101 protein-coding genes, 1 tRNA gene and 2 pseudogenes (2 of these 104 only partly in view) are annotated in these 114132 nt (G+C 66.9%); 48 read left to right on the top strand and 56 right to left on the bottom strand.

Going from position 1 to position 114132, the window contains the following annotated elements:
• On the bottom strand, window positions 1-526 hold the beginning of the coding sequence (locus tag HTZ84_RS11225) for a glycosyltransferase family 2 protein (protein ID WP_174680761.1). It extends 530 nt beyond the left edge of the window; the window shows 526 of its 1056 coding nt (coding positions 1-526); it begins with the start codon at window positions 524-526; the stop codon falls past the left edge of the window.
• 323 nt (window positions 527-849) lie between these two features.
• Between HTZ84_RS11225 and HTZ84_RS11220 the strand changes: the two genes are divergently transcribed.
• From HTZ84_RS11220 to HTZ84_RS11210, 3 genes are all read left to right on the top strand, one after another.
• Entirely contained in the window at window positions 850-1848 is a 999-nt protein-coding gene (locus HTZ84_RS11220) for a glycosyltransferase family 2 protein (RefSeq protein ID WP_174680760.1), read from the top strand.
• 137 nt (window positions 1849-1985) lie between these two features.
• The gene (locus HTZ84_RS11215; protein WP_174680759.1) at window positions 1986-3146 is read left to right on the top strand and encodes a sugar-transfer associated ATP-grasp domain-containing protein; all 1161 of its coding nucleotides are present in this window, start codon (window positions 1986-1988) and stop codon (window positions 3144-3146) included.
• A gap of 151 nt (window positions 3147-3297) precedes the next feature.
• Window positions 3298-4611 (top strand): PKD domain-containing protein, encoded by a 1314-nt coding sequence (locus tag HTZ84_RS11210; protein WP_174680758.1) that lies wholly within the window; start codon window positions 3298-3300, stop codon window positions 4609-4611.
• Window positions 4612-4710: 99 nt separating this feature from the next.
• Here HTZ84_RS11210 and HTZ84_RS11205 read toward each other — a convergent pair whose 3' ends face one another.
• The gene (locus HTZ84_RS11205; RefSeq protein WP_174680757.1) at window positions 4711-6045 is read right to left on the bottom strand and encodes a polysaccharide deacetylase family protein; all 1335 of its coding nucleotides are present in this window, start codon (window positions 6043-6045) and stop codon (window positions 4711-4713) included.
• Window positions 6046-6293: 248 nt separating this feature from the next.
• Between HTZ84_RS11205 and HTZ84_RS11200 the strand changes: the two genes are divergently transcribed.
• Window positions 6294-7985, top strand: coding sequence for an asparagine synthetase B family protein (locus tag HTZ84_RS11200; protein WP_174680756.1), 1692 nt, complete (start codon window positions 6294-6296; stop codon window positions 7983-7985).
• Window positions 7986-8126: 141 nt separating this feature from the next.
• Complete coding sequence (locus HTZ84_RS11195; protein WP_174680755.1) at window positions 8127-8630, top strand: hypothetical protein; 504 nt, start codon at window positions 8127-8129, stop codon at window positions 8628-8630.
• 47 nt (window positions 8631-8677) lie between these two features.
• On the opposite strand, the gene HTZ84_RS11190 is transcribed toward HTZ84_RS11195, so the two are convergent.
• Window positions 8678-9280: a DUF7344 domain-containing protein gene (locus HTZ84_RS11190; protein WP_174680754.1), complete on the bottom strand. Its 603-nt coding sequence runs from the start codon at window positions 9278-9280 to the stop codon at window positions 8678-8680.
• Window positions 9281-9670: 390 nt separating this feature from the next.
• Between HTZ84_RS11190 and HTZ84_RS11185 the strand changes: the two genes are divergently transcribed.
• Both HTZ84_RS11185 and HTZ84_RS11180 read left to right on the top strand, forming a co-directional pair.
• On the top strand, window positions 9671-10663 hold the full coding sequence (locus tag HTZ84_RS11185; protein ID WP_174680753.1) for a DUF1616 domain-containing protein: 993 nt from the start codon (window positions 9671-9673) through the stop codon (window positions 10661-10663).
• Window positions 10664-10964: 301 nt separating this feature from the next.
• Window positions 10965-11117, top strand: a complete 153-nt coding sequence (locus HTZ84_RS11180; RefSeq protein WP_174680752.1) for a hypothetical protein — start codon at window positions 10965-10967, stop codon at window positions 11115-11117.
• 536 nt (window positions 11118-11653) lie between these two features.
• Here HTZ84_RS11180 and HTZ84_RS11175 read toward each other — a convergent pair.
• The 4 genes from HTZ84_RS11175 to HTZ84_RS11160 are packed head-to-tail and all read right to left on the bottom strand — an operon-like array spanning window position 11654 to window position 17097.
• The gene (locus tag HTZ84_RS11175; RefSeq protein ID WP_174680751.1) at window positions 11654-13651 is read right to left on the bottom strand and encodes a glycosyltransferase family 39 protein; all 1998 of its coding nucleotides are present in this window, start codon (window positions 13649-13651) and stop codon (window positions 11654-11656) included.
• The gene (locus HTZ84_RS11170; protein WP_174680750.1) at window positions 13641-14600 is read right to left on the bottom strand and encodes a glycosyltransferase family 4 protein; all 960 of its coding nucleotides are present in this window, start codon (window positions 14598-14600) and stop codon (window positions 13641-13643) included. Before HTZ84_RS11170 ends, HTZ84_RS11175 begins: the two co-directional genes overlap by 11 nt.
• Entirely contained in the window at window positions 14597-15706 is a 1110-nt protein-coding gene (locus tag HTZ84_RS11165; RefSeq protein WP_174680749.1) for a DUF354 domain-containing protein, read from the bottom strand. The genes HTZ84_RS11170 and HTZ84_RS11165 overlap by 4 nt, the downstream gene beginning before the upstream one ends.
• Window positions 15703-17097 carry a nucleotide sugar dehydrogenase gene (locus HTZ84_RS11160; protein WP_174680748.1) on the bottom strand — a complete coding sequence of 465 codons (1395 nt, stop codon included), beginning with the start codon at window positions 17095-17097 and terminating at the stop codon, window positions 15703-15705. Before HTZ84_RS11160 ends, HTZ84_RS11165 begins: the two co-directional genes overlap by 4 nt.
• Window positions 17098-17253: 156 nt before the next feature.
• Between HTZ84_RS11160 and HTZ84_RS11155 the strand changes: the two genes are divergently transcribed.
• Window positions 17254-18099: a helix-turn-helix transcriptional regulator gene (locus HTZ84_RS11155; RefSeq protein WP_254611739.1), complete on the top strand. Its 846-nt coding sequence runs from the start codon at window positions 17254-17256 to the stop codon at window positions 18097-18099.
• A gap of 595 nt (window positions 18100-18694) precedes the next feature.
• Window positions 18695-20503: a glutamine--fructose-6-phosphate transaminase (isomerizing) gene (gene glmS / locus HTZ84_RS11150; protein ID WP_174680747.1), complete on the top strand. Its 1809-nt coding sequence runs from the start codon at window positions 18695-18697 to the stop codon at window positions 20501-20503.
• A 121-nt stretch (window positions 20504-20624) separates the two neighbouring features.
• On the opposite strand, the gene HTZ84_RS11145 is transcribed toward glmS, so the two are convergent.
• The 5 genes from HTZ84_RS11145 to HTZ84_RS11125 form a co-directional block, all read right to left on the bottom strand.
• Window positions 20625-21797, bottom strand: a complete 1173-nt coding sequence (locus HTZ84_RS11145; protein ID WP_174680746.1) for an outer membrane protein assembly factor BamB family protein — start codon at window positions 21795-21797, stop codon at window positions 20625-20627.
• Complete coding sequence (locus HTZ84_RS11140; protein ID WP_174680745.1) at window positions 21794-22495, bottom strand: hypothetical protein; 702 nt, start codon at window positions 22493-22495, stop codon at window positions 21794-21796. Before HTZ84_RS11140 ends, HTZ84_RS11145 begins: the two co-directional genes overlap by 4 nt.
• Window positions 22496-22517: 22 nt before the next feature.
• The gene (locus HTZ84_RS11135; RefSeq protein ID WP_309138783.1) at window positions 22518-22985 is read right to left on the bottom strand and encodes a hypothetical protein; all 468 of its coding nucleotides are present in this window, start codon (window positions 22983-22985) and stop codon (window positions 22518-22520) included.
• Between the two features lie 285 nt (window positions 22986-23270).
• Window positions 23271-24308: a carboxypeptidase regulatory-like domain-containing protein gene (locus HTZ84_RS11130; protein WP_174680744.1), complete on the bottom strand. Its 1038-nt coding sequence runs from the start codon at window positions 24306-24308 to the stop codon at window positions 23271-23273.
• A 668-nt stretch (window positions 24309-24976) separates the two neighbouring features.
• Window positions 24977-25783, bottom strand: a complete 807-nt coding sequence (locus HTZ84_RS11125; RefSeq protein ID WP_008896415.1) for an RIO1 family regulatory kinase/ATPase domain-containing protein — start codon at window positions 25781-25783, stop codon at window positions 24977-24979.
• A 175-nt stretch (window positions 25784-25958) separates the two neighbouring features.
• Here HTZ84_RS11125 and HTZ84_RS11120 point away from each other — a divergent pair, with 175 nt between their 5' ends.
• Together HTZ84_RS11120 and HTZ84_RS11115 are read left to right on the top strand one after the other, a co-directional pair.
• On the top strand, window positions 25959-27317 hold the full coding sequence (locus HTZ84_RS11120) for a DUF7544 domain-containing protein (RefSeq protein WP_174680743.1): 1359 nt from the start codon (window positions 25959-25961) through the stop codon (window positions 27315-27317).
• A 134-nt stretch (window positions 27318-27451) separates the two neighbouring features.
• Entirely contained in the window at window positions 27452-28645 is a 1194-nt protein-coding gene (locus HTZ84_RS11115; protein WP_174680742.1) for an acyl-CoA dehydrogenase family protein, read from the top strand.
• A gap of 54 nt (window positions 28646-28699) precedes the next feature.
• Here HTZ84_RS11115 and HTZ84_RS11110 read toward each other — a convergent pair whose 3' ends face one another.
• From HTZ84_RS11110 to HTZ84_RS11095, 4 genes are all read right to left on the bottom strand, one after another.
• Window positions 28700-29488, bottom strand: a complete 789-nt coding sequence (locus HTZ84_RS11110; RefSeq protein WP_174680741.1) for a DUF6517 family protein — start codon at window positions 29486-29488, stop codon at window positions 28700-28702.
• Window positions 29489-29597: 109 nt separating this feature from the next.
• On the bottom strand, window positions 29598-30095 hold the full coding sequence (locus HTZ84_RS11105) for a DUF2062 domain-containing protein (protein WP_174680740.1): 498 nt from the start codon (window positions 30093-30095) through the stop codon (window positions 29598-29600).
• Window positions 30096-30185: 90 nt separating this feature from the next.
• Window positions 30186-31442, bottom strand: coding sequence for a Glu/Leu/Phe/Val family dehydrogenase (locus tag HTZ84_RS11100; RefSeq protein WP_174680739.1), 1257 nt, complete (start codon window positions 31440-31442; stop codon window positions 30186-30188).
• A gap of 108 nt (window positions 31443-31550) precedes the next feature.
• Window positions 31551-32417, bottom strand: a complete 867-nt coding sequence (locus HTZ84_RS11095) for an HpcH/HpaI aldolase/citrate lyase family protein (protein WP_174680738.1) — start codon at window positions 32415-32417, stop codon at window positions 31551-31553.
• A 976-nt stretch (window positions 32418-33393) separates the two neighbouring features.
• Between HTZ84_RS11095 and HTZ84_RS11090 the strand changes: the two genes are divergently transcribed.
• Window positions 33394-34677 (top strand): Cdc6/Cdc18 family protein, encoded by a 1284-nt coding sequence (locus HTZ84_RS11090; protein WP_008896422.1) that lies wholly within the window; start codon window positions 33394-33396, stop codon window positions 34675-34677.
• Between the two features lie 209 nt (window positions 34678-34886).
• On the opposite strand, the gene HTZ84_RS11085 is transcribed toward HTZ84_RS11090, so the two are convergent.
• The 3 genes from HTZ84_RS11085 to gdhB all read right to left on the bottom strand — a co-directional run bounded on the left by HTZ84_RS11085 (window position 34887) and on the right by gdhB (window position 37941).
• Complete coding sequence (locus tag HTZ84_RS11085; RefSeq protein WP_174680737.1) at window positions 34887-35615, bottom strand: cytochrome C biogenesis protein; 729 nt, start codon at window positions 35613-35615, stop codon at window positions 34887-34889.
• A gap of 138 nt (window positions 35616-35753) precedes the next feature.
• Window positions 35754-36485 carry a TlpA family protein disulfide reductase gene (locus HTZ84_RS11080; protein WP_174680736.1) on the bottom strand — a complete coding sequence of 244 codons (732 nt, stop codon included), beginning with the start codon at window positions 36483-36485 and terminating at the stop codon, window positions 35754-35756.
• Between the two features lie 181 nt (window positions 36486-36666).
• Complete coding sequence (gene gdhB / locus HTZ84_RS11075; RefSeq protein WP_174680735.1) at window positions 36667-37941, bottom strand: glutamate dehydrogenase GdhB; 1275 nt, start codon at window positions 37939-37941, stop codon at window positions 36667-36669.
• Between the two features lie 227 nt (window positions 37942-38168).
• Between gdhB and HTZ84_RS11070 the strand changes: the two genes are divergently transcribed.
• A complete protein-coding gene (locus HTZ84_RS11070) occupies window positions 38169-39569 on the top strand; it encodes an NAD-dependent succinate-semialdehyde dehydrogenase (RefSeq protein ID WP_174680734.1) in 1401 nt (466 codons plus the stop codon).
• A 2-nt stretch (window positions 39570-39571) separates the two neighbouring features.
• Here HTZ84_RS11070 and HTZ84_RS11065 read toward each other — a convergent pair whose 3' ends face one another.
• From HTZ84_RS11065 to HTZ84_RS11055, 3 genes are all read right to left on the bottom strand, one after another.
• Window positions 39572-39769 carry a hypothetical protein gene (locus HTZ84_RS11065; protein WP_254611738.1) on the bottom strand — a complete coding sequence of 66 codons (198 nt, stop codon included), beginning with the start codon at window positions 39767-39769 and terminating at the stop codon, window positions 39572-39574.
• A gap of 328 nt (window positions 39770-40097) precedes the next feature.
• Entirely contained in the window at window positions 40098-42797 is a 2700-nt protein-coding gene (locus HTZ84_RS11060; RefSeq protein WP_174680732.1) for a PAS domain-containing sensor histidine kinase, read from the bottom strand.
• Between the two features lie 204 nt (window positions 42798-43001).
• Complete coding sequence (locus HTZ84_RS11055; protein WP_174680731.1) at window positions 43002-43352, bottom strand: DUF5658 family protein; 351 nt, start codon at window positions 43350-43352, stop codon at window positions 43002-43004.
• Window positions 43353-44345: 993 nt separating this feature from the next.
• Here HTZ84_RS11055 and HTZ84_RS11050 point away from each other — a divergent pair.
• Together HTZ84_RS11050 and HTZ84_RS11045 are read left to right on the top strand one after the other, a co-directional pair.
• On the top strand, window positions 44346-45449 hold the full coding sequence (locus tag HTZ84_RS11050) for a hypothetical protein (RefSeq protein WP_174680730.1): 1104 nt from the start codon (window positions 44346-44348) through the stop codon (window positions 45447-45449).
• Window positions 45450-45524: 75 nt separating this feature from the next.
• On the top strand, window positions 45525-45764 hold the full coding sequence (locus HTZ84_RS11045) for a hypothetical protein (RefSeq protein WP_174680729.1): 240 nt from the start codon (window positions 45525-45527) through the stop codon (window positions 45762-45764).
• A 107-nt stretch (window positions 45765-45871) separates the two neighbouring features.
• Here the strand turns inward: HTZ84_RS11045 and HTZ84_RS11040 are convergent, their stop codons facing one another.
• From HTZ84_RS11040 to HTZ84_RS11025, 4 genes are all read right to left on the bottom strand, one after another.
• A complete protein-coding gene (locus tag HTZ84_RS11040) occupies window positions 45872-46741 on the bottom strand; it encodes a class 1 fructose-bisphosphatase (RefSeq protein WP_174680728.1) in 870 nt (289 codons plus the stop codon).
• Between the two features lies 1 nt (window position 46742).
• Complete coding sequence (locus HTZ84_RS11035) at window positions 46743-47537, bottom strand: class I fructose-bisphosphate aldolase (RefSeq protein WP_174680727.1); 795 nt, start codon at window positions 47535-47537, stop codon at window positions 46743-46745.
• A 116-nt stretch (window positions 47538-47653) separates the two neighbouring features.
• The gene (locus HTZ84_RS11030; RefSeq protein ID WP_174680726.1) at window positions 47654-48442 is read right to left on the bottom strand and encodes a hypothetical protein; all 789 of its coding nucleotides are present in this window, start codon (window positions 48440-48442) and stop codon (window positions 47654-47656) included.
• 109 nt (window positions 48443-48551) lie between these two features.
• Complete coding sequence (locus HTZ84_RS11025) at window positions 48552-49580, bottom strand: SGNH/GDSL hydrolase family protein (RefSeq protein ID WP_174680725.1); 1029 nt, start codon at window positions 49578-49580, stop codon at window positions 48552-48554.
• A gap of 80 nt (window positions 49581-49660) precedes the next feature.
• On the opposite strand from HTZ84_RS11025, the gene HTZ84_RS11020 reads away from it, so the two are divergent.
• Together HTZ84_RS11020 and HTZ84_RS11015 are read left to right on the top strand one after the other, a co-directional pair.
• Window positions 49661-50515 (top strand): 3-hydroxyacyl-CoA dehydrogenase family protein, encoded by an 855-nt coding sequence (locus HTZ84_RS11020; RefSeq protein WP_174680724.1) that lies wholly within the window; start codon window positions 49661-49663, stop codon window positions 50513-50515.
• Window positions 50516-50667: 152 nt separating this feature from the next.
• Window positions 50668-51906 carry a pyridoxal phosphate-dependent aminotransferase gene (locus HTZ84_RS11015; RefSeq protein WP_174680723.1) on the top strand — a complete coding sequence of 413 codons (1239 nt, stop codon included), beginning with the start codon at window positions 50668-50670 and terminating at the stop codon, window positions 51904-51906.
• Window positions 51907-51954: 48 nt separating this feature from the next.
• Here HTZ84_RS11015 and HTZ84_RS11010 read toward each other — a convergent pair whose 3' ends face one another.
• Entirely contained in the window at window positions 51955-52161 is a 207-nt protein-coding gene (locus HTZ84_RS11010; RefSeq protein WP_174680722.1) for a hypothetical protein, read from the bottom strand.
• A 62-nt stretch (window positions 52162-52223) separates the two neighbouring features.
• Between HTZ84_RS11010 and HTZ84_RS11005 the strand changes: the two genes are divergently transcribed.
• Both HTZ84_RS11005 and HTZ84_RS11000 read left to right on the top strand, forming a co-directional pair.
• Window positions 52224-53510, top strand: a complete 1287-nt coding sequence (locus HTZ84_RS11005) for a hypothetical protein (RefSeq protein WP_174680721.1) — start codon at window positions 52224-52226, stop codon at window positions 53508-53510.
• A 124-nt stretch (window positions 53511-53634) separates the two neighbouring features.
• Window positions 53635-53892: a DUF5789 family protein gene (locus tag HTZ84_RS11000; RefSeq protein WP_174680720.1), complete on the top strand. Its 258-nt coding sequence runs from the start codon at window positions 53635-53637 to the stop codon at window positions 53890-53892.
• Between the two features lie 142 nt (window positions 53893-54034).
• Here the strand turns inward: HTZ84_RS11000 and HTZ84_RS10995 are convergent, their stop codons facing one another.
• The gene (locus HTZ84_RS10995; RefSeq protein WP_174680719.1) at window positions 54035-55081 is read right to left on the bottom strand and encodes a phytoene/squalene synthase family protein; all 1047 of its coding nucleotides are present in this window, start codon (window positions 55079-55081) and stop codon (window positions 54035-54037) included.
• A 177-nt stretch (window positions 55082-55258) separates the two neighbouring features.
• Between HTZ84_RS10995 and HTZ84_RS10990 the strand changes: the two genes are divergently transcribed.
• Window positions 55259-55900, top strand: coding sequence for an SDR family oxidoreductase (locus HTZ84_RS10990; protein ID WP_174680718.1), 642 nt, complete (start codon window positions 55259-55261; stop codon window positions 55898-55900).
• A 64-nt stretch (window positions 55901-55964) separates the two neighbouring features.
• On the opposite strand, the gene HTZ84_RS10985 is transcribed toward HTZ84_RS10990, so the two are convergent.
• Window positions 55965-56615: a helix-turn-helix domain-containing protein gene (locus tag HTZ84_RS10985; protein WP_174680717.1), complete on the bottom strand. Its 651-nt coding sequence runs from the start codon at window positions 56613-56615 to the stop codon at window positions 55965-55967.
• Window positions 56616-56700: 85 nt separating this feature from the next.
• Here HTZ84_RS10985 and HTZ84_RS10980 point away from each other — a divergent pair, with 85 nt between their 5' ends.
• A complete protein-coding gene (locus tag HTZ84_RS10980; protein ID WP_174680716.1) occupies window positions 56701-57759 on the top strand; it encodes a complex I subunit 1/NuoH family protein in 1059 nt (352 codons plus the stop codon).
• 224 nt (window positions 57760-57983) lie between these two features.
• Window positions 57984-59129, top strand: a complete 1146-nt coding sequence (locus tag HTZ84_RS10975) for an acyl-CoA dehydrogenase (protein WP_174680715.1) — start codon at window positions 57984-57986, stop codon at window positions 59127-59129.
• Between the two features lie 61 nt (window positions 59130-59190).
• Here HTZ84_RS10975 and HTZ84_RS10970 read toward each other — a convergent pair whose 3' ends face one another.
• The 3 genes from HTZ84_RS10970 to HTZ84_RS10960 form a co-directional block, all read right to left on the bottom strand.
• Complete coding sequence (locus HTZ84_RS10970) at window positions 59191-59835, bottom strand: DUF7344 domain-containing protein (RefSeq protein ID WP_174680714.1); 645 nt, start codon at window positions 59833-59835, stop codon at window positions 59191-59193.
• A 521-nt stretch (window positions 59836-60356) separates the two neighbouring features.
• Window positions 60357-60656 carry a PadR family transcriptional regulator gene (locus tag HTZ84_RS10965; RefSeq protein WP_174680713.1) on the bottom strand — a complete coding sequence of 100 codons (300 nt, stop codon included), beginning with the start codon at window positions 60654-60656 and terminating at the stop codon, window positions 60357-60359.
• A 52-nt stretch (window positions 60657-60708) separates the two neighbouring features.
• Entirely contained in the window at window positions 60709-61632 is a 924-nt protein-coding gene (locus tag HTZ84_RS10960) for a DUF3267 domain-containing protein (protein WP_174680712.1), read from the bottom strand.
• Window positions 61633-61762: 130 nt separating this feature from the next.
• Between HTZ84_RS10960 and HTZ84_RS10955 the strand changes: the two genes are divergently transcribed.
• Window positions 61763-62074, top strand: a complete 312-nt coding sequence (locus tag HTZ84_RS10955) for a DUF7111 family protein (RefSeq protein WP_174680711.1) — start codon at window positions 61763-61765, stop codon at window positions 62072-62074.
• A 76-nt stretch (window positions 62075-62150) separates the two neighbouring features.
• Here HTZ84_RS10955 and HTZ84_RS10950 read toward each other — a convergent pair whose 3' ends face one another.
• Window positions 62151-62465, bottom strand: a complete 315-nt coding sequence (locus HTZ84_RS10950; RefSeq protein WP_174680710.1) for a DUF7410 domain-containing protein — start codon at window positions 62463-62465, stop codon at window positions 62151-62153.
• Between the two features lie 162 nt (window positions 62466-62627).
• On the opposite strand from HTZ84_RS10950, the gene HTZ84_RS10945 reads away from it, so the two are divergent.
• The gene (locus HTZ84_RS10945) at window positions 62628-64076 is read left to right on the top strand and encodes a heme o synthase (RefSeq protein ID WP_174680709.1); all 1449 of its coding nucleotides are present in this window, start codon (window positions 62628-62630) and stop codon (window positions 64074-64076) included.
• A 106-nt stretch (window positions 64077-64182) separates the two neighbouring features.
• Here HTZ84_RS10945 and HTZ84_RS10940 read toward each other — a convergent pair whose 3' ends face one another.
• The gene (locus HTZ84_RS10940) at window positions 64183-65811 is read right to left on the bottom strand and encodes a potassium channel family protein (RefSeq protein WP_174680708.1); all 1629 of its coding nucleotides are present in this window, start codon (window positions 65809-65811) and stop codon (window positions 64183-64185) included.
• A gap of 130 nt (window positions 65812-65941) precedes the next feature.
• Here HTZ84_RS10940 and HTZ84_RS10935 point away from each other — a divergent pair, with 130 nt between their 5' ends.
• On the top strand, window positions 65942-66325 hold the full coding sequence (locus HTZ84_RS10935) for a hypothetical protein (RefSeq protein WP_174680707.1): 384 nt from the start codon (window positions 65942-65944) through the stop codon (window positions 66323-66325).
• 12 nt (window positions 66326-66337) lie between these two features.
• Here the strand turns inward: HTZ84_RS10935 and HTZ84_RS10930 are convergent, their stop codons facing one another.
• From HTZ84_RS10930 to HTZ84_RS10920, 3 genes are all read right to left on the bottom strand, one after another.
• Complete coding sequence (locus tag HTZ84_RS10930; protein WP_174680706.1) at window positions 66338-67342, bottom strand: aldo/keto reductase; 1005 nt, start codon at window positions 67340-67342, stop codon at window positions 66338-66340.
• An 83-nt stretch (window positions 67343-67425) separates the two neighbouring features.
• Window positions 67426-68415, bottom strand: a complete 990-nt coding sequence (locus HTZ84_RS10925) for an aldo/keto reductase (RefSeq protein ID WP_174680705.1) — start codon at window positions 68413-68415, stop codon at window positions 67426-67428.
• Between the two features lie 112 nt (window positions 68416-68527).
• Window positions 68528-69196: a helix-turn-helix domain-containing protein gene (locus HTZ84_RS10920; RefSeq protein WP_174680704.1), complete on the bottom strand. Its 669-nt coding sequence runs from the start codon at window positions 69194-69196 to the stop codon at window positions 68528-68530.
• A 169-nt stretch (window positions 69197-69365) separates the two neighbouring features.
• On the opposite strand from HTZ84_RS10920, the gene HTZ84_RS10915 reads away from it, so the two are divergent.
• Both HTZ84_RS10915 and HTZ84_RS10910 read left to right on the top strand, forming a co-directional pair.
• On the top strand, window positions 69366-70508 hold the full coding sequence (locus tag HTZ84_RS10915) for an NADH dehydrogenase subunit (RefSeq protein ID WP_174680703.1): 1143 nt from the start codon (window positions 69366-69368) through the stop codon (window positions 70506-70508).
• A gap of 231 nt (window positions 70509-70739) precedes the next feature.
• A complete protein-coding gene (locus tag HTZ84_RS10910; RefSeq protein WP_174680702.1) occupies window positions 70740-72365 on the top strand; it encodes a potassium channel family protein in 1626 nt (541 codons plus the stop codon).
• A 191-nt stretch (window positions 72366-72556) separates the two neighbouring features.
• Here HTZ84_RS10910 and HTZ84_RS10905 read toward each other — a convergent pair.
• The 3 genes and pseudogenes from HTZ84_RS10905 to HTZ84_RS10895 form a co-directional block, all read right to left on the bottom strand.
• Window positions 72557-72979, bottom strand: a pseudogene (locus HTZ84_RS10905) (GrpB family protein); the annotation flags it as partial.
• Between the two features lie 90 nt (window positions 72980-73069).
• Window positions 73070-74026 carry a TIGR03557 family F420-dependent LLM class oxidoreductase gene (locus HTZ84_RS10900; RefSeq protein WP_174680701.1) on the bottom strand — a complete coding sequence of 319 codons (957 nt, stop codon included), beginning with the start codon at window positions 74024-74026 and terminating at the stop codon, window positions 73070-73072.
• Window positions 74027-74131: 105 nt separating this feature from the next.
• Window positions 74132-75226 (bottom strand): GNAT family N-acetyltransferase, encoded by a 1095-nt coding sequence (locus HTZ84_RS10895; RefSeq protein ID WP_174680700.1) that lies wholly within the window; start codon window positions 75224-75226, stop codon window positions 74132-74134.
• 203 nt (window positions 75227-75429) lie between these two features.
• Between HTZ84_RS10895 and HTZ84_RS10890 the strand changes: the two genes are divergently transcribed.
• From HTZ84_RS10890 to HTZ84_RS10880, 3 genes are all read left to right on the top strand, one after another.
• Window positions 75430-76809: a metallophosphoesterase gene (locus tag HTZ84_RS10890; protein ID WP_174680699.1), complete on the top strand. Its 1380-nt coding sequence runs from the start codon at window positions 75430-75432 to the stop codon at window positions 76807-76809.
• Between the two features lie 68 nt (window positions 76810-76877).
• Window positions 76878-77879, top strand: coding sequence for an ABC transporter ATP-binding protein (locus HTZ84_RS10885; protein ID WP_174680698.1), 1002 nt, complete (start codon window positions 76878-76880; stop codon window positions 77877-77879).
• A complete protein-coding gene (locus tag HTZ84_RS10880; protein WP_174680697.1) occupies window positions 77876-78649 on the top strand; it encodes an ABC transporter permease in 774 nt (257 codons plus the stop codon). Before HTZ84_RS10885 ends, HTZ84_RS10880 begins: the two co-directional genes overlap by 4 nt.
• Before the next feature lie 30 nt (window positions 78650-78679).
• Here the strand turns inward: HTZ84_RS10880 and HTZ84_RS10875 are convergent, their stop codons facing one another.
• Window positions 78680-79978, bottom strand: a complete 1299-nt coding sequence (locus tag HTZ84_RS10875; protein ID WP_174680696.1) for an MFS transporter — start codon at window positions 79976-79978, stop codon at window positions 78680-78682.
• Window positions 79979-80041: 63 nt separating this feature from the next.
• On the opposite strand from HTZ84_RS10875, the gene HTZ84_RS10870 reads away from it, so the two are divergent.
• Window positions 80042-81508, top strand: a complete 1467-nt coding sequence (locus HTZ84_RS10870) for a short-chain fatty acid transporter (RefSeq protein WP_174680695.1) — start codon at window positions 80042-80044, stop codon at window positions 81506-81508.
• Between the two features lie 27 nt (window positions 81509-81535).
• Here the strand turns inward: HTZ84_RS10870 and HTZ84_RS10865 are convergent, their stop codons facing one another.
• The 5 genes from HTZ84_RS10865 to HTZ84_RS10845 all read right to left on the bottom strand — a co-directional run bounded on the left by HTZ84_RS10865 (window position 81536) and on the right by HTZ84_RS10845 (window position 86925).
• A complete protein-coding gene (locus HTZ84_RS10865) occupies window positions 81536-82039 on the bottom strand; it encodes a pyridoxamine 5'-phosphate oxidase family protein (RefSeq protein WP_174680694.1) in 504 nt (167 codons plus the stop codon).
• Between the two features lie 62 nt (window positions 82040-82101).
• A complete protein-coding gene (locus HTZ84_RS10860; RefSeq protein WP_174680693.1) occupies window positions 82102-82704 on the bottom strand; it encodes a DUF420 domain-containing protein in 603 nt (200 codons plus the stop codon).
• 81 nt (window positions 82705-82785) lie between these two features.
• Complete coding sequence (locus HTZ84_RS10855) at window positions 82786-83541, bottom strand: J domain-containing protein (protein ID WP_174680692.1); 756 nt, start codon at window positions 83539-83541, stop codon at window positions 82786-82788.
• An 88-nt stretch (window positions 83542-83629) separates the two neighbouring features.
• On the bottom strand, window positions 83630-83926 hold the full coding sequence (locus HTZ84_RS10850) for a HalOD1 output domain-containing protein (RefSeq protein WP_174680691.1): 297 nt from the start codon (window positions 83924-83926) through the stop codon (window positions 83630-83632).
• 191 nt (window positions 83927-84117) lie between these two features.
• On the bottom strand, window positions 84118-86925 hold the full coding sequence (locus HTZ84_RS10845) for a leucine--tRNA ligase (RefSeq protein WP_174680690.1): 2808 nt from the start codon (window positions 86923-86925) through the stop codon (window positions 84118-84120).
• 176 nt (window positions 86926-87101) lie between these two features.
• Between HTZ84_RS10845 and HTZ84_RS10840 the strand changes: the two genes are divergently transcribed.
• From HTZ84_RS10840 to HTZ84_RS10805, 8 genes are all read left to right on the top strand, one after another.
• Entirely contained in the window at window positions 87102-87761 is a 660-nt protein-coding gene (locus tag HTZ84_RS10840) for a hypothetical protein (protein ID WP_174680689.1), read from the top strand.
• Between the two features lie 125 nt (window positions 87762-87886).
• Window positions 87887-88414, top strand: coding sequence for a hypothetical protein (locus HTZ84_RS10835; RefSeq protein ID WP_174680688.1), 528 nt, complete (start codon window positions 87887-87889; stop codon window positions 88412-88414).
• A gap of 116 nt (window positions 88415-88530) precedes the next feature.
• Window positions 88531-90069, top strand: coding sequence for an aldehyde dehydrogenase family protein (locus tag HTZ84_RS10830; RefSeq protein ID WP_174680687.1), 1539 nt, complete (start codon window positions 88531-88533; stop codon window positions 90067-90069).
• Between the two features lie 60 nt (window positions 90070-90129).
• Window positions 90130-90360: a hypothetical protein gene (locus tag HTZ84_RS10825; RefSeq protein ID WP_174680686.1), complete on the top strand. Its 231-nt coding sequence runs from the start codon at window positions 90130-90132 to the stop codon at window positions 90358-90360.
• Between the two features lie 93 nt (window positions 90361-90453).
• The gene (glmU, locus tag HTZ84_RS10820) at window positions 90454-91635 is read left to right on the top strand and encodes a bifunctional sugar-1-phosphate nucleotidylyltransferase/acetyltransferase (RefSeq protein ID WP_174680685.1); all 1182 of its coding nucleotides are present in this window, start codon (window positions 90454-90456) and stop codon (window positions 91633-91635) included.
• Between the two features lie 153 nt (window positions 91636-91788).
• Window positions 91789-92052, top strand: a complete 264-nt coding sequence (locus HTZ84_RS10815) for a hypothetical protein (protein ID WP_174682571.1) — start codon at window positions 91789-91791, stop codon at window positions 92050-92052.
• A 67-nt stretch (window positions 92053-92119) separates the two neighbouring features.
• Window positions 92120-93244, top strand: a complete 1125-nt coding sequence (locus HTZ84_RS10810; protein ID WP_174680684.1) for a DUF4350 domain-containing protein — start codon at window positions 92120-92122, stop codon at window positions 93242-93244.
• On the top strand, window positions 93241-94272 hold the full coding sequence (locus HTZ84_RS10805) for an AAA family ATPase (RefSeq protein ID WP_174680683.1): 1032 nt from the start codon (window positions 93241-93243) through the stop codon (window positions 94270-94272). The genes HTZ84_RS10810 and HTZ84_RS10805 overlap by 4 nt, the downstream gene beginning before the upstream one ends.
• Window positions 94273-94381: 109 nt before the next feature.
• Here the strand turns inward: HTZ84_RS10805 and HTZ84_RS10800 are convergent, their stop codons facing one another.
• The 4 genes from HTZ84_RS10800 to HTZ84_RS10785 all read right to left on the bottom strand — a co-directional run bounded on the left by HTZ84_RS10800 (window position 94382) and on the right by HTZ84_RS10785 (window position 99020).
• Window positions 94382-95878 (bottom strand): sodium:solute symporter family protein, encoded by a 1497-nt coding sequence (locus tag HTZ84_RS10800; protein ID WP_174680682.1) that lies wholly within the window; start codon window positions 95876-95878, stop codon window positions 94382-94384.
• 154 nt (window positions 95879-96032) lie between these two features.
• Window positions 96033-97025: a hypothetical protein gene (locus HTZ84_RS10795; protein WP_174680681.1), complete on the bottom strand. Its 993-nt coding sequence runs from the start codon at window positions 97023-97025 to the stop codon at window positions 96033-96035.
• On the bottom strand, window positions 97015-97551 hold the full coding sequence (locus HTZ84_RS10790) for a hypothetical protein (protein WP_174680680.1): 537 nt from the start codon (window positions 97549-97551) through the stop codon (window positions 97015-97017). The genes HTZ84_RS10795 and HTZ84_RS10790 overlap by 11 nt, the downstream gene beginning before the upstream one ends.
• Window positions 97548-99020 (bottom strand): DUF58 domain-containing protein, encoded by a 1473-nt coding sequence (locus HTZ84_RS10785; RefSeq protein ID WP_174680679.1) that lies wholly within the window; start codon window positions 99018-99020, stop codon window positions 97548-97550. Before HTZ84_RS10785 ends, HTZ84_RS10790 begins: the two co-directional genes overlap by 4 nt.
• A 160-nt stretch (window positions 99021-99180) precedes the next feature.
• Between HTZ84_RS10785 and HTZ84_RS10780 the strand changes: the two genes are divergently transcribed.
• From HTZ84_RS10780 to HTZ84_RS10765, 4 genes are all read left to right on the top strand, one after another.
• Window positions 99181-101274 (top strand): hypothetical protein, encoded by a 2094-nt coding sequence (locus HTZ84_RS10780; protein ID WP_174680678.1) that lies wholly within the window; start codon window positions 99181-99183, stop codon window positions 101272-101274.
• Window positions 101275-101397: 123 nt separating this feature from the next.
• The gene (locus tag HTZ84_RS10775; protein WP_217468214.1) at window positions 101398-102564 is read left to right on the top strand and encodes a winged helix-turn-helix transcriptional regulator; all 1167 of its coding nucleotides are present in this window, start codon (window positions 101398-101400) and stop codon (window positions 102562-102564) included.
• 329 nt (window positions 102565-102893) lie between these two features.
• Entirely contained in the window at window positions 102894-103973 is a 1080-nt protein-coding gene (locus HTZ84_RS10770) for a DUF1616 domain-containing protein (RefSeq protein WP_174680677.1), read from the top strand.
• Between the two features lie 430 nt (window positions 103974-104403).
• Window positions 104404-105603, top strand: coding sequence for a hypothetical protein (locus tag HTZ84_RS10765; protein WP_174680676.1), 1200 nt, complete (start codon window positions 104404-104406; stop codon window positions 105601-105603).
• Window positions 105604-105696: 93 nt separating this feature from the next.
• Here the strand turns inward: HTZ84_RS10765 and HTZ84_RS10760 are convergent, their stop codons facing one another.
• The 4 genes from HTZ84_RS10760 to HTZ84_RS10745 all read right to left on the bottom strand — a co-directional run bounded on the left by HTZ84_RS10760 (window position 105697) and on the right by HTZ84_RS10745 (window position 110337).
• Complete coding sequence (locus tag HTZ84_RS10760) at window positions 105697-106932, bottom strand: ABC transporter permease (RefSeq protein WP_174680675.1); 1236 nt, start codon at window positions 106930-106932, stop codon at window positions 105697-105699.
• 2 nt (window positions 106933-106934) lie between these two features.
• The gene (locus HTZ84_RS10755) at window positions 106935-108206 is read right to left on the bottom strand and encodes an ABC transporter permease (RefSeq protein ID WP_174680674.1); all 1272 of its coding nucleotides are present in this window, start codon (window positions 108204-108206) and stop codon (window positions 106935-106937) included.
• A complete protein-coding gene (locus HTZ84_RS10750) occupies window positions 108196-108945 on the bottom strand; it encodes an ABC transporter ATP-binding protein (RefSeq protein WP_174680673.1) in 750 nt (249 codons plus the stop codon). The genes HTZ84_RS10755 and HTZ84_RS10750 overlap by 11 nt, the downstream gene beginning before the upstream one ends.
• A gap of 597 nt (window positions 108946-109542) precedes the next feature.
• Window positions 109543-110337 (bottom strand): hypothetical protein, encoded by a 795-nt coding sequence (locus HTZ84_RS10745; RefSeq protein ID WP_174680672.1) that lies wholly within the window; start codon window positions 110335-110337, stop codon window positions 109543-109545.
• 83 nt (window positions 110338-110420) lie between these two features.
• On the opposite strand from HTZ84_RS10745, the pseudogene HTZ84_RS10740 reads away from it, so the two are divergent.
• The 5 genes and pseudogenes from HTZ84_RS10740 to HTZ84_RS10720 all read left to right on the top strand — a co-directional run.
• Window positions 110421-110552: pseudogene (locus HTZ84_RS10740) on the top strand (thiolase family protein); the annotation flags it as partial.
• A 373-nt stretch (window positions 110553-110925) separates the two neighbouring features.
• Window positions 110926-111666: a WbqC family protein gene (locus HTZ84_RS10735; protein ID WP_174680671.1), complete on the top strand. Its 741-nt coding sequence runs from the start codon at window positions 110926-110928 to the stop codon at window positions 111664-111666.
• Between the two features lie 190 nt (window positions 111667-111856).
• Entirely contained in the window at window positions 111857-112489 is a 633-nt protein-coding gene (locus HTZ84_RS10730) for a polysaccharide deacetylase family protein (RefSeq protein WP_254611736.1), read from the top strand.
• A 609-nt stretch (window positions 112490-113098) separates the two neighbouring features.
• A complete protein-coding gene (locus HTZ84_RS10725; protein ID WP_174680669.1) occupies window positions 113099-113332 on the top strand; it encodes a hypothetical protein in 234 nt (77 codons plus the stop codon).
• A gap of 88 nt (window positions 113333-113420) precedes the next feature.
• Window positions 113421-113568 (top strand) — tRNA-OTHER (locus tag HTZ84_RS10720).
• A 46-nt stretch (window positions 113569-113614) separates the two neighbouring features.
• Here the strand turns inward: HTZ84_RS10720 and HTZ84_RS10715 are convergent.
• Window positions 113615-113800: a hypothetical protein gene (locus HTZ84_RS10715; protein ID WP_174680668.1), complete on the bottom strand. Its 186-nt coding sequence runs from the start codon at window positions 113798-113800 to the stop codon at window positions 113615-113617.
• Between the two features lie 165 nt (window positions 113801-113965).
• Window positions 113966-114132: the 3' end of an NAD-dependent epimerase/dehydratase family protein gene (locus HTZ84_RS10710; RefSeq protein WP_174680667.1), read on the bottom strand. It continues 754 nt past the right edge of the window; only the last 167 of its 921 coding nucleotides appear in the window; its start codon lies off the right edge, out of view; the stop codon is at window positions 113966-113968.

The following is a 114132-nucleotide window of genomic DNA, read 5'->3' as shown; positions in this document are numbered from 1 at the left end:
TCGCGTTCCCGACGAACCGAAACCGCGGCATCGCCGCGCGGTACTCTCGCGAGAGGAGACGGTTCCCCTTCGCGTAGTCGGCCTCGTTCTCGACGAGCGGATCGAGCAGTCGCGGCATCTGCGAGAGGTCCATCTGTCCGTCGGCGTCGACCGTCACGGTCGCGTCCACGCCGTCGGCGCGCGCGGCGAGATAGCCGGTTTTGATCGCTCCGCCGGCGCCGCGGTTCTCGCGGTGGCGGATCGGGACGACCCGTCCGATCGCGTCCTGAACCGACGCCCGTTCGGTCAGCACGGACGCGCCGCCGTCGGTCACGAGCGCCGCGTCGTCGGCCGCGTCGCGTCCCGCGTTCGCGTCGGCGTCGTCGCGGGCCGCCTCGAGGATCTCGTTCCAGGTCCCGTCGGTCGAGCGGTCGTCGATGGCGTAGATCCGATCGACGTAGTCGGGCATTTCGCGGATCACGTCGCCGACGAACCCCTCCTCGTCGTACGCCGGCATCACGACGCCGACCGTGGCTCCGCGGTACATCAGCGGCCCTCCGGCGGGGCGGTCAGGGCGGCGTCCCGCGCCGTCTCCGTGCGATCGTCGGCGAATCTGTTCGCCCTCACAGTGCCACCAGGTGGCACGAGCGGTCGTCTGTTCCGGTGGGTCATTGACCGGGTCGACGAACCTGTCGGCCTTTCTTATACAGCTGTTAGGCGGCGAGCCGCCCCGGTTCGGGTCGCGACGGGCCTCGATTCGCGCGTCCCGAGTCCGGCGCGATCGACTCGAGTCGAGTCGTCCGGTGTCGCCGCCGTCCCCGGCGTTTAGCGACGCGATAATAATGACTCGACCGTCCGGAGGTGGGAGAAATGCCACGAGTCAGCGTCGTGATCCCGACTTACGACAGAGCCGAGACGCTTCCGCGCGCGATCGACAGCGCGCTCGCGCAGACGATCGACGACCTCGAGGTCGTCGTCGTCGACGACGGTTCGACCGACGAGACGCCGTCCGTGCTCGCCGACTACGACGATCCCCGGGTTCGGCCCGTCGTCCACGCGACCAACCAGGGGGCCAACGTGGCCCGGAACACCGGAATCGAGCACGCCCGCGGCGAGTACGTGGCCTTCCTCGACTCCGACGACGAGTGGCGCCCCGAGAAACTCGAGGCGCAACTCGCCGCCCTCGAGGGGCGATCCGAGGAGTGGGTCGGCGTCTACTGCGACTCGACCTACGAACTGTCGGGGGCGAACGACCGCCTCCGCGGGGTCGCCGCGTCCGCGCTCGCGCGATCGGACGACGAACCCGTCCGAGAGGGCGGCGAGGAGCTGATCGGGCCGATCCTGGCCGACGAGGTGCAGCCGGGCGCCGGCTCGACCCTGCTCGTCCGGACCGACGTCGCCCGCGAGATCGGCGGTTTCGACGAGGAACTCGACCGGTTCCAGGATCCCGAATTCTGCCTGCGAGTGCTCAAGGCGGGCAAGCTCGCGTACGTCGACGAACCGCTGGTCGTCCGCGAGGAGACGGGCCAGCCGCCGGCGGCCGTCATCCGAGCGGCCAGCGAGCAGTACCTTTCGATCTACGAGGACGAGGTCGAACGGTTCGAAGCCGAGGGGTACGAGATCCGCGCCGCCCACCGGCTCGTCGTCGCGAAGGCCTACCTCTCCGAGGGGCGTCTCCTCCGCGGGCTGTGGTACCTGCGCGGCGCCGCCGCGTCCGCGCGGCAGTATCCCGGCCTCTGCTGGGCCGCCGGAAGCGGCGTCCGACGGCGCCCGCTCCCGATCGTCGCAACGATCGCGCTCGTCCTCGGCGTCCTCGCCGTGACGGCAGTCGAGCGGACCGCGATCGTCCGTCGCGTACTGACCGAGTAGCCGCACCGCCCTATCTCCGCTTCTCGAGCGGGGAGCCCGCCGATCTGCACGATTTCTGTTGGTCACATCGTCCGCGCTCTGACTGCAACTGTCTTGGTAGTTCGATAACTAACAGGAACCGCGTTGCGGGCTCATCCGTGAACGTCAGAACGCTCTACCACACGGCCAGGGCGGTGCAGGGACTCGTCGGGACCGAGTACGAGTCGGACGTCTCGCGACCGCTTCGCCGACGCCTCTGGCTCTGGCGGCGCGGCTTCCTGAGCAGATCCGACGCGGTCTACGACCTCGACTCGGAGAACTACCGCGACTACGTGAGCGACTACGAGCGGTTCGTGCGCACGAAACGCATCAACGGGACGTGGTCGGTGGCCCTCTCGAACAAGCTCCTCTTTCACCGGCTCATGCAGCCGTTCGACGCCGAGCGGATGACCGTCTACGGACTGCTCCGCGACGGGACCTACCATCCCGTCGACGGCCGACGCGGCCGCGAGATAGCTGACGGGGGGCCGACGGTCCCGGAGCCGATCGGCGTCGGCGAACCGGCGTCCGAGCCGGCCCGGCCGTCACCGCGGACGGAGACGAGAAACGCCGCCCAGCGAGTCGTCGACCGACTCGAGGTCGAGGGGCGGCTGGTCCTCAAGTGGGTCCACGGCGGCGGCGGAAACAACGTCATGCTGTGTTCGCGCGTCGACGACGGCTACCGGGTCGACGGCGACCGCTACGCCGAGGCGGAGTTCCGATCGCTGGTCGCCGATCTCGAGGACTACCTCGTCTGCGAGTTCGTCGACCAGGGAACGTTCCCGGCCGCGCTGTACCCGGCGACGCCGAACACGATCCGGCTGATCACGATGTACGACGACGTCCTCGACGAACCGTTCATCGCCGCGGCGATCCAGCGGATCGGCACGACGGACTCCGCGCCGCTGGACAATTTCACGCAGGGCGGCCTCTCCGCGTCGATCGACCGCAGGACGGGCGAGCTCGGCCCGGGCGCGCAACCCCCCGACGGTGATGGCGACGGCGTCGAGTGGCACTCGGAGCACCCGGACACCGGGATGGCGATCGAAGGGAAACAGATCCCCGGCTGGCAGCGGATTCGATCGCGGATCCTCGAGATGGCCGACGCTTGCTCGTACCTTCCGTACGTCGGCTGGGACGTTATCGTAACCGACGACGACGGCGGCTTCACCGTCATCGAAGCAAACAGCTACCCCGGCCTCAAATCCATTCAGGTCCACGGACCCTTGCTGACCGACGACCGCGTCCGGCGGTTCTACGAGCAACACGGCGTTCGGTAACGGCTTCGAACGGGCCGCCAACTACCTCGAGTCTCCCGAACTGATTCGCTCTTTACAACCGTTTCACGACGGTTTCGAAAGAAGAAAAAGAATATCTGCTGACGTTATTCTCGCGATAGTAAACACGTCCTATTCCGAATCGGGCGGTGGAATGCAGCGGAATGCGCTTTCACGACGATCGGTACTGTCGTTCGCGGGCGCCTGCGCAATCGCTGGCGCCGGCGCGACGGCAGTCGATGGGGCACAGGCGGACGGAACATCACGGGAGTCCTTCACGATTCGCGAGGGAACGGCCGAGGAGACGACGGTCTACGTCACGAGCGCGGACGTCGACGGCCCGACGGTCGTCGTCATCGGCGGCGTCCACGGTAACGAGGTCGCGGGCTATACGGCGACGGGTGCGATCGCCGACTGGGAGATCGGCGCCGGAACTCTCGTCACCATCCCCAAAGCGAACGCGGCCGCGGTCGAGAACGGGACGCGGACCGCCGACGACGGCGTCGACCTCAATCGACAATTCCTGGAGGGGCGCGAGCCGGGGACCGACCTCGCCAGAGCGCTCTGGAGCGTCGTCGTCGAGTACGATCCGGACGTTGTGATCGACCTCCACGAGTCGACGGGCATCTACGCGAACGATCCCGTTGACGGCGTCGGGCAGGCGATCTTCCACTCCGACGGCGAAGCCGCCGCGGCCGCGGCCGATGCGGCCGAGTACGTCACCCGGAACTACGTCGACGACCAGGCGCTCGCGTTTCAGACCGGGCCGTTCTCCAGTCCCGACAACGACCCGAGGGGACTGCTCGTCCACAAGGCCGCTCGCGACCTCGGTGCCGACGCGTTCCTCGCGGAGACGCTCTCGACCGGCGTCCCCCTCGAGACCCGCGTGCAGTGGCACTCGGCGATCGTCGAGCGGCTGCTGACGGACGATCTCCGACTCGAGGCGGCCGACGGGAACTCCGGTTCCGAGGAGAACGAGACGGACGACGGTTCCGAGGAGAACGAGTCGGATGACGGCGCTGACGAGAACGAGTCGGATGACGGCGCTGACGAGAACGAGTCGGACGACGGTGCCGACGAGAACGAGACGGACGACGGCGAGGCCGGGGAAGACGAGACGAACGAGGAGGACGCGACTGACGAAGCGGAGGCCGACGAGAACGAGTCCGCCGAAGACGAGACGGCGGCGGAAGCGCCCGTCGCGTCCATTACCGCCTGTCCCCGGAACTTCGTCGGGTCGGCGCTCGAGTCCGGGCAGACGGTCCAACTCGACGCGTCGGGATCGAAGGCGCGCGGCGGCGAGATCGTCCGTTACGAGTGGGACGTCGGCCAGACGGCGCAGTTCGACAAGACCGGTGAGACGATCACGGTGACGGTCGGTACGAACGTCCGCGACACGATCGTGTTGCGCGTGACTACCGCTGACGGTGCGACCGACACCGACTCGATCACGCTCTCGACGAACTGATCGGTCCGGAACTCGCGCTACTGCGGGCTTCCTCTCCGGACGAGGGCTGGGATAGAACCGTTCGTTACCGCAAGAATGGAATCAACAAACGACGCGGGCTCAGTAGAACTGTTCGGTCCGGTGCTTCCAGAGATCGTCGAACGTGATAACCTCGACGTTAGCGTTGTCTATGTGCTCGAGCAGTTCCGCGTAGTTGGTTTCGGACATCGTGTTCTGTTCGGAGAACGCGTGGAAGTTCAGAATCGTACACTGGCGGTGCTTGGCGGCGCGATTGACGCACCGTTTCGCGATGTCCAGGTCGTGGCCGATCGTCCGCGGTAGCGCCAGCGGGTCGAAGCCGTAGACGCTGGTCGTGTTGATATTACCGGACTGGTTGAAGCCGCCGCAGTAGTGGTAGTCGGACGCGATCTCGAGGCTCGTCTTATCGTAACTGTTGTGCGGGTAGACGATGTAGTCTGCGCCCTCGAACCCCTTGTTGATGTACCACTGCTTGTCGTGCTTGAAGCGGTTCCGGATCCGCTCTTCGTCGTCGAGTTCGTGGATCGGGCTGTGGGTCCCGTGGACGACGATCTGGTCGCCAGCGTCCTGACGTTCCTGAAGCTCCGCAACCGTTACGCTGTCACCGTCGTTTCGTTCGACCCAGCGCGGTACGGGGGCCTGAACGGCCGGGAACCCGTACTCGTCGTGCATCGGCGCGGCCGTCTCGTAATAGTCGCGGGTGCCGTCGTCCCAGGTCAGCATGACGTACCCCTGTTCGGGCTTGTCGTGGGTCCGCAGGTCGTCGATCCAGACCTCGGCCTGGTCCATGGTGTGCAAAACCTGAATCTCGAGGCGATCCAGGGCGTCGAGCGAGGGCTCGTAGTCGCTCTGTGAGAAGACGCCCGGACTCGAGCGGAACCAGGCGACGTCCGGGCTCCGGCAGGTGATCTCCCGCAGCGAGTACGCTTTCCAGCCGCCGAACTGGTCGACCAGCCGCAGGTTGATCGTGATGCTTTGTGGAGTCGTCGTCCGGATCGCAAACGAGAAGTCCGTATCGGTGAAGTCCTTGTCCGACACGTCCAGTTGGGCGACGATGTTTTCCTCGCCGTTCGACTCCAGTTTGAGGCTCTGGTCGCCGTTGAAGACGATTTCCTGGTCGGCGCTTCCCGACCCCTGGGTGACCTCCCACTCGGAGAGGTCGCTGAAGTCGTCGAACGACTCGCCGGGCTGGCTGTACTGCTCGCGGCTGTTGTACTCCGTCTCGAGCGACGGAACGCCGTCGGCCAGCGCCGCCGCCTGTCCGGACGACTCGTCGTCCGTCTCTTCCTCCTCCGAATCGTCGTCCGATCCGCCGAGGACCGAACTGAGTTGATCGGTACATCCCGCGAGGCCGGCGGCCGCGGCTGCGCTCGAGAGTGCGAGAACTCGTCGGCGGGTTGGTCGCTGCTGTGACATTGTCGACCCGAAGTTACCGACAGTCAGCCCATTATTATGGATCCGATAGGCCGAAATCTCCGGTTGCCTAGATCGCCGCTATACGGGCGTTTTAGCCCTTAACAATGGCATAGTAATTGTCGTCTCGGTGGAAGAGAGGAGAGCCGCGTGCGCGGTCGAGGCGACGTGGACGAGCGAACCGCCGGTCGACCGTCGTTGGTCGACTCGGCGTCCGTCCTCTCGATCGCGCGTCGCGACGGTGGTCTTCGATGAACAGGGAACTCTTCGGCGTATTCGGCGACAGAGAGACGTTCGAGCGACACAGAGCGAGCGACGAATTCGATCGGGTACTGACGGGACCGTCCGTCACCGTCGGCATCAGAGACGACGCGCTCGGCGCGCCCGGTTGGACCGCCAGCTACGCGGACGGCGACGAACGGTGTGTCGTCTGGGGCGAAGCGTACGTCCCGGGCGACGAGTCAAACGCCGCGCGCTGGCTGCTCGAGCGCTACAAGAACGTGGGCCGCGATGCCTTGGACTTGCTCAACGGGTCGTATCTGGCCCTCGTCGACGCCGACAGGGGCGACGCGTTCGTCGCGACGGATCCCGTCCGGTCTCGCGAGTGCTTTTACACCGACGCGCCGGGAACTCGCGTCTTCGGAACCGACGCCGCCGAAGTCGGGCGCACGGTCCCCGAGCCGACGGTTAATCGAGACGGCGTTCTCGAATTCCTCCACCTCGGCGTGGCCCTCGGTGAGAAGACCGCCGTCTCGGAACTGCGTCGACTGCCCATCGACAGCGCGCTCGAGGCCGACTCGATCGAACCCCTCAAGCGGTTCGTCTACCGTTCGGAGTCGTTCGATTACGTCGGCGAGCTCGCCGAGCGCCTCGAGCGGGCGTTTCGGCGGCGTTCGATGCTACCCGGAACCAAAGGTCTCCTCCTGTCTGCGGGCTACGACTCGCGGGTCCTTCTCACGGGGATTCCCGAGATCGAGCGGAGTTTCACCGTTGGCGCGCCGGACGCTCGGGAAGTCGAGGTCGCGGGTCAGCTCGCCGACCAGTACGGGGCGGCTCACACGGCGTTTCCGCCGGACGAACGGTATCTCCGCCCCGACGAATCGAAGGTCCGCTACTCGCAGGGAATCAAGGAATCACTGCACATCCACCACGCCGGCTACGCCGACGAGATGGCCGTCGACACGATGTATCACGGACTGCTCTGTGATACGTTCCTTCGCGGCCACTTCACCGCCGAGAAGACCGTCGACGTCCTCGACAAGCGCATTCCGACCGGTCGACTCGAACCCGATCCCGATCCGGTCGAGGAACTGCTCGATACCTTCGGCTACAGCCGAGACGCCAGTCGCGACCTCGCCGAACGAACGTCGTTCGGCGTCGATCCGGAGACGTTCGTCAGGGACGCGATCGCCGACGAACTCGACGCGCAGGACGCCCGCGCGGACTCCGTCCAGAACGCGCTGACCTGCGTCGGGATTTCGAACCAGCCCTCGATGCCGTTTCACACGCACTTGGCCGACCAGTTCGTGGCGTCGTTTCCCGCCATCGACCGCGAACTACTCGACTGGCACCTTCGAGCGCCGCCGGAACACCGCACGACGGAGACGTTCCTCGAGGCCTGTACGCGGGTCGACGACGACATCCTGCGACACAGACCGCCGGACCGGCCACACGACGAAACGATTCTCAACGAGGTCGAACGCTTCGTCCGTCGGAAGACGCCGCTTCTCGAGTCGTTCCAGCCGCCGTGGCCCGATCGCCGGACGCTGTTCGACCGCTACGAGTTCGACCAGCGGTACCTGGACGACCTCGAGCACGTCCACGACCTGCCGGTCAGACACAAGCTGCGGCTCGTCGATCTCCGAACGTGGCTCGAGTGCTGGACCGCGCCGTCCGAGGCGTCGCTTCCGTGGCTCGCCCCGCCGGAATTCGCGACTGTTTGACTGTTGGCACAGATTTCGGCCGCTGGTATCCTCACTTTTAACGACTCGAACAGTCGTTTCCACTCATTTAGGCCTACGACAAATCGTTTGCCCAGCTCAACCGTAACAATACTTATATACCACGCAAGACTACCGCGGAATATGCGTCTGACGCCGTCTTGGTTGTGCGCGACACCGTCGGAGCCGTCCGAAGACGGGCCCGGCGACGCCGAAGCCGAGACGGTTTCGGGTGTCACCATCTACCGGGACCCATCGACCGACCTCTCGAACGCCGACTCCGCGACCGAGTTCGTCCCGGACTCCAATACCGAGTTGTTGTCCGTTCTGGACGGGATGGAGACGCCTGTCACCGTCGACGAAGTCGCCGACGAACTGATCCACCCGGCTCGACCCTCAGTGGAAACGTGGGCGGCCGTGCACGAGCAACTCCACCAGTATCGCCTTCCGGAACTCGACGCGACGGGCCACGTCGAGTTTGACGCGGAACAGGGGCTCGTCGACCGCCGAACGGTCCGATCGGACGCCGCCAACAGGAACGGCTCGAGCGGGCTGGGACTCCGGAGACTCGTTCGACTCGCGGGACTCACAGCACTGGTTACGTCGGGGCTGGCGGTCGCGCTCCTCGCGGTCGTACTGCTCGTCTGAGTCGGCTCGAGAAACACGCCGTACGTAGTAGGGGGCGATTCCAGATATCACTCGAGGAGTCGTTTGATCGTCGATACCGTAAACAGCAGCAGGATACAGGCGCTCAGCGCGATTCCCGAGAGGAACGTCGTGAACGGTAGTTCGAGCACCGCGCCGAGCAGCAGCGCGAAGCCGAGGACCGTCGAGCCGACGTAGTAATCGTCCAGCCCCGCGTTGGACTCGTCCCCGTCGTTCGAGTCCGTCTCGGGGGCGTCCTGCAGGTACTGATCAACCATATCCGCGCGCGGTTGCCGTTCGACGATGCCGCGGTTCTTCTGGTAGTCGATGAGTCCCGCTTCGTCGAGCTTCGAGAGGTGAGACTGGTAGAGCGGAATGTAGACGCGCTGGCGTTGTTTCGACGTGAGTTCCTCGACGGTCGTATCGTGTTCCCACGCCGCGACCTGCTCGGCGATATCCCGCATACGCACGGGCTCGGTAGTGTCGCGAAGGTACCTGAGAACCAGACGACGGCGTTCGTTTTGCAGGAGGTGGAAGATCTCGTCCTTAGAGAGTTCCTCCTCGTCAGCGGGCCGCTCATCAGCGGACCGCTCGTCCGCGTCGGCCGTCTCCTCCTCAGTATCTCCTTCGGAGCTGATATGTGCTGCGTTCATTGCGCCAATCTCCCCTAATCAGAAGTGTGTAATAAAGGGTGGAAACCGTATCTCCCAACCGAATTCGTTTTAACTATTTTCATAGACGGGATAGATCTTTTTACGTTATTTTAAAACAGTGATATCACAGGATTCAGGTCACAATTCGGGCCATTCACGAATGGACGATTATTTTGTTGCTCGTATTTAATTGCGTAAATATAGCTGGAGGGTTACGCTAAATTTCTTATCGTTGTGTCGATTGGGACGTTCTAGAACCGACGAAAGATACTTATGAGGAATTATTGTCTTGTATCTGGTAGGTCAGGGGGTGGCAACCACCCGATCGACCGGGTCAAAGCGGCTTATCGGGACGATAATAAACCGCACGACGGTCGAATAACGCCGGTAATGAGCGACAGTCAATGGTGGTTCCTCGACCTGGCAGCGGTGATCGCGTTCACCGGCGCCTTCACGTTCGGCATCATTTCCGGAGTCGATGGCGTGATACGAACTGCGATAGCACTCCCGATGGTTCTCTGTTTTCCGGGGTATGCGTTCGTCTCGATCCTGTTTCCGTCCGAACCGAGCGACGAGTACCAGTCGTTCGATACGCTGAAAAGCGGACTCGAGACGCCGCGTCTGGTAACCGGCGGACTCGAGTCGGTCGAACGGTTCGTCCTGTCGGTCGTCTTTAGTATCGCCCTCGTTCCGACGATCACCCTTTTCGCGTCCGTTACCCCACGGGGTATCACCGCGGAAACGCTGCTCCTCGGGCTTGCGTCGCTGACCGTCGTGCTGTCGCTGCTCGCGATCGTGTCTCGCTACCGGTGTCCGGCGGAGCGACGGTTCGCGCCGTCGCTCTCGATCGGATCGCTGTTCTTCTCCCGGAAGCGACCGAACGTCTACGAGCGAGTCGATCCGCGGCCGTACAACGTCGCGATCGTCATCGCACTGGTAGTGCTGCTCGCGAGCGCCGGCTTCGCTGCCACCAACCCGCCACAGGGCGACGGCTTCACCGAGCTGTCGGTCCAAACCGAGAACGTCACGGGCGACACCGACACGATGTACGAGTCGACGTACGCCGCCGGCGAGACCGAGCCGTTGACGGTATCGATCACGAACCAAGAGAACGCCGAGCGCGACTACACGACGGTCGTCCTGCTCGAGCGAATCGAACGGGGGGACGGCGACGAGGTGAACGTTACGGACCGCGACGAACTCGCTCGAGCATCCGCGACGGTCGCCGACGGCGAGACGCGTGAGCAGTCGCTCGAGATTACACCGTCGATGTCCGGCGACGATCTTCGGATCACGGTGTTGCTCTACCAGGGGGAGGCGCCGTCGGAGCCCGCAGCCGGAGACGCCTACCGAACGATGCACCTCCCGGTCGTGGTTGAGTAGGTGCAGCCTCGGGGGTACTCACCGTCGCGTACGCGCTATGAATCGTGCGTGATCGATCACCGATCGCCGTCGGCGCCGGACGATCGGTACCGTCGTCGGCGCTCTGCTGTCCGTTCTCGTCGACAAGCCACCGTTCCGGACGGCCGGCGTCACGAAGACTAACTACGGGATCGCCCACTTACTGTTCGTCACGCCGCTGTTTTCGTTCGTTCTCGCCGTCGTCGCCGGCCGTCGTGGCGCTGAGAGCCGGCGGCGAGCGGGTGCGTTCGCGCTCGCTCACGCCGTTCACTTAGTACCAGGTGTGTGCGATCCCGACGCGACCGGAACGGGGGTCGCGGTTCGGGTCGTCCTGCAGGCGTTCGCCTCGGCGCCGCCGGCCAATTACGGCGGCTGTTTCGACCACGTCGTCATCTATCTCTCCGAAGGGCCCGCCGGTTCGTCACGGACGGACTGACGTCGCAGCTCTTCCGTCAGATCGATCTCGTGATCGCCTTCACCGTGCTGTGGCTGTCCGAAGGGCTGCTGGCCATCGCTGAATCTGGCGCTGGCTGCACGACTATCTCGAGCCGTAACAGGCGCCTCGAACTGGCGCCGAAACAGTCGTTCTCCGTCGGTCGTCGACGAGCGCTGACCGCGCTGCGATCGCTGCGATTGGTTCGATCGGGACTCCGCTTTCGAGAGTCCGCGACTCAGCGTAATCGATCGCGACTCGAGTTAGACAGCGGATCACCGGAACCGTATCTGTAGCCGCGTCCGAGAGACGCCACTCGCTCCCTCGAACGGATACGAGTAAAGCGACGGCTCGGAAGACGGACGGACTCGAGGTCGACACTGCGGTGCTCGTTGCGATCGAATCCCGCCGACATCGCGATGAGAGCGGCCGGTGTCGTCCGTCCTCTTGGCTCGAGATGCCAACGTTCGCTTCCGTTGCGGCGTCGATGTCGGTTCGATCGAAAAAGGGACGGCGAGAGTCTCGGTAACGCCGGTCGCCTACTCGGTGGCCGGCGAGGGCGTACACATCGTCACGTCACCGTTCGTGTACACCGTGGCCTGGTCCGGACGACAGAGGCGGTCCGCGGTGGCCTGTTCGATCCGACCCTGTCCGTCGGCGTTATTGAAGTAGACCGCCTCGTTCGCGGCGGTCGTCCGATAGACCGCGTAGTTGTGATCGGCGGTCCCGCCCTCTGGGACCGTCGCGATGTCCGTCGACGGATAGGCCCCGGTACGGCTGAACAGCGTCTGGTACGGATGGTCGGTGTACAGCCGCTGGTCGGGTCGGATCTCGTCGCCGTCGGGCGCGCCGGTCATCTCGCCGATCGAGCCGACCGCAGCCAGTTCCGACTCCGTGTAGGCGAGTTGTTCGTGGTGCTCCTCGAAGACCGGGTTGTCGATGTTGCTCTCCGTCGCGAAGAGCATCGCGCCCGGATAGACGAGCGTGAACAGCAACAGGACGACGACGACGAGCGCCGGCGCGAGTCCGCGGTCGAGGGTCCGCAGCCCGATCGCGCCGAGGATCGCCATCGGCGCGTAGAGGAACGCGAACCAGCGGTTCGGGATGAACGAGTGGATCCCGAACATCGGGAAGCCCATGACGAACACGAGCATGAACGCCGTCGCCAGCAGCAGCGTGAACACCGACTGTTCGGCCCGGCGCCGGTGGACGATGTACAGGCAGCCGACGAACGTCGCCGCGAGCAGGATGAGGAAGCCGAGCTCATCGATGTAGGGGACGAGCTCGTCGAGCAGCGTCGTCGCCGCTTCCGCGGCCTCGGCCTCGGCCGCGTCTCCGCTGGAGCCGCTCGCGATGTTGAGGAAGCCAGCGCTCTCCTTGAGCGTTTCACTGAAGTACCTCAGCACGGTCTCGAGGAACGAGTCGTCACGGTACGGCGTCAGCGACCAGACGAAGATCGTCAGCCCGACGTTGAAGACGACGAGGCCGAGGAGGTTGACCGGCTTCTTCGTCCGGAACACGCTCGCGTCGAGTCGCGTCAACCCGAGCGGGCCGATCTCGAAGACCAGCTGGGCGACGAACGCCGCGAGCAGCAACACGAGCATGATGAACGTCGACACCTGGTGGGTGAGAATCACCGCGACGCTCGAGAGCAGCAACAGCGCGAAGTCCCGGGTCGTGTACTCGATGCGCATCACCCGGAGCAACGCGTACAGCATCGCGAGGAAGAAGACCAGTCCCATGCTCGTGGGGATGAGGTGCAGCCCCCACATCGAGACGTGGCTGGCGAGGGCGTACAGCGCCGCCGCCAGCGTCGCCCATCGCTGCGAGACGAGCAGGTTCCCCCCGGCGTAGACGAGCAGCACCGAGATCGGCATCACGAGACCCAGCGAGAGGTACAGCGCGCTCCGCAGCGAGACGTCGAACAGCATCGACGAGGCGGTGACCAGCAGATGGTAGAACGGCGAGGCGTAGTGCTTGTCGTGGGAAATCGCGCCGACTCGCCCCTCCGAGACGATCTGCTCGGTCAGTCCCATGTGCGTCCAGACGTCGATCCCGATGAACCCCGGCGTCGCGTACAGCGCGGTGCCGCGAACGACCAGCGCGAAGAGAACGATCTGGAGCAACAGCAGTCGTGCGTTGAAGTCCCGGTCGCTCGCGAAGCAGATCTGGCCGACCACGAGGGCCCCGACGACGCTCGCGAGGGCGAAAAACGAAATCGTTCGGGCGCCCTGGTGGACCGTCAGAACGACCAGCGCCGCGAGCCCGAGGAGGACGGCCGTCGGGAGTGCCATCGTCACCCGGGACGGGAGCGTCAAGCGGACGTCGTCGGTCGCCTGCTGTTGGTAATACAGGCGGACGAGATACAGGATACACGCCGTCCCGAGGACCACCGGAACGGTGTTGAGGTAGACCTGCGACGCGAAAAATCGCAGCGGGAACAACACCAGTGCGATCAGGAGCCCGCCGATCGCCGCGACGGTGTCGAGTCGCAGCGGTCGGAGCTCCGAGAGCCGCCCGACCGGATTACGTCCCATGGCCCACCCCCGTGGGCTGCCCCGAGCGGTCGGGGCGATCGAGGACGCGCCGGTACACTTCGTGGAGACGGTCCCCCAGCGCCTCGAGGCGCAGTCCGTCGATGACGTCGCGGCCGTCGGACCGCCCGCGATCGGCGGCGACCCGCTCGAGGCCGGCGACCAGATCGTCGTCGTCGTCGCTGACGACGCAGTTGGCCACGCCGTCGATCGTCTCGCGGACGAAGCCGACGTCGGTCGAGACGATCGGCAGGTTACACGCGGCTGCCTCTTTGACGACCATCGGTCCGCTCTCGCGTTTCGACGTGACGAGGAGGACGTCGCTGGCGTTCATGTAGTAGGGAATCTCCTCGTAGTCGACGCCACAGACCGGACGTAACTCGAGGTCGGCGTCGGCCCGTTCGACGAGTCGGCGCGCTCGGGGGAAGTCCTTGACCCCGCGCTCGGTGTCGTACGGGAAGAGCGCGATCGGTCGATCGGTCTCCCAGCCGATGCGGTCGCGAGCCTCCGTCTGTGGAATCGGCCTGAACTGCTCGGTGTCGACGCCGAACGGGATCACGTGGTGGTCGGTCTCGAGCGCGTCGGACATGGGTTGGCTCGGAACGATCGTCGCGTCGGCTCCGCGGGCCGCGCGTCGACTGAGCCACCGGAGCCACGAGTGGTCGCTCATCAGGTCCGTGCCCCAGAGACTCACCACGACGGGCCGAGTCGGCTGGGCGAACGCGAACGGCGTCGTGAGTCCGTAGTTCGCGTGGATCAGATCGTACTCGCCCGATCGGATCTCGGAGAGGACGGCCGGATAGAACCGGGCGTAGTCCGACGGCGATCGGCCGCCGGGATCGTCTACTCCGGGGACGGTACAGACCGTGCAGTCGACGCCGCGCGCTTCGAGGACCGATACTTGATGGTCGAAAAACGGCCGCGGCGAGGTGACCAATTGGAGTACGTTCATGATTCGGTCGGATTCGTCGTGGAGGTCGAGCGGCCCGGCTCGGGCGTCTGCGCGTGCATTTCTAGCTGGTCGACGACGAACTCGGTCACGTCGATCCGTTCCGACAACAACTGCTGGTGACGTTGCGTCCAGGTTTCGGACGGCTCCTCGAGGACAGACACGGCCTGCTCGAGCCCGCGGACGTGTCGCCGCTCGCCGGTGTACTCGAACAGGAGGCCGAACTCCGACTCGAGTTCCGTCGTGTATCCCAGCGAGAGCGGATTGACGTAGACCGCTGGCGTGCCGAGGACGGCGGCTTCCGCCGCGGTCGTCGCGCCCTCGCTCAGAACGACGTCGGCGTACGCGAGCAGGTCGTGTAGCCGCTCGGGGGCCGTCTCGAACGTGTAGTCCGCGAGCTCCGCGGGCGGTTCGCCCTCGGCCGAGAGCAGGACCTCGACGCCGGCGTCCTCGAGCCGGTCGACGACCGTTCGGGGGTCGTCGAACCCGCCGTGGCCGACGTCGTGGGACGCCTCCCAACTGCTGAGACGAACGACGGCGAACCGATCGTCGGGCGACAGTCCGACCGACTCGAGGACGGTCGGATCCGGCTCGAACCGGTCGGGGTGGAGGTAGGCGAGTTCGTGGTAGCCCGGGTAGCGAACCTGTTTCGAGCCGATCTCCCCCCGATAGCACGACGGCGTACAGATCACGTCCGCGAACGGGTAGGCGAGCTTCGTGACGAGCGTCGCGTGCTCGGTGTCGTAGAAGACGACGCTCGTCGTCCGCAACACCGACGCGACGTGGGCGGCCGCGACGCCGCCGATGGCCGTGATCACGTCCGGATCGATCCGACGGGCCCGGGCCAGTAGTTTCGCCTCGTAGGTCGCCTGAACCGCGGCCAGTGAGACCAGCGAGTCGGACGCGCCGGCGAGCACCTCGTGGTCGATGTCGTAGGCCTCGAGGAGGTCGATCGCAACGTCGCTCTCGCGAGCGAAGACGTGGACCTCGTGGCCGCGAGCCCGAAGCTCCGTGATGGGGTGACGGAAGAAGTGGACGTGACCCGGGTGCTGGATCGTTACGATGATCCGCTTCGTCCCCGTCGAGGTCGGGTGGGAGCGTGCCGTCATAACCGTCGGTAGACGAACCCCGCTTCGCAGGCCGCATCCTCGTCGAACGTTCCCGTCACGTCGACCAGCGCCGGGTCCTCGGCGAGTTCGGAGGCCACCGCCTCGAGGTCGAGTTGTTCGAACTCCGCGTGCGGCGTCGCGAGCACGACGGCGTCGAACCCCTCGAACGAGAGACGCTCCTGGACGTCCAGCTCGAACGCGTCGCGGACCGCGTCCTCGTCCGCGAACGGATCGAAGCCGGCGATGTCGATATCGTACTCCGCGAGGCGCTCGACGACGTCCGCGACCTTCGAGCTCCGGATGTCGCCGACGCCCGACTTGTACGACAGCCCCAGGACGAGCACGCGACTGTCCCGAAGCGTCTTGTGGCAGTTGTTCAGCGCCTTGATCGTCAGATCCGCGATGTGGTCGGGGACCGACTCGTTGACGGTCCGACTCGTGCGCACGAGTTCGGGTTCGAACCCTTCGCGAGCCGAGCGGTGGGCCAGGAAGTACGGATCGACCGGAATGCAGTGGCCGCCGACCAGTCCCGGCCGGTAGTCGTGGAAGTTCCACTTCGTCCCCGCGGCCTCGAGGACCGCCTGCGTGTCGACGTCCATCCGCTCTAAGGCCATCGAGAGCTCGTTGACGAAGGCGATGTTGAGGTCACGCTGGGTGTTCTCGACGACCTTGCTGGCCTCGGCGACCTCGATCGACGGCGCGCGGTGGACGCCGGCGTCGACGACCGACTCGTAGAGCGCCGCCACGTCCTCGAGGACCTTCTCGTCCTGAGCGCCGACGACCTTGACGACGTCCGCGAGGCCGTGTTCCTCGTCACCGGGCGTCGCGCGCTCCGGCGAGTAGCCGACGAAGAATCCCTCGCCGGCGGTCAGATCGGAGGCGTCCTCGAGTGCGGGAACGAGAACCTCGCGCGTCGTCCCCGGGTAGACGGTCGACTCGAGGATCACCGTCGTCCCGGGTTTCATCTTCGAGCCGACGGTGGTCGCGGCGCTCTCGACGTAGTTCAGGTCCGGCCGATCGTCCTCGTCGATGGGCGTCGGGACGGCGATAATGACGTAATCCGCGTCGCCGATCTGGCCGGCGTCGGTCGTGTAGGAGATGTCGTCGTTCTGGACCGCCTCATCAGAGAGATCGCCGGTCGTATCGACGCCGGCCTGCAGCTGCTCGACCGTCGACTCGTCGACGTCGTAGCCGATAACGCGGTAGTCCGACCGCGCGAAACCGACCGCGAGCGGAAGGCCGACGTAGCCGAGGCCGACGACGCAGATCGTCGCCGCTCGGCTGGACTGTTCGTCGGCGTGTTCCTCGGTCGCGCCCTCGCTGTCCGAGAACGAGTACTCGCTGCGTGCTTCGTCCGCTCGGTTCGTCGTGTCGCTCAGTGTCGTAGTCATGATTGAGACGGGTTCTGGACCGTTTGCACGACTGCGTGAAACGGTGGCTGTCAGGACCTGTGCAGCTCTCGGTCTTCGAGCGAACCAAGACGGCTGGGGCGGTTTACTATAGCCGAGATAAACGATTGCAGCAGTCACATCCGACGAGCGACCCGTTTGCTGGGCCTCTTCCCGTCGACGAACGGCCGCTCACGGAAACTGCGACGACAGCGGCTTAGAAGGGTGTTAAACGGGCTTATACGGATCTATAATGAAGAGGGAAGAGCGACCACGTACCAATGCGGTCGGCGAGATTCCACTGACGTTCCAACGTCGATAGGCCACCGCCGACCGTCACAGAACCGAATACCCATGGTCTCACTGCCCCAGTTCGGAGTTTCCGTCCCGCTCGCGTCGATGCACGCGCCAGTTCGGCTCGGTGCGATCCGCACGCCGGATCACCGACTCGACACGCGTGCAATCGTCTCGGCTCTCGTCGGCGATAACGATGTGCTCTCGTCCGGGACGTCACTCTTGGGGCGGACGTCGGCCCTGGAAGTAGCCCTGATCACGGTGCTGTTCTTGCTGGTCAGTAGCCTCGTCGCGATCCGCGTCGCCGAGGGGTTGTCCGACCGAGACATCAGTCTGGCCGCGCTCCAGTCGCGATCAGCGATCGCGAACGGGTCGTCAGAACCGGATCAACGGCGAGGAACGGACCGCTCACCCACCGACGATCACCAGTCGTTCGATCGGTATATCGCACCTGACACACCATCAGTACTGCTGAGCGACGAGGGGGAGGTCGTCCGCCTGCTCGTCGCCAACGACGGTCGGCTCCGTCAGCACCGGATCGCCGACGAAACCGATTGGTCGAAGTCGAAAGTCAGTCGGCTCTGCTCTCAGCTGGACGCCGACGGGATCATCGAGAAAGTGTCGGTCGGTCGGGAGAACGTCATCACCCTCTCCGATCCGTCGACCGACGACTCGACCGAGACAGACGACGTGGAGAACCCCGTCGTATAGTCGTTCCGACGACGCTCGCCGTTCTCGAACCCGTACGGAAACCCGGGAGGATCGACTGACCCACTGACTGTTGTTCTACGCGTTCTCCGACCTCGAGCGACTGCGCCGGCGATTATCTCCCTGATAAGCGGTGCGACCGCGGTCGAGACGGGGATCAGTGTTGCTCGCGACATCGGGTTGATCTGCTCGTATTCGTCGGATCGATCGCCCCGATCTGGTCGCAGTTTCGAACCTGAATCGATTTCCGAACGCGTGGAACCGAACGAATGCAGGAATTTATCCGCCATTTCACCTCATTTCAGCTATGATTTCAACAGCTGAAACGGATTTCAGCCATATACAACCGATAAGCGGTATCTTATTCGTGGTATAGTAATGGGCCGTACGGCCGTTGGAGGGAGTAGTGACCCCGGTCCGCCGGCGGTACGGACGGACCCGGGTGTTAGGAAACAATGACACGCACTCCGACCCTCCAGACTGCTGGCTCGAATCGCGTCACGACGACCGCCCGACCGACGGCCCGGTTCGCGCTTCGACGGCCGGCCGGCCGAAGGACGCGGCGTCAGACGCCCGCTCGAGCGGAGGTGAACGGCTGATGTGCGGGATCATCGCCCGCATCGGCCACGGCGACGCGACCGAGACCCTGCTATCGGGGCTCGAGAACCTCGAGTACCGGGGCTACGACTCGGCGGGGATCGCCGTCCAGAACGGCTCCGGTGTCAAGGTTCGCAAGTGTTCGGGGGAGGTCGACGAGCTCAAGTCGTCGCTCGAGCAGAGCCTCCACGGGAACATGGGGATCGGACACACGCGCTGGAGTACCCACGGCCCGCCGACCGACGAGAACGCCCATCCGCACACCGACACGGCCGGCGACGTCGCCGTCGTCCACAACGGCGTCATCGATAACTACGACGAACTCCGAGCGGAGCTCCAGGCGCGGGGCCACGAGTTCGACAGCGACACCGACACGGAGGTCATCCCTCACCTGATCGACGACTACCGCGAGCAGTTCGGCGACACCGAGCGGGCGGTTCGCGAGGCAGTCGAAACGCTCGAGGGGAGCTACGCGATCGCCGCGATCGTCGACGGCGAGGAGCGCGTCTACGCGGCGCGGGAGGGGTCGCCGCTCGTCCTCGGTCTCGACGACGAGGAGTGGTACCTCGCCAGCGACGTTCCGGCGTTCCTCGAGCACACCGACGAGGTGATCTACCTCGAGGACGGCGACCTGGTCGTCCTCGAGCCCGACGACTACCGGATCACCGACGTCGCGGGGTCGCCGGTCGAGCGGTCGGTCGACACCGTCGACTGGGACCCGGAGGACGCGGGGAAAGGCGAGTACGATCACTACATGGCCAAGGAGATCGACACGCAGCCGACGGCCCTCTCGAACACGATCGAGGGCCGCGTCGAAGACGGCAACGTCGCGTTCGAGGACCTGCCGACGGGGACGTTCGCGGACGTCGAGACCGTCCAGTTCGTCGCCTGCGGCACCTCCTATCACGCGGCGATGTACGGGAACCAGCTGCTGCGCTCGGCCGGCGTCCGGGCCGACGTGCTCCGCGCGAGCGAGTACGACCAGACGGCCGGTCCGGTCGACGAGAACACGCTCGTCGTCGCGGTCACCCAGAGCGGCGAGACCGCGGACACGCTCGACGCGGTCCGCAAGGCGACCGACCGCGGCGCTCGCTCGCTGGCCGTCACCAACGTCGTCGGCTCGACGGCCGCCCGCGAGGCCGACGACGCGATCTACATCCGAGCCGGGCCGGAGGTCGGCGTCGCCGCGACGAAGACGTTCTCCTCGCAGGCGGTGACGCTCGCGTTGCTCACCCAGCGCATCGCCGCCGACGTACCGACCGCGACGCCGGTCGACGACCGCGAGGCGATGCTCGAGGCGCTCGAGGATCTCCCCGAGCACGTCGAAACCGTCCTCGAGACGACGAACGCCGAGTCCCTCGCTCGGGAATACTTCGACAGCGACTCGTACTTCTTCATCGGCAACGGACTGGGCCACTCGGTGGCTCTCGAAGGCGCGCTGAAGTTCAAGGAGATCACCTACGAGCACGCCGAGGGGTTCGCCTCGGGCGAGCTCAAACACGGGCCGCTGGCGCTCGTGACGCCGGAGACGCCCCTATTCGCGGTCGCGACCGGCGGCGACGACGAGAAGACGAAGACGAACGCGATCGAGGCCAGGACGCGCGGCGCGCCGATCATCGCGGTGGCGCCGGACGACCATCCGCTCGCCGACGCCGCCGACTGGCAGCTGTCGATTCCAGATACGCACCCCGTCTGGGCCGGGCTGCTCGCGAACGTCCAGTTGCAACTGGTCTCCTACCACGCCGCCGCCCTGCTCGATCGACCGATCGACAAGCCGCGAAACCTCGCGAAGAGCGTAACGGTCGAATGAACGCATCCACCGCTGACTAACGCCTTTTCTCGATCGACGTCCCGCCACCCGCTTACGAAAGCCGCTGGCTTCCGCTTCGGTATCTGTAACATCTGTAACGGACGAGGAGACGGGCCCGTATTCACCGGACGAGCGCAGTTTCGGCGAGATCGACCCCGCGGAGGACGCGGCTGCCGGTCAGATACGCGCGGTCACCGTCGACGGACAGCCGGTCGATTCCGTCGTCGTGGGCGGTCGTTGCAGCGCGGAAGCGACCGGCGCCCGGATCGATCGTCGCGAGGTGTCCGGACGAGGTTCCGACGAGGATCGCTCCGCCGTAGACGGTGAGATCGGTGGTGACGCGGCCGTACTCCCACTCCTCGAAGTCGAGCGAGGCGATCTTCTCCCACAGGATTTCCCGATCGTCGAGATCGATCACACCGAACTGCGAGTTCCCGGCGTCCGTTTCGAGACAGTAAACCAGACCGGCGTCGGTCGCGGCCAGCGACCGGAACGTTCCGGGGTCCTCGGCGGTCCACTCCAGGCTCCCGGCGGTCGCGTCGACGGCGTAGAGCGTACCACTGTTCGTTCCGAACAGGAGGTCCCGTTGGGAATCGAGGACGAAGTTGAACGACGGCCCGCCGACGCGGTCGCCGTTGTCGAACTGCCAGACCGTCGAGCCGTCGCGGAGGTCCAGTTTCGCCGTGTTCCGGTGGTCTCCGACGTAGAGGTGTCGGCCGGATCGGAGGGTCCGCGGTGACGTGAATCGATCGGACGACGACCACTGCCGCTCACCGGAGTCGATCCCGTAGGCGGACACGTACCGTCCGGCGACGACCACGGTCTCGTCGTCCACTATCGGGCGCGCCGGCGAGAACGCGTTCGTGTCCTCGAACCAGAGACGGTCGCCGCCGTCTCGACCGGCCGCGACCAATCGCCCGTGTCGGCCGACCGCGAAGACGGTCTCGCCGCCCACGGCGACCGGTTCCTCGATCGACTGCTCGGACTCGACGTCCCACTCGACCTCGCCCGACCCGGCGTCGATCCGCTCCACCGTGGTACCGCGCGAGACGTAGAGTTCGTCGCCGGTCGTATCGGTGACGAGTCCGGAGACGCCGCCGAAGCGGTCGTCGGTCCACAGATAGTGTGCCGGTTGCTCCGTTTCGGTCGATTCCTCCGACGACGCCGGCGTCGTCGTTTCCGCGGACGCTTCGCGCCTCGAGTCGGGAGCGAGCGGGTTGAGCGGCGTCAGTCCGACGGCGGCGCTCACACCGACGCCGGCGGCCGCCCGCGCGAGGAACGTGCGGCGGTTCATCGGTCCGATCCCCCCGTCGCGGGAGTCGCGACCGCGGACTCGTCGGACGAGTACCGGGAATAGAGTCCGATTCCGGGAAGCGAACAGATCGCGAAGACGACCGTTCGTCCGACGGGGCTCTCGACGACGAACGCGCCGCTGAGGAACCAGGTCAGCACGAAGGCGGCCGCGAGTCCGCTCGCGACCGGTTTCAGGAACGCCGAGAGACCTCGGCCGCTCGCCGAGCGGGTCGACTCGGCACCCGGTTCCGCTGTCGGTAGGGTCGTCTCGCCGACGGCGTCGAACGAGTCGGTTCGGACCGACGGATCGGTATCCGCCGTCCGTTCCGGGTTCGTCTTCGCGTCCAGTTGCTCGCGCAGAGTCATCGCGTCGGCCCTTCGGTCGTCCGTTGCGTCGGTGCCCACGTTCGACGATCTCGACAGCGACGGCTCCGTCGATTGCAGCGAGTTCCCGCTCCGGGCGGCACCGATGCCGTACGTGGTCAGTCCCGAGACCAGGAAGAACGCGCCGCCGCCGAACAGCTGCGACCGCGTTTGATTGGGGCGTTCGTATTCGACCGTCGAGCAGTCCTGTCCGTAGTACGTCGTGTCGACGCACGTCGTGCTCGTCTCCGTAACGGTCGCCGGCTGCGCGAACGCGGCCAGCAATAACAGGAGTCCCAGTACGATACCGCATCCGCCGATGAACTTGAGTGCCATGGTAGTGGGTTCGGAAGCGCCGTTAGATGGCGACGATTGAGAGAACGAACAGCAGGAAAATCGCCAGCACGACCATCGCGAGAACGGCCGAGCCGTCGCGGTGATCAGTCGGCGACGCGACCTCCTTGCTGTGGTCGCTCGTTCGCTCGTCCAACAGAGAGATCACGTCTTCCATCGGATAGTCGACGAGCGTATCGAGCGTGCGAACGAACTCCAGTACGTACTTCTCCGGATTCGCGCCGACGTTGACAGCGACGTTCTTCTCGCCGGTAACGGTGATCTCCGTCACGCTCTCGCGGACAGACCGGAGGTCGATCGTGAGCGATTCGCCGTAACTCGAGGCGATGAAGCCGAACCGGAACCCGGTCTTCGCGGTGATCACGCCGCGGCCGGTGTCGTAATAGGTCTCGACGTCGTCGACGAGTTCGAGCGCACCCTTGACCAGGATGCGAGTTTCTTCGGGCGATCGCTCCAGCGTTCGTGTGATCACGATAGGCTGAGAGTAAGTCTATATTACATATAGGTGTCGATGTTTGTCGATATCAGGCACTGAAAGCACAATTATTAGATATGCGTGCAGAAATTAATTCGATGGCACGGCGTTGTCTTTTGGCGATACCGGCCGGCAGAGAGGATTTCGACCTCGCTCGATCCGTTCGAGACGCCCCCTTCTCCACTGCAGTGAGAGACGCGAGAACCGTATTTCGTAGTGAGATCGCCGTTCGAGTCGTTTCGGCGACTCTCGGACGACTACTCGAGGGACGCGAGGTCGACGTCAGTCCTCCTCGAGAGTCAGCGTGATCGTCTTGTCGTTGCCGTTGATCGTGACCGAGTCAGTGGCCGCCTCGTAGCCGTTCGCGTTGGCGGTCACCTCGTACTCGCCGTCCTCGAGGTCGAACTCGGCCTCGCCGTCGTCGTTGACGTCTTGTTCACCTACCGTCTCGCTGGAGAAAAACCCGTCTTCTTCGACGGTGACGGTTGCGTCGTTGACAGCGTCGCCCTCGTCGTCCTGGGCGACGACCGTCAAGGTCTGCATGCCGTTGGAATCGCCCGCGTTGCCCCCGTCGCTGTCGTTGTTGTTGTCGTTGTTCTGGCCGCCTCCGTTGCTATCGTTCGAACCGTCATCCGTCGACTCGAGGGTCAACGTGGCCGTCTTGTCGTTGCCGTCGATCGTGACCGAGCCGGTGGCCGCCTCGTAGCCGTCCGCGTTGGCGGTCACCTCGTACTCGCCGTCCTCGAGGTCGAACTCGGCCTCGCCGGTGGCGTCGACGGTTTGCGTTTCGCTCGAATCGCTTTCGGGAGCGACGGTAACGGTCGCGCCGTCGACCGGTGCGCCGTCGGCATCCACGACGGTCGTCGTCAGCGTGTGGGTCTCGTCGCCGCCGCCCGTCTCGCTCCCGCTACCGTCATCGTTCGCGTCGGACCCGTCGTCGCTATCGGTCGCTCCGTCGTCGGCGTCGTCGGCGTCGTCGGCGTTGTCGGCGTTGTCGCCGTCGCCGCCGTCGTTCCCGGTGGAGTCGCCGCTGTCGGAACCGCCGGGTTCATCGGTGTTGTTCGAGTCGCCGGCTACCGTTTCGTTCCCGCCGGCGGACGCGTTGGAATCGTCGCTCGCAGTGGAACCCGTGTCGTCGGAGCCGCCGGAACCGCCCAACTCGTCGGAGACCGAGCCGATCGCGCTGTTGATGGACGTTCCGCTCGCGGCGAGTACCAGCCCGAGGGCCAGTAACACGATACCACAGACGGTGAGCAGGATCTGGACGGTTTTCTGCGTCGTTTGGTCCTCCGTTCGCCGATTTGGGGTGTTTCCTCTCATAGTTGACGCGGTGGCGTTAGGCGTTCCTCGTCGTCTCTGTTCCCGGCGCCGGCGACGGCGACGGCGACCGGTCGCCGATCGGCGAACCGAGCGGTCGCGGCCGATCGGTCGCCAGCGCTGTCTCTGCGGCTCGCTCCGGCGAATACCACTCCGGCGTCTGGTCCGAGTCCGACCGCGGCGGCCGGAGCCCGGTGACGGGACCAGCGGGGTGCATTACGTGCCCGTTTAGGCCACCAACGGTTCACTATGGCTCTGTTAAGGACACCTATCTCTCCGCTAAACTGTTGTGCCAGCTATAACTACGTCGATAAATCCACCACCCTCATCCGTATCTGAGCGCGCTCGAGTCCGTCGATAGCCGTCCGGTCGCGCTATCGATCCCTCGACGAGCGCTGACGAGGAACGCGCGTCGAAACCGTACCGAACGAACCGGACGCGAACTACGAACCGCGTCACCCGGAGCCGCGTCCGCGGATCGCCGACTCCGCTCCGGGCGGAGCGTCGTGATCGCGCAGCGTCTCGCGGACCCCGTCGTCATCTCGATCGAAAACAGGTGGTCACGGGGTTTTCCAATGCGGCCGATAATCCGTTCGCACGGCTGAAATCGGCCGTTTCGTCCGCACCAACTGTGGTTGCGCGTCTCCGGATAGAACGGTCGAGGCGGATCACTACCGGCGCAGTTCCGCCGCCTGCTCGAGCTCGAGTCGCACGCGGTTGGCGTCGAACTCGTGATCGGGGCGCAGCCGAACGAAGTCGAGAAACCGTCGCGCCGCGAGCAACTCCTCGGGCTCGTAGACCGACGCGGCCGCACCGACGGCGTCGGGGGCGCCGATCCGGGGCTCGAGGACCGCCAGCGCGCAGGCCAGATCGTAGGCGGTGGTCTCGGCGACGCGGTCGTCGTGGACGTTGGTGGCGTCGATGAAGTAGAACTCGCCGTCACACAGCAGGATGTTCTCCGCGCGCAGGTCGCCGTGGGCCATCCCGTGATCGCGCAGCGTGGCCAGGATCTCGAACAGTTCCGGCGCGCGCTCGGCGACCAGCCAGTCGGGCGCGTCGTCGAGCGAGCGAAACTCGGGGAGGTACTCGAGGACGAGCACGCCGAGTCCGTTGACCTCGAAGGCGTCGATCGGCCGGGGCGCGTTGATGCCGATCTCGCGCATGCGCTCGGTCGCCTCGTACTCGTGTTCGACCATCGCGCGGGGCGTATCGAATCGGCCGAAGAAGCCGTCGGTCCCCGCCGACACCGCGCCGACGTTGCGCCCGGCCGTCAACAGCGCGTGGACCAGCGCGTTCTGCCGGGAGACGATCTTGACGAACCACTCGTCGTCGATGACACAAGGGGTCGACAGCCAGTTGTCGGCCTCCAGAAACTCCACGCGGACCGCCTCGCGGTCGTAGCGATCCGCCAGCGTCCGGACCACGCGCTCGAGGCGATCCCACTCGACGGTCCCTCGGGCGAGCCGGCGGATGTCCATACCTCGCATGTGGGAGCTTCGAGGTTAAATGCGTCCCGAACTGTTTTCGGAGCGACGTATCGGCGGTGAACGACACTCGAGTCGGCGGCTGGCGGGGCGAACAGCCGTCGATGCGATCCGCTCGGACCGGAGAACAGTATTGTTATCAACAGCGCAACTGAACGACAGGGTACGTATGGACGCGATCGACGACCTCGGCGACGCGATCGAGGCCAGTCGGAACTTCCTGACGCCGATACGCCTATGGACGTGGGTCAAGCTCGCGGTCGTCGTCGTCTTCGTGAGCTCGCTCGGGTTCGGGCTCAGCACGTCGGTGCCGGGAAGCGACGCGCTGTCGGTCCCCGGTGATCCGTCGGGCGGAGGGTGGCAGGTCGAAAACCTCGACGGCGCGGTGCCGACCGACGAAGTCGCCGCGATCGGGCTCGCCCTCGTCGGACTCGCGTCGTTCGCGTGGCTGTGTTACGCGTTCGTCGCCGGCATCATGGAGTTCGTGTTTCTCGAGTCGTTGCGCTCGGACGAGGTCCGCGTGCGGCGGTATTTCGCCGCGAACGTCGGGAAGGGGATCCGCCTGTTCTGCTTTCGTCTCGGGCTCTTGCTCGTCGCCAGCGGGCTCGGCGCGGCACCCGCCTCCTTCGTCGCCGCCGGCGGCGGCAGCCCCGCCGACCTCTCGCCGGGGCTGTTCGGGCTGTACTCGATCTACGGCTTCGCGCTGTACCTCGGCTATTCGGCCGTGCGCCGCTTTACCGACGCGTTCGTCGCGCCGATCATGCTCCTCGAGGATCGGGGCGTCATCGGTGCCTGGAGGCGATTTCGGGCGACGCTGACGGCCGACTGGACCGAATACGCGCTCTACCTGGTGTTGTTCTGGTTCCTCTACATCGCGGTCCTGATCGGCGCCTGGATCGTCGTCGGCGTCGGGCTCTTCCTGCTCCTGATCCCCATCGCGATCGTGACGTTCGTACTGGTCCTCCTCGGCCCGATCGGACTCCTGCTGTTCGTCGTCGTCGGTCCGCTCTCGCTCGCGGCCGTCCTGCTGTTTATGGGGTTGATCTGGACGCCGATCGCGACGTTCTTCCGGTACTACGCCCTCCTGTTGCTCGGCGATACGGACGACGCCCTCGATCTCGTCCCCGAACAGCGGGCCGCGGTTCGAGGAACCGGTGCCGCCGCGGGCGGTCGAGACGACCACTGGACCGGAACCGCTGACGGCCCGTCGCGGCGCGCCGATCGGTCCTCGAGGGACGGGCGGGCGATGGACAACGGCGATCCGTGGGCAGAAACGGATCCCTGGGCCGACGCCGACGGCGCCGACTCCTGGGACGATTCCGACGGTGCTGATTCCGATCCCGATCCCGATCGCGACCCGTGGAGCGAGGCGTCGGACTCCGACTGCGAGAGCGATCCGTGGGACGTGACGGACGACTCGAGTAGTACCGATCCGTGGGCCGAGCCGACCGAGTCCGACGAGACCGACTCGGAGAACGAGACGAACGGATCGGACGATACCGGCGACGAGGACGATCGAACCTGGTAGCGCCGCGCTCGAGCCCGCACATCGACGGTCGTTCGGTCGGCTCGAGTTACCCGATCGCCTCGAGCCACGGGCCGCTCGTCACACTCTCCGTACTCCGGCGGTGCGTTTATTCTTCGCCCCGGCAAGTGTTGCGTATGGACACGGAGCTGCCCGACGAACACCGGATGGTCCGGGAGACCGTCAGGGACTTCTGCGAGACCGAAATCGAGCCGATCGCCCAGGAGATCGAGGACGAGCACCGGTTCCCCGCGGAGATCTTCGATCAGCTCGCGGACCTCGATATGATGGGCGTTCCCATCGACGAGGAGTACGGCGGCCTCGGCGGCGACACGCTCATGTACGCGCTGGTCGCCGAGGAACTCGGTCGGGTCTCGGGCTCGATCGGGCTCTCCTACGTCGCCCACACGTCGCTGGCCTCGAAGCCAATCGAGCAGTTCGGCACGCGTGCGCAGAAGGAACGCTGGCTGCGGCCCCTAGCGGAGGGCGAGTACCTCGGCGGCTGGGCGCTGACCGAACCCGACAGCGGCTCCGACGCCTCGGACATGGAGACGACCGCGGAGCGAGACTCCGCCGAGCGTAGCTCGGCTGCTCCCTCGGAAGTCACGGCTTCCGAGGACGGCGACGAATGGGTCCTGAACGGGACCAAGCAGTTCATCACGAACGCCAGCGAGGCGGGCTCGATCCTCGTCAAGGCCGTCACCGACCCCGACGCCGGCTACGACGGGATTTCGACGTTCATCGTCGACCCCCGCGAGGACGACGGCTTCGAGGTGACGACCGTCTGGGACAAGATGGGGTTGAACGCCTCGCCGACCTGCGAAATTCGCCTCGAGAACGTGCGGCTTCCCGAGGATCGACTACTGGGCGAGGAGGGCGAGGGGTGGACCCAGACCAAGAAAACGCTCGACGGCGGCCGCATCTCGATCGCCGCGCTCTCGACGGGACTGGCTCAGGGCGCTTACGAACACGCCAAGGAGTACAGCAAAGAGCGCGAGCAGTTCGGCCAGCCGATCTGCGAGTTCGACGCCGTCCGCGACAAGATCGTCGACATGCACCGCAAGACCGAGCGCGCGCGCCTGCTCACGCACCGCGCGGCCCGCACCTACGACGAGGGCGAGCCCGTGACCCGCGAGTCCGCGCTCGCGAAACTCGACGCCAGCGAAGCCGCCCGCGAGGTCGCCGAGGACGCCGTCCAGGTGCTTGGCGGCTACGGCTACACCACCGACTTCGCGCCCCAGCGGTTCTACCGCGACGCGAAACTGATGGAGATCGGCGAGGGAACCAGCGAGATCCAGCACCTCGTCATCGGACGCGAACTGGGCCTCTGAACGACCTCGAGCCGGAGTCCGGAACGGTGCGACGGTGCGAGGAACGAGAGCGGGTTACTCGACGGTCTCGAGCAGATCGTCACCGCTCTCGTTGTTCTCGCCGCCGTCGCTGTCTTCGGATTCGGTGCCGTTTCCACCGTCGGATTCGTCGGCGTCGCCGTTTCCGTCGCTCTCGTTTCCGTCGACGTTATCCTCCTCTTCCTCGGCGTCCGTGTCGACGGCCTCCATGAGCGAGAACACGTTGTCCATCTCCTGATCCCGGACGTACTGCGGGTAGACGCCGATGGTCACGAGCAGGTCGTCGTCGGCTTCGACGGCCTCGGTGACGTGGACGTCGACCTCGAGGTCGTGCCCGTTGAACGTCGCGTCGGCGCTGAACCGCGACCGCTTCGTCGTCTCGTCGAGGATCGTGATCTCGCCGTCCTCCTCGTGGGAGATGTCGCCGATATCGTCGTAGTTCTCCGCGATCAGATCGACGAGTTCGTTCGTCGACATGTCTTCGACGGGGTTGAAGTTCCGACCCGCGATCCCGATCTGGGGGGAGGTGAGCACGGTGAAGACGGCGGCGCGCCGGCTCCCGAGCGGCGGAAGTTCCACGGACTTCTCGTGGGTGGTCTTGTAGTTCGTAACGGTAATCGTCTCGGAGTAGGCGCTGACCTCGACCTCCTTTTCGACGACGACCTCGTCGATCGCGGTCTGTTCGTAGCCGGTTTCCTCGCGGACGGCCGGATCGACGCCGGCCGGCGACGACTCGTGGCTGTCCATTCCGACCAGCCCCAGACAGCCCGACAGGCTCGCCAGTCCGACGGCACCGAGTCCACCGAGCAGCGCTCTTCGATTCATCTTCGAAACAATGGGAGTTCCGTTCCTATGAATTTATCGGACTTCTGAGATTCTGTCGAAACGACAAGATGTTTCGCACTCTCGAGGCCGAATTTCGAAGCCGCGGTTTTCAGCGACGAAGGTTGCCGAATATCCCCGATTCGGCTGGCGCCTCGAATCGGTCCGACCGACGGCGGTGAAGTTGTGTTACATACCGGAGCAGTACGTATCCGACGACGGCCAACCCGACGGCGATCACGACGTTCCCGAGTACGAGTTGACGGATCGCAACCCGCGCCAACTCGCCGGACAGCGCGTCTCGAGAGGCCACCGAGTCCGATCCCAGCAGGACGGCGCCGACCTGAAAACTCGAGAGGTACACCGCTGGTTTCACGACCGGGTTGAGAACGGCGACGGAGGCGAAAATCGCGGGTTTGCTGATCCAGGCCTGTAGCGAGACGAGGACGAAAAACAGCCCGACGCCCAGCCCGCCGGTCGGAAGCGCCGTCACGAAGATCCCGATCGCGAAGCTCGCGGCGATCTGATGGGGAGTGTGCTCCTCGCGAAACGCTGCGACGAGTTTCCGGCGGATGCGATCACGATACCTGGCGAGCCGTTCCCGGACCATTCGCTCTGTGCGTGGGTTACCAGCGGCGACCAAAAAGATACCGAGAGCGACCGTCCGTTCGCCGGCTCGGCTTCGCGGAGAATCGACGGCTTACGGGAACGAGCCGGCTTCCTCGAAGGAGTCGGCGACCCGCTGGATCGCGACCACGTACGTCGCGGTGCGGGGGTTGGCGATGTCGTGTTCCTCGATGGTCTCGACCAGCGAGTCGAAGGCGTCGACGATGTGGTCTTCGAGCTCCTCGTTGACGCGCTCCTCGCTCCAGTAGAAGCGCTGTCGGTTCTGGACCCACTCGAAGTACGAGACGGTGACTCCGCCGGCGTTCGCGAGGATGTCCGGGATCACGAACACGTCCTCGTCCTCGAGGACGGCGTCAGCGTCGGGCGTCAACGGCCCGTTGGCGGCCTCGGAGATGACGTCCGCTTGCACGTCCTCCGCGAGGTCGGCGTCGATGGCGTTCTCGAGGGCCGCGGGGATCAGCAGGTCGACGTCCATCGTCAGGACGTCCTCGTTGGTGATCTCCTCCTCGCTTTCCTCGTAGCCGACGACGCTGCCGGTCTCGTTCTTGTGATCTTTCGCGGCGACGGGATCGAAGCCGTCGGGGTTGTAGATCCCGCCCGAGGAGTCGCTGGCGGCGACGACGGTCGCGCCCATCTCGTCGATCAGTTTGGCGGCGATCCAGCCGGCGTTCCCGTAGCCCTGAACGGCGACGGTCGCGCCCTCGAGGTCCTTGTCGAGGTAGTCGAAGGCCTCGCGCGCGGCGATGACGGTCGAGCGGCCCGTCGCCTCGACGCGGCCCTCGCTGCCACCGCTAGCGAGGTTCTTGCCCGTGATCACGCCCGGCTCGGTGGTGTTTTCCAGGGTCTCGTAGGTGTCTTTGATCCAGTTCATCTCCCGTTGGCCCGTGTTGACGTCGGGCGCGGGGACGTCGCGGTCTTCGCCGATCAGCGGACGGAGTTCCTTCGCGAACGCGCGGGTGATCCGCTCGAGTTCGCTCTCGGAGTACTCGGCGGGATCGATGATGATGCCGCCCTTCCCGCCGCCCAGCGGGATGTCGACGGTCGCCGTCTTGTAGGTCATCCAGCCCGAGAGGGCCTTGACCTCGTCGCGGGAGACCTGCGGGTGGTAGCGGATGCCGCCTTTGTAGGGGCCGCGGTCGCCGTTGAACTGCGAGCGGAATGCTTTGAACCGCTCGAGGCTCCCGTCGTCCATCTCCACGGAGAGGTTCGTCTCGAGCACGCGTTCGGGGTGTTTGAGCCGCTCGATCACGTCGTCCTCGACGTCGAGGTACGCGGCGGCGTCGTCGATCTGGGACTGCAGACTTTCGAACGGGTTGGTACCCTGGGTCATACCCAGTGATTTTCACGACGGGGGGATAAGCGTAGCGAATATCTACCATACCTCATGATCAACTATCCACCAAGGTGATTTGTCTCCCCTTGTATTTTGAACGCTCAGTCAGTTCTCGTCGCCGGCCGCCGCTCGCTCCTGAATTCGTTCAGCCTGGGCGATCAGCGGCGCGTCGATCATCTCGCCGTCGACTTCGAAGACCCCGTGGCCTTCGGCGTCGGCCTCGCGTTTGGCCTCGAGGACGCGTTCGGCCCACTCCCGATCCGCTTCGCTGGGAGTGAAGGCCTCGTTGATCGGGTCGACCTGGGCCGGGTGGATCGCCAGTTTGCCGTCGTAGCCGAGCCGGACGGAACGGTCGGCGTCCTCGCGGAGCCGCCGCTCGTCCTCGAAGTCGGTCACGAGCGTATCGATCGCCGTACAGTCGTGGGCGGCGGCGGCGATCACGACGCGCTCGCGAGCGTAGAGCACTTCCGTCCCCTCGGCGCTGCGGGTCGCGCCGATATCCGCCGAGAGGTCCTCGGCGCCGAAGACGAGCGCGTCGGTCGCCCGCGCGGCGGCGATCTCCGGTGCGGCGAGGACTCCGGCCGCGCTCTCGATCAGCGCGAAGACGGGCAGCGTGCGGTCGTACTTCGCGATTTCGTCCGCGAGGTGGCGGACGTCCGCCGCCGAGGCGACTTTCGGGGCCATGACGCTATCGAGTCGACGATCGACGTCCGTTTCCGCCGGATCGAGAACGGTCTGGAGGTCGGCCGCCAGCGCCGAGTCGCCGGCGTTGACGCGAACGCAAACCTCGCAGTCGGGATCGAACGCGGGATCGGTGAGCACCTCGCGGACCGACTCGCGGGCCTCGTCCTTTCGTCGGGGGGCGACGGCGTCCTCGAGATCGAACACGATCACGTCCGCTCCGGCGGCGGGCGCCTTGCGAAGCATCTCGGGGCGGTCGCCGGGCGTGAACAGAACGCTTCTGCGGACCATACGCTGTGTCCTCGAGCCAGGCCCATAGGAATACGTGTGTCTGTGTCACGTCTCGTGGTGACGGTCGTCGCTGCCGAACCGAGCGCGCTTCGAGATCACGGGGCGACCGATCGAAGCGCCGAACGGTAGCACGGACACCCCCGGTTCAGAGTGAAAGGGGCACCGGGGCGAGAAACGGGCGGTGGAGCGTCCCAGTAACGGACGGACCCGTCGTTCAGAGTGAAACGGCGCTGAGAGCGTCGGGCCGATTCTGACAGAGCGGGAGGACTTTCACTCTGAACGAGGGGTGTCCGCCGGTTCGGCCTCGATAGCAGCGACGGTTTTCGGGCTGAAACGGGTCTGAAAACGGGTAATACGAGATGGCAGTGACAGAGAGAACGCGGCGTCGAGATGCACTCAAGCTGGAGTCGGACTCGAGGGTCCCTCCCCTCGTTCAGAGTGAAACGGTGTTCGAGACTGGGGGACCCTGTACTCGATGGTGGGAGGGAGCGTGCTCGAGATGTAATGTGGTTCTCTGATACGAAAGTTCAATTCAGATATTTAAATACTAGTGTAGAAGATCATGTTTCCTCCATCACAAGATATAATACTATTATATCTAGGTCTATTCTAGACTAGTAGAAAGAAAGCAGAAGGAGGTCAGAGAGAACTCGGTGAACAGGACGAACGAAGCCGGTTCGAGGGGAATCGTTCGCTGCCGGAATCATCTCTGCGGTCGCCCAGCAGTGTTCAGCGAGAGGAGAGTACTGATCGCGAGGTGACCGTCCGGGGGTGTCCGCGATGGCGATTTCACTCTGAACGAGGGGTCCGGGTCTCCCGATCGGAACCGGAGTCCGTCGACCTTCAGTCTGATTCGGGAACGAGATTCACTCGAGCGGTTCCCGTCGATACGCTGTCTTTGAGAACGTCTAAAGTCGGTTTATCAGTCTGAACTACCTTCCACAGATTTATTAGGTCGCTCTTCGAGCACGGAGATATGGCTGATCAGGCAGGGGACCCGCTTTTTCAATCACAGGATCCGATCTTCGATCGGAAGGAACTCCTCCACGTCGGGCACGTCCCCGACGAGGATCGGATCGTCGGACGGGACGACGAGATCGAATCCGTCGCCGCCGAGATCGGCGCGATCACGCGCGGCGATCCGCCGAACAACGTGATGATCTACGGCAAGACCGGAACCGGCAAGAGTCTCATCTCCCGACACGTCGCGACGCGCGCCCGGAACGCCGCTCGAGGCAACGGTATCGACTGCGGCGTGCTCTACGTCGACTGCTCGGAGGCGAACACGGAGACGCGGACGACGCGCCAGTTGGCGCTCAGTCTCAAGGACGGCACCGACTACCGGGAGAACATCCCGGTTCGGGGCGTCGGGACGATGGAGTACTACCAGCACATCTGGGCGATCCTCGAGGACTGCTTCGACGCGGTCGTCGTCATCTTGGACGAGATCGACAAACTGGACAACAGCAACATTCTGATGCAGCTCTCGCGGGCCCGCGAGGCCCGGAAGACCGACGCCTACATCGGCGTCATCGGCATCAGTAACAAGGTCAAGTACCGGGAGACGCTCGACGAGCGCATCGACAGCAGCTTCGGTCACCGCGAACTGTTCTTCCATCCCTACGACGCCTCCCAGCTCCGAGAGATCATGCGCAACCGCGAGGACGCCTTCCAGCCCGACGTCCTCGCGGACGGAACGATCGAACTCTGTGCCGCCCTGGCGGCGAAGAAACACGGCGACGCGCGAAAGGCGATCGAGATCCTGAAGGAGGCCGGCGAACTCGCTCGCCGTACCGGGAGCGAGATCGTCTCGGAGGACCACATCAAGCAGGCCCAGGAGGTCGCCGAGATCAACCGGATCGAGGAACTCACCAGCGGGGCGACAGTCCACGCGAAACTCGCCCTCTACGCGCTGGCGAGCCACATCATCACCGGGGAGCGGGAGACGTACAAGACCCGCGAGATCTACGAGCGGTACGTCGGCATCTGCGATCTCGTCGCGACCGACCCGATCACCGAGAACGGGCTCTACCGCCAACTGAAGGAACAGGCGTTCCTCGGCGTGATCGAGTCCGAGAAGACCGGTGGCGGCCGCTCGCAGGGAAGTTACCTCCTCCACCGGCTGGTCACCGATCCGAAACACATCGTCAAGGCCGTCCGCCGCGACGCCTCGCTCGAGGAGCTCCCGACCTACGACCGACTCGCCGAGACCGGACCGGCGACCGGCGGTCGCGATACCGACCTCTCCTCCTTCGACTGACGGCGGTTGCGACACGGCCCCCTTCGCTTTCGATCGGTCATCCCGGCGTAGGATGGACAGCACTCGAGACGTGAGACTCGAGTCACCCTCATCCAACCCTCCCCCACCCCCCACCCCCGCTTCGGACGCCTTTCACTCTGAACGAGGGGTGGGGGTGGGCGTCCCGCCGCTCGTCGTCTATCGACGGCGAGCGATCGCGAATGTTCCGGTCACCCCAGATAGAGATCGAACGGCGGTTCCAGCCCCCCGGTTCCGGGGATGACGGTGAAGACGAACAGCAGGTAGTACAGCGAGACGACGAGCAACACGGCGCCGACGACCCGATTGATCGGGCCGCTGTAGCGGGCCAGCGTCCGCGTGACGCGCCGGCCGAACGGCTGGGAGACGAGGGCGAACGCTAGCAGCGGCGCGCCGATCCCCAGCCCGAACGCGAGAAAGCCGAGCATGACCTCGAGTTGCGAGTCGAACGCGGGGAAGGCGACCGTCGACCGCCCGAAAAACAGCGCGATCAGCCCCGGGTTACAGGGGAGGACGGTCGCCCCGAAGAAGAAGCCGTAGCCGAACGCCGACAGCGTCGGGTACCGCGTGTGCGGCGGTTCGATCGTCGGCAGCCGGGCGAACCCGCTCGGCGAGACGATCAACACCGCGCCGACGACGGCGAGGACGGCGAAGGCGACGGGCGAAACGAGACCGACGGCGTCCGAAACGCCGGCTTCGAAGACGACGGTCCACAGCAGGCCGACGAGCGTCACGAACGCGAGGACGCCCGCGACGACGAGCCCCCCGAGCACCGCGACGGGCGTCTCGCGGCTCCCCTCGCCGGCCGAGGCCAGGTAGGCGATGAAGGCCGGATACAGCGGCACGGCGCACGCCGCGGTCAGCGGCGTCGCGAGACCGAGCAGGAAGAACTCGAGCAGCGCGGCGGTCGTCGACGTCATCTCGGTCGCGCCCTCGCGGTCGGCTTCGGTGTCGGGCTCGAAAGAGCGGTTGCCGGGCGTCGCGACTCGCTACGGGATTCGTCGTGCCGGGGCGACCGACCGAGATCGACCGCTCGAGTGAGGGGCTTCATCGTCCAGTTATGCGCTCGAGTCGTCCGAGTCAGTTGCGTCGCCAGAGTCGTCCGAGTCAGTTGCGTCGCCAGAGTCGTCCGAGTCGCTCGAGTTACCGGCATCGCTCGAGTTGCCCGAGTCCCCTGAGCCGGTCGTCTCGTCCGAACCGCTCGAGTCGACCGGTCCGCAGACGTCCGCGAGGATCGACTCGAGATGCTCGGCGTCGACCTTCTTCTCGAGCCTGTATACGCCGTCGTTCGGACAGACGACGATGACCGGCGAGTTCGCGCTGCTGGTCACCTCCCGTCCGAAGTCCGAGATGAGATCGCTCGTGACCTCGTCGGTCGCGGTTCCGAACCGCCACTCGTAGCCCTCTTCGTTCGCGTAGCTCCGGAGTGTCTCCGGGTCGTCGTTCGAATAGATCGTGAGGTCGACGATCTCGACGTCAGCGTTCGGATAGAGAGCACCGAATTCGCGGTCTTGGGACCGACAGACGGCACAGCCCGTCGAGAACGTGTGGACGATGACCGGCCGCTCGGCGTCCTCGACGCGGAACTCTTCGTCGCTCGTCACGTCGGTCAGCGACGCGGTCCGCCAGGTCGCGTCCTCGCTGACGTCGACCGCTTCCGGCTCCGGTGCGGGCTCCTCGGTTGATTCGCCGTCGTCGGTCCCCGAACATCCCGCGAGGGCGGCGATCGACCCCGCACCGACTACCCGAAGCACGTTCCGTCGAGGGATCGTATCGCGTCCAGTCGTCATTCTACCGTACTCTAGTGCGGCAGACTAACAATAATTCTGGTACGCGTCTCGATACGTGCCCGCGCCGTGGGGCGACGGTTCGTCCGCCGTCGGCACCCGTCGAACGTCCCGCGTCGCACGGATGGGGCGCGACCGCTCGAGGCAGTACCCGACTACGGCCAGACCAGAGCCCGTGGCCCGACTACGGCCAGAGCCCGCGGGTCTCGTGGGCGCTCGCGATCCGCTCGAGGGCGACGATGTAGGTCGCGTCCCGCCAGGTCACGTCCCGGTCGTCGTACTCCGTCCGGACGTCCTCCCAGGCCGTACGCATCTCGCTCTCGAGTTCGTCGTTGACCCGCTCGAGCGTCCACGCCCGGCGGTTGATGTCCTGGAGCCACTCGAAGTACGAGACGGTGACGCCGCCGGCGTTGGCGATGATGTCCGGAATCACGGGAATCCCGCGTTCCTCGAAGATGCGCTCGGCCGTGGTGGTCGTCGGTCCGTTGGCCCCTTCGACGATCATGTCGGCCTCGACGTCGCGGGCGTTCTCGCCGGTCAGGACGTTCCCGATCGCGGCGGGGACGAGCACGTCCACGTCCAACTCGAGCAGTTCCTCGTTCGTGAGCGTCTCGGGCGCGTCGTAGCCCGAAACCATGCCCGGACTCTCGTCGTGGTCCTCGACGTCGGTCGTGTCGAGTCCGTCGGGGTCGTAGATGGCGCCGTCGACGTCCGAAACGGCGACGACGGAGGCGCCGAGCTCGTCGAGATACCGGGCCGCGTTGGCGCCGACGCTCCCGAACCCTTGCACGGCGACGGTCGTCTCCTCGACGTCCCAGTCGTAGTACTCCATGGCCTCGCGCGTGATGATCCCGACGCTGCGGCCCGGCGCCTCCTCGCGGCCGTAGCTGCCCCCGACGATCGGCGGCTTGCCGGTGACGACGCCGGGCGTGGTCTCGCCCTGTTGCATCGAGTAGGCGTCCATGAACCAGGCCATCGTCTGCGGATCCGTCCCCATGTCCGGCGCGGGGATGTCCGTCATCGGGCCGATCACCGGCCGCAGCTCCTCCGCGAAGCGGCGGGTGAGCCGCTCTTTCTCGTCGCTGCTGAGCTCCTTCGGATTGACGATGATGCCGCCCTTCCCGCCGCCGAAGGGGAGGTCCATCACCGCGCACTTCCAGGTCATCCACATCGAGAGGCCGACGCACTCCTCCTCGGATACCTCCGGATGGTAACGCAGGCCGCCCTTGTACGGGCCGCGAACGCTGTCGTGGTGTGCCCGATACCCCGTGAACATCTCGCGGGAGCCGTCGTCGCGCTCGAGGGGGACCGTCACCCGGTGGACGCTCGTCGGGTGGCGAAGTCGTTCGACGATTCCCTCGTCGACGTCGAGGTGGGCCGCCGCGCGCTCGAGTTGGTGACGGGCTGTTTCGACGGCGCTCTCCGGCTCGGATTCCGACTGTGGATCTGCGGCTGTCATTGTAGAATCGGGTGGACCGTGGTCTGGGTCTTGCTCAACTTCGGCTAAAACCCTTGGGACTGCACTCGTCGACGGTCGCTCCGGCTCCGATCGCCGCGCGTCTTCGATCGTCGACCCCCGGATCGAGCGCGTTCGGCGAGCCGTTCCCGGCGGACCGGCGCAGTTGTCTCGCCCTCCCTTCCATCGCTACCCCACGTTTGAAGCGCCTCGTCGTGGTCTGGATCCGCGTGTCCATCGAAAGCACCAATCCGGCGACGGGCGAGGTCGTCGGCACCTTCGACGAGACCTCGAGCGGCGATCGGGAGGCCCACCTCGAGCGCGCGGTCGAGACCTTCGACGAGTGGAGCGAGACCTCGATCGAGCACCGCCAGCAACTGCTGTCCGCGGCGGCCGACGTCCTCCGCGAGAACAGCGAGGAGTACGCCGAACTGATGACCGAGGAGATGGGCAAGCCCATCGGGCAGGCCCGCGACGAGGTCGAGAAGTGCGCCTGGGTCTGTGACTACTACGCCGAACACGCCGCCGAGCACCTCGACGACGAAGTCATCGCGAGCGAGCCCGAGGCCCGGACGCTCCTCTCCTACGAGCCCCTCGGGCCGATCCTGGCGATCATGCCTTGGAACTTCCCGTTCTGGCAGGTGTTTCGCTTCGCCGCGCCCAACCTCGCGGCGGGCAACGTCGGCCTGCTGAAACACGCCTCGAACGTCCCCGGCTGCGCGCGGGCGATCGAGGACGTGTTCCGGGAGGCGGGGTTCCCCGAGGGCGCGTTCACGACGCTGCTGATTAGCTCGAGCGAGATCGACGAGGTGATCGAAGACGACCGGATCGCGGGCGTCACGATCACCGGCAGCGACGGCGCGGGCCGATCGGTCGCCGAAACGGCCGGCAGCCAACTCAAGAAGAACGTCTTAGAGCTCGGGGGGAGCGACCCCTTCGTCGTCCTCGAGGACGCGCCCATGGACAAAACCGTCGAGACGGCGGTGCAGGCCCGCCTCATCAACAACGGCCAGTCCTGTATCGCGGCCAAGCGGTTCGTGGTCGTCGACGAGGTCTACGACGAGTTCCTCGAGCGCTTCGTCGAGGAGATGGACGCCCAGACGGTCGGCGATCCGACGGACGAGGAGACCGATATCGGCCCGCAGGCCCGCGAGGACCTCATGGAGGAACTCCACGGGCAAGTCGAGGAGACGCTCGAGGCCGGCGGCGAGTGTCGGCTCGGCGGCGAGCCGATGGACCGCGACGGCGCGTTCTACCCGCCGACCGTCCTCACCGACGTCCCGGAAAACGCGCCCGCGGATCAGGAGGAACTGTTCGGACCCGTCGCGACGGTGTTCCGCGTCCCCGACGAGGCGGCCGCGATCGAGAAGGCCAACGACACCCGCTTCGGCCTCGGCGCCAGCGTCTGGACGGAAGACTTAGAGCGCGGGGAGCGAGTCGCCCGGCAGTTCGAGTCCGGGCTGGCGTTCGTCAACGAACTCGTCAAGTCCGACCCGCGCCTGCCCTTCGGCGGCGTGAAGGACTCCGGCTACGGCCGCGAACTCTCCCGCGACGGCATCCGGGAGTTCGTCAACCGGAAGACGATCTGGGTGCAAGGCGACGCGGGAGAGGAAACGGAGATGGTCGAGTAACGCTATTCGTCGCGAAACCGGACCTCGGCGTCGTCATCCCGGCGCCCGTTCGCGTTCTCGGCGTCTAAAAGTCGGTCCTCGGAGTAGCTGAGTTCGACGCCGCCGTTCTCGACCGTCGTCCACCACCATCGCCACAGCAACCCGTAGACGACCGACGTGACGATCACGTACAGCAACATCGGCTCCGGTGGCAGTGGCATCGATCTCGTGCTGATCTCGTCGCGGTTCGGTCGCAGTCCGGTTCTCGCTGCGTCCGCGTCTCCGTTCGCCGTCGACTCGAGCCGTCGCCGCTCGGCCGCCGTCGGTTCGACTGCCGTCACCCCTCAAATACTGGGTTGATTCGACCTACCACGCCAACCGTTATCAAGGTATCTGGGGCGGCGAGGCCGGGACGACGTCGGTCGAGTCGGAGCGAAGGCGTCGGCGCGAGGAAACGCCGCTACCGCGGATTCGCCCGCGCCGCGGCGCTCGAGAAGGGAACGACGGCGCGGCGTCGCTGCGGTCGAGTAGCGGGCGGTCACGTCGAAATCACGTATCGCGGTCGGTCGCGACGGGAAGCGTAAACGAGAACGTCGTTCCGTCGCCGGGCTCGGACTCGACCCAGATCTCGCCGCCGTGGCGCTCGACGACGCGCTCGCACAGCGCCAGCCCGATCCCGGTTCCCGAGTGTTCGTCGCGGCTGTGTAGTCGCTCGAACACGTCGAAAATACGGTCGGCCTCGTCGGGGTCGATGCCGATCCCGTTATCCCGAACTGCGACCACGCACTCGGCTCCGTCGCGTTCGGCGGCGATGCGAATCCGCGGCGGCCCCTCGCCGCTGTACTCGATGGCGTTGTCGAGCAGGTTCTGGAGGACCTGCCGGATCTGGCTGGGATCGCCCTCGATACGGGGGAGGTCCTCGGCGACGATCGCGGCGTCGTGTTCCTCGATTTTCACCCGCAAGTCTTCGCGGACGTCCGCGAGGACGTCGCCTAACTCGACCGGCTCGAACGGGTTCGCCTGCGTCTGGACGCGGGAGTACTCGAGGAGGCCGTCGATCATCTCGCGCATCCGCTCGGCGCCGTCGACGGCGAACTCGAGGAATTCCCGACCCTCTTCGTCGAGGTCGTCGCTGTAGCGGTGCTCGATCAGCTGCAGGTAGCTCGAGACCATCCGCAGGGGTTCCTGTAAGTCGTGGCTGGCCGCGTAGGCGAACCGCTCGAGGCGCTCGTTGGTCTTCTCGAGTTGCCGCTGGTACTCCTTGCGCTCGGTGATGTCGACGAGGGTAACGACCGCGCGACTCACCTCGCCGTCCTCGTCCCGGATTGGCATGCCGTGATTCAGGACCGTGCGGCGCTCGCCGTCGAAGCCCTCGATTTCGATCTCGTCCGGATCGGGTACCGCTTCGCCCCGGACCGCTCTGGCGAGCGCCCATTCGTCGGGATCGACCGGCTCACCCGTGTCCGCCCACCAGCCGTCGTATCGATCGTACTCGGCGATCGACTCGGATTCGGCGACCTCCCCGCCCCAGACCTCTTCGGCCGCCTCGTTCCACTCGAGGATCCGCCCGTCGTCGTCGGCGACGAACACGGCGACCGGGAGCAACTCGATCAGCGTTCGGAGCTCCCGCTTTCGCTCTTCCAGCGCTCGCTTGCGCTCCCTGCGTTCGGTGACGTCGCGCGCTATCGAGAGGACGTACTCGCGATCCAGTTCGACGTGGGAGACGTCGATTTCCACCGGGAACGCGGTCCCGTCCTTCCGTCGATGCGTCCCCTCGAAAGTGGTCTCCCCCTCGGCTCGCAGGTCCGCGACGAAGGACTGCCACGCTTCCCGCGTCGGGAGTTCGGTATCGATATCGGGGACGGACAGCCGGAGCAGTTCTTCTCGCGAGTAGCCCAGGGAACGACAGGCGGTGTCGTTGCTGTCGAGAAACGCTCCCGTGTCGGGGTCGATCACGAACACGCTGTCGGTGGAGTGATCGAGCAGCGTCCGAAACAGTTCCAGCTCCCGTTCGCGCTCCTTGCGCTCGGTGATGTCGTTGAAGTAGACCGAGAGTCCGGTCTCCGACGGATAGATCCTCGCCTCGATCCAGAACCCGAGCAACTCCGAGAAGGCTTCGAAGGTCGTCGCTTCTTGCTCTTCCATCGCCGCTCGGAGGCTCTCCCGGGCCTCGTCGGTGGCGGTCGCCTCCGGGAACGTATCCCAGAGGTCCGCTCCGAGCAACTCCTCCTCGGTCACGCCGAGGAGTTCCGCCGCCCGCTCGTTGACGTACGTGAACCGCCACTGGTCGTCCAGTGCGTAGAACGCGTCGGTGACGCGTCCGTAGACCTCTTCCAGTTCGGCCTCGAGCGTGTCTCGATGCGCTCGGAGCTCCCGTTCGCGCTCCTTGAGGTCGGTGACGTCTTCGCCCGTCGTGACCACGCGGTCTATCTCCCCGTTCTCGTCGACGATCGGCGCCGCGTTGACCGACAGCCAGCGTCGGTCGCCGTCCGGGAGTTCGACCTGCAGAATCTCGTCGTAGACCGGCTCGCCGGTTTCCAGGGTCCGGGCGAACGGGTGCTCTTCGACGGTGACCCGGTCGCCGTTTTCGTCGTAGACCTCCCGATCCGAGGGCGAGTAGGAGTCGTCGTAGGCGTCGAGGAGCTCCTTGATCCGCCCGTTCATCCTCGTGACCTCGCCCTCGTCGTCTACCACCTGGATACCGACGGGACTGGTTTCGAGGAGTCGGTCAGTCAGGTCGCGCTCGCGCCGGAGCTGCTGTTCGCGTTCCTTGAGGCGCTGTTCGGCCCGGTTCCGGTCGGTGACGTCGCGGACGACGCCCACCGTTCCCTGAAAATCGCCGTCGGCGGTCTCACCGCCCTCTCGAGGCGTCGGAGACGCCTCGCCGTCGACGAGGAGACTCAGCTGTAACTCGCAGTCGATTTCGTCGCCGTCGGCGGTATGCGCCGCGAACTCGATCGCCTTCGCGTCCGGTTCGTCGCTCGAGAGCCGTCGCCGTATCTCCCGACCGATCCGCTCGACGTCGTCCTCGTCGAGAAGCAGGGAGGCGAGTTCACCGAGGAGTTCCTCCCGGGCGTAGCCGGTCATCTCGACGATGGTGTCGTTGACGGCGACGAATCGGCCCTCGCGGTCCAGCTGGTAGATCCCGTCGTCGACCGAATTCACGAGCGTCCGGTAGCGCTGGAGGGCCTCGGGTGCGTCCGCCTCTTCCCAACAGTTCACGTCGGTCTCCCCCGTCGCTTTCTCCATGCGAAAGGAGAATTTATCGAGTCCAATAAGTTCTCTGCACGGGATTCCGACCCGAGCACAAGTGGATTTCCCGACATCTGTTCGCTCCGGATCGGTGAAATCGGAGCCGCCGAACCCGGTCACAGCCCCACGGGTACGTCTCCGGGGGCGTCTCCCCGTCCTCGAGTCCCGACGGACGGAGCGCCTCGGTCTCCTCGCGGGCCGTTACGCTACCGTCGAGATCACGTAGAGGTTGATACAGACGGCGAGCGTCCAGGGAACGGCGAGCCCGGCGGGGACGACGGCCCGATAGGCGGGGGGCAGGAGGGGACGACAGACCAGCCCGATGACGATCGCCAGCCCCTTGAGACCGAACATGCCGACGAAGCCGTAGCCGTCGATCACGCTGCGAGCGACCGGGTTCGATTCGACCAACCCGAGCCGCAGTCCGGCGAACGTCGTCAGAACGTCCCCGAGCAGCGAGAGGGCGACGAGAACCCACAGCGCGCGCTCGAGGGCGGCCGGCGAGACCTCGAGCGGGAGTTCGAACCGCCGGTAGGCGCCGTCGGAGCTCATGGGCTCACCGCCGGAGTCGAACCGGTCGTCGCGATCGAGCGTCGGGTGCGTGTCACGGTCACGCAAGGGTTCCACGGCTCGTGGTATTGTTATGGGAGCCGTAGACACCGCTCCGTCCGCGTAACGCCCCGGTAACCGGTACCGAACGTCATCGCGACGGTCTCGAGAACGATCCGACTTTCGGACCGACGAGACAGTCCGTCGTCGGTCGAGCGACTTGAGACGACCGTCGGGAGTCGGCACGGATCGAGTAGCGGTCCTACTGGGACGAGTCCAGTGCGCCCGTTTCGAACGGAATCTCATTCCGAGGGACGATCCCGGTAGCACCGAGCCGGTTCCGCCGGTAGTAGTCCGCTTCGGTCGGGTAATCCATCGATACTGGTGTTCGATAATGCGAAACTCGAGCGATACGAAGCGCGATCGACACGCCGTTCGTCGTCGGGAGGACGGAAGCGGCTGCCGGACTGCGTCGGCGACGGCACAGAGGGAAAGAGAGGAGAGCGGTTCGCGTCGACCGACCGCACCGATCTTCGGAGTTCGCCACGAGGGGATGAGGAGGATCGCGTGTCGTGGGACGCGAACCGATCGGGAGTGAGTCGTACGGGCGGGCGGACGGAGTCGAAGTCGGTCGCGGAAACGTGCGACCCGCTTCGATCCGCGCTGCCCGGCCGTACTGCCTCCGTGGTCACCAGCACGGAGACATCGTACGCTGGACGGGCGACTGCCACCAACGCTCGCGTTCAGTCGTCCAGCTATTATATCGGGGCTCGATCAGCGCGATCCGAAACGGGAACGGCAGCTGCAGGCAGAATCGCTTTCGACGATTTTGCCCTTGTATCCGATCCGGATCAACTCTCCCGTGTAGGTGAACATTAGCTTTGCCACTACGCGGGGTGCATTCGAGTCGAACTATCGAGTAGCGGCATGGAACGTACATATATCGAGCATCTCAGTCACCGTCTCGCGACGATTCGAAACCGGATCGAGGCAGGTATGGACCGTCGCGAGTTTCTCCGGACCCTGGTTACCGGCGGCTACGGGATCGGCGTCGCGGGGCTGCTCGGCGTCGACGACTTTCTCGCGGCCGACGACGGCGAGGTCCCGATCGTCACCGCGTTCGTCAGACCCGACCCCGACGATCCGTGGTCCCTCGAGAAGCGAACGAAGTACGTTCCCGCGGAGTGGTACGCCACCGTCCAGAAAGCGTTCGAGCTAAACGAGTTACTGGCGCGGACGGCGTTTACCGGCTACCTCGGCAGCGCCGTCGTCCCCGGCTCCTACGACAGCGCCACCGCGTCCGTTTCCGTCGGCATCTCGAGCGACGCGGGTTCGATTCGCGAGGCGCTCGACGGCCTCGCCGACGGCGTCTCGATCGATATCGAGACGATCATCGACATCGACGACATCGAACAGGGACCCGAGAACCTCGATCCGCGGCTGGCCCACTCCATCACGAACGACGCGGTGCCGACCGGCGTCGCCTGCGAAACGACCGATAGCCTCGCGACGCTCGGCCCCACGCTGTACGATCCCGACGCCGAACGAGAGCTGTTCGTGACCGCCGAACACGCCTTTCAGGGCGGCGCAGAGGCGCACAGCGACGAGCTCTTGTTACCGCTCGAGAACGACGATTCGATCGAACTCGGCACCGTCGACCGCGCCCATCCGGCCGAGGACGTCGTCGCCGTCGAGCCGTACGGAACCGTCGAACCGTCGGACAGGGTCGACACGCCGTCGACGGCCCGCGTTCGCGGCCAGTTCACGCGACTCGGACTCGCCGACCTCGTCGCCCGCGACGCGGAACTCGAGAAGGTCGGCGCGGTGACCGGCCACACGGTCGGAAAGATCCAGGGGATCGACGCGGTCACCTGCTTCACCGACGACTTCTGTCGCTACGGTCAGATCCGCTGGGGCGGCGAGATGGACCTGACCGACGGCGACAGCGGGTCGGTGAGCTTCCATTCCGATCCCGAGGGCGAGGACGACGAGGTGCTCATCGCCGGGTTCAACAACGCCCGGACCTGGTGGCCGGGCCAGAGCTACGTCTGGGGCGTCGGCGCCTACAAAATAACCGAGAAACACGGCTACTACTTCTGACCCGCGCTGTACCGATGATCGCTCACGACCGCACGACGTCCGCGTTCGCCGTCACCGCCCGCACGCACCGAACCCATGGCAACTGACACCGCTTCCGGATCGAACCACGAATCGAATCGCGACCGCCGAACCGTCCGCGGCCTCGTGAGTACCGCCCTTCGCCTCCTCGTCGACCTGCTCGTCGCCACGGCCTGGGTCGTCTTCCTGGCGCTGTTCTTCCTCGAGGTCGCGTGGCCACGGTGGGCATTTTACGCGCTGCTCATCGCCGGAATCGGCGTCTACGTCACGGTTACGGCGGCGTGGCGTCGCGACTGAACTGTAGTAGCCACTGAAACGAATTACACACTGATCGCACTGCCGTCACGCGAGCAGGTGTGCATTGACTTTCAGTGGCTACTAGAAAAACCGCCCGACGGCGGCGATTATTCGAGGGCCTCCTCGAGCCGATCGATCAGGTCGGCGTTGCCGACGTGGACCGGCGTCCGGTCGTGTAACGCGTCGGGTTCGACGGACAGCAGCGACTTGACGCCGTTCGAGGACCGTCCCCCGGCGCGTTCGATGACGTAGCCGATGGGGTTGCCCTCGAACTGCAGTCGCAGTTTGCCTTCCGGACTGGACTCGAGGGCGGGGTACGCGAAGACCCCGCCGTAGGTGAGCACCTGGTTGACGTCGGCGATCATCGCGCCGCCGTAGCGGAGTTTGAGTTCGTCCTCGACCTCGCGGGCGTAGCGCTCGAAGTCCGCGGGCCAGTCGGGGACGCGGCCGCCGAAGCCGTAGACGACCGGTTCGTCGGGCAGGGTGATGTCCCGCTCGATGAGTTGGCGTTCGCCGCCGGTCATCTCGTACTCGGCGACGGTCTCCTCGGTGGCGATCACCATCGTCGTGATCGGCCCGTAGAGGACGTAGCCGGCCGCGATCAGGTCCTCGCCCGGCGCCGGCAGGGCGGCGTCGTAGACGCCGAAGATCGTCCCCATCGAGTTGTTGGACCTGAGATTCGAGGAGCCGTCCAGCGGGTCGACGGCGACCGCGTAGGCGTCGCTCGAGCCGGGGTCTTCACCGCAGTCCTCGACCTCGGGGCGCTCCTCGCTGGCGTACTGTCCGACGCCGTCGATCGCGGCGAGTCGCTCGCCGAGCATCTCGTCGGCCCAGACGTCGGCCTCCATCTGGGTCTCGCCGCTGGGGTTCTCCTCGTCGACGGCGCCGCGGCGGCCGATGAGCCCCTGCGTGATCTCGGTCGCCGACCGGCTGATGGTGGCGACGACGTCCTCGACGACTGGATCGGACACCGTCATCCTATTCAGTCTGCTCGAGTGCGGCGTCGGCGGTTTCCTCCTCGTAGATGACCTTCTCGAGGGCGTCGAGCAGCCGGGTCGGGTCCTCGCGCTGCCAGACGTTGCGGCCGACGGCAAGCCCCGTCGCGCCGGCGTCGATCACGGCCTCGACGGTCGACAGGAACTCGTAGTCGGAGGTCTTCGAGCCGCCGGACATGACGACGTTCATGTCGCCGGCACACTGCACCGCGTGAGCCATCGCGTCCTTGCTGCCGGGATACTTGACCTTCGCGATGTCGGCGCCCAGTTCGAGGGCCAGTCGGGTCGCGTAGGAGATCGTCGAGGGTTTGGTGTCGTTTTTCAGCCCCTGCCCGCGCGGGTACGACCACATGACCATCGGAAGGTCGTACTCGCGGCCCTTCTCCTGGGCGTCGCGGAACTCCTCGACCATCTCGATCTCGTGGTTCGAGCCGCCGTAGACGGTAAAGCCGAGGGCGTCGGCGCCGATTTCGGCGGCGTAGTCGACCGAACAGTTGACCGCCGAGTCCGGCTCGCCCATCCAGAGGTTCGACGTTCCGTTTAACTTCAACAGGAGGTTGACGTCGTCCTCGTAGCTGGGGTAGTAGCCCTCGGCGATCCCCTTCTGGACGGCCATCGCGGTAACGGCGTCGTGGGTCGCCGTCTCGAAGACCGTCGACGGATCGAGCTTCTCCGGCACGTCTTCGAAGTCGACGGGCCCGTGCTCGAGCCCGTGGTCCATCGCGAGAATCAGTGACTTGCCGTCGCGAACGATCGGGGAGTCGTCGATCGGAATCATCTGTTAGACGGTGCACTAGGCCGCTATATATCTCTGATGGTCCGGATTATCGAAATTACGTACATTCGTAGTTATTAGCCCGACAGCGCCGCTCGAGTCGACTCGAGCGATCACGTTTAGGTATCGAGCAGTTCCCGCGCGTTGTGCCGCCAGCTCCGGACGTGCAAGACGTCGAGGTCGAGGGCGGTGGCGACCGCGAAGGCGCTCACCGTCGCCAGCCGCTCCGCCGATCGGACGCCGGCCTCGGCCAGGTCGTCGGCGTCGTCGGGACCGACGCCGGTGACCGCCGTCACGGGCGTCGGTTTCGGATACGGCCGCTCGGAGGGCCTGTCGCGCTCGACGGCGGCGATCGGCGAGTGCTCGTACTCGAAGGACTGCCAGTCCTCGTCCCCGCTGACCGCGATCCACTCGCGCTCGGCGGCCCCGAGGCCGCGCACCTCGCTCGAGCGCCGCTCGAGGTCGCTGTCGCCCTCGAACGACCACGGCAGCGAGAACCGCCGTCGCAGCGCGTCCGCGGTCGCTTCGTCGAGGCCCGCGTCGAGCAACAGCCGGTAGGAGTACTCCTTCTCGCGGACCGCGTCGGGATCGACGCCGGCGCGCTCGAGGCGCTCGCGCTCGCCGGACTCGAGTTCGCGGCCGCGCCCGCGGTCGTCGCGGTCGCGTCGTTTCCCGTCGTCCGCCCGGCCCTGCGCTGAGTCGTCGGCCGACTCGAGATAGTCGTCCTCGTCGAACGCGAGTTCGACGTGATCGGCGTCCTCGTCGACGGCGTCGACGTCGAGATCGACCGAGATACCGATCCCGAGATCGACCGTTTCGGTCCCGGCGTCGACGTCGGCATCGGCTGCGCCGTTGGATTCGCTGCCCCCCTTCCCTCCCCGTTCGGTGACGGCGTCGTTCTTACTCACACGGTTCACCAGTTACCGATAGCTCACACCCTCGATCCTTGAAGGTTACCCTCGAGCAGAATGTATCGTCGACCGAACGGTTCGGTCGATCCTCGTCGACGGTCCGGACTCAGTCCTCGAGCAGGGGCTCGAGTTCGGCGGCGAGGGTCTCGCCCATCGCGATCATCGCGTTGTCGCCGGGGTGGACCAGATCGGTCGTCAGCCCCCCGATCGTCGGGAGCAGTTCGGGCCCCTCGAGGAGGTGGACGTTGTCGTGGGACGTTTCGGCGACGATTTCGCGCAGTTCCTCGCGGAACCGCTCGCAGAGTTCGGTCTCGCCGTTGCTCCGACAGACGTCCATGGCGTTGCGGAAGATGGTGATCGCGACGACCGGTTTGTCGGGATGGGCGCTCGCCACGCGGTCGATCAGCCGTTCGGCCCGCTCGCGGAACTCCGCGGGCTCGAACGTGCCGACCATGTTCACCGAGACCGAGAGCGTCGCGACGTCCCAGTCGTCGCGCTCGGCGATGTGGTCGGCCATCGCGGCGTCGCAGTAGGCGGTGCCACAGGAGCCGAGATTCACGAGGTCGGCGTCCAGCCGGCGCGCCGTCTGATCGACGTAGGTCAGGTGCTCGGCCAGGGGCGCCTCGCCCTCGGTGATCGAGGTGCCGTAGGCGAGGTAGCGCCGGTCGGGGAGTTCCTCGTTTCGCGGCGGCCGGACGTCGCCCTCGACGCCGTGGTAGACCATCGGCCCGCCGCGGTGCTCGCCCGGCAACCGGATCCGACAGACGCGGGGGTCGAAGGCGAGGTCCTCGACGGCCGACGGCTCGAGGTCGGCGAGTTTCTCCGGCAGCGAGACCTCGATATCCGTCGGCTCGGAGCCGACGACGACCTCCGTCGAGCCCTGGATCGGCCCCCAGAAGACGCGGACGGTTCCCTCCTCGGCGCTCCCGCCGGAGACCGTCGAGAGCGTCACCGTCGCGGAACCGTCGGGAACGAACCGGAGTTCGACGCCCGCGGGATGGCGCATTCGGGACTGCGCGCCGTCGTTGAGTTCCGTCCGTACCGATTCCGGAACGCGCTGGAGCAACTGTCCGTCCCGACCCTCGATCGGTCGCCGATCGCCGACGTTGTGGAACTGGATGCCATCCCGTTGCATGGTTCAACCGACTTTCCCAGCGACTTATATTTCTAGTTTCACGCCCCCACGTTTACCAATCGGAGCGTGGAACTCGAGGCATGGTTCGCGACCGAATCGAGCGGATCGGCGTCGTCGGCGCGGGAACGATGGGCAGCGGCATCGCGCAGGTCGCTGCGACTAACGGGTACGACGTCGTGATGCGCGACATCGAGCAGGAGTTCGTCGAGAGCGGCTTCGAGACCATCGCGGACAGCCTCAACCGACTCGAGAGTCGGGACGCCCTCGAGGACGATCCCGAGACGATCCGCGATCGGATCGAGGGGACGACGACCATCGAGGAACTGTCGGACTGCGACCTCGTCGTCGAGGCCGCCCTCGAGGACCTCGAGGTCAAGCAGGACGTCTTCGCCGATCTCGAGCGGGTCTGCGACGAGGACGTGCTGCTCGCGACGAACACGAGCACGCTCTCGATCACCTCGATCGCGAGCGACTTGGAGCACCCCGAGCGGGTGATCGGCCTGCACTTCATGAACCCCGTCCCGATCATGGAGGGCGTCGAGGTGGTCGTCGGCGAGAAGACGACCGAGGCGGCGACCGAGCTCGCACACGACCTCGCCGAGGAGTTAGAGAAGACGACCTGGGAGGCCGACGATAAACCCGGCTTCGTCACCAACCGCATCCTGATGCCGTGGATCAACGAGGGGATCCGCGCCTTCGACGAGGGCGTCGCGACGAAGGAGGACATCGACGCGGGGATGGAACTCGGCACGAACGTCCCCATGGGCCCGCTGACGCTGGCGGATCACATCGGGCTGGACGTCTGCCTGCACGCCTCCGAGACCCTCCACGAGGAACTCGGCGACCGCTATACGCCCGCCTACCTCCTCAAGCGGAAGGTCGAGGCCGGCGACCTCGGCAAGAAGACGGGCGAGGGGTTCTACGAGTACGAGTGACGTCTCGGGCGGTAGCCGTACGAGGCCGCCCTCGAGTCGGCAGTCGTCACCTCGAGTCGAGGGACGCGAGTTACCGGAGTCCCACTGACCGACCCGGTTCCGTCGGTTCCGACACCGAATCTTCTTGCCGTCTACGGACGTCGGTTCGCGCAATGAATCGATCGTCCGCCTCCGAACCCGACACCGAACGCGGGACCGAGAGCGATCGCCTCTCCGGCCGCGTCCGCGACATCGAGCCCCAGGGGATCCGCGTGATGTTCGAACTCGCCGCCGAGTACGAGCGCGAGCGCGGGGACGAGGTCGACCTCGTCCACCTCGAGTTCGGCGAACCCGACTTCGACACGCCGGACCACGTCGTCGACGCGGCGTTCGAGGCCGCCCGCGACGGAGCGACCCGGTACACTTCGAACGCGGGACTGCCGGCGCTCAGGGAGGCGATCGCCGAGACGCTGTCGGCCGACGGCGATCTGACGGTCGACCCCGAGTCGGAACTCGTCGTCACGAACGGCGGCGTCGAGGCGCTGCACCTCGCGATCCAGACGGTCGTCGACCCCGGCGCGGAGGTCGTCGTACCGACGCCCGCCTGGCCGAACCCGATCTCGCAGGCGAAACTCGCCGACGGCGTCCCCGTGGAGGTGCCGATGCCGGCCGAGGAGGGATTCGAACCCGACGCCGATCGAATCGTCGACGCCATCGGCCCGAACACGGCGGCGGTCACGCTGACCTCGCCCTCGAACCCGACCGGTCGGGCGTACGCCGCGGACGCGATCGAACGCGTCGTCGAGGCCGCCGCCGAGCACGACGCCTACGTGCTCGCCGACGAAGTCTACCGGCAACTCACCTACGACGAGATTCCGCCTCGAGTCGCGAGCGTCGCCGACCGCGACGACCGGGTGCTCTCGATCGACTCCTTCTCGAAGGCCTACGCGATGACCGGCTGGCGGGTCGGCTGGCTCTCCGGTCCCGAGGACGTCGTCGCACAGATCGCGAAGATCCACGAGAGCACGACCTCCTGCGTCAACACGCCCGCCCAGCACGCCGCGATCGAGGCGCTGACCGGTCCCCAGGAGCCGTTTCGCGAGATGATCGCCGCCTTCCGTTCTCGCCGGGACTACGTCGTCGACCGTCTCGAGTCGACACCCCACGTTTCCGTCGCTCGACCCGAGGGGGCCTTCTACGCGTTCGTCGACGTGAGCGCGCTCGAGGGCTCGAGCGTGGACGTCGCCAAGCGACTTCTCTACGAGCAGGGCGTCGTCACGGCGCCCGGACGGGCCTTCGGCGACGGCGGCGAGGGACACCTCCGGCTGAGTTTCGCGAACGATCGCGACCGCCTCGAACTGGGACTGGATCGGCTCGAGGAACTAGTTCGAACCGAATTGGGCACCGAGTGATCGTCCCGGTCGTCGGCACTGCCGTCTCGAGAGAGCTGCAGAAACGGTCTACGAACCACTATCACTGCCCGAACCGCGATCACTCATTTCGAAGACGACGATTCCCTCGACGATGGCGACGAGACGGGCGCCATCGGCGAGGGCGACCGACCGGATGTAGTCGTCGAGGCCGTGGCGTTCGATCGACGTCCCCGCGTGCGAGATCGACGAGGCGACCTGTTGATTCCCGACGCCGCGACTCCGGACCGCGACCACCGGTCGAGTCCCCGTTAGACTCACCTCGATGTTTTTATATCCTATATTCGAATATGGAAAATATGCGCACCTCCCCCCTCGCGATCGTCGCTCTCCTCTGTCTCGTCACCCTCGCGGGAATCGCCGCCGTCGCGGGCGCACCGCCGCCGACCCAACTCTGCGGGGTCTGTAGCTCCGACGTGACCGACGAAGCGGGGATCGACGGGGCGACCGGGGCGGGGACGCTCGATATCTACGTCGACGAACGCGGCGATTCGCTCTGGCGGGCCCGCGTTCCCGTCGACTCCTCGACCGCCGAGCGGTACCGGGCCAACGAGAGCGCCCTCGAGGCCGCGGTCGACGACGCGTGGGCGCCCTATCACGCGGCCGAGGGCGACGTCGGCGCCGTCGAGTCGACGCTCGACGGGGAGACGGTGGTCGTCGAGTACGCCGTCGACGACCTCGCCAGGCAGGGCGTCGGCGACGCCTGGATCGTCGATTACTTCGCTCTCGGGGCGTCGAACGCTCGCTACGGCCGGACGGCCGAGCGCGTGACGATCCACGCGCCCGAGGGGACGGAAATCACGAACCGCGTCCCGGACGCCGCGGTTGACGAGAATACCGCGACGTGGACGGACGACGCCGAGTTCGACAGGCAGACGTACGTCACCTACGGCAGCGGCGGCGTTCTCGGAGCGGCGGCCGGCTACGCCACGATCGGTCTCGAGGTCGGGCCGACGGCCCTCGAACACGGGGTGCGCGGCGGCGCCGCGCTCGGGCTACTCGTCGGACTCGTCGGCGTCGCAGTCTGTCGAACCGATCTGGGGATCGCCGTCTTCGACGCCGCGACGCTCGAGCGACTGATCGCAGCCGTCGGCGTCGTCGGGGCAGTCGGCTTCCTCGTCGTCGGCGTGGTCGCGACGGACGCCGGCCTCGCGTCGGGCCCCGTCGCGCTGGCCTCGCTCGGGGTCGGCTACGCCCTGCTGGGGAGCGGGGCGCGCCGCCTCGGCCGTCGGCTCGAGACCCGCGGGCTCGTCGGACTGTCGCTCCTCGCGACGCTCGTCGCCGGCGGGATCGCCCTCCCGCTCGCCGGCCCGCCGGTGTACGCGATCCCGCTTTGTTTCGGCGCGGCCACCGCGCTCTGTCTTCCGATCGGGTACGTCGCCGAGCGCGGACGGTTCCCGGTCGCGCTCGTCGCGGGCGCCGCGGTCGCGCCGATCGCCGCGATCGCGAGCGTCGCTCCCGTCTCCGCGTTCGGCTACGGGCCGGCCCTGTACGGTCTCCTCCTGTTGCCGTGGGTCGCGGCCGTCGCCGCCTTCGGCTACCCGCTCGCGCTGCTCGGCCGACGGCTCGCGCTCGGCGCCGACTGACCGCTCGAGGTCGGAATCGGACCGAACGGCGGTCGGAAAGCGAACGAGCGAGCCGTTCGGCGCGGACCGTTCCGATCGCTGACGCATGCGTAGCTGTAAGCTGACTGGCGTCGAAGGACCCGGTATGGGTCGAAACGTCCACCTCAACGACATCGAGTCGGTGCTCGAGGAACTCGACTATCCGGTCTCTCGGGACGCGGTCGCCGACCAGTGCGACGACGTGACGCTGGTCCTGGCCGACGGCGAGGAGAACCTCGGCGAACTCGTCGCCGGATCGGGCGCCGACGAGTTCTCGTCGACGGACGATCTGCAATCGGAAGTGTTCAACCTCCTCCCTCGCCACGCCGTCGGCGAGCCCTACCAGTCAGAAGGGGAAGGATAAGCGTACGGAACGCCATCAGCGCCGTACTCGGCGCCAGCAGACTCGAAGTGGTGGTCTCGGGATCGTCGACCGACTCGAGCATCGCGCGAGCGTCGCGTCGCGCCGTTGGACGCGTGCGAAACCGACGACCGAGAGAAGTCGGTCAGTGGTGTAACGGTTTCTCCGCCATCTCCTTGCGCAGTTCGGCCAGGTTCGACCGCGAGACGCCGTCCTCGAACTGCTGGAGCAACGCGAAGACCTCGGCTCGAGAGACCTTGACGTCGCCCTCGCGGACGACGTCCTCGGGGCGCTCTCGCAGTTCGCGGAGCGTCCCGACGGCCAGCAGGTAGGGAATCGCCCACGCGGAGAGCCGGTTGCCGTGGTGTTCGGGGACGACCTCGAGGTACCGCTGGGCGTCGTCGAGGTAGCGCTCGGCGCGGCCTGTCACCCGCTTGATGACGTTCGTGACGCCACCGTGGTGGGCCTCGTCGGTGACCGCCTCGACGTCGACGTTCTCCGCCGCGAGCCACTCGGCGGGGAGGTAGACGTTGTTCTCCTCGTGGTAGTCGTCCTCGACGTCCTTCGCGATGTTGACCAGTTGCAAGAGGAGGGCGAACGAACGGGCGTTCTCCCGCATCTCGTCGGCCCGCTCTCGGGAGGTGCCGCGGGCGACCAGCCCGGTGATCAGCGTCCCGACGGTACCGGCGGCGTACCAGCAGTACTCCTCGAGTTCCTCGACGGTCTGTAAACGCAGTCCGCCCTCGGTGGCGTAGCGGTCGGTGAACATCGCCATGCCGTCGACGAGTTCCCGAACCGGTTCGCGCATGATCTCGCGGGGTTCGTCGGCAAGCGACTCGAAGGTCCCCAGCACCCGCGGCGTCTGGGCGACGACCTCCCAGTCGTCGCTGCGTTCCTCGGGGAGCCACGGCTCGACGTCGGCCATGAACTCCGAGACGGTTCGGTCGGCGTCCGGATCGAGCACGCGATCGTATTCGGTGAGCAATTCCGTCTGCGTTTCCGGCGGAATGTGTCCCGCGTCTTCGATCGTGTCGGCGACCCGACAGAGGAGGTATCCCAGACAGATGTGTCTCGCCATCGGCTCCTCGAGCCGATCGATCGTTATCGAAAAGGTCCGCGAAACGCCGTGAACCGCGTCGTAACACCACTCCAGGTCGGCGTCAGTTGGAGGTTCGGGCTGGCCCGTGGTCATCTACTCGAGTCCATTTCGACCTCTCCCGGGAAAAACACCCCGGTCGCGGCGTGTTCTTCCGGTCGACGTGAACGTCGGCGACCAAACCCGGGGACGGGAGAGGAGCGGCGAGAGCGCGCCGGCGGCCCGGCAGTTCCCGCCGCAATTCGTTTCCCGCCGCGCGGCCAAAGCGCGGTCGTGACTCGGACCGTACTCGTCGCCGGCGCACACGGACAGGTGGGACAGCACGTCACAGAACTGCTCGCCGAGCGCGGCGACACCGCTCGAGCGATGGTCCGCGACCCGGGCCAGACCGACGAGGTGGAAGCGCTCGGCGGCGACCCCGTCGTGGCGGATCTGACCGAGGACGTCGCGGACGCGGTCGAGGGCTGCGACGCGATTATCTTCGCTGCCGGCTCCGGCGGCGAGGACGTCTACGGCGTCGACCGCGACGGCGCGATCAACCTGATCGACGCCGCCGAAGACGCGGGCGTCGACCGCTTCGTCATGCTCAGCTCGATGGGCGCCGACGACCCGGAGTCGGGCCCCGACGCCCTCGAGGACTACCTGATCGCCAAGGCCGAGGCCGACGAGTACCTCCGCCAGAGCGACCTGCAGGAGACGATCGTCCGGCCGGGCGAACTGACGACCGACTCCGGCACCGGGACGGTCGAAGTCGGCGACGACATCGGACTGGACGCCGGCGACATCCCCCGCGAGGACGTCGCCCGGACGCTCGTGGTCGCGCTCGAGCACGACGAACTGATCGGTGAGACGTTCGAACTCCTCTCGGGCGACGAACCGATCGCGGAGGCCCTCGAGACGATCGCGCCGCGATGACGGGAGGCGTACGCGTACGTAGTGCGTTCGGACCGCCTCGACGAAGCACCCGTCGTCGCTGCGGTCAGAGAACCGTTCGGATGAGACGCGACTCCGCCTTCTGGAGGTGCTCCGCCGCGGTACTGCGCGCACAGTCCAGTTCCGCGGCCACGTCTTCGATCGTCGCCTCGCGCGGGGTCTCGTAGTATCCCACCGCCTTCGCGGCGGCGAGCGTCTCCCGCTGGCGCGACGTGAGCGCGGCGTCGACGGTCTCCCGCGGCGCGTCGTACTCCCCGACGCGTTCGACCGTGACGTCGATCCCGTCCGGAACGGCCGCCAGCACCGCCCGGAGCGCGTCGGCCTCCCCGACGACCCCGAAGCGAACCCCGCCATCGTTCTCGTAGGTCAACGGCGGGAGGACGACCAGTCCGTCCCGGGTGAACGCGTCGTACAGCGTCCGCTCGACGTCGGTCGTCCGTCCCTGCGTGTAACAGTAGCACCGCCGTTCGCCGATTCGAGTGACGCCGAACGACTCGATCTCGGGAATCGACTCGAGTTCCTCCGCGAGGCGCTCGGGATCACCGACGACGTGGAACAGGATCGCGGGGACGTCGACGTCCGCGATGTTCCAGTGGAGCATTCGGACGCGGTCGATGAACCCCCGTTCCGTCATGGCCGTGTGTACCGGATGGATTTCGCGGTCCGTCGGCCGGACGGTCAGTCGGAGATACCTCATCGGTCGGCGGTTCGATCGGCGGTAATATAAAAGTCCGAATATGTATCGCAGAATCTGACTCCGGGAGCGACTCGAACCGCCGGACATGACGTTACTCCCTGAGGCGATGGCGCGGACGCTGTTCGGCGCCTCGCCGACCGCGCTGGAACGGGCCGTCGCCGCGATCGCAGCCGCCGGTCTTGTCGCGCTGATTCCGCTGACGTGTGCGGCGATCGTCATCTGGGCGAAACGCAAGGTAACGGCCGCGTTCACCGACCGGATCGCCCCGAACCGACTCGGTCCGTTCGGAACGCTGATCATCGTCGCCGACGCCGTCCGCCTGCTCTCGAAGGAACTGGTCGTCCCCGAGAACGCCGACCGCCCGGCGTACGACCTCGGTCCGGTCCTCGTCGCCTTCTCGGCCGTTATCGGATTCGCGGTCGTTCCGATGGGATCGATCGCCGGCGTCACCGTCCAGTTGGCAGACCCCGAAACGGGGCTCGCGTACGTCTTCGCGGTCGCGTCGCTCGCTACGCTCGGGCTGACGATGTGCGGCTACGCGTCGGCGAACAAGTACTCGATGCTCGGCGGTCTGCGCGCGGTCGCGCAGAACATCGCCTACGAGATCCCGCTGGTCGTCACCGGGCTGTCGGTCGTGATCTTCGCCGGCACGCTCCAGACGAGCGAGATCGTCGCCGCCCAGCAGACGACGCTCGTCGAACTCGGCGGGCTGGTGATCCCGTCGTGGTACGCGATCGTCAACCCCTTCGCGTTCGTCCTCTTCCTGCTCGCGAACCTCGCGGAAGTGGGGCGCAACCCCTTCGACACGCCGGAGGCGCCGACCGAACTCGTCGCCGGCTACCAGACGGAGTACTCCTCGGTCTACTTCGTACTCATCTACATGGGCGAGTTCGTGCACGTCTTCCTGGGCGGTGCGCTCGTCGCGACGATCTTCCTCGGCGGGCCGGCCGGTCCGCTCCTCCCCGGGTTCGTCTGGTTCCTCGTCAAGATCTGGGCCGTGTTCCTGTTTACGCAGTGGGCCCGCTCCGCGCTGCCGCGGATCCGGATCGACCAACTCATCGAGATCGGGTGGAAGGGACTGCTCGTCCTCTCGTTCGGCAACCTACTGCTCACGGCCATCGTCGTCGGTCTCCTGGCCGGTTGAAGACGGGTGTCGGGAGGGGAGAATACCGGAAGCAGACGCCCCGAGGGATCGACGGCGTCCGCGTCTCGAGACGATCGCCCCGAACTGAACGTCGCTCGCGACTCGTTTCGGCTCGGAGCCGCCGTTCCCCGGCCGTCGTAGTCGGACTCGTTTCGCCCGACCGAGCGTCGAAACCGTCCGTGCGGAACGATACCACTAACAACGCCCGCCTCGATAGCTCGCGCATGGACTTCTCACTCTCAGCCGAGCAGGAACAGATCCGCGACATGGTGTCGGAGTTCGTCGACGAGGAGGTCGTCCCGATCGCCGACGAGATCGATCACGACGACGAGTTCCCCGCGGACCTCGTGAGCGAGATGGCCGAACTGGGGCTGATGGGGATGCCCTTCCCCGAGGAGTACGGCGGCGCCGGACTGGACTACCACTCCTACGCGATCGGCCTCGAGGAGATCTCCCGCGGTTCGGGCGGTCTCGGCACGATCGTCGCCGCCCACACGTCGCTGGCCGGGAACATGCTCTACGAGTTCGGCGACGAGTCCCAGAAGGAGGAGTACCTGACGCCGCTGGCGGAGGGGCGAGATATCGGCGCGTTCGCGCTCTCGGAGGCAGGGGCCGGAAGCGACGTTCCCGCAATGGAGACGCGGGCGGAGAAAGACGGCGACGAGTACGTCATCAACGGCGGCAAGCTCTGGATCTCGAACGGCTCCGTCGCCGACACGGTCACCCTCTTCGCGAAGACCGATCCCGACGCGGGCAACAAGGGCATCTCCTCCTTTATCGTCCGGCCCGAGGAGGACGACGGCTTCATCGTCGAGGGCACGGAGGAGAAACTCGGCGACAAGGGGTGTCCGACCGCGGAGCTCCGGTTCGACGACCTCCGGATCCCGGAATCGCGACGGCTCGGCGAGGAGGGCGAGGGCTTCGTCCACGCGCTGAAGACGCTCAACGGCGGTCGGATCACCATCGCCGCTCGCGGAGTCGGCATCGCCCGCGCGGCCTTCGAGGAGGCCCGCGACTACGCCACCGAGCGCGAGCAGTTCGGCCAGCCCATCGGCGAGTTCCAGTCGATCAAGCACAAGCTGGCCGACATGGACACCAAGATCCAGGCCGCGAAGATGCTCATGCACAAAGCCGCGGACAAGAAGATCCGCGGCGAGAACTACATCAAGGACGCCTCCCAGGCCAAACTGTACGCCTCCGAGGTGAGCCGCGAGGTCGCCAACGAGGGGATCCAGATCCACGGCGGCTACGGCTACACCAAGGACTTCGCCGCCCAGCGGTTCTACCGCGACGCCAAGCTCAACGAGATCTACGAGGGCACCAGCGAGGTGCTGCGGAACACGATCGGCGACCAGCTGCTCGAGGAGTGAGACGACCAGCGATCGCCGATCGAGTACCCTCCCGTACGGCCGTCCGCTCGGACGCCTCCCGTCAGTAGAGCGGGCGACTTTCGTCGTCCCCGTCGGTCGAGCGGGGGACGGCGAGCGTCGCGGCGACGTGAGCCAGACCGAACAGCGCGACGGTGATCGCCGCGAGAAGCAGTCCGGAAACCGGGAGCAAACCGGACGCGGAGGCCGCCAGCAGACCGACGCCCGCGCCGATCGCCCCGACGTAGTACTCGCTGTTCGAACGCGCAACTGATCCGTGAGGAGCGCCGTCGGTAGACCGTTCGTCGCCGGCGGTAGCGTTCGCCGCGTCGAGATACGGCCGAAAGATCTCGAGTCGATCGGTCGGGTGAACGATGCCGCGGGGTTTGTCGTACTCGATGATCCCCTCCTCGTCCAGTTTCGGCAGATGGCTCTGGTACAGCGGGATGTAGACGCGCTGGCGCTGGGTCGAGGTCAGGTTTTCGACGGTCGTCTCGTTTTCTTTCGCCGCGACGAGTTCGGCGATGTCGCGCATCTTGACGGGATCCGTTTCCGTTCTGTCCAGCAGATAGGCGATCACGTCTCGTCTGCGATTCGTCTGGAGGATGTGGAAGATCTCGTCCTGAGAGAGTTCGCGCGGCTCGTCGGATCGTGAATCCCCGGAGGACTCTATCGAAGGGCGGGATCGACGTCCTACGTTTCGCACCATTCAGTAATTGAGAAGGAATTTGGCCGAACATAAACCTTCTCTACCAATTTGTGAAATTGTTCATACACTGATCCGCAGTTGAATCTAGTATATTGCTGATCGTCTGTGATTACTAACAGATTCGTGACCGACGTCTCGGCGTCGGAGGCGCGCGTTAGCAACACCGTTCAGAATTCGGCCGTCCGTACTTGTCTCCTCTCCAGAGTCTATATTTCGTCGAATACGAATTAAATCTAGCCTAGGTTTCATATCCAAAATTATCTTATTTCGAGATGGTGTTGCATAAATGACACCACTAAATAGTGTTGCCTGAATAACATTGTTGGGGCGATATATTCCACGCTATTTCTCCGACGACTCCGCCGACGGTCGCAGTCAGCGAGCGGACGGCGTCGACTCGCAACGAACTGCGTCGGAGAGAAAGACAAGACGGGCGCAACGCCGACCGCAGTCAGCCGGTTTCGACCGACAGTCACGGCACGTCCGTCGACGCGGACGTCGAACGAGGGCGACCGAACGGGCTACTCGCTCGCGTCGTCGTCCTCGAGACAGTCCCGAACCCACTCGTAGTGGTCCCGGACCCGCCGCTCGCCGGCCTCGGTGAGCGCGTAAACGTCGTACAGCCCTTCGGTGTGTTTCTCGACGAAGCCCGCGTCCTCGAGCGCCGACAGCGAGCCGTAGAACGACTTCGGCTCGAGGTGCTCGTCGTAGTGGGACTCGAGGCGCGATTTCAGCTGCTGACTTCGCAGTTCGCCGTCCTCGGACCCGGCCAGCAGGAAACAGATGTCGCGGCGGCGGCCGCTCCGGAGCCACTTGCTCATACCCGTCTTCGATCGCCCGACCGCTCGAGCGTTACGGTTCCGATTGCGGTCGTCAATCGATCCGATCGAGGACGAAGGCGCGATAACACTCCCGGACCCCCGCCCACGCGAGTCCGCCGGCGGCCGCGGCGGCGAGTCCCGCGACGGTTCCGAACTCGAGGAGGACCGCCCCCGCTCCGGAGGCGAGTTCGTGACGGAAGAGGAACCACCGGGTTCCGGGCTCGCCGATCACGACGGTCCCCGAGCCGGCGGCCAGCGAGACGAACACCGTCGCGACGAGCGCGGTCGCGAGCAGCGCCAGCGTCCCGACGGCGCCGACGACGAGCCGCGAGAGGAACCGCATTTCCGGCCGGCGGCCGCCTGCGGGTATCGACTCCGAGCCGTAGATGCCAAAGCCCTGCGCGTCGCCGTCGGGCAGCGGGCCGACGCGGACGTCCGCGGGATACTGCAGGAGGACGCCGGCCATCCAGAGGTCGCCGATCGAGCCCGCGGCGTTGGCCGCCAGCGGGACGATCACCAGCGGGGAGGGGCGGACGATCATCGCCGCCAGTCCGACGGCCGTGATGCCGACGAACGGCGCCAGCAGGGCGACGAGCAACTGGTTGCGCGTGTAGCTCGTCCCGTCGGTCTCCGCGTAGGCGTACGGGAGGACGAAGTACGCGACGTCGACTCCGTAGCCGACGTCGCCGCCGTAGCGGGCCATGAAGACGCCGTGGAGCAGCTCGTGGGGGACGACGATCAGCGCGACGAGACCCGCCGAGGCGACGAGCCAGGGCACCGCGTCCGGCGGCGCGAACACCGGCACGACGATCGGCTCGAGCGACGTGCCCAGAATCGCCGCACGGACGTGGCCGAACAGGTAGGCGAAGCCGAAAAAGCCGACCGTAGAGACGACGACCCACTGGACGGCGACCGATCGCGTGCGTCGGAACGTCGCGATCAGGCGCGGGGACTCGCGAGGCTCCGTCCGGTTCACGACCGGAGCCTCTCGCGGAACCGAAAAATCGGTACCGGTTCCCCGCGCTCGAGCGATGCGACCCGCTTCGGGCGCGGCGACCGCGAGGGAAACCGATAGCTTCCCGGTCTTCGACCCGCGAGTGGTCGACATGAGCGACGAGACCGACGACCGAACCGCCGCGGAACAGGGGATCAGGGCGACGTACACGGAGACCGAGTCGGAACGCCGCCTCGCGTTCGAGGTCGCCGACGACGCCGCGGCGGCCCGCCCGGGCGCGACCGCCGCGATCGCCCAGAACATCGAGGGCTACGCTATGCTGAAGGTGCGACCGACGGCCGACGGCGACGAACTCGAGCGCTACTACGGGTTCGACATGGCCTTAGACCACGTCGCGGAGTTGCTCGGCGTCGCCCCGCACGACCTGCCGGTGCCCGCGGCGGCCGACGACATGGGAATGTGACCGCCGGACTGTACCCGTCGGGGACGGAGTCCGACGGCCGTCGCGGATCGCTCCGAGCCCGACGACGCGAGCGGATTCAGAGAACGAGCGCGTAGACGAACAGAAAACAGAAGTAACACAGGATCACTGCGCCGAGCGCGAGCAACCGATACCGGCGGATCTCCGTCCGCTCCTCGAGATAGGCCCGCTCGAAGGCGGCCCGATCGCGGTCCGAGAGCCGGTCGGGGTGGTCGAAGCCCCGGTGGAGCGCCTCGAGGCGCCGCTCGCGAAACGGCCGGCCGCAGTAGGGACACCGCGCGGCCGGTTCGTCTCCCCGGAGGTCGATCTCCGCGTGGCTCGCGGCTCCGCCGTCGGTATCGGCGGTCGACCGCGATCGGTCGGTCGGGTGCACACCGCCTCCTACGCGACCGTCACGTATTGATCTCCGCCTTCGTTTCAGCGATCGCGACGCGAGGACGATCGGGCGGCGTCCGCCCGCGCGCCGATTCCCGAGAAGCGGGACGAAGCGGGAACGATAAATACGCGGAGTCGAACGGTGTAGACGAGAATAGCCGTGGCAACCGAATCAGCGTCGTTTCCCCGTCCGATCGGCACTCGACAGCGCTTCTCCGCACTACTGACAGCGACCGCGCTGGGCGTCTACCTCCTGTTGATCGTCGGCGCGACGACCTCGCTGACGAACGCGACCGCGGCGTGTTCGACCTGGCCGACCTGTCACGCACCCGTCGATCCGCTGAGTCAGACCCAACTCGTCGTCGCGTGGGGCCACCGGATCGCGGCCGTCGTCGTCGGCCTGCTCGTCGCCGCGACGGCCGTCACCGCCGTCCTCGGCGTCGCCTCGAGACGCGTCACGGCGGCGATCGTCCTCGGCGCCGTCCTCTACGTTATCCAGGTCGGCGTCGGCGCCGCGACGGCGCTGTTCGGCTCCGCGGCGATCGTCCCCGGCCTCCACCTCTCGCTCGGCCTCGTGATCTTCGGAACGATCGTCCTCGCGCTCGCATGGGATCTCGAGGTCGCGACCGGCAGCGACGACGACGCGATCGAGCCCGAACCCCTCGAGGAGGGCGCGGTCAGCGAGGGAGCGGCCGGCGGCGGTCGCACTCTGCCCGAAGGGGGGCTCGCTCGAGCCCGGCTCACCGCCTTTGCGTACTTCAAGATGATGAAGCCGCGGCTGATGTGGCTGCTCTGTCTGGTCGCCGCCGCGGGGATGGCCCTGGCCGCCGGCCCGTCGCTCGACCGCTATACCATTCTGGCGACGCTCGGCGGCGGCGTCCTCGCCATCGGCGCCTCGGGGACGTTCAACCACGTCCTCGAGCGCGACGTCGACCGGAAGATGTCCCGCACGTCGGACCGCCCGCTGGCGACCGACCTGATCCCCGTTCGCAACGCCTTGGCCTTCGGCGGGCTGTTGACGGTCGCCTCGCTGAGCGTCTTCCTGACGATCAACCGGCTGGCGGCCGCGCTCGGCCTCGCGGCGATCATCTTCTACAGCGTCGTCTACACCCTCGTCCTCAAGCCGAACACCGTCCAGAACACGGTCATCGGCGGAGCCGCGGGCGCGCTCCCGGCGCTGATCGGCTGGGCCGCGGTCACCAACGAGATCGGGCTCCCCGGGTTGGCGCTCGCGGGCGTGATCTTCCTCTGGACGCCGGCGCACTTCTACAACCTCGCGCTGGCCTACAAGGACGACTACGCCCGCGGCGGCTTCCCGATGATGCCCGTCGTCCGCGGCGAGACCGAGACGCGAAAGCAGATCATCTACTACCTCGCGGCGACGCTCGTGAGCACGGTCGCGCTGGCCTGGATCACCGACCTCGGCGCGCTGTACGCCGCCACGGTCGCGGTCTTCGGCGGGATCTTCCTCTGGGCCGCCGTCCGACTCCACTTCGAGCAGACCGAGGCCGCGGCGTTCCGGGCGTTCCACGCCTCGAACGCCTTCCTCGGGGCCGTCCTCGTCGCGGTGCTGGTCGACGCGCTCGTCCTGACCGGGTCGCTGTTCTGAGTCGCCGAGTCGCTCCGTCACCGTTGCTTCAGCCGTCCGTGACCTGATCGCCACACCACACGTTAGCGGCGCCTGCGCGGGACGTTCGCGCAAACGGTACCAGTTCTCACGCCGAACTCGAGTCGAAACCGGGATCGAGCGCGTCGATCGCCTCGTCGTCGCCGGCAAGCAGGAGGCTGTCGTCGGTCTCGAACCGGAACTCGAGCGGCACGTCCGTGATGATCTCGCCGTCTCGCTTGACGGCGACGAGGGTACAGTCGCTCTCGGAAATCGCCGTCTCGCCGAGCGTCCGGCCCGCGAAGCGACCGGGTTCGAACCGGACGACGGTTAGCTGACGGTCGTAGGAGAGGATCTCCTCGCGGAGGACGTCCAAGGCGAGCAGTCGACCGCTGATGTCGGGCAGCGCGAGCACGTAGTCCGCGCCGGCCCGTCGCATCTTGGTTTCGCTGTCCGCGTCGTTGGCCCGGACGACGACGTCGAGGTCGGACGCGAGTTCGCGAGCGACCAGTATCGAGAGGATCGCCGCGTCGTCGTCCGCGATCGCGACGACGAAGGCCGTCGCCGTCTCGAGGTCAGCTCGCTCGAGGACCGATTCGTCAGTCGCGTCGCCGACGACGTCGACGCCCGGCCCGTCCTCGCGGTCGACGACGGTGCAGTCGACGCCGCTCTTTCGCAGCCGGTCGGCGACCGTCGACCCCACCTCGCCGTGGCCGGCGACGACGACCCTGGCGCCGTTCGTCCGGTCGGGCGCGGTCCGGGCTTCGAGGGCTTTCAGTCGCGATTCGCTGCCGGCGGCGAGCAACACGGTGTCGGCGTCGATCCGAACGTCCGGGGACGGATCGGTGACGAACTCGCCGTCCGTCCACAGCCCGACCAGACTCATCTCTCGGTCCTCGAGGAGTCCGGTCTCGCCGAGCGGTCGCCCGCAGATGGGGCTGTCCTCGAAGATCGACACCTCGACGAGGAAGGCGCCGTCGCCGAGGCTCGTCACGTCGCTGAGTCGCGGATCGATCTCGGCGCGGACCCGTTCGGCGATCCGGTCGCCGAGCAGGTGCCGCGGCGTCACGACGACGTCGGCGCCCGCGTACTTCAGCGGCCGCTCGAGCGTGGGATCGCTACACAGGACGACGACGCGTATCGACGCCGACCGCTCCCTGACCGCCAGTACGGTGCTCGCCGTGACCTCGTCGGCGGTGTCGACCACGACGGCCGTCGCCGCGTCGACGTTGACCCGCCGGAGCGTCTCGACGGCCGTCGGATCGCCGTAGACCACGGTCCTCCCGCCGTCGTCGAGGTCCAGCGCCTCGCGCTCGTCGTCGGTGACGACGGCGTAGGCGACGCCGCGACTCTCGAACTCCTCGACGAGGCGTTCGCTCCGCGAGGAGTAGCCGCAGACGATGACGTGGTCGGTCGCGTCCGTCGTCCGCGGCGGTTCCGGGGAGAGCGATTTCTCGAGGAGCGGCTGAAAGACGTAGGGGACGACGGTAAACAGGACGAGGAACGTTCCCAGATCCATCGCCATCACGAAGAGATTCGCCAGCGGTGCGTCCCACGGAGAGTCGGAGCCGTATCCGGTTCCCGTGAACGTCTCGACGACGACCTGCGTCGAGTGGAAGTAGCTCGTGGATCGGCCCTCAACGGCGACCATGAGATAGTGGTACAGCAGCGACATCACGAAAACGAGGGCTATCACGCCGCCGACCGTCTTCGCCGCTCGCCGTTGCCAGCGCTCCATACGCCATCATTCGCCGGTCGACTTAAGAATCTGTGACGATTGCACCGGATCCGCAAGCGCCCCGTCCCGCGGACGGTCGCTCGCACGTGCAGGCGATAGCTACCTCGGTCCCGACCGGTTAGCGCCGGAAATGGTCGTCCTCACCACGTTCGCCGTCAGCCTGCTGACCGGCGGGTTGGGGATCTATCTCGGTGCCCGCTACGTCGTCGGCTCGAGGGATTACGTCAACGCCGCGATCACCGGGCTGCTCGGCGCGGTCGTGTTGGTCGTCGTCGGGGCGCTGTTCGGCTGGGTGCCCCTGCTCGGACAGGTCCTGCTGTTCGTCGTCTATGTCGCGGTCATCGGGCGACGGTATCCCGGTGACTGGGTCGATGCGGCCTCGATCGCGGCGATCGCGTGGGCGACCGTCGCGGTCGTCCTCACGGTTCTCGCGGCCGCCGGCGTCGCGACGATCGAGGTGTTCGGCGTCCCCGCGCTGGACGACCTCGTGCCCGTCGTCACTCGGTCGTTCTGAGGGTGCGGTCCGTTACTCGTCGCTACTGCGGGCCGCGTCGATCCGCTCGAACTGCTCGTCGGTGAGGTCGACCTCGACCGCGCCGACGTTCTCCTCGAGTTGCTCGGGCGTTCGCGCGCCGACGATCGGGACGCAGGTGAAGCGATCCTGATCCATCAGCCAGCGCAGCGAAACTTGGGCCGGAGAGGCGTCGACTTCGTCGGCGACGGACTCGACGGCCTCGAGGACGTCCCAGGCCTGCTCGGTCGCGTAGTACTCGTCGAACATCTCGTCTAAGCTGCCTCGAGAGCCGTCGGGCGCCTCGACGGAGCCGTCCTCGGCGCGGTCGTACTTGCCGGTCAGGAAGCCGCCCGCCAGCGGCGAGTAGGGGCAGACCGCCAGGTCCTGATCGGCGCAGACGTCGAGGTAGTCGCCGACCTCGTCGTACTGGGCCGCGTTGACCATCGGCTGGGTGACGTCGAACCGCTCTAAGCCCTCGACGTCGCTGGTCCACAGCGCCTTCGTCAGCTGCCAGGCGGCCATCGTGGAGGCGCCGAGGTAGCGGACCTTCCCCTCGCGGACGAGTTCGGTGAGGGTCCGCATGGTCTCTCGGATCGGCGTGTCCTCGTCCCAGCGGTGGATGTAGTAGACGTCGAGGTAGTCAGTGCCGAGCCGCTCCAGGGTCCCCTCGATCTGGGCGCGGATGTGCTTGCGCCCGAGCCCGGAGTCGTTCGGGCCGGGCTCGCCCCGGCCGTCGAAGGGGAAGTAGACCTTCGAGGCGATGACGACGTCCTCGCGGTGAATATCGCGGTCCGCGAGCCACTCGCCGATCCACTCCTCGCTGGTGCCGTTGGGATCGCCGTAGACGTTCGCGGTGTCGATGAAGTTGATGCCCCGCTCCCACGCCGCGTCGAGCAGGTCGTGGGCCTCCTCGCGGTCGGTTTCGACGGTGCCGCCGCTCTCCTTCGCGAAGCGCCAGGTACCGAAACACAGTCTCGAGACGGTCGTGCCCGTGTTACCGAGGGTCGTGTACTCCATGCGCGACGGTTTCGGCGCGAACGGCAAAACGGATGGGGAAGCGGCGAACCGGGTTTCGACTCACTCGACGACCGACCGCGACGCTACCAGCGGTGGTGGACGTGCTCCGCGACGTGCTCTTCGTAGACGTCCCGCGCCGCGCCGTGGGCCCGATTCGACAGCGAGTCGAGGTCCGAGACCGCGGCGTTCGAGCGGACGTGGTCCGGCGAGGTCGTGCCGGGGATGACCGTCGAGACGGCCTCGTGGTCGAGGATCCAGCGCAGCGTGAACTCGGCCAGCGAGAGGCTCTCGGGGACGTGGGGCTCGAGCGCCTCGAGGGCGTCGTGGCCCGTCTCGTAGGGGACGCCCGCGAACGTCTCGCCGACGTCGAAGGCCTCGCCCTCGCGGTTGAAGTTGCGGTGGTCGTCCTCGGCGAACTCCTGATCGCGCTCGAGCGCGCCGGTCAGCAGGCCCGAGGCGTAGGGGACGCGGACGATAACGCCGATATCGTTCTTTTTCGCCTGCTCGAAGAACAGTTCGTTCGGGCGCTGGCGGAACGGATTGAAGATGATCTGGACCGTCTCGACGACGTCGTACTCGATCGCCTTCAGCGCCTCCTCGACCGTCTCGACGCTGACGCCCGCGTGGGCGATCTCGCCCTCCGATTCGAGCCGCTCGAGGGCGTCGAACGTCTCGGGCTGATAGTACGCCTCCGTCGGCGGACAGTGCAGTTGCAAGAGATCCAGCGTCTCCTCGTTGAGGTACTCCTGGCTCCGGGCGACGAACTCGGAGAGGTGATCGTAGTCGTACCGATCGGCCTCGTGGGGATCGAGTCGCCGGCCTGCCTTCGTCGCGACGAAGACGTCGTCGTGGGCGTCGCGCTCGTCGAGCACGTGACCGATGTGTCGCTCGCTGCGGCCGTCGCCGTAGACGTCCGCGGTGTCGATGAAGTCGACGTCCGCCTCGAGGGCGGCGCGAACGACCTCGCGACCGGTCTCGTCGTCGACGTCGCCCCAACTGCCGCCGATGTTCCAGGTGCCGAGGCCGACCTCCGAGACGTCGCGTCCGGTCGAACCGAGTCGTCGGTGGTTCATGTGTGATCGATGCGGATAGTCTCGGGTATGCCTTGCCTTCGGGGCAATCCGCACGATTCCGACCCCGATCCCGACTCTGGTCCCGTGTTCGATTCGAGACGAGGCGGCGCCCTCAGAACGGCCCGCCGTCGACGACCCCTCGCATGACGGTCCGTTCGGCCCGTCGGAGCAACTCCCCCGCCGTCCCGCTCGAGCAGCCGAGTCGCTCGGCGACGTCCTCGAGGGACCCGTCGCGCGTTGCGCGGTAGTAGCCGCAGTCGACGGCCGCGGAGACGGCTTCGAACTGACGCCGGGTCAGGTCCACTCGAGCGTCGATCCGCCCGGCGCAGTACTCGCCGACCGAGCGAACGTCGACCCGCATCACCTCGGAAACGTCGTCGACGATCGTCTGGACGGCATCGTCGGGACCGACCGCTTTCAGTCGGATCGTTCCGTCGGCCCGGAACTCGAGCGGCGGGATGAGGATCAGTCCCGGCTGCTCGACCGCGTCCACGAACGTCCGGTCGGAATCCGTCAGCCGTTCCCGGACGTAGAGGTAAAAGGACTCGTCGCGACAGGGCGAGAGTTCGAACGCGAGTAGCGACGATACGTCCTCGAGGGCGCGCTCGTAGGGCTCCCGCGGGGGACCATCGACGTGGAACAGTACCGCGTGCTCGTCGGCGGCGTACTGGTTCCCGTAGAGCAATCGGGACGCGTCGTACTCGTCGTGATCGACGAGGAACTGGTGCATGGGATGCCGTTCGGCCGGCGGCTGCCGAAGGCTCACGTCGAGGTAGCGCATTCGGTCGCGTCCGAATACGTTCGCCGGCGCCTACAAACGTACCGTTCGATCACGGAACGGATTCCCGCGCGAGCGAGTGGCGGAAAACCGCCGTTCACCGACGGTATAAACGTCCCGCATAGCTGCGGCTAAAGGCGTACGATCGCACCGACCCCACGTTCGACACGCTATGACGACCCCACGCGTGCAGTCGACTCGAGCCGCGGAGTGGCCGGATATCCGAGCGCAGGGAAGCGACCTGATCCGGGCGGCCGGCGTCGCGGGCGCGGGCGGCGCCGGCTTTCCGTCCTACGCGAAGTGGACGGCCCTCGAGGACGTCGACGCGCTCCTCGTGAACCACCAGGAGAGCGAGCCGAACTACCGCATCGACAAGTGGCTCGGCAAAACGAAGGCGGAGACGTTCGCCGCGCTGTTCGACGCGCTGCTCGAGCAGGTGGTCGACCTGATCGTCGTCAGCGCGAAGTGGAAGGACCGCGACGAGTACGTGCGGGCCCTCGAGGCCGAAACCGGCGGCACGGTGCTCCCGCCGGACGAACTGCCCCTCGATCGGGACGCGGAATCCGGCGTCGTGTTCGCCTACACGGAGAACACGTACCAGTACGGGATGGAGAGCGTCCTCCTCAAGACCGTCGACGGCACGGTCATCGGAAACGACCTCCCCACCGATCACGGCTGGCTCGTCCAGAACACCGAAACGCTGTACAACATCTCTCGTGCCCTCTCGGACGGCGACCCCGTGACCCGCAAGTACGTCCACGTCAGCGGCGACGTGCCGCGAGATCGGTTCCTCGAGGTGCCGATCGGGACGCCCGCGAGCGAACTGTTGCGAGCGGCCGACTGCCCGCCCGAAACGCTGCCGGCCGACGCCGCGATCGCCGACGGCGGGCCGGGCTGGTGTTTCCCGGTCGACGCGCCGCTCGACGAGTACGGCGTCCGCAAGCACACGAACTGCCTGCTCGTCCTCGACGAGGAAACCGTCGCGGAAAACACGTACGGCGAGGGCCGAATCGACGTGCTCGAGGCGTACGAGTGGAGCGACCGGGAGGTGGAAACCGAGCCGACCGCGACGATCGAACCGTCCCGCGTCCGGATCCCGCTCGCGACGAATCCGGAGCCGGACGTCGTCGAACCAGCCGTGCCGATCGTCGAGGTCGGCGACCGCGTCGAGGTCGGCGACCGCGTCGATGTCGGCGATCCGATCGCGAGGCCGAGTTCCGACGGGATCAGTAACCCGCAGCACGCCTCTATCGCCGGCGAGGTGACGGCGGTGTCCGAGTCGGGTATCGAGATCGAATCCCGCTCGAGAGCGTAGCGAGCCGCCGCGGCCTCTCGTCCGGACCCCGTCCGTTACCGCCCTCCTTCGGAACAGCAGCGAGGTGTCCTCTTCGCGGAATTCGATCGGCTTCTCCCGTTCGTTCCCGGTCCGGCGGACGGAGATGCGACCGTCGCCGGTATCGAGTGCGAACCCCTCCCTGCGACGCTCAACGGACGATACGGAGACAGTTGGGAAGTTACATAGGCCCGCAACGGGCACGGTTTCCCAATGAATTACTGGTGGCGCCGACTCGCGCTCTCGCTGGGCGCCGTCTTCGCCCTCGTCGTCGTCTACGCGTGGCTCTATCAGCTCGGGATGGCCGCCTTCGAAGGCGAGACGAAGACGTTCGCGCAGGCGCTCCAGATCGTCATCGAGTCGCTGACGACCGCGGGCTTCGGCGGTGACGCGGGCTGGGACAGCACCGCGATGAACCTCTTCGTCGTGGGGATGAACCTCACGGGCGTGCTGCTGGTCTTTCTCGCCTTACCGCTGCTGGTCGTCCCGCTGTTCCAGCAGGCCCTGCAGGACCGTCCGCCGGAGTCGACCGACCTCACCGACCACGTCGTCATCTGCGGCTACTCGCCGCGATCGGACGTGCTCGCGGACGAACTCGAGGCGGCGAACGTGCCCTACGTCTTCGTCGACGACGATCCCGAACTCGTCGTCGACCTCTCAAACGACGGGACCGAGGCCATCTACGGCGAACTCGATCAGGAGGAGACGCTTCGCGCGGCCAACGCCGGCGAGGCGCGGTCGCTCGTCACCGACGTCGACGACGAGACCAACGCGGTCGTGATCCTCACCGCCCGGGAGTTCTCGAGCGACCTCACGATCGTCAGCGTGGTCGAGGACGAGGACGTCGCGAGCTACCACCGCTACGCCGGCGCCGACGAGACCGTCCGCCCGCGGCGGGTGCTGGGCCAGAGCCTCGCGACGAAGGCGACGACGACGCTGTCGGCCGAACTCCGGGACACGATCGAACTCAGCGAGGACCTCGAGGTGACCGAGCTGCTCGTCCAGGACGACAGCGACCTCGTCGGTCGGACGGTCGCCGAGTCGGGGATCCGGGATCGGATGGGGATCACCGTCATCGGCGCGTGGTTCAACGGCGAGTTCGTCCCCGTTCCCGGCCCGGATCACCGGATCGACGGCAACACGATCCTGCTCGTCGCGGGCCGGCGCGACGACCTCACGGAACTGAAAGCGCGGGCGGTCTCGACGCTCGAGCACCGGCCGGAAAACGTGATCGTCGGCGGCTACGGCGTCGTCGGCCGGACCGCGGTGGAGACGCTGGCGGGCAACGGCGTCTCGACCACCGTCGTCGACCTCGCGGACGAGCCGGGCGTCGACGTCGTCGGCAGCATCACCGACGAGGACGTCTTCGAGACCGCCGGCGCGGACGAGGCCCGCTCGGTTCTGCTGACCGTCAACGACGACGCGACGACGATCTACGCGACGCTGGTTCTCAAACAGGTCGCCCCGGATATCGAGATCATCGCGCGGGCCAACGAGACGGAGAACATCCCGAAACTCTACCGCGCCGGCGCGGAGTACGTCCTCTCGCTGTCGACGGTTACCGGTCGGATGCTCGCCTCCGTGCTGATCGAGGACGAGGAGATCCTCACGCCCGAGACGCAGTTCGAACTCGTCCGGACGACCGCGCCCCAGATCGCCGGGAAGAGCCTCGGGGAGGTCGACCTGCGGGCGCGGACCGGCTGTACCGTCGTCGCGGTCGAGCGCGACGGCGAACTGCTGACCGACCTCGGCCCGGAGTTCGTCGTCAACGCGGACGACGCGTTAATCGTCGCCGGCGACGACGACGCGATCAACCGGTTCGTCGCACTGGCCGTCTGATTCGGGGATTGAGTCCGCTCTTCCCGGGGATACCGATCGTTCTCGTCACGACTCGAGCGTCGGCACCGAAAACTCGAAGTCGAACGCGTCGGCCGTTCGAGCGACCTCGAGGACGCGGCCGAGGAACGCGGTTTCCCCTCGGAGTAGGCGACTAGATCGTCGTGTTCAGCGGTCAGATCGCGTTTCAGCGACTCGTATTCCCGCCGGAGCGCGGGATGAGTCTCGAGCACGTCGCGCGTGACGACGCTTCGCTTCCAGCCGTCGCTCGAGGCCGCGAAGACGTGGTCGTTGAACCGTTGACCGCTCTCGCGGCGAAACACGGGATGCCATTGGACGCTGTTCTCGACCCGATCGCCGCCGAGTTCGGACTCGAGGGCTCGTGACACGTCGACCACTGCGTCGTCCGCGACGACGATGTCGAGGTCCACGATATCCTTCGCCGCGAGGTCGGGGACGGCGGTCGAGCCGACGTGTTCGATCCGTTCGACGGCGTCCTCGAGCGACGCGTTACGGAGGGTATCGCGTACGCGGTCGCGTTCGGCGACGAACCGCTCGCGCCACCGTTCGTGTCCGGACGGAACGAGTTCGATCGGATCCTCGTTCGGACTGACCATTGTTTCGCAGACACGGATATCGCACTTGAAGGTTCTCCTCGAGCGGGTTCCCGGAGCGGAATCGACGGCGCCGAACGCATACCGTCGGCCTCACTGGAACGACGGCAGCACGTCCTCCTCGTAGAGCTCGATCGCCTTCTCCTGTTCGTCCCCGACCTGGTGGAAGTAGACGTGGTCGTAGCCGGCCTCGAGCGCCTCCTCGATGCTGTCGATGTGGGCCTGCGCGTCCGGCTCGGTGGTCGTCCCGGCCTCGGCGATGTCCTCCTTCTCGACCATCTGGGCGGCCTGCTCGAAGTGGGCCGGCGTCGGCAGTTCCTGGCCGAGTTCGCCCGGAATCGAGCCGTTGGGCCACTGCTCGTAGATCGTTTCGATCGCTTCCTCCTCGCTGTCGGCGTAGCAGCCGTGCAGTTGCGTGTACGTGGGGCCGTCGCCGCCGGCGTCCTCGTAGGCCTCGACGGGCGCTCCCTTCGGGCCGGAACACCAGAGGCCGTCGGCGTTGTCGGCGGTCCACTTCGCGGTCTGGGGACCGAACGCGCTGGCGATCGTCGTCGGCTGCTCGTCGGGACAGGTGTAGAGCCGGGCGTTCTCGACCGTGTAGTGCTCGCCGTGGTGGCTCGTCGTCTCGCCGGTCCACAGCTTCCGCATGACGTCCATCGCCTCGTCCAACATCTCGAGGCGGACGTCGTGTTCCGGCCAGCGTTCGCCGGTGACGTGCTCGTTCAAGTTCTCGCCGGTGCCGACGCCGAACGTGAAGCGGTCGCCGAACAGTTCGTCGACGGTGGCGACGGCGTGGGCGACGTTGACCGGATGGATCCGGATCGTCGGGCAGGTGACGCCGACGCCGACCTCGATCTCGTCGGTCTCGTTGGCGATCGCGCCCAGCGTCGACCAGACGAAGGGAGACTCGCCTTGCGCCGAGACCCACGGATGAAAGTGGTCCGAGATGGAAAGGAAGTCGAAGCCCGCCTCCTCCGCGCGCCGGGCGATGTCGACGAGTTCGTTCGGGCCGTTCTCCTCGCTCGAGAGGGTGTAACCGATTCGGGGCATTCCCGAACCGGTACCACGAATCGGCGGGTAACGGTTGACCCTGCGAGGGCAAGAAGTCGCGACGGCCGGCGCCCGCAGCGTATCCACGGTGGCGCCGTTGACAACCTAATCTTTGACCTCGAGGAAAGAAACGCACCAGTTCTCCGGATCGGCGAGCGCGCGCCGCGAGAACCGCCCGCCGTCGTCCCCGTTCGCGAGGGGCCGAACCGCCATGTACGTGGGGTGACAGAACCGCGAGACGAGCGGCAGTTCGTAACTGACGAAGCCGAAGCGGGCGAGCAGCGACGGCGGCAGGGTCCCGCCGGTCACCGACAGCACGTCGGCGTCCGCGTTGTCGGCGACGACCGCCGCGAGCAGGTCGGCGAACGCGTCGTGGCGCGACGCCAGCGGCACCGAATCGAAGACGAGCACGCCGTCCTCGCCGCCGGATCGCGTGACGAGCGCGGCGACGGGGCGGTCGTCGCGGGTGGCCACGTACGCGGTGTGCGCCAGCGTCGGCGCGTCGAAGAGCCACCGGTAGTACTTCGCCTCGCGAAGGGCGTGGAACGCCCGGGGAACCCGCGTCTCGTAGATCGACTCGAGGAGGTCGGCGGGCGGCGACGCGTATCGCTCGACGTCGTACGTCCCGTCCGCCGGCGAAAACCGATCGCAGAGGCGGAGTCCGGTTCGCGTAACGGCGTCCGCCGCTCGCCCGACCGAGCCGGCGGCCGGCCCGTCCGGAAGCAGTTCGCCCGGCCGGTGGACCCTGTAGTACGTCGGCACGACCGCCACTTCGGACCAGCCGAGTTGCTGCTGTGCGCCGAGCGACGCCGCGTTCGGGAAGTTGAAAAACAGCGCCGACTCCCGCTGCCGGTAGCGACGGATTCCGCGTTCGGTAATCCGAGAGTAGAGCCCGTTGCGACGGTGGTCCGGGTGGACGACCGCGTCGACCGGTTTGAGCGCCGGGACGGTGCGCTCGCCGCGGCGGAGCCGGCAGGGCACGTACCCCTGCACGGCGACGATTTCGCCGTCTCGCTCGGCGAGCGTGATCGGGACGTGCGAGAGGTACGGATCGTCGACGTACTTCCACTCGAACCAGTCGCGACCGGGTCGGTGCCCCCACTCGGTCTCGAGCAACGAGAGGACGCCGTCCCGGTCCCCTCGCTCGTACGGTCTCACCCTGTACTCGTCGATGCGCTCCGATTGTCCCTGCCCCGCCATCGGCTACAGATCGACGGAGCGGCCCTTCGTTATGCGGAGGGATGGCCGACCCCGCCCCCTCCCCCGTTTCGTGTACGGTGCCGATATGCCGGATAAATACGTCATATCTCGTTAGCGCGGCTCGAACCCGTCGACGCGACCGCGGTTCGCTGCGAGATACAGACGACAACAGCTTTCGAAGTGGAGCCATTGGCTGGGAACGAATGGCCACCGAGACCGATGACGGCGACGACGACGATCGGGTCTACTACGTCATCAGCGACCTCCACATCGGCGGCGACGAACAGCTCGAGGACGTCGAGTTTCTCGACGAGTTGCGCTCCTTCCTCGAGCGGCTGGAACGGACCGACGAAAACGCCGAACTGATCATCAACGGCGACGCCTTCGGACTCTGGGAGTTCACGACGGTCGACGGAATCGAGAAGTTCGAGGTCTTAGCGGAGACGTATCCGACGCTGTTCGAGCAACTCCGGGCGACGGGGGAGAACGTCCCCATCACGCTGTTGCCGGGGAACCACGACCACGAACTCGCGGCGTACGACGAGTACGTCGATCGCTTCGCGGAGTACAACGTCGACCTCGTCCAGGACGAGTCGATCACCAGACCGGTCGGCGACCAGGCGATCCACTTCGAACACGGCCACCAGCAGGACGCCAACAACCAGATCGACGACTGGGGGAACCCCCACGCGACGCCGCTCGGCTACTACTACAACACGCTCGTCACGAGCCGAGCGGGCCAGCTCTCCGACCGCGGGCGGTACAACTGGCTGAAGGACGTGCAGGCGGTCACGCCGACCGAGCGGATGCCGATCTGGCTCTTCTCGAAGTACTTCTACCGGGAGATGAACCCGCTGCTACGGTACTCGCTGGTGCCGTTCCTGTTGCTCTTTAACATCAGCGCCGTCCTCGCGGTGCTGGCGGGGCTGCATCTGGCGGGGATCTGGTCGGTGCCGGTCACCCAGACGGAAGCGTTCCTCGGCCAGTTCGGCAGGGCCGGCAGCGCGGCCTGGTTCCTCCTCACGCTCAACGTCGCCGTCGTCGGCGTGCTCTTGCTCGCGGGCATTCCGCTGTACTTCATCCGCCGGGACATCAGGAAGACGGTCGACCGCTTCGGCGTCTTCGAGACCGAACTCACCGTCGATCCGGTCGCGTCCTACGAGGAGCGGGCTCGAACGGTCTTCGCGGACGAGCCGGAGACGACGATCTTCTGCTTCGGGCACACCCACCGCCCGATGTTGAAGGAGGTCGACGGCGGCGTGCTGGTCAACACCGGGACGTGGCTCAAGCGCCTCCACCGTCGGGACGGGATCATCGGCATCCTCCCGCCGGTGTTCTACCCGTCGTACCAGCTGGCCGCGGTCCGCATCGCGCCCGAGGCCGAGAGCGCGTCCGCGTCCGATTCGTCGGGCGTCGCCGTCGAGTTCGAACGGTTCACGAAACCGAGCCCGGCGACGGAGGAACTGACGCGCACCGAGCGGTTCTTCACGGTCGGCCGCGAGCCCACGCCCGACCTGCCGGATCGCCACGTCGTCGAGGATCCGGAGCCGGAGACGGTTCCCGCGCCGGAAGCGACCGACTGATCGACTCGAGTCGGCCCATCGAGTCTCGAATCGAACCCCTTACCCCCGACGCGCCGGAACTCGACCGTATGTCTGCCGTAGTCGACGCGACGGACCTCGAGAAGACGTACGGCGAGACGACGGCGCTGTCGGGGGCGTCGCTCTCCGTCTCCGCCGGCGAGGTCTTCGCGCTGATCGGTCCGAACGGGGCCGGGAAGACGACGCTCGTGCGCGCGCTGACCGGGACGACCGAGCCCGATTCCGGCGCGGCTCGCGTGCTCGGCGAGTCGCCGGCGGCGATCGACCGGGACCGGCTCGGCGTCCTCCCGCAGGATTTCTCGCCGCCGGATCGCCTGAGCGCCCGCGAACTCCTCGACTACTACGCGGGGCTGTACGACGACCCCCGCGACCCCGACGACGTCCTCGCCGACGTCGGCCTCGCGGACGCCGGCGACACCTGGTACGAGGACCTCTCGGGCGGCCAGCAGCGTCGGGTCTGCGTCGGCGCGACGCTGGTCAACGATCCCGACGTGCTCTTTCTGGACGAGCCCACGACCGGGATCGATCCCGCCGGCCGGCGCACCGTCTGGCGGCTGATCGAGGACCTCGCCGACGCGGGGACGACCGTCCTGTTGACGACCCACGACATGGCCGAGGCCGAGCGGCTGGCCGACCGCGTGGGCCTGCTCGCCGACGGCGCCGTCGTCGCCCGCGGCACCCCCGCGGAACTCGTCGCCGAACACGGCGGCTCGAGCCGGCTCACGATCGCGACGACGGCGACTCCCGAGGCCTTCGACGGACTCGAGTATCCGGTCGAACGGCCGGCCCGCGGTCGCGGTCCTCGCGGCGCCCGAGCGGACGGCGCGCTCGTCGTCCGCGACGTCGGTCCCGCCGAAATCGGGACCGTCGTCGACTACCTCGAGGACCGCGGCCTCGAGTACTCCGGGCTGACGTGGGCCGAACCCGACCTGGAGGACGTCTACCTCGCGCTGGCCGACGCGACGGAACGCGACCGAACCGGCCGGGCCGGCGGGAACGGCGACGGCGAAGCGGACGCCGACGATCTCGCTCGCGCGGGTGAGACGGCGTGACTCGGGTCGGTCGCGTTCGCGCGGCGACGGGCGCGGGCTGGCGGTCGTTCGTCCGCCGCCGGACGGCGGTCTTCTTCACGTTCTTCTTCCCGGTGATCCTGATCGCCATCTTCGGCGCGCTCGTCCAGACGGATCCGACGGGCGGGGGGCTGTTCACGGAGCCGGCGGCCTACTACGTGCCGGGCTACCTCGCCGTCGTCGTGCTCTTCACGCCGCTGTCGCGGATGGGCAGCGAGGTCGCGCGCCACCGCGAGGGGAACCGCTTCGAGAAGCTCGCGACGACGCCGTTGACCCGCGGCGAGTGGCTGCTCGCCCAGACCGCCGTCAACGCCGTGATCATCGGTCTGGCGAGCCTGCTGATCCTCGCGATGGTGGTCGTCCTGACGGGCGCCGAAATCGCGTTCTCGCCGCTGCTGGTCCCCTACATCCTCGTCGGCGTCGTCGCCTTCTGCGGCGTCGGCGCGATGCTGGGCAGCTACACCGACTCCCAGGACGGCGCCGTCGCCGCCAGCAACGCCATCGGCCTTCCGCTGCTCTTCCTCTCCGAGACGTTCGTCTCGCTCGAGCAGCTTCCCGGCTGGTTCGAGCCGCTGGTGAACCTCTCGCCGCTGACCTACTTCGCCCGCGGCGTCCGTGCGGCGACGTACGCCGACGCCGACGTCGCCGGGGTGGCCGGCGTCGACCCGGCGCTGTCGAACCTCGCCGTGCTGGCGGTCGTCGCCGCGGTCGCGTTCGCCCTCGGCGCGCGGTCGATCCCGCGGACGGACTGAGATCGGACGACGGACGCGGGTCGGCTCACGTCACGAGTCGGTTTCGAGACTCGCGTCGGCGCCCGCAATTAGTATCGAGCCGACCAGTCCCGCGAGTCCCGCGCCGACGAACGCGGGCGTGTACGTCCCGGTGAGATCGTACGTGAGCCCGGCGAGCCACGGCGCGATCGACCCCGACACGGCGAACGACAGCGAGACGAGTCCGAAGATCGCGTTCGGGTTCGCCGATCCGAAGAGGTCGACCGTGAGCGGCGAGAGCAGCGCGCCGTTGCCGCCGTAGGCGACGCCGAAGACGACCGCGAAGGCGTACAGTCCGATCGCGGAGCCGGCGAGCGGGAGCCACAGCGTCGAGAGGCCCATGACGGCCGAACACGCGACGAACGTCCGGACGCGGCCCAGCCGATCGGCGAGTCCGCCGATCCCGATCCGCGCGACGGCCGTGGTCGCGCCGACGACGGCGATGGCCGTCGCGCCCGTCCCGTCGCCGAGTCCGGCGTCGCTCGCGTGGGGGACGACGTGGACGAGCACGACGTACAGCGTCGCGTACACGAGCACCCAGCCCGCGAACACCAGCAGGAACGGACGGGAGAGCGCGACCGCGGCGAGTTCGCGCCGGTACGCGTCCCAGTCGGGCGGCTCCCGGTCCGGAACGCCGTCGGGAAACTCCCGCTCGGCGTCGACGGGAGCGTCGCTCGAGGACGGATCGTCGGCGAACAGCGGCACGACGCCGGCGACGGCGGCCGCGGAGACGAGGACGAGCGCGAGGATCGCGAGCCGCCACCCCAGCGCGGCCACGAGCGCGCTCGCGGCGGGTGCGAGCGCGACCATTCCGATCCCGAGTCCGGCGGTCGCGATGCCCGTCGCGAGGCCGCGACGGCGGCCGAACCACCGCGGGACGGTCGCGTACGAGACGACGTAGATGGCGCCGAGACCGACCGCGGTACAGACGCCGTAGGCGACGAGGAGGCCCGCGTAGGTGTCGGCGCGGCTCGTCCAGAGGCCTCCGACCGCGAGGACGGCCGCGCCGGCCGACAGCAGACGTCGCACGCCGAACCGGTCGGCGAGCACTCCCAGGACCGCCGCCGCGAGGTAGATGACGACCGTCTGCAGGGAAAAGACGACGGAGACGCCCGACCGGGAGAGGCCGAGCTCCCGCTGGATCGGCTCGAGGAAGACGCCGAACGCGTAGGAGAGCCCGAAGACGACGAGCGCGCCGACGAAGCCGCCGGCGACGACGCGCCAGCCGCGGTAGAAGCCGGGCCCGCTCGAGTCGGCGCCGCGGACGGCGTTCGATCCGCCGTCGGGGGCCGAGCCGCCGTCGGTTCGCATTCGATTCGAAGCCCCATGTCACGGCACATAATGTTTATCACGGTGTCTGATGGCAGTTCGCATATGTCCGCACCGGTGGAGTCGGAGCCGCGTGGCACCGTCATCGAACGAGCGGGGGAGGGGATCGCGGACGTCGTCGAACGGTGGATGCCGAGTCCGTTCCTGTTCGCGATCATCCTGTCGTACGTCGTCTTCGTCGTCGGCATGGTCGTCGAGGGGCAGGGACCGACGGAGATGGTCGGCTTCTGGTACGACGGGTTCTGGTCGTTCCTGACCTTCGCGATGCAGATGGTGCTGATCATCATGACCGGGTTCGTGATCGCGTACCATCCGCGGGTCAACGACGCGCTCCAGTGGCTGGCGACGTTTCCCGACAGCGGCCGACAGGCCGTCGTCCTCGTCGGCGTCGTCTCGATGGCGCTGGCCTGGATCCACTGGGGACTGAGCCTCGTCGTCGGGGCCATCTTCGCTCGAGAGATGGGCAAGGCCGCGTATCGACGGGACATCGACGTCCACTATCCGCTGCTCTGCGTGGCCGGCTACATGGGGCTGGGCCTCACCTGGCACTGGGGGCTGTCGGGCTCCGCCCCGCTCCTGCTGGCGACGCCGGGCAACGAGTTCGTCGAACTCGGCGTCGTCGACGACACCGTCGGCACGTCCGCGACCATCTTCAGCACGTACGCGCTCGCGCTCACCGGCCTGTCGATCGTCTTCGCGGCGATCGTGCTCTACCTGCTGTCGCCCTCGCCGGAGCGCTCCCGGGACATCTCCGCGTACGTCTCCGAGGACGAACTGCTCGAGGCGAAGCCGGGGACGGAGCCGACGACCGACGAGTCGGACGATCTCGCGGTCGACGGCGGCTCGCCCGCGACCGACTCGACCGGGGAAACCGACGCCCGGCTCCCGGCCGAGAAAATCGATAACAGTCGACTGCTGGGCGGCGTCATCGCGCTGACCGGCGTCGCCGTGGTCGCCTGGCAATTCTATTCGCAGGGGCTCGACGCGCTGAACCTGAACGTTCTGAACTTCGCGTTCCTCTTCGTCGGGCTGGCGATCTACACGCGACCGATGGCCTACCGGGACCGGTTCGGCGAGGCGTCCGAGGCCGCCGCCGGTATCATCCTGCTGTTCCCCTTCTTCGCGGGGATCCAGGGGATGATGGCCGGCTCCGGCCTCGCGGAGACGATCGCCACCGGGCTGCTCGCCGTCTCGACGCCGGAGACGTTCCCGGTCATCGCGTGGATCACCGGCGCGATCGTCAACTTCTTCGTCCCCTCCGGCGGCGGCGAGTGGATCGTCCTCGGCCCCTCGGTCCTCGAGGCGGCCCACGAACTGGGGATCGAGACCGGCCACGCGACGATGGCCTACGCGGTCGGCGACGCCCACACCAATCTGGCGAACCCGTTCTGGGCGCTGCCGCTGCTGGCGATCACGGACATCCGGGCCCGCGAGATGTTCGGCTACGCGGTCGCGATGTTGCTCGCGCTGATCCCGTTCCTGACGATCGCGCTGTACGTCCTACCCTACTGATCGGGCGTCGGCCGGAATCGGCGGCGATCACGACGAGTCCGTCGCCTCGACGTCCGCCATCCGCTCCGCGAAGTCCCAGCCGTATACCACCGCCGGCTCGATCGTGGTCGTCACCTCCTCGCGATCCTCGTCCAGTAACGCCCCGGCCAGTTGCGACTCCGTATCGCCGAGATACCGCTCGAGGAGGTCCCGAAGCGTCTCCTTCTCCGGGTCGGGGTCGATCGAAACGGCCCCGCGACCCCTGACGCCCGCGTACGGCGGCTGGTTCGTCGACACCTCGAAGGCGACCCGGGGATCGGCCTCGAGAAAGGAGACGATATCTGCGGACGCCGCGGTGGCACACCGGAGCCGCCACCCGCCGTCGGTCTCGCCGTTCGCGGGCTCGTCGGCCTCTGTTCGCTCGAGTCGGTACCACAGCGAGCACATCCAGAGGTTGTCCTCGGGCGTTCGACAGGCCAGTCGGATCGGAATCGTTGCGTCCTCGAGGAGGTCGGTGATCCTCGCCGGTGAGAGACTCCCGCGTACTCGCATACCGTTCGTACGACCGCGACGACCAAAATACCGCCACCGAGTGTGGCGTCTCGACGAGCCGCTCAGAGCAGCGGGGCGAGCACGATGCCGAACTCGTAGCCGTAGATGTGGTTGAGCATCAGGTTGGTGACGACGCCGAGCACGAGGCTCAGGATCCACGCGCCCGCGGCGATGCGGCCGATCCGCGCGTGGGCCGTCCGGCGGAGTTCCGCGGGCGTGTGCGTCAGTCCGAGGATCAGCGCGAACAGCACGACCGGGACCGAGACGATCGAGAGGAGGATGTGGACGGCGAGCATGAGCAGGTAGGCGTACTTCACCAGTTGCGGTCCCTCGAAGTGTTTGGTGCCGCCGCCGCCGACTTTGAGGAGATAGAGGACCAGAAACACGAGGATCAGTCCGAACGCGGCGATCATCGCGAGCCGGTGTTTCGCGATCTCGCCGGCCCGGATCCAGTACCAGCCCGCGACCAGGAGGAGCGTCGCGATCGCGTTGTTGACCGCGATCAGGTCGGTGAGCAGGTTGACCTGCTCGAGGGAGAGATCCGGATAGATCGGGACGTCGAGGAGGAACGTTCCGAGGACGAGCGTGTAGCCGACGATCGTCAGGAGGATCGTGGCGCCGATCGGCTGCTCTCGAAGCCGTCGTCTCGCGTCGGCGGTTGCCATTGTCGACCGTTGGGAGCAATCCCGTATCTGTCTTGCCATTCCGAAACGCCGCTGTCAGCGATGGCGGCCGGAGGCGGCGCGCTAGCGGCGGTAGGGGAGGCGATTGAGTCGTTCGCGGACGAGCGGTCGCAGTTCGAAGAGGTAGCGTTCGGTGTCCGCGTCCGCCCCCGCCCCGTCCCCGCCGGCGTGGTGGGTGTACACGACCTGCTCGACGGTCACGTCCGCGGGGAGCTCCTGCGCGATGACGGCGGCGTCGAGCGCCCGGCCGGGATCGATCTCGGCGGCGGACACGCTCCACCGCTCCGGCAGCCGATCCGCGTGGGGCGACACGATATTCGACCCCTGGTAGAGGAAGCCGTCGTCGCCGATGAAACCCGCGTTCGCCGCGCCGTCCCAGGAAATCGTCGTCGAGCCCGTGTTCCGGACGCGGAAGAACGCGACCGTCCGGTCGGTCGCCGCCGGGACGCCGTCCACGAGTCGCTCGAGGGAGACGTGCTGGACGAGTCCCGCGAGCGTCAGGCTGAGTTGCTCGCCGTCGACGGAGAGGGCCTGGTGTCCGGGGTCGTCGACGTCGGCGAGATCCGGATCGTACGTCGGATCGCTCGCCGTCGGCGTCGACCCGTCCCCGACGCGCGAGGTCGCGTCGTCGTCCGCTTCCGGATCGGTCGGCGGTCGTTCGCCCACGAGCGCCTCGTAGGCCTCCTTGATCTGGAGAAACCGTTCTCGAGAGCCACCCTGATCGGGATGGTGTTCCTTCAGCAGCGTCCTGTAGGCTCGCCGCACCTCGCGTTCGTCGGCGGTCGGCGAGAGCCCGAGGACCTCGTAGTGGCTCTCCATTGATCCGTACTACCGTACTTCGTCGAAAAGAGTCTTTCCGTCCGGATAGCGTCCTTTCGTTCAGCCCGACCGTCCGGAACGTCGACGACTACTCGGTTCGATCGTCCGTTTCCTCGAGCGTTATCGATCCGTCGGCCTCGACGGTGACGTGGTAGCCACAGTACGGGAACGAGACCTCCCCGTCGGATCGTGGCGTCCCGTTCGAGCGCGGCGCGAAGAGCGAGTCCAGCGCTTCCGGATCGACGATGTCGTGGAGCGATGCGTACGTCGGCGGCCGGAGCTCCTCGGTCGGTACACCCTCGGCTTCGGCGACGGCTTCGATAACTGTCCGGCTTGGCGATCTCCGACACGTGGTGTCGACGCTATCGCCGTCCCCCTCCGTCATATTACCACCCTACCAAATCCGATGGAATAAAACTGTCCTTCTTAATCTCGTTCTTGGCAGAAATCCGCCCGTCAGCCTTCGATATCGAAGGTTTTCGGAGATGGCCGTTCGACGGCAAATTATCGATCGTTCTTGAGCCCCCGTCTCAGTGACGGGTACTGATATCACCGTTTTGATAGTTAAAACGGTTCTTAACTGATGTGAATCGCCGGCTTGCCCGGCCGCGCCGCCTCCGCCAGTTCGTCGCCGTCGGTCGCCTGACGCACGGTGACGTCGGCGTCGAACTCGTCGGTGACCAGCCAGGCGCTTCGCTCGAGGATCGAGCGTTCCGACGCGGCGTCGGAGACCTCCTCGAGTTCCGTGTGATCGCCGCGAGCCAGCAGGTCTGCCACGAACGGGGCGACGGTCTCGCGCTCCGCGTCGACTCCGGCCTCGAGGACGCGATCGACGAGCGACTCGGTACCCGTTCCCTCGATCGAGTCGACGTCGTCGCGGAGCAGCCGGATCGTCTCGTACTTCCAGTCCTGGGCGACGACGAGGTCGATCCGCTCGGGGTCGTCGATCGCCGCGGTGTCGACGATGTCCCGGACGTCCGCGAGCGTCGTCTCGACCAGCCGGCGCTCGCGTCGGTAGTCCTCGACGTCGCTCTCGGGCGCGGGCCAGTCGGCCTCGACGACCAGTCCCTCGCCGCGGAGCTTGTTCCAGCACTCCTCGCCGAGGTGGGGCGCCATCGGCGCGATCAGCGCCGAAAGCGTCAGCAGTCCCCGCCGATAGACCTCGCCGTGGGGGCGGTCGTACTCCCGGTACCGGCGGAGCAGCCGCGCCAGTTCTCGGATCTCAGTGGCGGCTCGGTGGAAGCGGAATCGCTCGTACTCGTCGGTGACCGCGACGATCGTGCGGTCGATCTCGCGGGCGAGATAGCCGTCGTGGGGGCGGCGCTTGACGCGCGTGTCGCCCTCCTCGACGAACGCCGAGGCCATCCCGTAGAGGTCCTGCTGGAGTTCGTAGGCGCCGCGGACGTTGTTCGCGGTCCACTCGAAGTCCTGTTCGGGGTGGGCCGCCGAGAGGACGAACAGCCGCGTCGTCTCCGCGCCGTACTCCTGGGGCGCGACGACGTTGCCCTTCGAACTCGACATCTTCTCGCCGTCGTACAGCACCGTCCCCTGGCTCTTGAGCTCCCGAATGGGCTCGCGTCGCTCGAGCAGCCCCAGATCGGCCAGCGCCTTCGTGAAGAAGCGCGTGTAGAGCAGGTGGAGGATGGCGTGTTCCTCGCCGCCGACGTAGACGTCGACCGGCAGCCAGTCGTCGGCCAGTTCGGCGTCGAAGGGGGCGTCCTCGAGGCCGGGCGAGAGAAAGCGCAGGAAGTACCACGAGGAATCGACGAAGGTGTCCATCGTGTCGGTCTCCCGCTCGGCCGGGCCGCCGCAGTCGGGACAGGTCGTCTGCTTCCACTCCTCGGCGGCGTCCAACGGGTTCCCGGTCGTTCGGACGAACTCCGGCAACTCGATCGGCAGGTCCTCGTCGGGCACCGGCACGCGGCCGCAGTCGTCGCAGTGGACGACCGGAATCGGCGTCCCCCAGTACCGCTGGCGGGAGATCAGCCAGTCGCGCAGGCGGTAGGTGACGTCGTCCTCGATGGCCGCGACCTCCTCGAGGAGCCGTTCGCGGGCGGTCTCGCTCTCGAGCCCGCTGTACTCGCCGCTGTTCTCGAGGATTCCCTCGCCGGTGTAGGCGTCCGACTCGAGGTCGACGTCGACGCTCGCGTCCTTCGGCGCGACGACGCCCTCGATCGGTAGGTCGTGCTCGAGCGCGAACGCGTGGTCGCGCTCGTTGTGCGCGGGGACGCCCATCACGGCGCCGGTCCCGACGTCTTCTAAGACGTAGCCGGCGACGTAGACGGGGAGCTCCGCGCCGGTGAGCGGGTGGGTCGCGGTCGCGTCGGTTTCGACGCCCGAGAAGCCGACCTCGCCGGGGTCCCGTTCGCGGACGTCCTCGACGTACGCCGCGACGTCGTCGTCCTCGGCGGCGAGTTCGTCGGCGAGGTCGTGACCGGGCGAGACCGCGAGGTAGGTCGCGCCGTAGACCGTCTCCGGTCGGGTGCTGAAGACGTCGACGGTAGTCGTCGCGGTGCCGGCCTCATCGCTGGCGGTCTCGGCGTCGCCGGCGGCACCGGCGACTTCGAATCCGATCCGCGCGCCCTCCTGTCGGCCGATCCAGTTGCGCTGGATCTCGCGGACGCCGTCGGGCCACCCCTCGAGGTCGTCCAGTCCGTCGTGAAGTTCCTCGGCGTAGTCGGTGATCGTGAAGAACCACTGGTCGAGTTCGCGCCGGCCGACGGGCGTCTCGCAGCGCCAGCAGACGCGCTCGGTGTCGCGGCTCGCGGTTTCATCGCTCTCCCTATCCGAGGTCTCGCTGCGCTCGACCTCGCGGCTCGCGGCGTCGCCGCTCGCTCCTTCCGAGATCTCGCTGCGTTCGATCTCGCGTTCCTCCACCTGGGCCGCCGCGAGAACGGTCTCGCAGTCGGGACACCAGTTGACCGACGCGCCCTCGTACTCGACGAGATCCTCCTCGTAGAGCCGCTTGAAGAACCACTGGTTCCACCGGTAGTACTCCGGCTCGCAGGTCGTGACCTCCCGGGACCAGTCGTAGCCGAAGCCCATGGTCTCGAGTTCGTCGCGCATGCGACGGATACACGCCTGCGTCCAGGACTCGGGGTCGGTCTTGCGCTCGAACGCGGCGTTCTCGGCGGGCAGCCCGAAGGCGTCCCACCCCATCGGGTGGAGCACGTCGTCGCCCTGCATCCGCCGGTAGCGCGCGTAGGCGTCGGTGATCGCGTAGTTGCGCACGTGGCCCATGTGGAGCGTCCCCGACGTGTAGGGGAACATCCCGAGGACGTACGTGGGGTCGTCGGCGTCCGCCGGGAGCTCGTAGACGTCGTCGCGCTCCCAGACGTACTGCCAGAACTCCTGGACCTGCGCGTGATCGTAGTGCGTCGTCATTGTGGCGAGCAGTCCTGCCGAGTACTGGGCGTGCCGGCCATATCATTGTTCGCCACTCGCCGCCAGAATCGCCCTCGAGACGACGACCCTCGCCGCCGATTCGCGGCCGCGAGCGACGCCGCCGCTTTTGGGGTGAGATTAACAAAGCCCCTGGAACCGAAACGGGCGAGCGACGAATGGCTCCAGACGACGATTCGACGCCGGCGACTGGGACGTTGCTCGTGACCCTCGCCGTCGTCCTGCTCACGTTCGCGGTCGGCGTCGTGGCCGTCTCCGACGTCGGCCCCGATCCGATCGGGCCGGACGACGACTCCGCGGAGCGGTCGGCCGACGATCCGGACGGCGTCGACGCCGAGACGGCGGCGAACGACTCGAGCGCGGCGTCCTCGGTCGCCGACGGCGACGACGAACCGAACGCCAGCAACGAGTCCGACGGCGGGTCGGAGTCCGGCGGCGACCCCGCGGCCGATGTCGACGACTCGAGCGACGACCCCGAGACCGATTCCGGCGACGAATCGGCCGAACCCGAGACCGACCCCGCCGTCGACGACGAGCCGCCGTCCGAGGACGACGACGTCCCGACGGGGCCCTTCGACGACGGAGAGCCGTCCGATCCGTTCGACAGGGACTCGCCGGACGGCTCCGACGAGAGCCCGTTCGACGACGACGACGAGCCGGACTCCGACGACAGCCTGTTCGACGACGAGGAGTTCTCGTCCGAGCTGTTCGACGAGGACGACGAATCGGACGACGGCGGCCCGCCAGACGACGCCGGGCCGCCGGACGATGCCGGACCGTCCGACGGCGACGGGCCGCCCGGCAACGGTCCGCCGTGATCGGCGCGGCTCTCCGTCCCGCCGTGTAACCGAGTTTTTCTTCTCTCGAGCGCGCGCCCGCGACCCGTCGACCGCCGGCCACTGCAGGCACCACCGGCTTTCGGCCGTTGGCAGTAGGCGCGCACATGAGCCCAGCGTTCACCGACGACGACGTCGACAAACGAGTCGAGACGGCCGACGGCGACTCGATCGGCGTCGTGACGATGACCGAGGCGGACACGGCGTACGTCGACCTCGAGTCGGGGGCGATCGAGTCGATCAAAGCGGTCCTCGACTGGGACGGCGACGCCGAGGAGGTCGTCCCGATCGATGCAGATGACGTCCGGGACGTCGAATCGGACGCGATCCGACTCGAGCGCGACGTCTCCGCCGGTTCGGAGTCGGCGGAAGGGACCGATCCCGTCATCGAGCGCGACGAGACGACCGTCCACGAGGACACCGGGTCCGAACAGCGAGGCATGGGTCCCGAGACCGGCGATTCGCCGAACGAGAAGACGGCGGCCGAAGGCGAGGGCCGGTCCGGAAAGGGCCTCGAGCCGGAAACGGACGAGATGACGGAGTCGGGGGCGGAGCGCCACCCCGACGACGACGGACAGCCGCCCCAGGGCGACCGGACCGTGACCAAGGAGCGCGGCGAGGAGGAAGATCGGTAGCGTCGGTTCCCGCAGTCTCCGTCCTTCGCGCGCGGGCGGCAGGCGTGCGTGAACAATTATTGCGACATGCGTGAACCACCATCAGCGTTTTCACCGCGCTCGCCGTTCGATACCGTATGAGCCAGCAAGCAACCGAGCAGGTGCACGGCCACTACATCGGCGGCGAGTGGACTGACGGCGCGGACGAGACGTTCGAGAGCCGAAACCCGGCCACCGGCGAGACGCTGGCGACGTTCCAGCGCGGGACCGAAGACGACGTCGACGCCGCCCTCGAGGCCGCGGAAGACGCCTTCGAGGAGTGGCGCGAACTGTCGTATATCGACCGCGCGGAGTACCTCTGGGACATCTACCACGAACTCCGGGATCGCCACGAGGAACTGGGGGAGATCGTCACCAAGGAGTGCGGGAAGGAGATCTCCGAGGGGAAGGCGGACGTGACCGAGGCCTGGCACATGGTCGAGTGGGCCGCGGGCAACGCCCGCCACCCCCACGGCGACGTGGTACCCAGCGAGATCGGAAGCAAGGACGCCTACATGCGCCGGAAACCGCGGGGCGTCGTCGGCTGCATCACGCCGTGGAACTTCCCGGTCGCCATCCCCTTCTGGCACATGGCCATCGCCTTGGTCGAGGGCAACACCGTCGTCTGGAAGCCCGCCGAGCAGACGCCGTGGTGCGGCCAGATCATCGCGGAGATGATGGACGATTCCGGGATTCCCGACGGCGTCTTCAACATGGTCCAGGGCTACGGCGACGCCGGCGCGGCGATCACCGACGACGGCCGCGTCGACACGGTCCTCTTTACCGGTTCGGCGGAGGTCGGCCACGAGATCGCCGGCAAGGTCGGCAACGAGCCCGGCAAGCTCGCCGCCTGCGAGATGGGCGGCAAGAACGGGATCGTCATCACCGACGAAGCGGACCTGGACATCGCCGTCCACTCGGCCGTGATGAGTTCGTTCAAGACAACCGGGCAGCGCTGCGTCTCGAGCGAGCGCCTGATCGTTCACTCGGACATCTACGACGAGTTCAAGGCGCAGTTCGTCGACGTCGCGGAGAAGATCGCGGTCGGCGACCCCCTCGAGGAGGACACGTTCATGGGGCCGGCGATCGAGCCCGACCACGTCGAGAAGATCCGCCAGCACAACGACCTGGCCCGGGAGGAGGGCGCCGACGTGCTCGTCGATCGCTTCGAACTCGACGACGACGAGATCCCCGACGGCCACGAGGACGGCAACTGGGTCGGGCCGTTCGTCTACGAAGTCGACTACGATTCCGACGACGAACTGCGCTGTCTGCAGGAGGAGTGTTTCGGCCCCCACGTCGCGCTCATCGAGTACGACGGCGACGTCGATCGGGCCCTCGAGATCCACAACGACACCCCCTACGGGCTGGCCGGGGCGGTCATCTCCGAGGACTACCGCCAGCTCAACGCCTTCCGCGACCGAGCGGACCTCGGCCTCGCCTACGCGAACCTCCCGTGTATCGGCGCGGAGGTGCAGTTGCCCTTCGGCGGCGTCAAGAAGTCCGGTAACGGCTACCCGAGCGCGCGCGAGGCCATCGAGGCCGTCACCGAGCGCACCGCCTGGACGATGAACAACTCGACGGACATCGAGATGGCTCAGGGGCTGTCCGCCGACATCACGACCTCCGAGGACTGAGCACGCGGCGAGCGCACCGATTCCGACTCATTTTATTACTTGGGGCGTTCGAGCGGTATTATGGGCTCGATACTCGAGCGACTCCCCCTCGACCGGCGCGATATCGTCAGCGGCGTTCTCGTCGCTGCGACGCTCGAGGCCGTCCTGATATACCGGACCGGATCTCCGGACCCGAGTCGGTGGGGTTCGAGGCTGGCCTCGATGGGTCTCACCGCGGTCGCGTTCGTGATCGTCCTGGTGCCGGTGAAGCGATTTACCGTCGAGGATCGCGCCGCGGCTCGGTCCGAGTAGGGGTCGACGACGCCCTGCTGTCAGCGGCCGAACTGGATCTCCCTGCGAGGTAGCGAACTGCTTATCCGAGAGGTCATGGAATCGTCCGCACGTATGAAAGCAGTCGTTCTCGCAGCGGGACAGGGCACGCGCATTCGACCGCTCTCGGATTCGATCCCGAAACCGATGCTGCCGGTGGCCGACCGACCGCTCGTGGCCCACACGATCGACGCGGCGATCGACGCCGGCGCCGACGAGATCGTCCTCGTGATCGGCTACGAGGGCGAGACCGTCCGCGACTACTTCGGCGACGAGTACCGCGACGTGCCGATCTCCTACGCCGTCCAGACCGAACAGGCCGGGACGGCCCACGCCGTCAACACCGCTCGAGAACACATCGACGGTCCCTTCGCCGTCCTGAACGGCGACAACCTCTACGATCCGGCCGCGGTCGATCGACTCTTCGAACACTGTCCGGCCGTCTGCGCGATCGCCGTCGACGAGCCGCGCAATTACGGGGTGCTCAGCACCGACGGCGACTCGGTCACCGGCATCGTCGAGAAGCCCTCGGAGCCGCCGACGAACCTCGCCAACGCCGGCGCCTACGCCTTCCCCGAACGCGCCCGCGAGTGGCTCGAGGTCCCCGAAAGCGAGCGCGGCGAACACGAGATCACCGACGTGCTGGCGAGCGTGATCGAGGAGTTCGACGTGACGCCGGTCACGCTCGATCGGTGGCTCGACGTCGGCCGCCCCTGGGAACTCCTCGAGGCCAACGAGTGGAAGATCGCCGACCTCGACCGCCGGATCGACGGTCGGGTCAGCGACGACGCCCACCTCGAGGGCGACGTGGTCGTCGAGGAGGGGGCGACGGTGAAACCGGGCGTCGTCGTCGAAGGGCCGGCGCTGATCCGCTCGGGCGCGACCGTCGGACCGAACGCCTACGTCCGCGGCGCGACGCTGATCGGCGAGGACGCGTCGGTCGGCCACGCCGTCGAGGTCAAGAACAGCGTCGTCTCCCGCGGGACGTCGGTCAGCCACCTCTCGTACGTCGGCGACAGCGTCCTCGGGCGCGACGTCAACTTCGGCGCCGGGACGAACGTCGCGAACCTCCGCCACGACGACGCGGATATTAAATTCACCGTGAAAGGCGAGCGCGTCTCGACGGGCCGGCGCAAGTTCGGCGTCGTCGCCGGCGACGGCGTCAAGACCGGCATCAACTCGAGTCTCTCGCCCGGACTGAAACTCACGACCGGCGCGACGACGCGTCCCGGCGAGAGCGTCGAGCGAGACCGGTAGGGTCTCGAGTTCGCCACAAAGGGGGCCGCGGCTCGCGTTCCGTCGGGACTCGATCGCCGTCGTCGGAACCGGCCCCGTCCACCCGCCGGCGAAACCCCGAGGGTTTACGGTGGCCGGCGTCGCCTCCGGTACTAGATGCCGACACATCGACGCATGCGATTCATCCGGGGACAGCTCGCCTGGATGCTCGCGGCCGTGCTCGTGCTTTCGCTACTCGGATCGTTCTCCTACGAGCTGTTTTTCGTGCTCTCGCTGATCGGCCTGCTGATCGTCACCGAACTGACGGCGCCGTTCGCGGTCACGCCCGACTGGCGCCGTCGCCTCCGGTGGCTCATCGCGCTCGGCCTCGTCGGCTTCGCGGCCGTCGTCGTCCGCCGTATCCTCGAGATCCTGCCGCCGGAGGTGTTGCCGTGGTAGCGATCGTCGACGACGGCTCGCGGGTCGACAGTGAGTTGGGCTCTCACGTCCCAGCGGAGGTGAGCCGATGACCGTCCGCGAGTGGCTCCGCGACGGCGGGGGGCTCGATTGGCCCCGCGTGCTCCTCGCTGCGCTGTCGGCCACCGTGGTCGTCGCGCTGCTCGTCGCCGCCGCGACCTCGTCGGCCGCGTTCGGTCCCTATAATCCGTCGTGGGACGGCACGTCCGAACTCCGACAGCAGACCGCGTCGGCGTCGGGCGCCGAGAGCGAACTGATCCGCGACACGGCCCGATACGGCGACTACGAGCCCAACGAGACGGTCGCGTTCGTCGTCGCCCCCGACGAGACGTACGCGGACGAGGACGTGGATCGAATCCGACAGTTCGTCGATAACGGCGGGACCCTCGTCGTCCTCGAGAACTTCGGGACGAACGGGAACCGACTGCTGGCCGACGTCGGCGCCGAGACGCGGACCGACGGCGCCGTGCTCCGGGACGAACAGGAGTACTACCGCGGGCCGACGATGCCGGTCGCGACCGGCGTCGAGAACCACACCTACACCGAGGGCGTCGACCAGTTGACGCTCAACTACGCCTCCGCGCTCGAGACGGACGAGGAGGAGGCGACCGTGCTCGTCCGGACCAGCGAGTACGCCTACCGCGACGTCAATCGCAACGACGAACTCGACGATAACGAGACGCTCGACAGCTATCCCGTCGCGGCGGTCGAGAACGTCTCGGAGGGGCAGGTCGTCGTCGTCGGGGACCCGAGCATCGCCATCAACGCGATGATCGACGAACCCGATAACGCGGCGTTCTTACAGCGACTGTCAGCCGACGCCGACCACGTGCTCATCGACCTCTCCCACTCCGAGGACCTGCCGCCGTTGACCGCCGCCGTCCTGACGGTCCGGGAACTGCCGCTGTTGCAGGTCCTCCTCGGCGCCGCGGGGATCGCCGGCATCGCGACCCTCTCGCGTCGTCGCCTCCGGCCGTCGCTCGAGCGCGTCCGGACGCGACTCGCCCGCCGGAACGACCCGGCCGACGCGTCGGTCGCCGTGCCGTCAGCGGACGACGTCGACGAGCGTCGGGCGGCCGCGCTCCGGGACCGCCACCCCGACTGGGACGAGGATCGTGTCCGGCGCGTGATAGCAGCGCTTAACCGTGACGATATGGAACCGGACGATCAATGAACGGCGACGACCCCGTCGACGGCAGTCCAATGGGCGAACCTGACGCCGAGCGAATTTACGACGCCGTCCGCGAGGAGATGGGCCGAGTGCTGATCGGCAACGAATCGGCGATCGAACACCTCACGATCGCGCTGTTTACGCGGGGCCACGTCCTCCTCGAGGGCGTTCCGGGCGTCGCGAAGACGACGCTCGCGAACCTGTTCGCCCGCGTGACCGGCCTCGACTACACCCGCATCCAGATGACGCCGGACATCCTGCCGGCGGACATCACGGGGACCCACGTCTACCGGGAGTCCCAGGGCACGTTCGAACTCCAGCGAGGACCGATCTTCGCGAACATGGTCGTCGCCGACGAGATCAACCGCGCGACGCCGAAGACCCAGTCGGCGCTGCTCGAAGCGATGCAGGAACGGCGCGTGACGATCGAGGGCGAGACGCTGGCTCTACCGACGCCCTTCATGGTCGTCGCGACGCAGAACCCGATCGAGATGGAGGGGGTCTTCGAGCTGCCGGAGGCCCAGCGCGACCGCTTCCAGTTCAAACTCACCGTCGATATCCCCGGTCGAGGGGACGAACGCGAGTTGCTCGAGCGGTTCGACGCCGACCCCGACCTCGGTCCCGAGACCGTCGACCAGGTCGTCGCGGTGTCGGACCTCCTCGCGGCGCGGGAGTCCATCTCGGAAATTCACGTCGCCGAGCCGATCAAGGAGTACGTCCTCGACCTCGTCGCGGCGACCCGGGACCACCCCGACGTCACCCACGGCGCCTCGCCTCGCGCGTCGCTGGCGTTTCTCGACGGCGCGAAGGCGCGGGCCGCGATCCACGGCCGCGAGTACGTCATCCCCGACGACGTGAAGGCCCTGACCGAGTCGATCCTCGCCCACCGGCTCGTGTTGAGCACCGACGCCGACCTGAGCGACGTGGCGCCCGCCGACGTCGTCGCGGACATCGTCGACTCGGTGACGCCGCCGGGCGCCGAAGCCGTCGAACTCCAGCCGGTGAGCGACGGCGGAACGAAGCGCGAGTAGTCGATCGAGGGCAGTCCCCGTCGATAGGCGACTCGTTTCTCGACGTTCGATTTTCGTCGGCGGACTCGAGACGCCGCTCCGTTCACAGTATAGAGTATTCGAGCCTCGTTCAATCATCCGTGGACGGCGCATCGGGATCAGTATCGCTCGTCATCAGATCCCGCTGGGTGAACCGGTTCATGTCACGTGTCGCCGCGTGCCGGATCTCCTCGACTGTGAACGTCTCGCTACCGAACCACGCGTAGCTGAGGACGGCGATCGTGACTAGTGCGGCGAGCGTTCCCGGGACTGCCGCCTCGACCGATCCCTCGCCGAAGAATTCCGGTTCCCCGAGAAGAAACCGCCAGACGATGAAGACCGCTCCGCCCACGAGCAGGCCGGGGAAACCGGCTCGCCGATCCGTCTGCTGCCAGAACAGAGCGAGCACGCCCGCGAACAACACCGACATGACGCCCATTCCGAGGTTGTCGATAACGACGATTTCAACGCCGCTGAGTGCGATGACCGCAGCGCCGATCCCGAAGACCAGAATCACTGCCCGCGTTACCCGCACGAGGTGCGTCTGCGAAACGTTCTCCATCCCGCCCCGCCATGGCACGTAGATGTCGTTTACGAAGGTGGTCGCGCCGGCGAGCAGCATCGAGTCGGCCCCGCTCATCACCGCTCCGACAGCAGCGGCTAACAGAATTCCGCCGAGAACGGGGTGCATGGTATTTTGTAGCGTCCACGCGAACGCCATCGAGGAATCGACCCCGGCGCCCTGCGCGTACGCAATTAGCCCCGCGGTAGCGGTCAGAATACCGTAGCCGGTGATAACGAGACCGGCGAGAAAGACGCCGCGCTTGGCCGTGTCGGCGTCTTTCGCCGACCACGTCCGTTGGAGGAGGTGTTGCTGTGCACCGGCGACGGTGATATACAGGAGATACCACGTCCCGATCTGGATGAGTCCCACGCCGAACCAGTCGGTATGGCCCGTCGGAAGACCGCTAGTGACTGCGCCGACGCCGCCGGTGTTTGCGAGTGAAATCGGTATCGCGGTAGCCATGCCGACGATGATAATGATCCCGTGGAGCGTATCCGCCCACGCCACTGAATTCATCCCGCCCCAGACCGTGATCCCGACGAAGACGACGGTACTCATCCAGAACGCTACGTTAAGTGGGATCTCAGTGACCGTCGCGATGATCGTCGCCATGCCGATCGTCTGGCCCGCCGTTAACGCGATCTGCCCGATTACCGTGGCGAAAGCCGCGAAGTATTTCGTCGACGGTCCGAAGACGCGCCCCAAGAGTTCCGGGACACTGACGACGTCGAACGCGTAGAGGTAGCCGATCACCAGCGAGATCGTGATCCAAGCGATCCCTTGGGTCATCGCGTACCACTGGGCGCTGATGCCGTCGAGGAACGCCTTTTGTGCAATTCCCATCGTGAGTCCCCCGCCGACGAACGTGGCGAAATACGTCATCGTGAAGGGGAGCAGGTCGAGGTTCTTCCCCGCAAGCGTAAACTCGACGTAGCCCGCACCCGCTCCTCGCCCGTACCACCAGGCGATACCGATAGTGATCACGAAGTAAGCGATCATCGCCGCGACTAGCGGATCGATCATTGTCGCATTAGTTACACATGAACGTACGGCGGTTAATGATATCCGCTGGATGTGCAACGCGCTGATTGGTGCGACAAGGCGTCTCAACCGTAGCGGTAACGGCTCTGACTGAATAGAAGGCGCAGATCCGCGACTACTCGCTCCGTTCCCTCGACTACTGAACTGCCGCCTCCGCATCCGCCGTCGACTCCGCGTCGCCGGCCGCCGTCTCGTCTTCGGGGTCGGTCTCGAGGTCCCACCGGCAGGTGACCAACCAGTCGGCCCGGTCGTCGCCCGGGGCGATCTCGAGTCGGACCGGCCGCTCGAGGCCGGCGGCGAAGCCGACGGCGAGGAAGGAGGGGATCGGATGATCGAAGCGATCGATCGGGCCGAACGCGCTGTCGCTGACCGCGATCGTGGCGCGCCCGTCGCCGGCGTCGACGTCCGACTCGGCGCTTCGCGCGAGTTCGAACTGCTCGACGAGGCCGTCGGTCAACTGGGCGGCCAGCGGCGCCGGGTCGGCGGCGAGGTCGCCGGTCAGCGCCCGCTCGAACGGCCGGAAGAGTTCGGCCCCGGTCGCCTCGAGCAGGAGGCCCCGGGAGTCGTCGTCGACGACGATCGGGCCGGCGCGCTCGTCGGGGAGCGAGTAGTCGGCGTGTTGGGGGACGTAGAGCCGGGCCGGCGCCGTCTCGCCGGGGAGGTACACCCGCTCGTCGCGGAGGCCGAGTTCGTCGCCGATCGCGGCGACGTTCGCGGTCGAGGCGGTGTAGACGCGTTCGCCCACGTCGGCCGCGACGAACCGGCTGGGCGTGAGGTAGTAGGTCAGCAGGGCGCCGAAGAGCCCGGTCGCCCCGAGCGCGACGAGCACCTCCCGCGCGTCGGGGAAGGCGAGGCTTCCCAGGGCGGCGACGATCCCGATCGCGCCGAGACCGATCGCGGTGGCCCGATACCGGGACTGGCGGGCGCGGACGTACTCCTCGCGCAGCCGTCGGTTCTCGTCGGCGAGGAGTTCGACCTGCGCGGCGAGTTCCCGACGGCCGTCGTCGGTCGTCGCCTCCGCGTCGGTGGCTGTCTCCGTCTCTGAGTCCGCGTCCGCGTCGGCGCCAGTGCTCGAGGCGGCTGCCGGCGACGCGGACGACTCGGTCGTGTCGATGTTGTTACTGCTCATGGGTCGGTGAATCGGCGTCGGCGTCTACGTTTGCGTCCGGCGGGGTGTCGACGGCGTCGGGGACGAGCCCGAGACGGACGAGTTCGTACCGGTGGAGGGCGTAGGCCGCGAGCGCGAGGAGGAAGAGGAGCGTCCCCGCGGCGGTCCAGACGGAGCGGGAGTCGGCGACGATCCAGCCCGTCCCGACGAACGCGATCGCGCTGGCGAGGACGACGACGGCGTCTCGCAGCGCCGTCGGGGTCCGGACGACGGCGGCGAGCAGGACCGCGACGAACGCGAGTTCGACGAGCAGGAACGTCTCGAGACCGATCCCGTCCGGGAACGCGGCCGCGAGCACGACGTGTCCGGCCGCGAGCGCGTACGGCGTCCCGAGCCCGTACCAGGTCAGCGCCGTCGCGAGCCCGGCCACCGCGCCGGTCGGCCCGGCGAGGAGCGCCAGCGCCGCGGTGAGGACGGCGAGTGCACCGATCGTCGGCCGGGGGCGTTCGCCCCGGGTCGCCGGATCGGCCGTCGGGGTCGCGCTCATGCGCGCTCACCTCGAGGGCGGGCGCGTCCGTCCGAGAGGACCGTCGAGAGGCGATCCTGCGGGCCGACCTCGAGGGCGGTCACGCGGGACATCCGGGCGAGGTCCCGGCGCAGGTCCTCGAACTCGACGTAGCGATCGTAGGCGTCCTCGACGTCCGCGAGGCCGTCGGGCTCGTAGAGCACCGTCGGCGCGAGCAGCACCAGCACCGAGTTGCCGTTTCCGCGGGCGAGTTTGACCGTTTCGCGGAGCTCCGCCGGCCGCGAGTCGTCAGTGAAGAGGATCGTCCACAGCCCCTCGGTGTTACCGCTGTGGGCCCGCCTGACGGCGCCGTAGAGCGGGTCCGATTCGATGCGTTCGCGGTACCCCTCCCGCGCGGCGTAGAACGGGCGAAGGGTCGCGGCGAACCGGTCGTCGTCGTCACCGAGGCCGGTGCGTTTCGCCCGGGCGTCGGCCGCGGTGAAGCCGCTGCTCCGGAGCGGCGGGGTCCGCCTCCGCCGGCTCTCCCGGTCGATTCCGCCGGCGGCCGACGGATCGGCCGTCGGCTCGAGGTCGAGCAACCGACGCCGGATCCGATCGTACGCCACCGGCGTCGTCGTCGGGTCGAGGCGAAACGTGATCCCCTCGTCGCCGACGGTACGCAGTCCGACGGGATCGCCGAGGCGGTGCGCGCTCGCGGCCGTCGCGAGCGCGACCTCGCGGAGGTAGTCGAGTTCGGTTTCGTCCGGTCGCCCCGTCGCCAGCGAGGCGCGGTGATCGACGACCAGTAGCGTCCGCCGGTCGGTCTCGGCCTCGTACTCGCGGACGTGGGGCGTCGCCAGCCTGGCCGTGGCCTTCCAGTCGATCCGATCGGCCGTATCGCCGGGCATGTACTCGCGGAGTTCCGCGGGCTCGATCCCCGACCCGAGGCGACCGGCCTCGTGTTCGCCGTAGGCCATCGTGATCCGATCGCCGCCCTCGCCGACGTGGATGGTCCGCGGACCGCGGGGCTCGACGGTGACCGTCGGGGCCGTTCCGAGCGACACCGTCTCGCGGAGGAATCCGTCCGTCGCGGTCACGGTCGGTTCGTCGAACCGGTGGTGGCCCGCGGTCGGCCACGTGACGTCGACCGTTCGGGTGGTCGCGGACGTCGTCGGATCGAGGGACAGCGAGAGCGAGTCGTCGGCCGCGGCGGCCGTCGGGAGTCCGCCCTCGATCGCGACGGCGAGCGGCGACGGCGCGGCCAGCCTCGCCGAGAGCGTGACCGGCACGGTTTCGCCCGTTCGAACGCCCGCGCGGGCGGCCGACTGCTCGACGGCCAGCGCGTCGACCGTCTCCTCGAGCGTGCGGTAGAACCGATACTGGCGCGCGACGATCCACGAGCCGACCAGCCCGGCGCCGCCGAGGAGGAGCGGACGGGCAGTAACGACTGCGACGCCCGCGAGAAAGGCCGCGAGGGAAGCGACGGCCCACAGTCGACGCGTGGGTTTCATGTCCGACCGGTCTCCGTGAATCTTGTTGAAGGTATTGGTGTTCGACGGCTGCAGCGAACGCGCTCGGCCGGCGCGGTCGGATGCGGGCGCGCCGACGAGCGCGAGCTGTCACCCTCGCAGAGAGAATAGTTTTTTGTCGTGGGCGGTGAACCGAACCCCTGTGACAAACGCCGTCGGTCGAACGCTCGTCCTCGCCTTCCTGCTCGTCTGCTTCCCGTTGAGCGCGACGGGTGGCGGAATCGCCGCCGCTTCCGCGGGGAGCGTCGACGACGGCTCGGCGCTGGCCGGCGTCGCGGCCCAACAGGAGGCGCCGGACGCCGGCGGGGACGACGCCGCTGACAACGACACCGTTCGCCACCGCAATCCCGACGAGTACGACGAAGGGGCCGATCAGGCCGAACTCGAGCGGTGGCTCTCCGACAGGCTGTCGGGACAGCTCGAAGACGGGGCGATCCAGCTCAGCGAGGGCGAGGCCGACCTCGCGAGCCAGTTCGTCGGAGAGGAGTACAGCGACAGGCTCGAGCAGTACGTCGAGGTGACCGGCGACGCCGAACGGGCCGAAGCCTTCGACCAAGCGCAGAACGAGCAGAAGCGAATGACCGAGGCGGTCAGCGAGTACGAGGAGACGAAAGAAGAGTACGAGGCGGCGCGCGAAGCGGGCGACGAGGAACGCGCCCGCGAACTCGCCCGCGAACTCGAGTCGCTGGCCGAGGAGATCGGGAACTCGAGTCAGAACGTCCAGGACCACTACGACTCGATCAGCAACGACAGCGATATCGACCTGACCGACGCCGCCGAGGAGATCGAAGACGTAAACGAGGAGGTCCAGACCGAACAGGCGGCGATTCGCGAGGAGTCGTTCGTCGAAACGGAACTGAGCATCGAGGCGACGTCCGAATACATTTCGTTTACCGACCCGCTCGTCGCGAGCGGCACGGTCGAAACCGAAAACGGAACGCCGATCGCGAACCGGGAGATCCGTCTCGAGGTCGGGAATCAGGAGATCCGAACCGAGACGGACGAAAGCGGGTGGTTCGATTTCGAGTACCGGCCGATCTCCGTGCCGCTGTCGGCCGACTCGGTGACGGTCGAGTACGTCCCCGAGAACGAATCGACGTACCTCGGGAGCGAGACCAGCGTCCCGGTCGATATCGAACAGGTCGAGCCGACGATCGCGATCGATGACGTCGAGCCCGACACCGTCGCGTACGGCGATCGCGTCGACGTCGACTACGACCTCCGCGTCGGCGACGAACGGGTCGACGACGTCCCGGTAGCCGTCTCGGTCGACGGGACGCCGATCGGACTCTTCGGCTCCAGCAACGGGTCGACCACCGGGAACTCGACGGTGCCGGCGGACGTCCCGTCCGGCGAGCGCGACCTCCGGATCTCCCTCCCCTTCGAGGATCGCGCGCTCGCGAGCGTCGCCACCTCGACGACGGTCACCGTCGCGGAAACGGAGCCCGAACTCTCCGTCTCCGCGAGTCCCACCGGCGAGCGGGAGGTCACGGTCAACGGCACGCTCGAGGCGACCGGCGGCGGCGTCGAGGGGCAATCGGTTCGACTCGTCGCCGACGGGACGGTTCTCGAGACGGTCTCGACGGACGCGGACGGCGCGTTCGGCGCCTCGGTCACGGTCCCCGAGGAGACGGCCACCGGCGAGGTGCAACTGGTCGCCGTCCACGACGACGAGGGGACCAACCTGGCGCGGACGGAGGCCGCGACGACGGTCTCCTTCCCGACGTCCGCCGACTCGCTGTTGCCCACGTGGGCCTGGCTGGCGCTCGGACTGTTCGTCGCGGCCGTCGGCGCCGGCGGCTACTGGTATCGCGATCGAGCGTCGGCGTCGGCGCCGATACCGACCGACCCGGACGAGGCCGACGACGACGCGCCGACGACGGCCGGGACGTCCGACCCCGTCTCGTCTCGGACGCTCCTGTCGCGAGCGAGCGATCAGCTCTCGAGCGGCAATCCGAACGATGCGGTCCGGGACTGCTACGCCGCCGTTCGGCAGTCCCTCGAGTCCCGGTTCGCCGCGTCCGGTCCCCTGACTCACTGGGAGTTCTACCGCCGGTACAGCGATCGGTCGGCGGACGCCGAGACGGAGTCGGCCCCGCTCCGGGACGTCACCGAGGGGTACGAACGGGCGGCGTTCGGGCCCGACGGCGTCTCCGAACGCGAAGCCGAGGCGGTCCTCGAGCGGGCTCGCGAACTGTGTTCCGAGGCGACCCGGACCGGTCCGGCTGACGATTAGCGGAGAGCGACCCTAGCGTACCGCTCGCGGCCTCAGCGCGTTTTATTATAGGTGATAAATCTAAGAATAGGGGGTGTAACTCCGGAAACCTATAAGTGACGTTCCGGAATAGGACCGGAGTAGATGGGTGAAACCACCGATTCGAACGCAACCCTCGATATCGAACAGAACGCGCCGCGTGCAATCATCCACAAACAGATTCTCGATCACGCGGAAGCGAACCCGGACGAGTCGATGGAAGCGATCGCCGACGCCGTCAGCGGCGCCACGACGTCGACGGTCGAACGCGTCCTCGAGGAGTACGGCGATCCGGCGGCCGGCTCGGCGAGCGAGCCGTCGCCGACGGACGACGCGGAACCGAACGGTGTCGAGACAGCAGTGACCGGCGCGGAATCGGTGGATTCCGAGCCGCCAGGAGACGACACCGCCCCGCCGTCGAACGAGACCGAGGTCGACGAACGGCCCTCGGATCCCGACGTCACGGTGACCGACGGCGGGGCGGCGTCGGAGACCGCCACCGCCGCAGTCACCAGCGATTCGACGACCGAGGGGCCGGCACCGACCGAACGGAACGCGGCTCGCGACGGCGAACCCGACCTCCCCATCGACCGATCGACGCTGACCGAGAAACAACGCGAGACGTTGCGGGCGATCTACGACCATCCCGACGCGACGCAGGCGGAGCTCGCCGACAGGCTCGGCGTCAGCAGCCCGACGATCAGTCAGCGCGTCAACTCGATCGACGGCTTCGACTGGTCCGACCGAAACGCGCTCGTCGCGCCGCTGTTCGAGTCCGACGGCGAGGAGGAAACACGCATGCCCCACGCCGACGACAGCGACGACGGCCCCGATGCGAGCGAGCGGGACGGCGACGACGGTTCCGGGGACGCGGCCGACGAGTCCCGCGACGAATCGAGCGATCGCACGCGGCGGCGAACCGACTCGTCCGCGTCCCGGTCGGAACGAGCGCCCGCGGACGCGGACGCGACCGACCGGGCAGACGCGGACGCGGACGCGCAACTGGCCGAACTGACCGACCGCGTCGACGAACTCGCCGACCGGCTGGCCGCGATCGAGCGCGAACTCGAGGACCGCGAGCGAGGGACGACCGACCGGGAGGGCGGCACCGAGTCGTCGGCGCTCGCCGACCCCGAGCTCGCACACAAGATCGTCCACGCGTGCGTCCACTCCGATCGGATCAGCGAGGAGGAGGAACTGCGACTGCTCCGCGACGTCACCGCGACCGGTGCGGCCACGGAGAGAGACGGCAATTCGACGAACTCCGTATAGGACTCCGATTCACGGACGTTTTCTGCCCGCCGTACTCGTCGGCTCGCAGCCGGTCGCGACGGACCTGTGCTACTATCACTCCGCTAGTCTCTCCACTAGTGCTAGAGTACTAGCGGACTAGCTCGAGTGAGAGTCACTAGTGCACTAGTATCGCTAGTGCTATCGTGTCGCCAGCGCTAGTACACCGGTTCCGATAGTCGGTAGCGGTCGGGGGCCGGACGCCGATCGCTCGAGCGACGGCTGCGAGTGGCGACGACAGCGGGTCGTGGCGACCCGTCGCACGCGACGATCGGTTCGCTTTTGGGCACGTCCACAGTACGTAGCAGCCAATGGCTGAGACGCGATCACTGGTGGCACTGCTTCCGCGGCCGGTTCGGACGCTCCCGGCCGATCTCGCCGCCGTGTTCGCACTCGTGGTCCTGACGAACGTCGCCGCGCTCGCGCCCGTGCTCCGCGAGACGTCGCTTCGCGTCCCGCTCGGGCTCGCGTTCGTCCTCTTCGTGCCCGGGTACGCGTTCATCGCGGCGCTGTTTCCCGAAGCCGGCGACGATCCGACCGGCGATCCGGAGGCCGACGGCGATAGCGACGGGGACCTCGCCGACGGTGCGAATCGCGGCCCGCTCCCGGTCGGTCCCCTCCTCGACGATCGGTCGGGGATCGACGGCATCGAACGCGTCGCCCTCTCCTTCGGTCTCAGTATCGCCGTTACCCCCCTGATCGGCCTCGTGTTGAATTTCACGCCGTGGGGAATCCGGCTGGGACCGATCATGCTCGCCATCAGCGTGTTCACCGTCGGCGCGGCCGCCGTCGCCGCCGTTCGCCGGTGGGAGCTTCCCCCGGACGAGCGGTTCCGGGTACCCTACCGCGCGTGGTACGCGGCGGGCCGCGCCGAACTGCTCGAGCCGGACACCCGCGCGGACGCCGCGTTGAACGTCGTGTTGGTCCTCTCCCTGCTGCTCGCGGTCGGCAGCGTCGGCTACGCGGTCGCGGTGCCGCCCGACGGCGAACAGTTCTCGGCCGTCTACATCCTCACCGAGGACGACGACGGCGAGCTCACGGCCGACAACTACCCGACCGAGTTCACGCAGGGCGAATCCGAGGAGATCGTCCTCGGGGTCGACAACCACGAACACCGGACCGTCGACTACACCGCCGTTCTGGTCGAACAGCGGGTCTCGGTCGCGGACAACGAGACGACCGTCGAGGAGCAACGCGAACTCGACCGGTTCGAGACCCGGCTCGGCCACAACGAGAGCTGGCACCATCAACACGAGCTCGAGCCGACGATGACCGGGGAGAACGTTCGGCTCGTCTGGCTGCTCTACCCCGGCGGGGACGTCCCCGAGGAGCCGTCGGCGGACACGACGGAGTACTCGGCGCACCTCTGGGTCAACGTGAGCGAGGAGTGACGGAACCGACTGGAACTGACAGCCAGCAGACGATAGCTACTCGAGCGGACGGCCATTGCGGAGAGGAGTGCTCGAGCGGACAGCGGTCGCGGAGGAGAGGTACTCGAGCGACTACTGGTTCTTTGGCGGCCGTCGGGCTCGAGTCGAGCCGGTGCGTTTCGAACCGGCACCCGTAACTGAACGTTTCCGTACCGCGACCGGGGTACGCGGCTCCCGTCGTCCGTTCGCGGCGGTAAGGGTCATATTACCGTCACTTGAACGATTCCGTCCGGATACCGACCGTCGACCGCGAAAATCGATCCGACCGAACGGGATCGCAACTGCCGTCATCGGCGACGACGGCGCCCCGTTCGAACATATTTCGTAATTACAGACCGTCCGCCCGACGATAACGGGCGTTTATGACAGGTTTCTCCATGGGTAGGTGTGGATGACAGATCCCAGTGCGAACGACGCCGATCGACGATTCGGTCGACGGTCGACGCTCCTCGGTCTCGGGGGGCTCGTTCTCGGCGGTATCGCGAGCGGACCGACCGTTCTCGGCGACGAGGACGGAGGGACGACGGGCCGGTACGAGTCCGACGACGAGCGCTCGGGAGCGTCACCGCAACGGCTTCTCGGCCGACTGCGGACCGAAGCGTTCGTCGTCGATACGGACGGAAGCGGTTCGCTCACGACCGAGACGCAACTGGTCGGCGATCCGTCGGGGGAGCGCCGAGACGCTGCGGTTCACGTGACGTCCCGCGGCGAGTCTTCCCGCGACTACGTCGCCGCGGGAATCGACCTCCGAGCGGACTCGCTCACGCTCGCTGCTGTCGGCGGCGACGCACCGATCGCCTACGACTACTACAAGGACGCGGAGACGACCCGCCGCGTGCCCGACGACGCGTTTCTCTTCCTGCAGACGGGGCCGACCGCGTTCGCCGTCGCGGTCCGCGGCGCCGACGCCGAGCGGTCCGGAACGTGGGAGACGCGCGCGGTCTCGAGCGAACTGACCGCGGACGGCTGGCGGGCGATCGAGGTCGACGCGGGCGAGCTCGACCTCGGGATGCTCCAGCGACAGCTCGCCGGTAGCGGCGTCGATATCGCCGATATCGGCGGATTGATAGCGATGGTCTCGGGCGGTATCGAGTCCGTCTCGGACCTCACCGATCGGTTCGGCGGCGACGCCGCCGTCCTCGGACTGGGGATCGGCACCGGCGCCCTGGACGGCGCGGTGACCGAGGCCTATTACAACGGGCTCGAGGTCGCCGGCGAGGAGCGGCCGCTTCCGGCCGCGCTCGCCGTGGACCCCTCGTTCAGCGCTCCGCACGGACGGGGCGGCGGTCGGTTCACGGCGTCGTTCTCGCTGGCCGCGGACGAACGGATCGTTTCCGCGTCGGATATCGATCCGGATTCGGTCCGGCTCGCCCCCTACTCGCCCGTCTCACCGCCGATACCGGGGACCCCGTGGGCGAACGACGCCGCGACCGCGGACGGCGTCGACGTCTCGGACGGGACCGTCCGCGCCGAGTTCGTTCCCGGACGGGTCCGGCGCTCGCTGCAGGGCGACCGGTCACGACCGCTCGTCGTCTACGGCGATTTCGACGTGCCCGAACCGTACACGTTCGTCGGCGTCGGCGAACTCTAGGCCGGCGACCGAAGACGCGGGGCGCTATCGGCCGGTTCCGTCCCTTTCCCGCGACCGTCTCCGGCTCGGGTCGCGGCCCGCACCGGCCCGGAGTCACTCCGCGAGGTGCTCGAGGCGAGCGTACCGACTGGTTCGCCAGCCGGCGACGGCGGCGCCGAGCGTGCCGACGACGACCGCGATCGCCCCGCCGGCGAGGTAGACGATCGGCGGCGTCCGCAACAGGTTCTCGAAGCCGACCAGCGAGGCGGCGAGGTGGTTCAAGGCGAACGCGGTCGGGGGCGTCGCGAGCAGTCCGAGGAGGCCGCCGCAGAGCCCGAGCACGATCCCCTGGCCGCCGATGATCCCCGTGAGGAGCCACCGCGAGAGCCCGAGCGCGCGCAACGCCGCCAGCTCCCCGCGCTGTCGGGACGCGACCAGCGCCAGGAGGTTGACCGTCAACACCACGCCCGCGACGACGGCGAGCACGACGAGGGCGGTCCCGCTGGCCAGCAAGAGGACCTGATCTTCGAACATCGACTCGAACTGTTCCTCGCTCGTGCGCACGTCGTACTCCGGATGCGCCGCCTGTATCTCGTCGCTGACGGCGCCTCGGTCGGCGCCGGGAGCGACGGTCGCGGTCACGAAGGCCGCGCGATCCGATCCCGTCGTCCCGGTGATCTCCTGGAGTTCGCTCAGCGGCATCGTCGCGGTCGTGGTCCCCAGGAACTGCGAGTACGACGAGGAAATCCCGACGACGGTGAACTCCTCCTCGGCCGCGGTCGACGGGCTCGTCCCGACGTAGATCGTGTCGCCGACCTCGAGGTCGAACCGCTCGGCCATGCGCGGGTCCACGATCACTTCGCGGGTCATCGGCCCGTCGTAGTCGCCCTCGCCGTAGTGGACGTCCCCCTCCGAGAAGCCGTCGCCCTCCTCGAGGGTCAGCCCGCCGTGTTCGCTCGGCACCCCGACGCCCGAGACGAGTTCGAGCTCCGACGGCTCCGGCTCCGTGCCCACGTAGATCGCGTGAAACGCGATCGGCGACGCGCTCTGGACGTCCTCGCGCTCCTCGACGTCGGCCGCGAGTTGATGGGAGTCGGCGATCGGGTTCTCCATGCCGCCGCCGGCCGTGAGTTCGACCGCGCCGCCCGAGATCCAGACGTCCTGGTCGGCCTCGTCGAACCGATCCTGTCCGGTCTCGAGGACGCCGAGGCCGAGCCCCGCGAGCAGGGTCACCGCGAGGACGGCCAGCGCGATCGCGACGATCACCAGTACGGAGCGACCGATCTCGTGGCGGAGCTGGGCCGCCGAGAGGCGCGCGGTCGCGGCGAGTTTGCGGAGTCTGTGAGCCATGGTTACTGTCTGAGTTCGGCGACGACGTCCGTTTTCGTCGTGAGGTACAGCGGGTAGGGAAGCGCGAACAGGCCGGCGACGACGGCGATCGCGAGCGCGTACGGGACGAACAGCGGATCGGTCGTCGCGATCGGCGACGACGTCACCGTCGACGTCGCGATCCAGTTCGTGACCGCGACGCCCGCGTAGCCGAGCGCGATCCCGACCGCGGCGCCGACGACCGTCAGCGTCAGCGTCATCACGGCGACGACGGCGAGCCGCGAGCGGCCGGGGAAGCCGACCGCCGAGAGGACGGCGAGGGTCCGGCGTTCGCGTTCGACGAGCAGCCCCGTCGCGGTCGTGACGAACAGCGTACAGATGCCGATCCCGACGATCAGCGTGATGAGGCTCGTCGCCAGCGCGAGGTCGTCCTCCTGGAGCGCGGCCAGCCCGGGCTCGGTGCCCGACTCGACCGTCGCGTTCGGATACGTCTCCTCGATGGCCTCGTGAGCGTCGTCCGAGTCCGTGCCCACGAGCACCTGATCGGCCAGGTCCTCGTCGTCGGCGCCGGTCAGCGTCTGGAGTTCGCTCAACCGGAGGACCACCACCGGGAGGCCGTCCGAGAGGCTCGCGGTGTCGGCCTCCTCGACGGCGGTCACCTCGTAGGTTCCGGCGCTGGCGTTGGCGGTCATCTGCGACCCCCTGACCACCAGCGACGCCCCCTCGGACGCCTCGAGCTGGTCGGACGCCGCCGTCGAGAGGACGACGTCGCCGGTTCGGGTGCCGTCGTAGCTCCCGTTCGCGTAGTGGGGATCGCCCGGCTCCAGCGGGTCCGTCGGGACGCCGCCGACCGGCGGCGACGACTCGCGCGGGACGACACCGACGGCCATGACGTTCACCGACCCGTTCCCCTCGGGCGATCGGGCCTGGACGACCTCCATGAGCACCGGCGTCGCGTAGTCGACGTCGGCCCGGTCGTCGATCGTCTCGGTTCGGTCGTGGACGTCGCTGAGCCGCGGCCCCTCGACCCCGACGACCGGGGAGAAGGTGCCGCCCTCGTGGGGCACGACGCGGAGATCGGCCTCGTTGTCGTCGGCAGCCGTGTCGCCCGCGAGCGCGACGCTGATCCCGGTGACGATCACGAGGAGCGCGATCGTGATCGCGACGAGACCGACCGTCACGGCGGTCCGGCGCGGCGTCCGCCGGGCCTGCGTGGCGATCCGGCCGGCGGCGAAGCGAACGAGGGCGAGCCAGCGGCCGAGCGCGGAGCGGTCGCTCGACTCCTCATCGACCATCGTCGACCACCGCTCCGTCGAGAAGGGAAATCGCGCGCTCCGTGCGGTCGACCGCCCGCTCGTCGTGGGTCGCCAGAACGACGGTTCGCTCCTCGGCGGCGTCGACGAGATCGTCGAGGACGGCCATCCCCGTTTCCGTGTCCAGTTCCCCCGTCGGTTCGTCGGCCAGGATCACGTCGGGGTCGGTCACCAGCGCGCGGGCGATGGCGACGCGTTGCCGTTCGCCGCCGCTGAGTTCGCCGGGTCGGTGGGTGGTCCGGTCGCCCAGCCCGACCTGCTCGAGCCGCCGTTCGGCCCTTCGGCGTCGTTCCGCTCGGCCGTAGCCTAACTGCACGAGCGGCAGGGCGACGTTCGCGACGGCCGTCAGCGACGGGAGGAGGTGGAACTGCTGGAAAACGAGGCCGACCCGCTCGCGGCGGAGTCGGGTTCGTTCGCGTTCGGAGCGGGCGGTGAGATCGTCCCCGAGGAGTTCGACGGTTCCGTCGTCGGGCACGATCAGGCCGGCGAGCACGTGCAGGACCGTCGACTTCCCGCTGCCGCTGGGCCCGATCAGCCCGACGACCTCGCCGGTCTCGATCTCGAGGGAGACGTCCTCGAGGGCGGTGACCGACCGATCGGAGCCGGACCCGATCCAGCCGGACCGCCCATCGTACTCGTGGATGACGCCGTCACAGCGGATCGTGACGGATCGATCGGGCGATACGCGGGCGTCGCTCCTCGCGGACGATTCGCTTGCCATGTTCGGATGGGACGATCATCACGTCCACCCCTTCGGCCATAGTTTGCATCCGCCTAACTCGGGGCGGGAGAACGCAATCGTCAGCTCCGGGGCGCCGCCGTCGGTTGTCTCTCGCTCAATTGCGGGTCTCGACCGCCGAAACTGCACGTCCCTCTGATCCGGATTCGGCGGCCGTTACGCGAGCCGTACGCCACCGTCACGACATTGATATCTCCGTAGTTTTCCGGAATTTTTCTCGACCTCGGCCTTCCGATTAGGGGCGCCCTCTCCAGTATTATCCCTAGTTACGGATGTCATAACTTCCTCGAGCAGACAAATATTATATTGAGAAACATTCATTAGTGCTTACTGTAACTGTTGCAGCATGGGGGAAAATCTCGAGCAGCAACTGACAGCTGTTTGTCCGGAGTGTGGCGACGAACGATCCATCAAACAAACCGTCCCGTGGCAACCCGACATCTGTACCTCGTGCGGATCGAATATTCCGGATTCGAACGCGTGATCCGACGGACGGGGTGGGCAGGCGTGCGGTAGCGGACAGGAGAACGGTTCTCCGCTTCGGAATCGATTGACGGACTCGAGTAGCGCGTGCCTCGGTCAGCGATCCGCGGGCGCCGGCAGGGCGACCCGACGCACGGTCGTGACGCAGGCGCCGACCAGCGTCCCGGCGACCGCGAGCGCCAGCAGACTCGGCCAGTCGACGAGCGGCACGGGCGGGGACGCCTCGAGGACGACCCGCGCCCACAGCGGGAGGACGAGCACGATTCCGACCACCCAGGCGACGAGCCCCAGCTGGAGTCCGAGCAGCGAGCCGACGAACGGCCGGCGCGCGTAGCGGTCCGGGACGGCCACCGCGACGGCGTAACTCCCCGCGACGCTCGCGACGAGCAGCAGGGCCGCGCTGGCGAGCGTTCCGTCGGCGCCGACCAGCGCGGCCACGGTCTCGACGCGCCCGGTCGCGGCCAACATCGTGCCGAGGATCGCGGCCGCGGCCAGCGCTGCAACGGGGATGCCGAGCCTCGAGACGAACCGTTTCGTGCGTCGGGCCCGCTCCGGGTCGGCCCGAGCGGCCGCCGTGAAGCCGCCGACGGCGAGGCAAAACAGGAGGATCGACCCGGCGATTCCCGCGAGGGGACGATCTCGAACGGCCTGGCTGTCGAGCGCGTAGTGAAAGGCGAACGGAATCGCCCAGAGGGAGTCGTGGAACGCGTAGAGTTGCGATCGGAACGCCGGCGCGACGTTGTGGAGGTCCGGGCCCAGCCCCCACACGCCGCCCCCGAGGACGAGCCACAAATCCACCCGTCGGACGCGCTCGTCGTGCAACGCGATCGGCGTCGCGAGGACGAGCAGTATCGACGCGCCGACGAGGAAGTGGACGATCGCGGGTGCCATGGGACTGGCCCGAAACGGGGTCACTGAGAGTGCGTCGAGAGCGCTTATAATTGTCAAGCGTGCAATGGTAAGCATCGGTCGCGGTGATCGGCGCGTCGATGACCCGATTCGGCCAGCGCGAGGAACGGATCCTCGAACTCCTCGCGGAGGCCGGGATCGAGTGTCTCGAGGATGCAGGCGTCGATGCCAGCGACGTCGACCACCTTTCGGTTTCCCTCAACTAGATCGCGACGGGTACGCATCGGCCGTCGCGACGACCCAGTTCAGACGGTAGTCACGCCCTTCGCGCGCATCACATTGACTCGTTCGCCATGTTAGTCATATATACAGTTCAAAAACTCATTAACAATAGTATAGATGAGCGTCTTCTCCGGTCGTACTGTCAATGAAAGTGGACAAGCAGCAGAACTGTGGATGGATCGACTCGGGCAGAGCCAGTGAAATTCAGGGGAGTGGGGCGCGTGACGTCTCACCGGTTCTCGACGAGTCGATTCGTCCCAATCGGCCGGACGTCCGCGCGATCGATCACCGTGCTACCTGTGCCGTCCCTGGTGCTCGTTCCTGTTGCGTCTCGCGGAGTGATTCCCAATGAGCACGTTCGACGAAGAGAGCTACGACGGGCGGCGTTACCACACGGATGATCTCACCGTCGCCATTCATCAACCGAATTATCTGCCCTGGCTCGGCTACTTTCACAAGATCCATCGGTCTGACGTCTTCGTCTTTCTCGACACCGTCGAGTACACGTCGAACTCCTGGATCAACCGTAACAAGATCAAAACGCCCGACGGATGGACGTGGCTCACCGTGCCCGTTCGCGGATCCAGCGGGCCGATCGCGGACGCCGAGATCGCCGACGACGGGTGGCGAAACAGCCACGAAAAAAGCCTCCAGCAGAACTACGGAAAAGCCGCGTATTTCGACGACGTCATCGATCTCTTCGAGCAGACGTACGCACAGTCGTGGGAATCGTTGTGCGAATTGAATATCCATCTCGTTCGGAGCCTCGCGGATCGACTCGGGCTCGAGTGCCGATTCGTCCGCTCGTCGGACCTCGACGTCGATGCGACACGCAGCGAGCGAATCGTCGGACTCTGTGACGAACTCGGCGCCGATCGGTACTTCTCCGGTACGGGCGCTCGATCGTACAACGATCGCACGCAGTTCGAGGCGGCGGGTATCGCCCTCGAGTATCAGTCCATCGATCACCCGCAGTACGAACAGCGGTTCGGCGACTTCGTCCCGAACTTATCGATCGTCGACGCGCTCATGAACCTCGGAGCGGACGGGACGTACGACCTCCTCCACTCGATAACCGACCATGAGTAGTCTCAACGTCGATCCCCTGGACGGGTGGGCTGAAAACTTCAGCTACGACTACTACCGGAAACTGCTCCGGGCGCTCCGGACGAACTACGAGGTACGTACGCTCTCGGAGTACCCCGACTGCCGTTCGAACGGCGAGCGCGCGGCGTTCATGCGACACGACATCGACGTCTGCATCGACCGGGCAGTCGAGATGGCGAAGCTCGAACACGAGTTCGGCGTTCAGTCGACGTACATGGTCATTCCGAATACGCCGTTGTACGACGTTGCTAACGAGAGAGCGCACCTGTGCGAGATCGCGGAGCTAGGGCACGAAATCGGCCTCCACTGTGCTGTGGACTGGGGAGCAGGCAGCGACCGGGAAGCGGAGGAGACCGGTGAGAGTGGGCTGTCTCACGCGGAACGAAAGCAAATCGAAGCCGCTCGGCGTCAGCTGGAATCGATCGGTATCGGGCCCATCACGTCGCTTTCGTTCCACCAACCGGTGGACCGAGTACTCGCGGGTCCGTCGACGATAGCGGGAATGGTCAACGCCTACAGCGAAGCCCTGATGTCGGCGTACATCTCCGACTCCGCCGGCCGGTGGCGCGAGGGAGAACCGATCGAGAGAATAACCGGGCGTGACACAACGGACGTTATGCAGGTGCTGACGCATCCGGTCTGGTGGGCAGCGGAGCACGAACCGCCGACCGAGCGGTTCCTCACTGTCATTGAATCGTTCGATGCGCTGAACGAGCGGGTGTACGACGAACTCGTCTCGGTCGGTCCGAACCACGACGGCTGGAACGACCAGCTCTCGGCTCGGTCGCTGGAACTCTCAGGCTAACGTCGTTGGTGCGTCCGGGCACCGTCCGTTTTGCGAACCCCCCTCAGCGGCGGGTGTCGCCCTGATCGACGCCCTCGAGTGACGCCACGGGTCACCTCCTGAGAGACTGTCTGTAGCGTGTGGCGACCCCGCGACTGTTCCACCCCTATTTCTCGACCGCTCACTGCCCGTGGTCGACCTCGTCTCCGTACCGCGGTCTCGAGCGTTCGGTTCGGGGAGCCACCGATTTGTCGACAGCTGTGTGACTCAGTCTCACCTAATAATCTTGGCAGAACGACTATCCGCTCGAGGAGCATATCACCGGACGGCGAGGACGTAATCGCGGCTCTCGCTCGCGGCGCCGCGATGTGGGCCCTCTCGCGGTGGTGTGTCGATCGACACTGGTCTGTCGCGTGCGATGCAGCCCACATTCGCCAACTCGAATCCAGTACTATTTGTGCGTCGACCGTCCGTCAGTTACGTCTCGGCGCGACAGACTACCGATCGGGTCTGATACATCCCTGATACATTCCTCCGGGACTCGAGCGACCGCCCGGTGTGACCGTCGCGGCGGTGCCGACCGCACGCGCGGGCGCAAGCCACTCGTGGTCTGGCGGCGGACCGTCCGGTATGGTCGACGAGCAGCCCGCACGCGACGGTGAACCGGGGCGGTACGAGTCTGCCGACCGCGATCGACTGGCGCCGCCGGGGTCGCCGGGCGGGGCGGCAGCGGCGGCGTCGATCCTCTGGGGGTTCGTCGCCTCCGTGACCACGGGGTCGCTACTCGTGGCCGTGCTCGTGACGCTCGCCGCGCTCACGACGCTCGAGGCGGTCGCCGGGTTCACGAGCGACTGGCTCGAGTGAACGTCCGGGTCGATGACTCGAGACGGTCTCATCTCGTCGCGTGGGTGCCAGTGGCTTTTTGCCTGTGGTCATTGTTCTCACGCGGATAGGGTATGTAGTTCAGTCCGGCAGAACGGCTGAACCGTTGCACCGGTCGGGCGAGGGACGTGAGTCCGCGCGGCACGTCGCTTCGCACTTGGGGGAGCATTCGTACAGCGTCGGTCAGCAGGCCCGAGGTTCGAATCCTCGCATACCCACTCGCGAGACGGCGGGCCGTTCGGCCAGCGCGATCGGCCGGCAGCGCTACCCGTCCGATTCGGACGGTCCGACCGTGGGGATCTCGACGGCCGACTCGTCGGTCTCTTTCCGCTTCTTGCCCGTCGGGGAGTAGTGTTCTCGCACGTACTCCCGTCCGAAGGGATGCTTCAAGAGCCCCCAATAGGTCATCGTCCGTTCGATTCGACCCAGCACGCGTTTGCGAACGCTCATGGCCCTACGAGGTGACGGGAAGGACTTAGCGGTTCGCAGCGTTTCGGGCCGCGTATCGAACGGTGAGTCGTGAACGTCTCCGGTCGTGCAGCGAGGTTCAACAGGAGATCGTGCTATCGGTGTCGGTCGGCGACGTGGGTCGGTATCGTGTCGTACAGAGCAGTGCTACTCGGTGTAGGGTTCGCAGACCTGTTCGACGCCCTCCTCGAGGGAGATCTGGGGTTCCCAGCCGGTTTCCTCGCGCATCTTGCTCGAGTCGGCGCAGGTGTCGTGGACGTAGACGTCCTCGGGGATCGGGTTCTCGACGTACTCGGGATCGATGTCGGTGCCGA

The sequence above is a fragment of the Haloterrigena gelatinilytica genome, assembly GCF_013342145.1.
Classification (GTDB): Archaea; Halobacteriota; Halobacteria; order Halobacteriales; family Natrialbaceae; genus Haloterrigena; species Haloterrigena gelatinilytica.
This window is presented reverse-complemented; position numbering and strand designations above follow the sequence as displayed.

Excerpts from the sequence above, each read along its gene's own strand:
- HTZ84_RS11110 (WP_174680741.1), bottom strand. The coding sequence starts at position 29,488 with ATGAATCGAAGAGCGCTGCTCGGTGGACTCGGTGCCGTCGGACTGGCG.
- HTZ84_RS11025 (WP_174680725.1), bottom strand. The coding sequence starts at position 49,580 with ATGCAACGGGATGGCATCCAGTTCCACAACGTCGGCGATCGGCGACCG.
- HTZ84_RS11020 (WP_174680724.1), top strand. The coding sequence starts at position 49,661 with ATGGTTCGCGACCGAATCGAGCGGATCGGCGTCGTCGGCGCGGGAACG.
- HTZ84_RS11130 (WP_174680744.1), bottom strand. The coding sequence starts at position 24,308 with ATGAGAGGAAACACCCCAAATCGGCGAACGGAGGACCAAACGACGCAG.
- HTZ84_RS10910 (WP_174680702.1), top strand. The coding sequence starts at position 70,740 with ATGAATTACTGGTGGCGCCGACTCGCGCTCTCGCTGGGCGCCGTCTTC.
- HTZ84_RS10980 (WP_174680716.1), top strand. The coding sequence starts at position 56,701 with ATGACGTTACTCCCTGAGGCGATGGCGCGGACGCTGTTCGGCGCCTCG.
- HTZ84_RS11210 (WP_174680758.1), top strand. The coding sequence starts at position 3,298 with ATGCAGCGGAATGCGCTTTCACGACGATCGGTACTGTCGTTCGCGGGC.
- HTZ84_RS10850 (WP_174680691.1), bottom strand. The coding sequence starts at position 83,926 with ATGACGGAGGGGGACGGCGATAGCGTCGACACCACGTGTCGGAGATCG.
- HTZ84_RS10870 (WP_174680695.1), top strand. The coding sequence starts at position 80,042 with ATGTCCGCACCGGTGGAGTCGGAGCCGCGTGGCACCGTCATCGAACGA.
- HTZ84_RS10940 (WP_174680708.1), bottom strand. The coding sequence starts at position 65,811 with ATGGAGCGCTGGCAACGGCGAGCGGCGAAGACGGTCGGCGGCGTGATA.
- HTZ84_RS10925 (WP_174680705.1), bottom strand. The coding sequence starts at position 68,415 with ATGAACCACCGACGACTCGGTTCGACCGGACGCGACGTCTCGGAGGTC.
- HTZ84_RS10995 (WP_174680719.1), bottom strand. The coding sequence starts at position 55,081 with ATGACCACGGGCCAGCCCGAACCTCCAACTGACGCCGACCTGGAGTGG.
- HTZ84_RS11090 (WP_008896422.1), top strand. The coding sequence starts at position 33,394 with ATGGCTGATCAGGCAGGGGACCCGCTTTTTCAATCACAGGATCCGATC.
- HTZ84_RS11185 (WP_174680753.1), top strand. The coding sequence starts at position 9,671 with ATGAGCGACAGTCAATGGTGGTTCCTCGACCTGGCAGCGGTGATCGCG.
- HTZ84_RS10840 (WP_174680689.1), top strand. The coding sequence starts at position 87,102 with ATGGCTCCAGACGACGATTCGACGCCGGCGACTGGGACGTTGCTCGTG.
- HTZ84_RS10955 (WP_174680711.1), top strand. The coding sequence starts at position 61,763 with ATGAGCGACGAGACCGACGACCGAACCGCCGCGGAACAGGGGATCAGG.
- HTZ84_RS11060 (WP_174680732.1), bottom strand. The coding sequence starts at position 42,797 with ATGGAGAAAGCGACGGGGGAGACCGACGTGAACTGTTGGGAAGAGGCG.
- HTZ84_RS11000 (WP_174680720.1), top strand. The coding sequence starts at position 53,635 with ATGGGTCGAAACGTCCACCTCAACGACATCGAGTCGGTGCTCGAGGAA.
- HTZ84_RS11095 (WP_174680738.1), bottom strand. The coding sequence starts at position 32,417 with ATGGTCCGCAGAAGCGTTCTGTTCACGCCCGGCGACCGCCCCGAGATG.
- HTZ84_RS11145 (WP_174680746.1), bottom strand. The coding sequence starts at position 21,797 with ATGAACCGCCGCACGTTCCTCGCGCGGGCGGCCGCCGGCGTCGGTGTG.
- HTZ84_RS10815 (WP_174682571.1), top strand. The coding sequence starts at position 91,789 with ATGCGATTCATCCGGGGACAGCTCGCCTGGATGCTCGCGGCCGTGCTC.
- HTZ84_RS10855 (WP_174680692.1), bottom strand. The coding sequence starts at position 83,541 with ATGGAGAGCCACTACGAGGTCCTCGGGCTCTCGCCGACCGCCGACGAA.
- HTZ84_RS11205 (WP_174680757.1), bottom strand. The coding sequence starts at position 6,045 with ATGTCACAGCAGCGACCAACCCGCCGACGAGTTCTCGCACTCTCGAGC.
- HTZ84_RS10795 (WP_174680681.1), bottom strand. The coding sequence starts at position 97,025 with ATGAGCAGTAACAACATCGACACGACCGAGTCGTCCGCGTCGCCGGCA.
- HTZ84_RS11035 (WP_174680727.1), bottom strand. The coding sequence starts at position 47,537 with ATGATTCCGATCGACGACTCCCCGATCGTTCGCGACGGCAAGTCACTG.
- glmU (WP_174680685.1), top strand. The coding sequence starts at position 90,454 with ATGAAAGCAGTCGTTCTCGCAGCGGGACAGGGCACGCGCATTCGACCG.
- HTZ84_RS11015 (WP_174680723.1), top strand. The coding sequence starts at position 50,668 with ATGAATCGATCGTCCGCCTCCGAACCCGACACCGAACGCGGGACCGAG.
- HTZ84_RS10830 (WP_174680687.1), top strand. The coding sequence starts at position 88,531 with ATGAGCCAGCAAGCAACCGAGCAGGTGCACGGCCACTACATCGGCGGC.
- glmS (WP_174680747.1), top strand. The coding sequence starts at position 18,695 with ATGTGCGGGATCATCGCCCGCATCGGCCACGGCGACGCGACCGAGACC.
- HTZ84_RS10825 (WP_174680686.1), top strand. The coding sequence starts at position 90,130 with ATGGGCTCGATACTCGAGCGACTCCCCCTCGACCGGCGCGATATCGTC.
- HTZ84_RS10760 (WP_174680675.1), bottom strand. The coding sequence starts at position 106,932 with ATGGCTCACAGACTCCGCAAACTCGCCGCGACCGCGCGCCTCTCGGCG.
- HTZ84_RS11190 (WP_174680754.1), bottom strand. The coding sequence starts at position 9,280 with ATGAACGCAGCACATATCAGCTCCGAAGGAGATACTGAGGAGGAGACG.
- HTZ84_RS11100 (WP_174680739.1), bottom strand. The coding sequence starts at position 31,442 with ATGACCCAGGGTACCAACCCGTTCGAAAGTCTGCAGTCCCAGATCGAC.
- HTZ84_RS10845 (WP_174680690.1), bottom strand. The coding sequence starts at position 86,925 with ATGACGACGCACTACGATCACGCGCAGGTCCAGGAGTTCTGGCAGTAC.
- HTZ84_RS10860 (WP_174680693.1), bottom strand. The coding sequence starts at position 82,704 with ATGGCAACCGCCGACGCGAGACGACGGCTTCGAGAGCAGCCGATCGGC.
- HTZ84_RS10835 (WP_174680688.1), top strand. The coding sequence starts at position 87,887 with ATGAGCCCAGCGTTCACCGACGACGACGTCGACAAACGAGTCGAGACG.
- HTZ84_RS10750 (WP_174680673.1), bottom strand. The coding sequence starts at position 108,945 with ATGGCAAGCGAATCGTCCGCGAGGAGCGACGCCCGCGTATCGCCCGAT.
- HTZ84_RS11220 (WP_174680760.1), top strand. The coding sequence starts at position 850 with ATGCCACGAGTCAGCGTCGTGATCCCGACTTACGACAGAGCCGAGACG.
- HTZ84_RS10970 (WP_174680714.1), bottom strand. The coding sequence starts at position 59,835 with ATGGTGCGAAACGTAGGACGTCGATCCCGCCCTTCGATAGAGTCCTCC.
- HTZ84_RS10875 (WP_174680696.1), bottom strand. The coding sequence starts at position 79,978 with ATGCGAACCGACGGCGGCTCGGCCCCCGACGGCGGATCGAACGCCGTC.
- HTZ84_RS10770 (WP_174680677.1), top strand. The coding sequence starts at position 102,894 with ATGGCTGAGACGCGATCACTGGTGGCACTGCTTCCGCGGCCGGTTCGG.
- HTZ84_RS10935 (WP_174680707.1), top strand. The coding sequence starts at position 65,942 with ATGGTCGTCCTCACCACGTTCGCCGTCAGCCTGCTGACCGGCGGGTTG.
- HTZ84_RS10985 (WP_174680717.1), bottom strand. The coding sequence starts at position 56,615 with ATGAGGTATCTCCGACTGACCGTCCGGCCGACGGACCGCGAAATCCAT.
- HTZ84_RS10785 (WP_174680679.1), bottom strand. The coding sequence starts at position 99,020 with ATGAAACCCACGCGTCGACTGTGGGCCGTCGCTTCCCTCGCGGCCTTT.
- HTZ84_RS10920 (WP_174680704.1), bottom strand. The coding sequence starts at position 69,196 with ATGCGCTACCTCGACGTGAGCCTTCGGCAGCCGCCGGCCGAACGGCAT.
- HTZ84_RS11085 (WP_174680737.1), bottom strand. The coding sequence starts at position 35,615 with ATGACGTCGACGACCGCCGCGCTGCTCGAGTTCTTCCTGCTCGGTCTC.
- HTZ84_RS10790 (WP_174680680.1), bottom strand. The coding sequence starts at position 97,551 with ATGAGCGCGACCCCGACGGCCGATCCGGCGACCCGGGGCGAACGCCCC.
- HTZ84_RS11065 (WP_254611738.1), bottom strand. The coding sequence starts at position 39,769 with ATGCCACTGCCACCGGAGCCGATGTTGCTGTACGTGATCGTCACGTCG.
- HTZ84_RS10755 (WP_174680674.1), bottom strand. The coding sequence starts at position 108,206 with ATGGTCGATGAGGAGTCGAGCGACCGCTCCGCGCTCGGCCGCTGGCTC.
- HTZ84_RS10885 (WP_174680698.1), top strand. The coding sequence starts at position 76,878 with ATGTCTGCCGTAGTCGACGCGACGGACCTCGAGAAGACGTACGGCGAG.
- HTZ84_RS11200 (WP_174680756.1), top strand. The coding sequence starts at position 6,294 with ATGAACAGGGAACTCTTCGGCGTATTCGGCGACAGAGAGACGTTCGAG.
- HTZ84_RS10800 (WP_174680682.1), bottom strand. The coding sequence starts at position 95,878 with ATGATCGATCCGCTAGTCGCGGCGATGATCGCTTACTTCGTGATCACT.
- HTZ84_RS11040 (WP_174680728.1), bottom strand. The coding sequence starts at position 46,741 with ATGACGGTGTCCGATCCAGTCGTCGAGGACGTCGTCGCCACCATCAGC.
- HTZ84_RS11080 (WP_174680736.1), bottom strand. The coding sequence starts at position 36,485 with ATGACGACTGGACGCGATACGATCCCTCGACGGAACGTGCTTCGGGTA.
- HTZ84_RS11005 (WP_174680721.1), top strand. The coding sequence starts at position 52,224 with ATGCGCACCTCCCCCCTCGCGATCGTCGCTCTCCTCTGTCTCGTCACC.
- HTZ84_RS11055 (WP_174680731.1), bottom strand. The coding sequence starts at position 43,352 with ATGAGCTCCGACGGCGCCTACCGGCGGTTCGAACTCCCGCTCGAGGTC.
- HTZ84_RS10975 (WP_174680715.1), top strand. The coding sequence starts at position 57,984 with ATGGACTTCTCACTCTCAGCCGAGCAGGAACAGATCCGCGACATGGTG.
- HTZ84_RS11125 (WP_008896415.1), bottom strand. The coding sequence starts at position 25,783 with ATGGACATCCGCCGGCTCGCCCGAGGGACCGTCGAGTGGGATCGCCTC.
- HTZ84_RS10735 (WP_174680671.1), top strand. The coding sequence starts at position 110,926 with ATGAGCACGTTCGACGAAGAGAGCTACGACGGGCGGCGTTACCACACG.
- HTZ84_RS11050 (WP_174680730.1), top strand. The coding sequence starts at position 44,346 with ATGGACCGTCGCGAGTTTCTCCGGACCCTGGTTACCGGCGGCTACGGG.
- HTZ84_RS11120 (WP_174680743.1), top strand. The coding sequence starts at position 25,959 with ATGGACGCGATCGACGACCTCGGCGACGCGATCGAGGCCAGTCGGAAC.
- HTZ84_RS10930 (WP_174680706.1), bottom strand. The coding sequence starts at position 67,342 with ATGGAGTACACGACCCTCGGTAACACGGGCACGACCGTCTCGAGACTG.
- HTZ84_RS11175 (WP_174680751.1), bottom strand. The coding sequence starts at position 13,651 with ATGGGACGTAATCCGGTCGGGCGGCTCTCGGAGCTCCGACCGCTGCGA.
- HTZ84_RS10715 (WP_174680668.1), bottom strand. The coding sequence starts at position 113,800 with ATGAGCGTTCGCAAACGCGTGCTGGGTCGAATCGAACGGACGATGACC.
- HTZ84_RS10775 (WP_217468214.1), top strand. The coding sequence starts at position 101,398 with ATGGGTGAAACCACCGATTCGAACGCAACCCTCGATATCGAACAGAAC.
- HTZ84_RS10965 (WP_174680713.1), bottom strand. The coding sequence starts at position 60,656 with ATGAGCAAGTGGCTCCGGAGCGGCCGCCGCCGCGACATCTGTTTCCTG.
- HTZ84_RS10890 (WP_174680699.1), top strand. The coding sequence starts at position 75,430 with ATGGCCACCGAGACCGATGACGGCGACGACGACGATCGGGTCTACTAC.
- HTZ84_RS10865 (WP_174680694.1), bottom strand. The coding sequence starts at position 82,039 with ATGCGAGTACGCGGGAGTCTCTCACCGGCGAGGATCACCGACCTCCTC.
- HTZ84_RS11140 (WP_174680745.1), bottom strand. The coding sequence starts at position 22,495 with ATGGCACTCAAGTTCATCGGCGGATGCGGTATCGTACTGGGACTCCTG.
- HTZ84_RS10745 (WP_174680672.1), bottom strand. The coding sequence starts at position 110,337 with ATGGCACCCGCGATCGTCCACTTCCTCGTCGGCGCGTCGATACTGCTC.
- gdhB (WP_174680735.1), bottom strand. The coding sequence starts at position 37,941 with ATGACAGCCGCAGATCCACAGTCGGAATCCGAGCCGGAGAGCGCCGTC.
- HTZ84_RS10765 (WP_174680676.1), top strand. The coding sequence starts at position 104,404 with ATGACAGATCCCAGTGCGAACGACGCCGATCGACGATTCGGTCGACGG.
- HTZ84_RS10730 (WP_254611736.1), top strand. The coding sequence starts at position 111,857 with ATGGCGAAGCTCGAACACGAGTTCGGCGTTCAGTCGACGTACATGGTC.
- HTZ84_RS11165 (WP_174680749.1), bottom strand. The coding sequence starts at position 15,706 with ATGACGGCACGCTCCCACCCGACCTCGACGGGGACGAAGCGGATCATC.
- HTZ84_RS10915 (WP_174680703.1), top strand. The coding sequence starts at position 69,366 with ATGACGACCCCACGCGTGCAGTCGACTCGAGCCGCGGAGTGGCCGGAT.
- HTZ84_RS11105 (WP_174680740.1), bottom strand. The coding sequence starts at position 30,095 with ATGGTCCGGGAACGGCTCGCCAGGTATCGTGATCGCATCCGCCGGAAA.
- HTZ84_RS10810 (WP_174680684.1), top strand. The coding sequence starts at position 92,120 with ATGACCGTCCGCGAGTGGCTCCGCGACGGCGGGGGGCTCGATTGGCCC.
- HTZ84_RS11170 (WP_174680750.1), bottom strand. The coding sequence starts at position 14,600 with ATGAACGTACTCCAATTGGTCACCTCGCCGCGGCCGTTTTTCGACCAT.
- HTZ84_RS10805 (WP_174680683.1), top strand. The coding sequence starts at position 93,241 with ATGAACGGCGACGACCCCGTCGACGGCAGTCCAATGGGCGAACCTGAC.
- HTZ84_RS11160 (WP_174680748.1), bottom strand. The coding sequence starts at position 17,097 with ATGACTACGACACTGAGCGACACGACGAACCGAGCGGACGAAGCACGC.
- HTZ84_RS11115 (WP_174680742.1), top strand. The coding sequence starts at position 27,452 with ATGGACACGGAGCTGCCCGACGAACACCGGATGGTCCGGGAGACCGTC.
- HTZ84_RS11195 (WP_174680755.1), top strand. The coding sequence starts at position 8,127 with ATGCGTCTGACGCCGTCTTGGTTGTGCGCGACACCGTCGGAGCCGTCC.
- HTZ84_RS10895 (WP_174680700.1), bottom strand. The coding sequence starts at position 75,226 with ATGGCGGGGCAGGGACAATCGGAGCGCATCGACGAGTACAGGGTGAGA.
- HTZ84_RS10725 (WP_174680669.1), top strand. The coding sequence starts at position 113,099 with ATGGTCGACGAGCAGCCCGCACGCGACGGTGAACCGGGGCGGTACGAG.
- HTZ84_RS10900 (WP_174680701.1), bottom strand. The coding sequence starts at position 74,026 with ATGCCCCGAATCGGTTACACCCTCTCGAGCGAGGAGAACGGCCCGAAC.
- HTZ84_RS11045 (WP_174680729.1), top strand. The coding sequence starts at position 45,525 with ATGGCAACTGACACCGCTTCCGGATCGAACCACGAATCGAATCGCGAC.